The following is a 115,343-nucleotide window of genomic DNA, read 5'->3' as shown; positions in this document are numbered from 1 at the left end:
GCATCCGGGCCTGGCGATGGGTGGGCTGATCATCGCGGTGGCCGGGATCGCGGTGACGCTGACCGCGCAGTGGCAGATGGGTGCCTCCTGGCGCATCGGCGTGGACCAGGAGGAGCGCACCACCCTGGTGACCGCTGGCCTGTTCGCCCACCTCCGCAACCCGATCTTCACGGGGATGCTCGCCGTGCTGGCCGGGCTGACGGGCATGGTCCCGTCGCTGATCATGCTGACGGCCCTGCCGAGTCTGCTCGCCGCGGTGCAGATCCAGGTCCGCGTGGTGGAAGAGCCGTACCTGCTCACCACGCACGGGCCGGCGTACCGCGACTACGCCCAACGCGCCGGCCGGTTCCTGCCAGCCGTCGGCCGCTTGACCAGCGGCTGACCGCGGGCAGATGGTGTGCGGCCGTGCTGTCATGACGACGGTGCGGCCGCCTGTTCCAGCAACTGCCGAGCGCTGTCGGCGTAGAAGGCGGCGGTGCTGGGATGGATACCGAACACGATGCTCAGGTGCAGCGGGTCGGGTCCGTGGCTGAGGGCTTCCTCCAGTTGCCGGTCCCGGCGAATCCGGTCCAGGCCCGGTAGCGAGGGCTGGAACAGGTGCGTGAGGGTGTAACTGCTGATCGGCCCGGACGTCGACGCGGTGTAGTTGCTGATCAGCAGATGCCGGTTCGTGGTGGCCGGCCATCGTTCGCGACGGTGTCGCAGCCAGGTTTCGAGGGCGCTGAGGGTGTAAGGGTCGAGGTGGCGGTCCACAGCCCCGATCACCAGTCGGCGATTGCCGACATCGATGTCGTCGAGCAGCAGGTGCCGGATCTGGTGAGGGCTGGCCGCGTGGACCGCGGACAAAGCGAGCACCAGGTGATGCATCGGGGTGGTGCATGCCGCGTTGAGGTCGCGGTAGTCCTGCTCGGTCAGCGGCAGCAGCACGGTGCGACGAGGTGAGCCGGGCTTGGTGCGGCTGGTCGGATTGGTGAAGACCCGCTTGCGGCGGTGCAGGTAGCCGAACAGCGACCGCAGCGCGATCAACGTCTGGGTGCGTTCGGCCGCTGTCAGCGCGCCGGCGGTCCGCGTGATCTCCTCGCGGGTGATCTCCCGAAGGTGGGTGTAACGGCCGGTCCAGGCGTGCGCGACCGAGGCGACTCGGCGGGCGTACTCGGAGACGGTTCCGCCACTGCGGGGCTGGGTGCGCTCGTCGCCGTGCCGGAGCCAGCGCAGCCAGCTGTCGATGTCGGCGGCGATGTGCTCGCCGACGCCGTGCAGGCGACGCTGCCAGTGCGCTTCCACCTTGTCGACGCGCTGACCGAGCAACCCGGCGTCGGCCAGCACGGTCGCCATGTGATGGATCGGGTAGTCGCGCCGGGCCAGCACGACTAGCTCCCGCTCATGCACCGGTTCGTCGGCCGGCCGGCAGGCCAGTGCGATCGCCAGACCACGCCGTGCCGTCGCCAGAGTGCGGCTGCTCCACCCCTGCAGCTCGGCCAGCCTGTCGGCGGCGTCCCACGCGATGGCCACGTGCGGGTAGCGCTCCAGATCGGGTCTCTTGGAGAACGTGACGGGAAGCGTCGCCCGGCTCAGGTCTCGCTCTGCGTCGAACAACGTCAACTGCCCGACCATGACCAGCGGCTCGCAGCCGCGTTCCAAAAGCGGTAACTCGAGCACCGCGTGCCGAGTGATCCGGTGCCGCCACACGGCCTGGCGCATGTTGGTGAAGTACAGCTGATGCCAGCGCAGCCTGGCCAGCACCGGTGCCAGACTGTCGCCGTGGCGCTTGGGCATCCGCCGAGACGCCTCCGCCCAGCACATCCGGCAGTAGCCGGCCTTGCCGACCTGCTCGCGGTTACACGCCGCGCAGACCGCGACGTTCTGGTGAGTGCGCTGCCAGTTGTAGCAGGGGTAACACAGCGTCCAGTGCAGCTTGCCCCACGCCAGGCAACTCGCGCAGGACCCGTGCGGCCGATACCAGGACCGCCACCGCGGTTCGCTCGCGGTCACCGCTGTCAAGCCGGTGGCAGACTACGACCGGACCGCCGTCGCGGCACCACACCACCACCCGCCGCAGCAACGGCAGCCGGCTCCTGCACTGCGGTCGGCGCCGCCACCGGTTCCGCGATGAGCAGCTCGGCCACCGTGCAGTCCAGCGTCTGGCAGATGATGTCCAGGTCGCCGAGGCGGATGCTCTGCGGCTGGCCGGACCACAGCCCGGACATCTTCCCGGCGCTGATCACCAGCCCTTGTTCCGCCAGCATCCGGCGCAGCTCACTGGCCTTCCACACTCCTCGGCTCGCGGCCGCCATCCGCAGGTTCCACTTCACCGTGCGCCCTCCAAACGGCGCGCTGCGCGTTCCTGACCGCGCAGCCACGACTCCTCGATGTGGGTCCGCGCGACATGCACGTACCGCATCGTCGTCAACGCCCACGTGTGACCCAGAAGCTCCTGGATCGCCCACAAGTCCATCCCGGACAGATACAACTGCGAGGCGCAGTAGTGCCGCAGCACGTGCGGGGTCAGCCTTCCTTGCCACGCCGGCAGATGCCGGACGACCGCCTCCGCCAGCGCCACTCGGACCTGCTCGGCGGTCAACCGGAAGCAGCCGCCGTCCGACGACTTACGCTCCGACGGAAACAACGGCGCTCCCAGCCGGTCCCAGTCGTCACCGAACTGGCCCCAGACGTCCTCGACGAACCATTCCAACGTTCCCCGCGCCCCGTTGATCAGCGGAACCAGGCGCTGCTTCGGGCCCCGACCGCGGGAGCCCTTGCCGAACCGCAGCAGCACCTTGCCGAACCGCCCGAGGTCCCACCGCACGTCGCAGACGTCGAGCTGAAGCGTCTCCTTCACCCTGCTGCCCACCTGCGTCATCAACCGGCAGACGGCGAAGTTCCGGGCCGCCGTCGCGTACTTGCGGCACGACGCCAGGTCCTCACGCCAACCCGTCAGCAGCGTCTGCATCTCCTGCTCCGACGGCGGGATCCGGATCAGGCACTGCGGGTTCCGCGGCCGGTTCATCTCGTCGATCGGGCACTGCGGCACCACGCCGGTCAACGCATAGATCTCGGCACGGTGCCGCAGCTCCAGATAGGCGAAGAACAGCGACAACGTCGATGCCTTGCCGTACCGCGTCGTGGCAGCGGCGTGCCGGAGCACCGTGCCGAAGAAGCGATCAGCGTCCTTGGGCTGCATCGCCCAGATCGGCGCCCCGAACCACGCCCGAATCTGCTCCAGGTCGGTCAGATTGCCTTCGATCGTGCGATCGGTGATCCCGGCAGCCGCCCGGGCCAGCACGAACCCGGCCACGACATCGGTCTCCAGGTCGGCGACCTGCGACTCCGACGGCGGGCCCTTGAGCGCGTGCAGGTCGCGTACCACCGCCAACGCCATCGCACACCGACCTTCACCCGGACCGGACAGACTTCACGCCGTGCCGTGTTCCTTCACAGATTCTGAAGAAGCGTCACCGTGATCGCGATTCCCCCAACGGGTGAGAAGGCGCTGCTCCGTCCGATCGGTGTGGGACAAACGGTGTTGGGGCCAGCGGGAACTCCAGGCAAGTTAGATAAGCGGGAAGACGTTGCGCATGTACCCGACGTCGGCGTCACGCGCCCGATGAACCTCATCGACCGAGATGCCGATCGCCATCTGCGCAAACACACTGGCCGGCACGCGAGCCGGGTGCGGATAGCCGAGCCGCCGCCGCACTTCCGATTTGATCGGGCGAATTTTGTACTCGCTAGTGCATTGACGTCGGGCCATGCCTTTCTCGCCGTTGGGGCCGAGGGTGAACAGCGGCATGGACGCGAACCGGTGGGCCGGGTCGAGGGCGTCGTCGCGGATGTTGCCGGCCGAGACCCGCACGATCGGGATCCCCGCCGGTGCAGCGAGCCCCTCCAGACGCCGCAGATGGGAGTAGACCGCGGCCGGCTCCCACCCGGTGTCTGAAAAGACCGCGGCGTCGAACGCCGGGATCCGGCCCTGGACGGCGAGCAGCAGCAGCGCCGAGCTTTGTATGCCGGCACCGAGCGAGAGAAAACGGGCGAGGGGTGCGGTCACGCAACCACCCCGCCCTCGGCAGTCGGCGCCTGAAACACCAGGACGTCCTCGTGCGCGATCAGGTGCATCGGCGTGCCCGCCCGACGGGCCTTACGGACCGCCTGCAGCTGGAAGAAGCTGGGCCGGGCGACCAGCTGGTCGTCGCGGACCGCCGCCAGCAGCGCCACACACCGGTCGACCGGGATGAGCCCGGCCCGCACACCGGCGCCGATCACCGCGGATGGCAAGTCGACGAGCTGGCCGTGTTTGCGCCACGGCCGGGCCGTCACCACGACGACCCCGCCGGGGCGCAGCAGCGTCCGGCAGCCGGCCAGGATCTGCGCGAAGCCGTCGGCCAGCCCAGTGAGGTCGCGGTAGGCGAGGTTTCCCTTGTCGGTGCCGTCGTTGTAGGAGTTGTCGGACTTGCGGACGCCGCCTTCGCCAGGCTCGACCAGGCCGTGCACGGTCGGCCCGTACGGCGGACTGGTCACCACCAGCGTCGCCTGGCCGGTCAGGGCGGAGGGAACGAGCGACAGGATGTTCGTGGAGTCGCCGCGGATGACCGCGGCCCGGCCTGTCGCGCCCTGGGTGTGGGCGTGTTTGATGTTGGCGTCGGCGATGTCGGACCATCGGGATTCGTACTCGATGCCGAACGCGTCGCGGCCGGCGTGCACCGCTTCGACCAGGGTGGTGCCGATCCCGCACATCGGATCGATCACCAGATCACCGGGCAGGGTGTAGTGCTCGATCGCGTGCGCGGCGATCGCCGGCAGCATCCGGGCGGGGTGCTTGACCGACTCGGCCGTGTAGCGGCCCTTGCGCTGGACCGGCCCAGTGGACTGGGCGGTCGTCCACACCGACAGGCCGTCCGGCCCGATGGCGCGATGCTGGGCGTCGTAGGCGCGGTGCCGCCCGCCGACGCCCGCACGAGCGTTGGCGGTGTCGGGCTGAGCGCCGGGATCCTGCGGTGAACGGTGCTTAGCCACGGCCACCACCGCCCCGCTGGCCGCGCTTGCTCGAGCGCGGCGCCGGCCGGTCGGTCTGGCTGAACACCAGCAGGTCGGCGTGCACCCGCAGGTGCGCGGCCTGCCACTGCCCGGTGGCGTCGGCCAAGGCGAGCAGTTCCTCGTCGGTGACGTGGTAGATGAACGCGTCGCCGTCGGTGTCGGCAGTGACGGCGACGATGTGCTGCAGGTAACCGAGCCGGACCCCGGCGGCGGCCTGCACGACCGGGGTGAAGTCCTCCGGGATCGGCGGGGTGCCGGCCGGGACGGCGACGACCAGGATCAGGCAACCGCCGGGACGCAGCAGCTGCGCGCAAGCGGTCAGCAGCCACGCAAGCCGGACCCGGTTGGCGGCGTCGCCGCTGTCGAGCGGCCAGCGGGCGACCACGAGACTGATCACCCCGTGCAACGAACCGTCGGCCGCAACCTCCGCGTTCGGGGCACCGGCGGGGTGCAGGTCCGGGTCGGTGAGGTCGTCACCGAACCAGGCGCTCAGCTCCGGCAGCTCCTCTTCGTCCTCACCGGCGCTGTCGCCGGTGAGGAAGGCGGCGTCGTCGGCCGAAGGTGCTGGGGTGGCCGGGCCGATGATCAGGCTGGACGCGTCGGTGAACCAGGCCGGATGGTGCAGGCGGCCACCGGCCGTGCAGGCCTGGGTGAGGGAGTGGCCGTCGGTGAGGTCGACGACGACCTCCCCGGGCCGCGAGTAGGCGGCGATCAGCCGGGCCGCGAGCCGGGCGCCGATGCTGCGGCCGGCGTCGGCTTCGGTCCGGGCGGTACGCCAGACGGTGATCGGGACCGGCGGGTCGCCGGCGATCAGGTCGGTCGGGGCCGCGTCGAGTACGGCCGGGTCGGCGGGGGTGGACGGGTCGGTGTGGTGCTGCGGCGTGTGCTCGCTCATGAAGTGGCTGGGCTCCGCGCCGCGCCGTGATGCGCTGACACCCTCAAACCGGGTTTTGTGCGCTGTGGCGAACACTCCCCGGTCTGTCAGCGGTCTGACACGTTTCTAACGCCGCCCGAGCCGCGCCGGGCTGTCAGCCATGTGTCAGACGCGGCGAACCCGCGAATAGACCGCTGTCAGATTCTTGTTAGCTGTTGGTACCCCAACGACTGACACGACGCCGCGTCGAGTAAGTGCAGGTCAACGCCAGTTTGTCAGAACCGTGTCAGACGGCCGTCAGGCAGAGGCGAGCCTGCAGAGGGCGCCGCTTCGCCCTGCAGCCACCTCGTCCGCGAAGGCTGACCTGCGGTGTTGGAACGGTGTCAGCCGCTCGTGGCGCAATCAGCGGCATGCCGTACGCGGCCGGCGTGACCTTCATGGCCGCGGCCGCCGGCGAAACCCACCGCCTCAAGCCTCAGGAGTTCGCTCGCATGACCGCCACCGAATGGCCCGACTCGCCGCTGGACGCCGTCGACGCCGCCTTCCACGCGTTGACCACCGGCCCGCAGCCGCTGCTGCTCGACCTGGAGCCGTTGCGCGACGGCACCGACCTGCCCGCCGGCAGGCCGAGCCTGCCCGCGCTGCGGCGCTGGCTGCTCAAGCACCCACGCTCGTACGAGGCCCGCGACGCTGTGTGGCGCGAGCTGATCCGCCGGGCTCGGCTCGACGGCCCGGCCTGGGTGATCGCCGCGACGGCTCTCGCGTTGCCGTCGCTGCGCCGCTACGCCGGGCAGCTGCGCCGCGGCTGGGGCGGCGACGCCTATGACCTGGACGCGGAGATCCTGACCGGCTTCCTGACCGCGCTACGCGACCGGGTCGATCTGGCCCGGCCGGCACCGTACGCGTCGCTGTGCCGGGCCGCCTGGCGCGCCGGGCACGAGCTGCACCAGCGCGACGGCGCCGAAGCGATCCCGCTGCCCGAGGAGATCCTCGAGCACGTCACCGGCCCGCGAACCCCGCGACGGCCGTGGGGACATCCGGACCTGCTGGTGCGCCGCGCCGTCGAGCTCGGCATCGTCGACGCGGAAGACGAACAGCCCTACATCGACCTGCGGCTCGGCGGCCGGGCGATCGAGCCGATCGCCGCCCGCCTCGGCCTGCCCGTCGCCACCCTGCGGCGCCGGGTCGAACGCATCGACGCCCGTATCGCCGAGGCCGTCAGCGACGGCATCCTCGAGGAGGCCACCTCGCCGCGCCTGCGCGAGAAGCTGGAACAGCGCGCCGAGCAGCGCGCCCGGATCCGCGCCGGCCGCGCCGCCACCCCGCGGCGGCTCATCGCCGCCTGAGAACCATTCGCGCCACCAGTCAGCGGGCCCGACGCCTTCGTCGGGCCCGCTTCCTTATGCGGCGCACACGCACCCGGTCCGGTCCGGTCACCCGCGTCGACGCAGCGGCAGAACCCGACACGGCCGGTTAACGTCCACCGACGCCCTGCCGGCCGGCGGTGTCCGTGCGAGCGCCCGGCGAACCGGCCCGGCGGCCCCCGAAGACGGCCACGCCACCTCGCCCCCTCGCATGTTTTGGAGCCGCGCGACGAGTCGTCGAACTCACCGCAGCCAAACGGGGTGGCGGCCTCGACTGTCGCGTACCGGCAACCACACGGGCGCGCGATGTCAACAGTTTCGGGCTTGCAGCCGCCTTACACGGCTCTGACAACAGCCCTGCACCTCGCCGCTGTCAGTCCCGCGTCAGCCGCCACGCCATCCACCGGCCGCCAGGAAAAGCGGCCCTGAACTGCACTGTCAGAGCCGTTAGAAACCTGTCAGTCCCGTGTCAGACAGCCAAGTGTTCGCCACAGCGCACAAACCCCGGTTTGAGGGTGCGGAACCGCCACGGCACCGAAAACACCGTCGCCCGGTCTCCGCCCGCCGCCGAGCCCTGAGCCTTCGAGGGCCGTGCGACGTGAGCCTGGGGACGTTCTCGGGTGCCGCGCCCTTGATGCGCTGACACCTCATCACTTGCGAACCCGAACAGGGAGGACGAGCTCCTCCCGAGACACCCCGGCTCACCTCGCCTCCGTCCCTTCGCCTCGGACGCCCGGCGGCGGCCCTTTCTGCCGCTTCGAGCAATCGCCGCGCATCCGCCTGCTGGTGGGTGCGCGGCGGGAGGTGACCACTCATGTCCCGCACGCCGCGGGCACGTCTGCGTGCCCCGAACACCCACCTACTCTCTACTGCCCGCCGAGCCGTCCGCCACGTCGCGCCGCCGGGTGTGGCCGCACTGATCCTGCTCACCCCGGCCACGGCACACGCCGACCCGGGCACCGTGGTCCTGGCGGCGAACAGCCTGCCGCAGGTCGTGGCGAACATGCAGATCTGGATCATGGGCATCCTCGCCGCCGTCGCCACCCTCTTCGCGGTCCTCGCCGGGGTGTACTGGGCGACCGCCGGCGGCGACCCGGCCCAGGTCGACAAGGCCAAGGGAGCGCTGCGTAACGCGCTGGTCGGCTACGGCCTGGCCGTGCTCGCCCCGATCCTGCTGCAGGTCGTCCAAGGAATAGTCGGGGGCTGATCATGGGCTGGCTCGACCCGATGGGCTGGCTGGACGGCATCCTGGACTGGTTCGCCGAGCTACTGCTGGACAGCCTCAACACCATGATCGCGGTAATCACCGACGTTCTGCTGATCACGCCGAACGTCACCGCGTTGCCGCAGGTGCAGGCCCTGACCGGCCGAGCCATCTGGATCGTCGACACGGTGTTCGTGCTCGTGTTCCTCGCCGCCGGGGTACTCACCATGACCAACCAAGGCGACGAACGCTCCCGCTACACCGTCAAGGACCTGATCCCGCGCTGCGTGGTCGGGTTCATCGCCGCCCACTTCTCCCAGCTGATCGCCGGCCAGATGATCGATCTGGCCAACGCGCTCACCGGCGCGCTGACCGAACAGAACTGGGACCAAGACGGCGCGTTCCAGGCGATGCGCACCCACATCACCACCGCCGGCGAAACCGGCGGGATCCTGTTCCTGGTCTGCGTGTCGATCATCTTGTTCCTGATGGCCGCCACCGGCTGCTCGGCGATCGTCCGATTCGCGATCGCGCTGGTGCTGACCGCCGGCGCCCCGATCGCGCTGGCGTGTCACGCGCTGCCGCAGACCGATCCGGTCGCCCGGCTGTGGTGGCGTTCCTTCGCAGGGGTCCTCGCGGTCCCGATCCTGCAGGGCTTCGTGCTCTTCGCCGCCCAGTGGATGCTGCTGGACCCGGCCGCGATGATGCCGCTGCTCGGCCTGCCGGTCGAGCCCGGCAGCGTGTTCAACCTGTTCGTCGTCATGGTCCTGCTCTGGACCTGCGTGCGGGTGCCGGGCCTGGTCCGCCGGTACGCCACCGAGGGCGGCCGCGGCAACAACTTCCTCGGCATGGTCGTGCGGGTCGTGCTCGTGCAGCAGATCAGCCGGGCCCTGCCCGGGGTCGGAAGGGTGTTCCGATGAACGACCGCCACAATCCGGAGATCGTGCGGGCCCGGATGCCCGCCGACGTCGACGCCGCCGACAAAGTCGCCTACGGCTTGACGTTTCGCCAGCTGGCGATCCTCGCCGTCGCCGCGGTCTGCGGCTACGGCGCCTTCAACGCCTTGCACGATGTCGTGCCGATTCCGGTGCTGGTCGGCGGCGGCGTCGTGCTCGGCGGGCTGGTGTTCGGGCTCGCCGTCGGACGCCGTGACGGGCTGCCGCTGGATGTCTGGTTGCTCGCCGCGGTGCGGCACTCGCGCGCCCCGCGGGCGCTGTCGACCACTGACACCGGCGCGAAGGTCCCCGACTGGGTCGAGGCCCCGAAGGCGAAGGTGATGTTGCCGGGGCCGCTGAAGCTGCCCGCCGACGCCATCGGCGACGACGGTGAGATCGCCCTCACCGGTGCTCGGGCGGCGATGGTCGCCGCGACCAGCGTGAACCTGGCGCTGCGGACCGGCGACGAGCAGGCCGCGCTGGTCGACACGTTCGGCCGCTGGCTCAACTCGTTGTCGACGGCGACGCAGATCGTCGTGTCGGCGCAGCCGGTCGACCTGCACTCGCACGCCCGAACCCTGGCGGCAGCGGCGGACAGGATGCCGCACCCGGCGCTCGCCGACGCGGCCGCCGACCACGCGACGTTCCTCGACGACCTCGCCGAACGCCGCGATCCGCTGCGCCGGCAGGTCCTGATCGTCACCCGCACCAGCGCGGGGGAGCGCGGCGAGCACGCCGCCCGCCGCCGCGCGGACGGCACCGTGCGCGCGTTGTCCGGGCTCGGGGTCACCACCCGCGCCCTGGACGGGCACGCCGCCACCGCCGCCCTGGCCGCGGCGGCGGACCCCTACCGGCCGCCGCGCCCCGGCGGGCTGGCCGCCCCCAACACCGTCATCACCGGCCCCGCGCCGGCCACACCCCGGAGACGATCGTGAAGACCCTGACCCGCAAACGCGGCAGAACCCCATCCGAACCCACCACGGACACCTCGTCGCTGGCGGCCGCAGCCGCACCCGCCTCCGTCGAGGTCACCCCGCGCTACCTGCGCGTCGGCGACGGCTACGCCGCCACCCTGGTGGTCACCGGCTACCCGGCAGAGGTCGGCCCGGCCTGGCTCGAACCCCTGCTCAGTTGGCCGGGCCGGCTGGACCTGGCGCTGCACATCGACCCGATCCCGGCCCCGACCGCGGCGGCCCGGCTGCGCACCCAGCGCGCCCGCTTCGAATCGTCGCGGCGGGCGGACGCGACGAAAGGCAAGCTCTCCGACCCGTACGTCGAGGCGGCCGCCGACGATGCCGCCGACCTCGCCGAACGCCTCGCCCGCGGGGTGTCGAAACTGTTCCGCGTCGGCCTGTACCTGACGGTGCACGCCCGCACCGAGGCCGAACTCCTCGAGGCGTGCAGCCAGGTGAAAGCCGCTGCTGCCTCAACGCTGATTGAGGTGCAGCCGGCGACCTGGCGGCACCTGCCCGGTTGGACCACGACCCTGCCGCTGGCCACCGACAGCCTGCAGATGCGCCGGACCATGGACACCCAGGCCCTGGCCGCGGCGTTCCCGCTCGCGTCGTCGGATCTACCGGCGCCGCTGCCCGGTGATCCCGCGACCAACGGCGGGGTGCTGTACGGCATCAACCCGGACTCTGAGGGCATCGTGTGGTGGGACCGGTGGGCGCAGGAGAACTACAACAGCATCGTGCTGGCCCGCTCCGGCGCCGGGAAGTCGTACTTCGTCAAGCTCGACGTGCTGCGCAACCTGTACCAGCAGGTGCGGGTCGCGGTCGTCGATCCCGAGGACGAGTACCTGCGCTTGGCCGACGCGGTCGGCGGCACCATCGTGCGGCTCGGAGCCGCCGGGGTGAAGATCAACCCCTTGGATTTGCCGGTCGGGGACAGCCGTCCGGACGTGCTGACCCGGCGCGGTCTGTTCCTGCACACCCTGGTCGCGGTTTTGCTGGGCGAGGTGCCGCCGCCGGCTGAACGCGCCGCCCTGGACCGGGCGATCCTCGCCGTCTATCGGCAGGCCGGGATCACCGCCGACCCGGCCACCCACCACCGGCCCGCCCCGCTGCTGAAGGATCTGGCCGCGGTCCTGCAGGCCGACGCGGACTCGTCCGCCGCGCAGCTCGCCGCCCGGCTCGCGCCGTGGGTGGCGGGCTCCTTCGCCGGGCTGTTCGACGCTCCGACCACCACCCGCCCGGACGGGCACCTGGTGGTCTGGTCGTTGCGGCAGCTGCCCGACGAGCTACGCACCGTCGGCACGCTGCTCGCGCTGGACGCGATCTGGCGCAGCGTCGACGCTCCCGGCCGATCCGGGTTCGGGGTGCGCCGGCTGGTCGTCGTTGACGAAGCCTGGCTGCTGATGCGTGACGGTGAGGGCGCCAAGTTCCTGTTCAAGATGAGCAAGGCGGGCCGTAAACGCAACGCCGGCCTGTCGGTGATCACCCAGGACGTCGCCGACGTGCTGGGCACCGACCTCGGCCAGGCCGTGGTGAGCAACGCGGCCACGCAGGTGCTGCTCAAGCAGGCGCCGCAGGCGATCGACAAGGTCGCCGACGCGTTCGGGCTCACCGGCGGGGAACGGCGCATGCTGCTGTCCGCCCGGGTTGGCCACGGCTTGTTGATCTCCGGAAGCAATAGGACGGCGTTTGAGGCCATCTCGTCGCGGGCCGAGCACCTGCTGGCCACGACCAAGCCGTCGGAGCTCGCCGACCTCGCCGACGAGGAGGCCGACCTGTGAGCCCACTACCTTCACTGTCGCCTTCCACCCCGGCGCCTGGTCCTTCGGGACCGGGCGCCGATGTCATTCTGCCGCCGAGCGCGCCCGCGCAGTGGGTGCTCGACGCCGGCGCCTGGGCATGGCAGCGGCCGTGGCTTCTGTGCGTCGCCGCCGGGTTGCTCGTCGCCTACATCGCCGGGCAGAACATCCTGGCCGGGTGGCAGCACCGCCGCCACGCTGAAGGCGCCCGCCTGATCACCGTGGCGCCGCCGCCGGAAGTCGACGCGGCCTCGGCAGCCGCCCTGTGGGCGAACCTGCACGGCACGCTGACGCCCTCGACGAAAAGGCGGCTGCTGTACGGCAGCCCGCACGTGGTCTGGCAATACAGCTGGATCGGCCGGCAGCTGATCATCAGCGTGTGGGTGCCCGGCACCGTGCCGCAGGGCGCGGTCGAGGCCGCGATCCGCGCCGCCTGGCCGGGCGCCGCCTGCACCACCGGCCTCAGCGCGCCGCCGATCCCGCTGGCCGTGCCGCAGGCCACCGGCGGGCACCTGCTACCGCAGGCCGCCGAATGGCTGCCATTTAACACCGACCACGACAACGACCCGCTGCGGGCGCTGATGGCAGCCGGCTCGCAACTCAAGAACGACGAGTACGCCTGCGTGCAAGTCCTCGCCCGCCCGGCCCCGCCCCGTCGGGCGGCCCGGGCACGCAGAGCGGCCGGACGGCTGCGCGACGGCAAGACCGCTATCCCCGCAATCAACCCGGCGGCGCCGCTGCTGTTCCTGCTGGAGATCTTCCTGCCCAGCCGCAGCACACCCGCCCGCAGCAGCGCTCCGGCCGCCCGGCGCGATCCCGGCGTCGAGCGCGATGTCCGCGCGATCCTGGACAAGACCGTCCACAGCCTGTGGACAGTCGGCATCCGCTACGTCGTGGCCAAGGACAACGAACGCGGCGGCCGACATGCGCAGGACCGGTTGCGAGGCATCGCCGACACGATCGCCTCCGCCTACGCCGTCTACGCCAGCCGTAACCGGCTGGCCCATCGCACCCGGATGGGCCAGCCGGTGGCCGTCGTCGCGGCACGCAGGCTCGGTGCCGGGTTCCTCGCCTCCACCCCCGAAGTCGCGGTCCTGGCCGCGCTGCCGCGCGATCTGGCCGTACCCGGGCTGGACCGGGCGCGGGCCAAGTCGATGCCCGCCCCGGTGGCGGTCCCCTCCGGCGGTCGCGGGGTCAAGGTGATCGGTGACGCCGAGATCGGCGCCCACCCGGTCGCCCTCGCGGTCACGGACGCCCGCTACCAGATGCACGTGGTCGGCGCGACAGGCTCCGGCAAGACCACGCTGCTGGTGAACATGGCCGTCGACGACATCACCGCCGGCCGCGGCACCGTGGTGATCGACCCGCACGGCGACCTGGTGCTGGACATCCTCGACCGGCTCCCGGCCTCGGTCGCGGACCGGGTGGTGCTGTTCGACCCCGACCAGCCCAACCCGCCCACCATCAACCCCCTCGAAGGCGACGACCCCGACCTGGTGGTCGACAACATCGTCAGCATCTTCGGCAACATCTTCGCCAAGGCATGGGGACCGAGGATGGACGACGTCATGCGCGTCGCCTGCCTCACCCTGCTGCGCCACGCCAACGTCACCCTCCAGCACATCCCGCCGCTGCTCAACAGCGCCCAGTTCCGGTCGGCGATGACCGTCGGCCTGGACGACCCGGCCGGCCTGTCCGGGTTCTGGCAGTGGTACGACTCGCTGAACCCAGCGCTGCGCTCGCAGGTCATCGGACCCGTCCTGGCCCGGCTGCGGTCGTTCCTACTGCGCGACTTCGTCAAACGCACCATGCGCTACCCGAAGTCGAGCTTCGACATGGGCAAGGTCCTCGACGGCGGGGCCCTACTGGTGCGCATTCCGAAAGGCCAACTGGGGGAGGACACCAGCAAACTGCTCGGCAGCCTGATCCTGGCGCAGGTGTGGCAGGCCGCCACCGCCCGCGCCACCATCGAGCCGGACCGGCGCCGCGACGCCACGCTGATCATCGACGAGGCCCAGAACTTCCTCACCCTCGCCAGCAGCTTGGACTCGATGTTGGCCGAGGCCCGAAAGTACCGGCTGTCGATGGTTCTGGCCCACCAGGACTTGGCCCAGTTCCCCAAGGATCTCCTTGCTGCGGCGTCCGCCAACGCGAGAAACAAGATCTACTTCTCGGTGGCGCCAGAGGACGCCCGGGTCTTGGCCCGCCACACTCAGCCGGAGCTCGACGAACACGACCTCGCGCACCTGGACGCTTACACCGCGGCCGCCCGGCTGGTCGTCGCCGGACGGCAGACACCGGCGTTCACCTTCAAAACCCGGCCACCCAAGCCGATCGTGGGTGAGGCGACCGCCATCCGGCAGGCAGCCGCAGCCCGGGTGCCGGCGCAGGACACCAGCGCGATCGACGAACTCGTCGAGAAGTTCTCGGCAAAACCCGACGACGGCCGCCAGCAGCGCGGCAAGAACGGCGAGAAGCCGAAACCCTGAGCACGACATCTCTGTCAGCAAGGCAGAAGGTCGTCGTCGACAGATCAGAAAGTCTGTCAGTCCTGCTCAGCAGCCTGCGATCGAACCTTCCGTTCGGGTTTCACCAGCCCTTCACCACCGAGCATCCCGTCGGCCTGACAGAACCACCGGATGCGCGGTGTCCCCGCAGCACAGCGCCGCTGAGTGACTCTGCGCCGCCGCTGCGCGTACTCCGACACCCCTCCAACGGAGGGACAACCTCTTCGCCTGAAGGAGCATCACTCGTGTCCAGCTTGGACTACTCCGGTTCTGACCTCCAGTCCATCTCTTCCGACTCTCGTCTTTCATCGTCCTCTTCCTCTCGCTCCCGCTCCTCCCGCTCGGCCTCTTCCCGTTCCTCGGCGTCTCGTTCCTCATCGTCTCGCTTGGACCGCCTCGACCGGCTGCGTCGCCTGACCGCCCGTGACCACCTGCTGCTGTCCTGGCTCGCCGAGCACTACGTGCTGACCACCGGCCAGATCGCCACCGCCCTGTTCCCGTCGCTGCGCTCGGCCCGGCTGCGCCTGGCCGTACTCACCTCGTTGCAGGCCGTGACCCGCTTCGTCGACGTCACCACCGGCGACCGCCAGTACCTCTACACCCTCGGCCCGCTCGGTACGGTGGTCTACCCGACGCAGTACAACGACCCGCTGCGCACCGACGGCCGCGAGCCGCGCTCCAGTGTGGAACGCACCGAGCGCATCATCGGCAGCCGCCGGCTGCCGCACCTGCTCGGCACCAACCAGCTGTTCGTCGACCTGCACGCCTACACCCGCACCGACCCGAACGCTCAGCTGGCCCGCTGGTGGTCCGAACAGCACGCCACCGCCGTCTACGGGGCGGTCGCTGCGGTAGCCGACGGCCCCGGCATCCGCCCCGACGGGCACGGCGTCTGGGCGGCCGGCGGGCGGGAGGTCGGCTTCTTCCTCGAGCACGACAACGGCACCGAAACCATCGGCACCGTCCTGCGCAAGCTGCGCGAGTACGACCGGCTCGCCCTCGGTGGGGGTCCTCGCTACTCGGTCCTGCTGCGCGTTCCCGGCCGCCGCCGCGAACAGCACCTGCTCGACGTGCTCGCCGGGGCGCGGCTGGCCATGCCGATCGCGACCGGCGTCCACACCGAGCACCCCGCCGGCCCGGCCTGGACGCTGACCCACGACCCCGGGCTGCGCCGGTGGTTGCACGAGCTGCCGTCGGACCACGGCCCGGAGAACCCGGCCACCAACCCGCACCGCTACCCCGGCGCCGCTGCGGCGTAGGAGCTCACGGCAGCACCTGCTCCGGGTAGCGCGTGCCGCCGGCCCGTCCCTGCGGGCGGACCCCAGCGAACCCTGACAGACCCGCAGCGGTCTGACAGGCCCGCACCAAGGCCGACGACAGTCTGACAAGTTTCTAACAGCGCAGGTCAGAGCCCGTTCTGACGATCATGAGCGCGGCCGTTCTGACAGACCGTGCCGCTACCGTTTCCGGCAACACCTCTCTCATATATATCTCCACCCCGGTCCGGTCCCGCCTACGGAACCACCGCCGCACCACCCGGTGCCCGCACCCACCGCCCTTTCGAGGCCGGTCGGCGCCCGCGCCGCGCGGCGACCCCAGGTCGCACCGAACCACCAGCACCACCTCTCTCCACTCCCAATGCGCCGACCCACGCACCCAGTGGGCCGGTCAGTTCTGCGCGCCCGAAAGGCACGCCCGCACCCCGAGGAGGAACCCTTCATGACCACTCACACCGCAGCCCGCAACGGCCAGCGCGTCCCGAACCCGCCGGCCCCGGCTGCCGCCCAGCCCACCAGCAACAGCAAACCGCCGGTCGTCCGGCCGACCGCGACCATCACGACGATGATCGTGTGCCTGCCCGACGAGCTGTCGCGTGAGCCGCTGACGGCTCACCAGCTCGACCGGCACTTCGGTGTCTCCGGCACCCTGCAGCCGAGGTTCTGGGCCAAGCCCAACCTGTACCTGTGGCAGCTGCGCCACCTGATCGGCCGGGCCAAGGCCGTGAAGAACCAGCCCGAGTACTGCGCGGGCGGACCGGCGAAGCTGCTTCAGCTCACCGGCATGCGGCACGCCGCCGGTGTCGGTGCGGGCATCCGCCACCAACTGTGGCAGCAGGCCGTGCAGGGCACCCGCCCCGCACAGCCGTGGGTCACCTTCCACACCCGGCACCTCGCGGAGCCGGCCAAGTACAGCTACGAGCAGGCCGCCGCCGACTTCTGGCAGCAGGCCCGCATCAGCGCGATGCGCGCACACAACGCGGCCAACGTCGGCACGCCCCTGGCGGTCGACGAGCTGGAGATGCTGCAGGCCGGAGTCGCGGCCTACCAGCACTACAGCGCCATGACCGCGATCTGCGGCGACGCGCTGCGGACCGCCGAAGGCGCCAATCTGGCACCCGCCAGCGACGCCTTCGCCGACCGGGTGACCTACCTCGAGCAAGCCGTCCGATACCTGGCCGGCATCGAGAACACCGGCCAGCGACTCGTCGCGGTCTCCCTCTGAAAACACCTCACGGAACCGGTCCGGACACTGCCGCCACCCCTGCACCCAAGGGAAACGCGACAGCCCGGACCGGCTCCACCTTCCGCGCCGACTCCCCGGCCGCGACGGCTGCACTACTGACGCAACAGATCGGAGAGTTTCATGCTCAGCGGTATCCAGATCCAGGCGATCACCCGATGCCTGATCGACCTCAACGACCACGTCCAGGACAGGCCTGGCGAGAGCCTGCTCGCCGTCCTGCAGGAGACCCCGATCCCCGGACACCCCGACCCGACCGCCAGGCACCTGCGGGTCAACCCCGTCCCCGTCCCGGCCCACATCTGGGACCACCCGGACGGCCCGGTCGCCGCGCTGCGCCACGCGCACGACGACATGCGTCAGGCCGGCGTCGCAGAGCAGCTGGCTCAGGTCACCGGGATCCGGTTCCTGGCCTGGGTCTACCTGTACACCGAAACGGTCGACGACGAGGACGGCACCGCCACCGTCCGCCAGATCGACGCCGTCGACATCGACGACCGCGCCTATCTGTTCACCCACGTCCTCGGCGAAGCGGGCCACGCGGTAGCGGTGCTGCCCGACGCGGCGTCAACCGACACCAACGGCACTCTCACCGTCCTGCAGACCCTCGCGCGGACCATGCGCACCAGCGGCTGACAACCCGCCGCCACACCAGGCGCCCGCGGGGCCTTGAACCTCGCCGCACCGCCGCCAGTGCCAGCCCATCAGGGCAGGCACACCGCAGAGATCTACCGGAATCGGCCTGCAGAGGACCGACCGGTACCAAGCCCGGCCACCTTCGGTAGGGCTGACCGTCCGGTACCGGCTCACCACCCTCACTCTGCACCTTCTCCCCGGCGGTCTGCGCCTCGGCGCACACCGCGCACCGGCCCGACTCCGGCCCTAACCGGGTACCGCCGGGCGCCCCGGGCTGGGGCGCTCGTCAAGCCGCGGCCGGCGACACGGCCGACCTTTCCCTCTTCACCCGCGAGGTCACGCGGGCAACACCCCTCTGCCGCTCTCCGACGCCGACGAATCTGCCGGCGCCGCACCTGCCGCTGCAGGTCCAGCGCCCATGCCGGCGCCCGCACCAACCGACCTGTTTGACACCTCTTCCCCGGGATCCATGCCTGGCCCTGCCCTTGTCCCGGGTTCTCCGGGACACAACTGCAGGTCCGCCATGGCTAACGGGACCTTCGAGAAAGGACACCCGAGCCCATGTTCGAGCCCTCCACCGCGATCGCGAACCTGTTGAGCGCCGTCGCGTCGAACCCGGCCGCCGCCGAAGGCATGCGGCTGATGACCGAACGCGCCGGCGACTTCGCGCACCCGGCGGTAGCCCAGCTGACCGGGATCGCCCTCGACCCGGCCGGCCGCGAGGCCGCCGACCGATTCCTGGACGCCTACTGGTCCGACGAACAGCGCCAGCGCGACGCTCTCACCGCGAGCAGCGACCGTGACGTGATCATCGGCAGCGGCTACCACGCCGCCGTCTACGCAGCGACACGGGTCCTCGCCGGCCACCCGCGACCGCTGGTGCTGGAGCGCGACTCCCGCGTCGGCGGCACCTTCGCGATGACCAGCCGGCCGGTGTTCTGGCTCAACTCCCGCAACCGTCCCGGCGGCCCCGGCCTGGCCGGTGACCAGACCGCCAACCTGAACTACCTGCCCGGAGCGCCGATCCAGGCCTCCAACGTGTCTGCGGCCGAATACCAGACGAACACCGACATGGCGTTCGTGATCCGGCTGACCTTGGCCCAGTTCGCCGACGTCGTACCGAACGCCAACGTCCTGGCCGTCGGCGATTACGACTACGACTACGACGGCGGCCGGATGCCCGTCGACATCACCGAAGGCCGCAGCCTGTCGGCCGCACGGATCATCGACGCCCGCGGCCTGGGCGATCAGGCCGGAGAAGACCTCACCAACGGCACCACCATCGTGTCCTTCACCCAGTTCATGCGGCAGATGGCAGAAGCCTGGCCCCTGCGGGGTCTGCGCCGGGTCGCCGTCGCGGGTGGCGGAGACGCCGGCAAATGCGCGGTCGAGTCGCTGCTGGGCATCGCGCCGCAGCCGCCCATGGCTGCTGCCGGACTCGACTGGGTGCAGCGCATCGACTGGTACGCCGACGACCTGCCCACCAGCTGCGAGCAGTGGCAACTGGACATCCGGGGCAGGTACCAGGCGATCGGCCGCCACCTGCGAGCCGACCGTTCCGGCGCCCGCCGCCTGACCGTGATCAACCGCCGCGCCGACGTGGTCGATCTGCCGGGCACGGCGCTCGTCGACGGCAAAGGCTATGACCTGGTCGTGCTCTGCACCGGCGCCAAGGAGCCGCGCATTCAGGGCCTGGGCGACATCAACAGCTGCGACTTTCAAACGGTGACCGGCGCCGGCGCGGTTGCCCGCAAGTACGTCGACCGCCCGGTCTTCCGGGTCGGACCGCACGCCCGGCTGCCCTTCACCTCGCTGGAGCGCGCCGAGGGTATCGCCGAGCAGCCCGGCAACGCCGTCGCGATGTTCCGGCTCGGCAGCAGGACCGCGGCTCTCGCGGCAACCCTGCCGCCCGCCGCAGACAGCTGAAACGACACCGCCGCGCACTCGCGCGCCGTTCGACAGTCCCGCTGCGCTCGCATCTGCCAGCTCGCGGCGGCTTACGGGTGGGCTGCTGACCACCCGCCTTCGAAACCTCACCGGCCGGCCGCCTTCGGTGCGGCCGGCCCGCTGTTTGTCCGCCATCTCCGCCAAGGGAGGCACCATGCCCCGCTACTGGTTCCGACTCGAGGACGTCGCACCGCTGGCCGCCCACGCGCTCGGCTGCGAACTGCACACCACCACCCGCGCCGAGGCCCTCGCCGGTGCCAACAACGGCCCGGCACTGATCTTCTCCAGCACCCGCGAGGTCGCCACGCTGCGCTCCAACGGCAACCCCGCCTGGTACGACAACGACGGCAGTCAGCACGTCGCCTTCGCCACCGCCTGGCGGCATGCACCGACCGGACGCACCAGCCACGTGCACCTCAGCGACTACGTGCACGCCTTCCTGCCGCTGACCGGGCAGGTCACGCACCTGATCAGCACCGCCCGCAACACCGGCGACAGCTGGATCAGCATCCACATCGATGCCCGCGACCAGCACCTGATCAGCCCCTACGCGATCCGTACCGCCACCGGCCGCGACAGCATCGTGCCGGCCACCTGCCGATGGCGGCCCGCCATGGTCACCTGCGCGGAAACCGGCAGCGTCGACTACCCCGCACAGATTCCCGACGGCTACACCACCACCGCCGGGCACGCCCTGCCGCGCTTCACCCGGGCCACCGTCGCCCGCATCGCCGCCGACCTCGACCAGTTGCGCGCCATCGACGCGATGCCCGGCGCGTATCCCATCCTGCGGCTGCACGGCGACGTCCTCACCGTCCTCGAGGAAACGACCTACGACGGCAACTGGACCTGGCGGCAGGTCGACCGGCTGAGCCCCGACTCGAGCGGCTACTTCGCCCTCGGCGCCTACCAGTGGGCGTGGGAGACCACCGCCCAGCCCTCGGCTCTGGCCGCTTTCGGGCGCCGACTCCTGACCCTGGCGCGCAGGCCGCTTCCCACAGCCCGCCACCGGGCCACTCAGCCGTGACCACCACACCGGCCACCGCCGCCGCTCACCCGGCGACCAAGAGAAGCACCCCGTCCTGGTCCGGCCTGGCCGGGGCGCCATGTTCCGTTCCCGCCCCATCACCACCACTGGAGGTCCTGATCCCCATGACTCGACGACTGTGGTTCCGGCTCGACGACGTCCTACCGCTGGCCGAGCACGCCATGCACTGCCTCAGCCACGAACCCGCCACCGGCATCCCCGGCGACCTCGGCCCGGCCCGGCCGGCACTGATCTGGACGAGCACCGCCTCACTCGACCTGCTCACCTCCACCGGCCTGCCGACCTGGTACGGCCGCAACGGCACCCCGCACACCGCCGAGGCACACGGCTGGCGCGACCCGCACGGCCGCTACCGGCCCGCCGGCCGCGACGGCTACACCACCGCCTACCTGCCGCTGACCAGCGGCTCCGGAACACCCGGCCCGGTCATCAGCCTGCTGCGTTCCAACCTGAGCTGCGGGAAAGGCTGGGTCACCCTCGACATCGACCCCGCCGACCGGCACCTGATGGACGCCTACCGGGTGCACGTGATGTCCGACCGCGACGACCTCGTCCCGGACGGCACCGTCTGGCAGCCCGGCCCGGTGACCTGCCCGCAGGTCGGCGATCGCACCTACTGGGGCCTGGTCGCCGACCACACCACCAACGGCGGTGACCTGATCGTCCGCTTCACCCGCGACACCGTCGAACAGATCGCCGACGACCTGCGGGTCCAGCACGCCGCTCCGAGGCCGTCCGTCACCGTTTCGGCCGGCACGGCTCACCCGGGACTGGGCTTCGACGGCGACGTCCTGACCGTGTACCGGCTCGACCCCGGCCACGTGCAGCCGCACCGCACCACCGACCACCTCACCCCCGACAGCGACAGCCGCTACCCGCTCGGCGCCTACGTGTGGCCGTGGCGATACGCCACCGAACCGGCGACAGGAGGTGTCTGACATGGGCGCCATGACCTTCGACCAGTACGCCGACGGTGCCGACCCGCAGGACGCGTTCCGGGCCGCGCGGGACCAGGCCTTGCACGAGCACGGCCACGGCGGCTACTCCGGCACCCTCGCGGAGAAAGACGACTACGTCATCATCACCCGGCAGCCGATGACCGAAGCCGACGCGACGGCCCTCGCCAGTGGCCTCATCGACCGTGACGATCCGCGCATCAGCGATAAGTGGGGACCTGCCGGAGCGATCCCCGTCAAGGCCGAGACCCGCGCCATCGAGGTGCCGCAGCTGCCGCAACCCGGACGCGGCGTCACCCTGCAGGGCGCCGACCTCGACACAGTCGTCCGGATCTGCCGTGAGCGCAACGTGCTCGGCGCCGACGACACCGTCGCCACCGCCCGGTGGACCTCCTCGGCCGGACACGGCACGCCGCCGACCGGCTCCGCCCGACTGACCGTGCAGCGCGGCCCGGCGGCGCTCGCCGCGCAAACCCAGCCCGACGGCTGGCTGTTCTTCGGCTGGGCCAGCAGCTGACCCGGCTCCAGACGCTGAGGCTGCCCGCAGCCACCGGGCAGACCGCAGCCACAACCAACCACGAAGAAGGAGAGCACCCCACCGTGCAAACCGCATCGATCCACCTGCCGCACAGCGGCCTCACCGTTCCCGACGCCAGCTACACGGTGACCTCCTACAAGGAGCACCAGACCCACGACGGTGTCGCCTTCACCGCCACCCTACGGCTGAACAGGAAGATCATCGGCACGGTCGAGAACGACGGCCGAGGTGGTCCCGACATCTTCTATCCGAACACTGCCGGCGGCATGCGGGAGCAGCGCGACGCCCTGGAGGCGTTCGCCGCCCGCTGCACCGACGCGCGCGGCGTCGTCTGCGACGTGGAGCTGCTGCTCGGCGACCTGGTCACCGAATACCAGACCAGCCGCGCGATCACCCGCGCCGCCACACGCGGCAACACCCCGCTGCGCCTGCTCGAGGACCACGAGTTCGGCGACGGCCCGATGAGCTGGCCCTCTCAGACCGCCACCACCGAGACCGGGCCCGCGTGGGCCGCCGACCGCGATCGGCTGCGCGCACACCTGCTCGCCGATCCGGAGCTCACCCCGCCCGCCCTCGGCTGGTGGCAGATCTGGGACGCCGGCGAGAACCGTTGGATCGATGTCACCGACCGCCCCGCTCACCTGCTCACCAACCGCCACTGACCGCGAACGGCTCCCAGCCGTTCGCCGTAACCCGCGGCGCCGCCTGCCGTGGCGGATGAGGTAGCCGCACCGATCATCGTCTGACCCGCACGATCGGCTTATCCCGCACGACCTGGCCGTTGCCCGGCCACCCCGCGCGAATCCGCGCACCCCGGGCACGGCCGTACGGCCGTGCCCGGGTTCCCCGTCACCACGGAAGGAACCCGATGACAACCACCCTGCACCGCCCGCCGGTCGAGGCGGATCCCGCGCTGCTGGCCCGCTTGCACGCGGGCGACAGCGCCGCGTTCGCCGAGCTGTACCAGCGCACCGTGGATCGGTTGACCCGCTACGTCGCCGCCCGGCTGCGCGACCGCGACCTGGTCGACGACGTGGTCCAGGACGCGTTCTGCACCGCGCTGGCCGAGCCGACCCGCATCAGCGCCGACCTGATCGGCTCCATGCTGCGGCTGGCCGCCCGCGCGGTGACCGCGCAGTCCTGGTCGCAGCGGCGCTACCTGCGCGCCGCCTACACCGTCTACGAGGACCGCACCGCCGACCGGCAACCCGCGGTGACCGCCGACCTGCTGCGCCGGCCCGGCTTTCGCCACGCCCTCGCCCGGCTCACCCCGGCCCAGCGCACGGCGGTGCAGCTGCGCTACCTCGACGGCTACCCGCGCGACCACGCCGCCCGGCTGATGCGGCGCAGCGTCAGCGCGGTGACCTGGCTCGAACGCGAAGGGCTGCGCCGCCTGCACGCCGCCTACACCTCACGGCCCGCTGCCGCGGCCCACCACCAACAACCGTAAGGAGAAGAAGAGAGTGGCTACCCGTATCCAACGCATCGTCGAAGACGACTTCGACCGGACCACCGACGGGGTCGGCACCTACCGGTTCGCCCTCGAAGGCACCGAGTACGAGATCGACCTCAACGAGGACAACCTCGAGCGGCTGCGCGCCGCGTTGCGCCCGTTCGTCGCCGCCGGCCGACGGCTGCCGAAGAACTCCGCCGCAAGAACCGGCCAGGCGGCACCGGGCACGAAGGCCGACACCGGCATCCGGCGGTGGTGGCGTGAGCACCAGGCCGGCCTCGACCTGCCGGAGTACAAAACGCGGGGCGCCATCCCGAACCAGGTGAAGATCGCCTTCCGCGACCGCACCACGCAGCCCTAACCAGCACCGGCGAGCCGGGCGACGAGCCTCCGCGGCCCGTCATCCCCGACACCCCTCTGATCCGTTCCCCCTCGCTACGGCCGACGCCCGGCCTGGCGCGCCACCGCGCGCCACCTCCCCCAAGTTCCGGGCGCGGCCGCACGGCCGTGCCCGGAACTCCCGCACACCTTCGTGAAGGAGAACCGACATGGCACCAGCAAACCCAGCCGCCCACCAGCCGGCGAACGACGACTCCACCAGCACCGGCACTACGGGCCGGCTCTGGTTCCACCTCGACGACGTTGTTCCGCTCGCGGTGCACGCCGCCAGTACCCCGAGCTGCGGACTCACCAGCGCTCAACTCCTTGCCCGAGCCCCGCTGACGCCCGCCCTGATCTGGGAAGGGACCTCCGACGGGGACCGCCTGACCTCCAACGGCCAGCCTGGCTGGTTCGACGCCGACGGCAAAACGCACGCCGCCCGCGGACGTACCTGGGTCGACCCGGAGTACGGAACCGTCGCCGCCGCGGTCGGGGAGGTCGGCTATCTGCCGGTGCGGGGACTGCCCGGCAGCACCTTTCACCTTGTCGAGTGGCTGCAACAGGCTGCCGCGGATGGGGCGCATTGGCTCAGCCTGGACCTCACCCGCCGGCGTCCGGTGATCGGTCCGAGTCAACTCGCCGTCAGCGACCAGCGCGGCGACCTCTACCCGCCTGCCGCGACCTGGGTCGAGGCGAGCGTGGCGTGCGTACCGGCGACCGGCAGCGGTCTGTACCGGGCACTGGTCGCAGCCGGCCACTACAGCAACCACGGCGGACTTCTCGCCCGCTTCGACCGCGACACCGCCGACCGCATGGTGGACGACCTGCAACGCGCGCGAGCCCACCAGCCGGGCTTTCACGCCGTCCTGCGGTGGGCGGGCGAGCACATCGAGATCTACACCGAGAACGCCGACGGCCCCAGCGGGCTGCGCCGCTACGACGTCGTCGGCCCGGACCCCGACGGCCTGTACCCGATCGGCGCGTACCTGTGGCCCTGGCTGCCCATGGGCGACTCCTGATGCCTGACGCACCGGACATCAGATTCGCATCCGACTTGATCAATCCGTGCTTCGAAGGGTGGATCAGTGCACCCCTCACCAGGCAACCGACCAGAAGGGAACAGCGATGACCGACGAACTCCGCGACCGAAACACCGGTGAGGCCGACCAGGCCGAACCGGCGAACAGCAACTTCGCCGTCCTGGCCGCGATCGCGGAACTCGGCCTGGACGCCACCCCCGCCGCCATCGCCAAGAAGGTCGGGATCGCCTACTCCACGGTGAACCCGAAGCTGCGCGCCTGGGAGAACGCCGGACTGGCCGAACGATTCCGGCACGACACCGGCCAGACGCTGTGGCGGCTGACCGACGCCGGCCGGGCCAGCACCGCGACACCGCCCCAGTTCGCCGACACCGTGCCACCTGCGGAAACGGCCCTGGCCGACCCCACTGCGGACGGGGCCATCGAGCCTGCCATGCAGGCGGGCAGCGGTCCGGCTGCCGCCGCGCCGCCCTTGGTCACGTCGGACTCCAGCGAGATCACCGACGGCGGCGACGACGACGAGACGGCTACCTCCCCCGCTGCGCCTGCTCCCGCCGACGGCGACACGACCAGCTCCGCAACGGCCGACTCCGATACCGACCGGAACGGTGCGAACAGCAGGACGACGGCTACGGCGCCGCCGGCCAAACGCAAGCGCCCCAAGGGGGCCTTGCAGGCCAGCGCGCTGGCCATTCTGCAGGCCAACTCGGGCAGCGAGTACAAGGTCGATGAGCTGCGGAAGCTGATCGATGAGGCCGACGCGGGCACCGGCTACCCGCGCGCCAGCCACGGCGCCGTCGCCAACGCCCTCGACTCCCTCGAACGAGACGGCAAGGCCGTGAAAGTCGAGGACCGCAAGGCGGCGACCTTCACGCTCGCGTCGACCGCCGACTGACCCCCGATCCGTCAGGCAGCCCGGGACGGGCGTCAGTCGTGGCAGACACGCCCGTCCCGGTGCTCCTTGCTGCAAAGGAGCAACCCATTGTCCCCTCTTTGGACCATGATCTTCACCGCGCTCGGTGGTGTCCTGGCCGGCTTCGCCCTCACCGGGGCACTGCTGTACCGGCAGCTGGAGCTGCTCGACGCCGCCCGCCGCCAGATCGCTGCCGAGCAGCGACGTGCCGTGAACGCCGAACGGCTCGCCCGCCGCGACGACACCACCGGCCTACCCAACCGGCGTGCCTTCCTCGAACACCTCGAGCAGGCACTCACCACCGACATCGGCGTCGGAGTGGTGATGCTCGACCTGGACGACTTCAAGACCGTCAACGACACCTTCAACCACGAGATCGGCAACGACCTGCTCACCGCCGTCGGCATGCGCCTGGCCGACCTGCGCCTACCGGTGACGCTCGCCGCCCGGCTGTCCGGCGATGAATTCGCGCTGCTCGTTATCGGCGACGAAGAGCAGACCCGCGCCTGCGCCCGCGCCGCCTGGCGGGCGATCACCAGCACCCCGATCCCGATCGCCGACCGCACCGACTGGCGCATCAACGCCAGCGTCGGCTACACCACCGACGGCGCCACACCCCGCGACCTGCTGCGCCACGCCGACGCGGCGATGTACCAGGCCAAACAAGCCGGCGGCGGCGTGTGCGACCGGACAGCGGCCACCGAGGTTTGGCCGAAACTGCCGGAACGTGGCCGCTGCCGCGACGCCCACCGCCGCTGACCGCCAGCGCACTTCCACCCATACCGATTCGGGGCTCGCGTCCAACAGCACCACGGACGCGAGCCCCGACCTTGTCAATCCCCGACCTAGGGAGTTCTTTGCGTGTTATCCCTCGACACGGTTCACGCCCTCGTTGACCACCTGATGCAACTCGACACCGGCCAGCTTTCGCCCCCGCGGGCACTCGGCACGATCGCGGTGGTCCACGACTATCCGCTGCGGCACGGCACCCCCGACCGGCGAGGCATGCGCCTGCTGCCGCTGCCGTTGCTCACCGACCTCCGCCGCCACCAGACGCTGCCGGCCGCCCTGCACGCGCTCGCCGGCGCGCTGGCCCCCACACTCGCGGAGCCGGCAGCGGCGCTGATCGAGCCCATTCTGGATCCGTTCGACCTCGCCGTCCTTCGCCGGCAGGTGCAGCAACCGGATCCTGGGCTGCGGCTGCTGGCGTGGGCGGTCTGCTACGACGACCTGCTCACCGACACCGACACCCTCACCCGGGTCCGCCGCGTCGAAGCCCTCGACGCCGACGGGCGCGTCTACCAGCTCAGCCGCACCGCCCGCGAATCCCACCCGGTGGTACTGGTCGATGAGCAACCCGACCCGGCCGACCTGCCCGCCACCTATCCCGGGCTCGCCCAGCTCGCCGCCGCAGCCTCCTACCCGCCGACTTGACCTTCGTAGCCAGGCAAGCGTCGATCTGTCATGGTCACCGTCCGGTGTCCCTGACCAGGCAAGACGTTGGTCGGCCAGTGTCATCCGGACGGTGACCGTCGCATGCCAACGCCTGCCGACGGAGGTCACCGCCATGGCATCGCCGTACCGACCCACGCAGCAGCAACCAGCCCTCGACGGCCGCACCTCGAGACCGGACGACGTCAGCGATCCGCTGCTGTGGGCACTCGCCGCCGCCGTCACCTCGGCCCACCAACCGGGGCCCGACGGACTCTGCACGAACCTGCAATGCCGCGGCCGAAGCGCGCCCTGCGCACCCGCCCGCGCCGCCCGCCACGCCGCCCAACTCGCCCGCCACAAACCGGCCGCGACCACGCCACCTGCGGCGGATCAGCACCCCGCCCGCGGGCGCGCCGCCGTGCCCAGCGGCCTCGCCGGCCTGCTCACCGAGCCCGAACCCACCGCACCGGTGGACGCCACCGACGACGCGACGGTCTTCACCCCGTTCCGGCGGCCCGATGCCGCCGCCACCCACCAGCAACACCAGAAGGAGGAACGCCCATGAACTTCCTGCCCAACGACACCCTCGCCGGATACGCCCGCACCGCCGTCGACCTGCGCGCCCGCATGGCCGACTTCACCAGCGGGACCATCGCCCGCACCTACCTGGAAGCCATGTTTGAGGGCATGCCTGCCGAGTACGGCACCATGACCCCGGACGTGCTCACGGCGATGCACACCATCACCGGCAGCCCGTGGCGTACCGGCGAGCCATACATCGTGGCCCCCGCCATGACGGCGATCATCGCCGCCGCCGCCCAGGCACTCGACCTGTCCGGCGAGGTCCTGCCCGACGACGTCGCCCCCGACGACCAGGGCGTGGTTTTCTTTCCCGATCCGCTCTACCACCGCGGCCACACCGGCAAGGTCTCCTCGATCGGCGCGATCACCTGGGCCCGCATCACCAGCACCTCCGGGCAATCATCCTGGATCGTCGCCGGATGGGCCGACCAACACGACCCGCACGACCCGTCGGTCGCCCGCCGCCGCGCCGACCTCGCCGCCCGGCCCGACATCGCCCGCCAGCTCGGCCCCTACCTGCTATCGAACTACACCGAGATCCCCATCGGCCGCCCCGTCGAACACCCCGAACACCCGGTCATCGACGACGCCGTCCACGACTGGGAACCCGCCCCGGACGGCCGGTTCTGCATCGACGAGGCCACCGCCCGCACCCGCGGTTGCACCGCCATCGCCTACGCCTTCTGGCGCATCCAGGCCCAACCCCTCGCTACCGTCGCCGCCGCCGCGATGGACCGGCCATCCCGCCGCCGTGCCGAGCGCCACGGGATCAAGCATGACACCCGCGTGGTCATGCTGCGCCGTACAAGCCCGCTCGCCGAGCCCGGCGACGGCGACCCGAAGTGGCACTACCGCGTCCGGTTCGTCGTGCGCGGCCACTGGCGACGGCTGACCGACCGCGACGGCAACCCCTACCGCATCTGGATCAACGCCCACATCAAAGGCCCCGACGGCGCGCCCCTGCTGCACGGCGAGAAGGTCGCCGTTCTCGCCCGCTGACCCGGGCCCTCCCGATATCCCACCCCGCAGCCACGCCGCCCATCTGGGCGGCGTGGCCCTACGCCGTGCCCGCCGACCGGCGGTCCAACCCGCACATCCGACGTGAACCCGAGGAGACGAACCACCGTGAGCACCCACAGCTACGTCGGCATCCCCGACCCCGAACAGCCCGGCCAGGTCCGGCTTCGCGGTATCTGGGCCGGTGCCGCCGCCGGTGACACCCATCGGCTGGCCACACTGCTGCTCGAGCACGACTGGGACTACCTGGACCCGGAGATGACCGACGGCAGCAATTCGACGCCGTTCGCCGGCGAGGAGCTGATCCCCGGCGTCGGCATGACCCTGGCCGCCACCAACGGTGACGGCCACCTCCTGCCGCCCGAGCCGGTCACCGTCGTGGCGCTGGCCGTCACCGGCGACCTGGACGCCCAGTGGATCTACCTGATCGACGCCGGCACCGACACGCTCAGCGTGCACCTCAGCGGCGGTGACGTCGTCAGCCGCGAGCCACTCGCCTCATGAGCCGCCACCTCGTGGCCGGCCCCGCACCCGGACCGGCCACGAGGTGGGCCGTCCGCAGCGGCGGACCAGCGGGCAGCGCGTCCGACCGAGTACCCGCAGCACACCCGGCGGGAGGTGACCGACGATGATCTCCCGTGCTGTCGCCGGGATCACGGTCGCGGTCGCCGTCGTGCTGTTGGGCTGTTCCGGACTGCTGCTCGGCATGCTCGGCGGCGGAGGCGCGTCGGCGCACTGCCTGCCCGCCGCCGTGTCACCGACCGGCTCCAGCGCCGCCGACAGCGACGGTGCCAGTTCGGCACCCGGCCCGATCGGCGACTGGAGCGCCGAGCAGGTCGGTAACGCGACGGTCATCGTCGCGGTCGGCCAGCGCCTGCAGGTCCCGGCCCGCGGTCAGGTGATCGCGGTGGCAACCGCCATGCAGGAATCCTCACTGATCAACCTGCCCGGAGGGGACCGCGACTCGGTCGGGCTGTTCCAGCAGCGCCCGAGCCAGGGCTGGGGCACGCCCGCACAGCTGCAGGACCCGCAACACGCGGCGACGAAGTTCTACACCAAGCTGCTGGCCGTCCCCGGCTGGCAGACGATGACCGTGACGGCAGCGGCGCAGGCGGTGCAGATCAGCGCCTACCCCGACGCCTACGCGAAGTGGGAGCCCGACGCCGTTCAGCTGGTCGGCGCGGTCACCGGTACCACGATCGCCTGCCCGGCGGCCGGCATGGCCGTACCCGTCCCGCGCAACCCGGACGGCTCACTGCCGGACGAGCAGTGCTCCATCCGGCCGGACCCGACCACCGGCGTTGGCTGCCTCACCCCGCGCACGCTGCACCTCGTCCGACAAGCCTCTGCCGCCGGTTTCCCGGACCCCAGCTGCTGGCGCGTCGACGACCACGGCGAACACCCGCAGGGGCGTGCCTGCGACTGGATGATGACCGCCGGCGGTGAAGCCACCGGCAGCCAGAAGGCGATGGGCGACGCGATGGCGGCCTGGGCGGTCGCCAACGCCCAAGCCTTGGGCATCCGCTACGTCATCTGGTTCCGCCTGATCTGGACCGACGACGGCCGCGGTTGGCACACCTACAACAACCCGTTCGGCGGCGACGACCCCAGCGGCTGGCACACGAACCACGTTCACATATCGGTGAACTAGGAAACCGCTGAGCCGCTCGGACGCGGCCGAGCGGACAACGCTGCACGAAGCCGCCCGTCCTCGTCAAGGCGCCCGGCCAGCACGCGGCCGCGCGCCATCGCGCGGTGCCCGCCACGCCGTTTCGCGGCGGACGTCGTCCTGCGCCCGTGAGTACGGCGCTGCAACGAAATCCCCTCTATCAAGGAGAACAACGTGGTCGACCACGATGTCACCGTCATGCCCGCCGCCGCAGGCGGCCGGGACGACACTGACAACACTCTCGCCTACCCCATCTCACCGGACTACGTGAAGTCCTGGACACCGGTCCGGGCCCTGTGCGAGCTGATCGCCAACGCCCTCGACGAAGATCCGCAAGCCCGGATCAGCTGGTCCGACGGGGTCCTGACCATCGCCGACGACGGCCCTGGCATCCCCGAGGAAGGCCTCGTACTCGGCCACTCGACAAAGACCGCCGAGCAGATCGGCCAGTTCGGCGAAGGCAAAAAGCTCGCCGCACTGGTCCTGGCCCGCAGCCCCGAGATCGGGCAGGTGCGCTGCGAAACCGTCGGCTACGGGTTCACCCCGAGCGTCGAACGCCGGCACCTGCTCAGCGGGCTGGTCCCGTCCCGGTCAGCGCAGGGCGCGGAACTCCTCGTCTACCACCTTCACCGCACCGGCCGGACCAAGGGCACGGTCTTCACCGTCGCATGCTCCCGCGAACTCGCCGACGAGGCCATCAGCCGGTTCCGGGCTCTCGCCGAACCCGGCTACCAACCGCCGGCCGAGCCCGGGGAGTGCGTGCTCGACGGCACGCCGGGCCGGATTTGGATCGGCGGGGTCATGGTCACCGTCATGCCCGGCCTGCTGGCCTCCTACGACCTGCCGCTGGACGCCAAGGGCCTGCAAAATCGGGACAGGACCGTCATCGAGGCCGACGCCCTGCGTACCGCCGTCCGGGCCATGCTTTCCACCAGCCAAGACGAACGGATCATCGACCGGTTCGCCACCCACGCCCTGGCGGGCGGGAAGTTGCGGGAACCCGAGCAGTTCTTTAGCAACGTCTACGAGGCCTACCCGAAGGCCGCCTGGCGCCAGTGGGCCCGCACCCACCTGCCCTCCAAGGCCTACTACACCACCAGCGGCAACGAAGAGGCGGCGCTGGACCTGATCGACAACGGCTACACCGAGATCACCGCCAAAGGCCTGTCCAGCTACCTGCGCGACAGCCTGATGCGCCTGCTCGGCGTGGAGGTCGCCAAGGTCCGCCAGACCCGCCACTACGAGCGGGCACGTAACAAGACGACCTGGGTTCCCGACAAGGAACTCACCACCGCCGAGCGTGCCGTGCTGACCTTCGGCCGTGACCTCGTGCGCCGGGCCATCGGCGCGTTCGCGCTGGACCGGGTCCGGGTCTACTCCCAGAGTGAGGAGTCGCCGTGCGCGGACGGCTTCTACTCCCCGGCCACCGGTGACACTGCCATCCACCGCAGCGTTCTCGCAGACCGGCACCGCACCCTGCTGGTCCTGATCCACGAGGCCGCCCACCGCGTCGGGCACCGCGGCGGCGGGCACTGGCTGCCGATCCCCGACTACAGCGACCGCAGCCGTGGCTTCGAGAACGTGCTCAGCGACTTCGCCGCGCTGCTGCTCGGCTACCTCGCCGACGGAACCCTGCCCGAGCCGGTCGCGGCGCCGGAGCCGACCGGCCGACAGCGGCGGCTGGCCCCCGCCGACGACCCCGCCGTCCCGGCGGTCCGCCGCGACCTGGCCCATCTGCTCATCGACCGGATCCCCCGGGCCCTGGCCGACGGCGGATTCCGCGACGTCAGGGACCTGATCGCCTCCACCGCCGTGGCACCGCAGTTCTGGCGCGTTCTGACCGAGCCGAGGGTCGTCGGGCACTCCCTGCGCGGCCGCACCTGGGACTACGACAAGATCGCGCTGCTCGCCACCGCCGCCGGCCTGCACCCGCCGGTGGTGTGGCTCGGCTACCACCTGTGCGAATGCCACATGTACGGGCCCCGCAACAAGTGGGGCAAGCCCGGCAGGTGGGCACTCAAGGCCCGCGTAGCGATCGACCGGGCCTGCACCGACCTGGAGAAACTCGGCGGCGCGTACGCCGAGCAGATCCCCGCCGTCCGGGCCTTGGCCGACGGGACCACGCCGGCCCCGCTCACCGACGACGGCTGGCAAGCCCCCGCTCGACGCCTGCTGGCCCTCGAGCGGCAACGCCTCGGACTCACCAGCGAGAAGGCCTGACCCAGCAACGCTCCGGGGCCTGGATTCCAGGCCTCGCACGTCGGAGTGCCCCGGGCCGCAGCCGCCCAGGCGTTCCGCAGGTCAGCTGACGCAAACCCTCTTCTCGAATATCAACCGCGTCCGTGCCGGCCCCAGGGCCGACGCGATCATGAAAGGCGAGACTCCATGGGAGATCGAAGCTACATCGGCGTCACCGCACCCGGCGGCGTGACCGCCCGCTACCTGCACCACGGCGACGCCCCCGAGCGCCTCATCCCGACGCTGCGCGCCATCTGGGCCAGCTTCGACCGCGACAGCCACCGGATGACGGCCGCGCTGCTTGCCGAGGACTGGTCCTACCTCACCGCCGACCCCCAGCCGACCAGCCCTTACACCCTCGTGGCGGGCGTCGGCTGCCCGTCACCCGGCGGCACCCGCCCTCGCCCCGCCCGCATCCGGCTGAACGCGGCCATCGGCGCGGCCATCGGCTGGCTCTACGTCATCGACCCGGACACCGCGGTCGTCACCGTCTACGAGGCGACCGTGCACGACCGGTGGCTCCGACACAGCGAGCACCAGCTGCACCCGAGCGAGACCACCACGAGCTCCGCGCCTGCCGCGGGTAACTGCCACAACGGCGACGAGGACTTCTACTGGCAGGCCGACGGCGGGGACATGACCGGCCGACAGCTGCTGGCCTGGCTGCAGAGATTGGGCGAGGCCGACGCGACCGCGCTCAACAGCAAAATCGAACTCACCTGCCCGGACCTCGAAGACCCGTGGAACGCCGGACGGGTCTGGCGGTACAGCAGCGTGATCATGCTGGCCCCCTGCATCGAGGACGACGACGAGAGCGAGTCCGGCCGATGACCGCACCGAATCGCCCTCGGCGGGCCGAGACCGGCGACACCGACCGTACGGCCGGCGCTCTCGACACCGTCGCCGCGATCCTGGCAACAGCGGTGGCCGCGATCCGCGCGGGGTCGGCCGAGGTCATCGTCGTGGCCGATCTGGAACAGCACGACCTGGACAACCTGATGCTGCTGGGCGTCTGGGACGACGACACGCTCCGGACATTCCGGCAGCCCTGGCGGATCGGAACCGTGGCTCCCGTAGCGCTTTGCGGCGAGGGCGAATACCTGCTGCTGGCGCATCCGAAAGAGCCGACGCTGCGGCGAATGCGCTGTCGGCCGCACACGCGGCTGCTGGTGCGCGACGCGACGGACGAGGACCCGAACCCGCGCAGCGTATGGCGTGCCGACCTCGACGACGCGATCCGCGCCTACGGCGACGCCCGCGAAGCAGGGCACGGCGCAGCCGACGCCCTCGGCGAGGTCGAACACCTGCTCGATCAGGCCGAAGAGCCCGAGCGATGACCGCGCCGCGGCATTGCGACCTCACAACGGGACCGATCAACACGTAGATCCGCAGCGCGTACGCCGCGGGTGACGCGCGAGCGGTGCAACGAGCCGTACCGCCTCCGGACCCGCGAGTACCGCCCTTCTCCACCGGCCTGCCGGCCGACATCACCCGGAACCCACCGGGGACACCGCGCCGGCGCACTTGCCGGCGCGGTGTTTCACACATCCGCGAAGGAGATCCCCACCGTGACCCGAACACCCCGACCGAATCCCGCGCGAACCGCCCGGTTCGAGCTGCACGAGACCGGCGGCAACGACGTGCTGCTGCTCGGCCCCCGTCACCTGCCGCCGCTCACCGACGACCTCGTCCTGGCGGTGCAGCACCGCACCTACGGCGATTCCGCACGCCGGTCGATTCTCATGTCGCGCGCCCAGACCGGCGAGCTCCTGGCGTGGCTGGGCGCCTGGTGGGAGAACGGCTGGCCCGGCGTGCCCCGAACCGAAGGTCCGACCAGCACGGACGTCATCGAGCACTACCGCGCCATCGCGGTCCGCGAACGCCTGCGCGCCGACCACGAACGCCTCGACACGCACAGGCTCCTGCACGCCGCCATCGCGCTGGCCCCGCCCGGCGCCCGCAGCGCCCACCTTGACGCCATCGCCCTCGAGCAGGGCCGCGTCTGGGTCCGGCTGCAGCGCGAACGCGACCGGCTGGAAGAGATTCGCCGCGGCCTGGTGAACGGCCTGTGCGAACTGCAGGCCGCGACCAGCGCGACCGCCGACGAGCTCCGCGCCGCTGCCGGCCGGCTGCTGCGGCTCAACAAGCCCGGCAGCGGCGAGGTCGATGACACGGACGCGGCCGAGACCCCGCTGTACGACCGGCAGCGGCTGATCACGGCCGCCGACCTGCTGCCCAGCACAGCAGACAGCGCGGTGAAGGCATCTGCGACCGGTGGGGAGCAGCAGCCGTGACCGTTTACCTGCCCGGCCAACGCGTCGTCCTGATCCACACCAGCGACCCGCACACCCGGCTAGAGCCCAGCGCCCTCGGCACCGTCCGTCGCCACGACCTGCAGTCGAACACCGTCGCCGTCGCCTGGGACGACGGTTCCACCCTGGCCATGCTGCTCGACGACGGCGACCGCATCACCCTTTCCCACGGCCCGCACACCAGCCCCGCGGACGCGCCGGAGGAGGAATCCCCGGCTCGGGCTGATAACCCGACAAGACAGGGCTTCGAGCGTCCGGCGCCACCGGCTGCCGACAGCGACGCCGTCGCTTACGTCACCGAGCTGCCGCCCTGCGACATCCACCGCGCCTTGAGCGACACGGTGATCCCGGCTGGCTACGACGGCGCGACCCGCCTCGGGCCGTGGGCCTACATGTGCGATGGCTGCTTCATGACCTACGGCCTCGGCCTCGGTACCGGGCGCGGACAACGGCTGATCCTCGGCCGCCGACCCGCCCCTGGCGCGGGCATCGACGGCAGCGGCCGGGACTAAGTTCCACCGCTTTCCAGCCATCCCTACGGCATGCCGCGAACGCGCCGACGCCCGGCGACCGCATCGGCTACTCCGGCCGAACCGCACCGCCCAGCCGGCGACAGCCAACCGCGGGCGGCCCCGCCGCAGCCACCGCCCCTTCCTACCCGGCCGCAACAGCGCCGGGACTTCCCTTACCGCATTGATGGGAGAACCACGATGAAACCCTTCGCCACTGGACAACGCGTCGCCGCCGTGATCGACGGCGACATCGCCAGCGCCTTCGGACACGGCCCGCAGGGCACCGTCGACAGCTACGACCCCGAGCAGCAGTCCCTCGTCGTCAACTGGGACGACGGCACCCAGCAGAGGCTGCCCGCGCAGACGCGGCTCATCCGGCTGACCTCCAGCTGGACGCCGGCTGCCGGGACCGGCCTGTCGTGGCAGCAGACCCTGGAGGCGGCCCGGGCCGCCGGTGGGCGAGCCGGCCGGCACGCCGCCGACTGGTGGTGTCGCCACCACATCGGCGCGGACGCCACGGGCAACCCGAAGGCAGCAGCCCGTAACGCGCTGCTCGACCTCGCCGAGGACTGCCCGGAGATGATCGACGGTCTGCCGCTGTCGGCATCTCGGGACGAGCAGTTCGCGGAGCCGCCGACCGAGGCGGACCTGCTCGCCCTGCGCCACGGCGCCGCCGTGCCCTCGGGGGAGACGGTCACGGCTGAGCAGCTGGAGCAGGCGGTCGACGGCTACACCTGGGCGTTCGACGTTGCTCTGCTCGTGCACGTCACCGATCAGTGCCTGCTGGTGGCCAGCCCGACCGGCGATGGCCGCGACCTGTCCCACCTGCACCCGGACCGCTCCAGGGTCGGCCGGTATGCGGTGTTCTCCGGCGAGTGGTACCTCACCGACGACGAGGGGCCGGACCGCTACCGGGTCGGGTACGTCGGTGTCTTGGAACGGGCCTGGAACGGGTGGGCGGTGTTCGCCTGCGACCGCACGGTCGCCGAGCAGATCGTCGCCGACCGTGCCGCCGACCGCGAAGCCGACCGCGACAGCGGGCTCAGCCCGGCCGAGCAGGACCGGGAACTGGACCAGCGGTGGGGCCGGACGTATTTCGACGGCGATGTGCTCGTCGTCGACCAGCGGATCATGCAGGGAGACCCCGAGGCGATCGAGCGGGTTACCGCCCGCCCTGATGGGCGGTGGTCGGTGCGGTCCATGAACCTGTGCTGGGACGCGGTCGATCCCGCTTGCTGCGACCGCATCATCGGTGACCTGCCGGCCAGCGGCCGGGAGCAGGCATGGTGATCTTGCGGCACACCCCCGGCCTGCACGTGCCCTACGCATGGCTGCGGGTCGGCTCCGTCTCACGGCGCAGCATTCACAACGGGGCAGCGGTCACCGCCCAGCTCACCATCAACGGGCTGATCGTCGGCCTGATCGAAAACGACGGCAACGGCGGCCTGACCGAGCTGTTCTCCCCGAACTACCTGTTCGGCTGGCAGCGCATGAACGCCTACCGCACCGCCAGCCGCCACCACGGCGAACCGATCGCCGAGGACCGGCTGCTGGACGCCCTCGTCACCGAAGCCGAACTCGACAAGGCCATCGCCGGACTCGAGCCCGGCGCCACCGTGGCCCGGCTGATCGACGCCTGCGACTACACCGTCGACACCCAGCCGGTAGCTGCCGCGCCGCGCGACCAGGACGCCGAGCGCCTGCTCGCCGCGACCTTGCCGCCCGGCCGTACCGGCACCCGCTGGCAAATCTGGTCCGGCCATGGCTGGACGGACCTTCCACCACGCCGATCCGCCGGCCACCGAGAAGGACAGGAGACCCTCCCATGAAGAACCAGCCGTGGCGCCGCACGACGCCGCCCAGCCTCGCGACACCGCACCCCGGCGGCTGCGGCATCGTCCGCCGCAACCAGGAGCAACCTGCCGCCGACAACGACACCGCCCAACCGACGCCTGCGTCCAGCGGCGATCCCGCAGGGCGTCCCGCCGACGCGCAGGCGCGCTGGCAGGCGATCCTGCAGCGGCTGCGTGACGCCGCCGCCGAGGCCGGCCGCGACGCTGCCGACTGGTGGGCACAAGACGCCATCGGAGGCCGGGTCACCGGCGACGGCCAGGCAACCGCCGTCCACGTCCTCACCGGCATCGACGACGGCGACCCTGCGGTGCTCGACCTGCTGCCGCGCTCTCACGAGTCCAGTCGACAGGAAGACGGCCCCAGCGCGGCCGAGCGGTACACGAACGCCACCGGCCCGGCCGACACCACCTGGGCGGCACTCGACGACTCCCGGCGTGACGAAGCGACCGACGCCTACCACGACGCCTTCGACACCGCGGTCCTCGACCGGATCACCGATCTGTGCAGGCGGGTCGTCGAGCCCGAGCCGCCGCACTGAACCCCCCGGCCACCAAACCGACCTGCGGCACAACCGCCTCACGAGACAGGAGGAAAACCATGACCGAACCCGGCACCGCCACCAGCGGCGACGAGAAAACCGACTCGGATTGGATCACCCGCTGGCTGCACCCCGGCGACATCTTCCGCGACAAGCCCCTCACCGGTGATCAAGCCGGCGTCGAACTGTTCGACGGCGGCATCTACGTCGACAACCGGGCCGGGCTCGCCGCTCTGGGCCACGCCATCGTGCAGCACCTCGATGCCCCCGCCGCCGACACCGTCGCCGCAGCCGGGCTCGACCCGACAACCGACCACACCTGGCCCGACGTCGCCCAGGCCGCTCTTGCGAAAACGGCCGTCGTCTACGTCGCCACCACCGACACGCGGCACTACTCGTGGACCGGCATCGGCGCCACCGCCGAGCAGGCCCGCGACGCGCTGATGTCCGCGTGGTACGCCCACGCCGAAGCCACCGGCGCCGACCGCGACCACATCCGCCGCGATGAGCTCAACGTCATCGGCGGCATGCCCGGTCAAGGCTTCCGCGACTACGACGCATTGCCCCGTCCCTGACCCCGGACCCGCGCCACATCACGGCCCCGCATCCGACACCGGAAGGCGGGGCCGTGGCGTGTGCCCGACTCACGACCGACCAATCGCGGCCCGCACACAACCCCGACCCCGGGCCGCCCTGACTCACCACGTACGGAGAAAGGGAACCCTCGATGACCATGATCGTTTCTCGGGTGGCGGTGCTCGTCCCGGCGAGCGCCACCATCAACACGATCGGCGCGCATCTCACCGCGCCTCTGCACTTCCTGCCCGCCGACAGTTACCGGCTCAGCGGCGACTCCACCGGAGCCGGAAACACTCCGTATCCGGGCGACCTGATCCCGCTGCCCCGGCTGCTCGACCCGCAGTTCCGGTTCCCGGCAGGCGACCAACTGGTCCCCATACGGGAGACGACCGCCCCGGACCTGTACGCCGACGCGTTCTACGGGCTTCGAGCGCTGGACAAGACCCGCTCCGGTGAGGTCTCCACCGGCCTGCGGACCGTGCTGCAGGCGGCGCTGACCGCTCGCCGGGACCGCAGCACGGACTCCCATCCGCTCGATCCCGCCGACTGGCAGATCGCGATGGTCGCCGCCCACATCACCGACCGTCAGGAGCGGGCGGCCCTGCCGGGCCTGGGATCGCTGGTCCAGATCATCGACCCGCAGCACCAGCACGGCCAAGACCCAGAGCAGCTCTACGTCGTCCGCGACGACTTCCAGGCCCCCGACCACTACGACCTGGTGAGCCTCGGCGACATCGGACCGAACGTCCCCGGCTACGCCCTCGTCGAAATCGATCCGGCTCGTGTCCGCTTGCTCCCGACACCGCCCGGCGCGTTGCCGTACCCGCCGGCGCTCGACGACGCCGACACCTGATTCCGACACCACATATCGCCACCTGCCACGAGATCCGCGACTACCGGTCGCGGATCTTCGCTTTTCCGGAAAGGAAGTACCGTGCTCGACAACTACGACTGGCCCGTGCCGCAAGCGCCCACCATCGATCACGTGCTGCGGGACCTCACTGAACACGCCGGCTATGACGTCGCCGACGACGGCGAACTCGACCAGACCTTCGCCACCCACCCGCATCAGATCCTTGCCTGGGTGTCGGCGGCCGCCCGATACGCCGCAACCGAGTTCCAGCTGCAGATGCTGCACCACCCGATCACCTGGATGCGGATGGAACTCGCACCGGACAGCGACCAGGGCACCGAGGACCTCGACATCTTCACCGACAACATGAGCCGGCTGCTGACCGAACACGGCAGGCTGCGCGCCGCCCGCACCGACGCCCACCGCGACTTCACCCACGCCTGCCCTCACCTCGAAGCCCAGCAGGTGCTGATACCGACCGGCCGGACATGGCAGCAGATCCAGCTGATCGCGGACGGACTGGACGAGCCGATGACCGTCGAGGTGCCCACCGGCGCTGCAGCTCCGTGGCTTCTGGTCAAGGCCGACCTGCGGCTGATCGACAGGCTCGCCGCGCTTACGGAACCGGCGCAGCCCGGCAGGCCGGTGCTGCGGCGATCGCTGGCCGGCATCGTCCGCGTCGACCACGACGGCACCCGCCGCTGGGTGCTGCCCGACCCGGAGCACCGGTACTGGCTGCACGACTTCGCCTGGTCCCTTCCGCACGGCAGCAACGGTGAAGCCCTCCCCGGGGAAGGCTGCGACCGATGAGCGATGCGACCGTGTGGGCGACGACCCTGACGGGCCTGTACACCGCCGGACTGCAGGCCGGCCGCGACGCCGCCGACCAGTGGGCCCGCACCAGCCTCGGCAGGCGGGTGCTCACCCGTCGCGGGCCGAACCGCAGCTCCGGCATCGGCGGGCAGCTGGTTCCCTACCTCGGCGGAACCGGCGGATGGGTGACCGGCGAGACCTATCAGGCTGCTGCCGGAAACGGCCAGCCGTCCTGGGACGATCTGACCGATACGCAGCGCGACGAGGTGCTGGGCGCACACGCCGACGGCTTCGACGACGGTGTCCACGAACGCTCCCACGTGCATCTGCAGGCTGCGACCTCGGTGTTGCCGTGGCGGATGTTGCCGCATCTGCATCCGGATCGGCTTCGGGTGGGGGCGGTCGGCGTGTTCGCCGGCGGCTGGTCGTGGCAGCGCGGCCCGTTCGGGCGGCGCCGGATTCCGGTCGGGTTCGTCGGCACGCTGCGCGAGATGGGACTCGACGGCCGGGCGGTGTTCGCCTGCACACGGCAGGTCGCCGATGCGATCGTCGCCGATCAGCGGCGGCTACGGGTGTTCTGGCGCGACGAGCTGGTGAACCTCGGCGTCCGGCCGCAAGCGTGCGTCTGGGCGGTCGAGCGGCTGCTGCCGACGATCGGCTTCGACGGCGACCAACTGGTCGTCGACGAGACCAGCGTGATCGGTGGCCCGGACTCCACGACGAGGATCACCCCGGACGACGACGGCGAGTACGTGGTGATGGGCGGAGCCTGGGACTGGCGGCCGGTCGACCCGCACGACTGCGACCGCATCGTCGGCGAGGTGCCCGCGCCCGGCGAGCAGCAGCGATTCGCGCCTCTGCCCCACGCCCCGGGGATGCAGGTTCCTCACGACCGGTTCCGGCTGCGCATGCTGTCGCAGTGGCCGGTGTCCGGCGACATGGCCTATGTCGCGGCGCTGCTGCTCGACGGCCAGCGGATCGGCACCGTCGGCGACGATGCCACCGGATCCGGCCGCGAACTGCTAATGAGCGACGCGGCCGGCGCTGCAGCCTGGACGTCGTACGTGGCCGCCAGCCGCCACGACGGCCGGCGCGTCGACCAGCAGCGGCTCCTCGACGCCCTCGCCGACCAGATGTTCCTGACCACCGCGGTCGCCGTCGAAGCAGCCATGGGCAGCACCCTGCTGCGCCTGCTCGACGACGCCGGAACCACCCTGGCGCTGCGTCCCATCCCCACGCCTGCGTCTCAGCGCGACATCGAGCAGGTTCTCACCGAACCGACGGCAGGCGGGCAGTGGCGGATCTGGACCGGCCATGCGTGGCACATCCTGCCCGACCGCTCATCTGCGGATCGGTGGTGAGCACGGCGATGGACCTGGAACGCGTGATCGCCAAATACACGGGCCGCGATGTCACCCGCCAGCAGCTGGAGCGTGCGATGCAACTCGGCGGCCTGGCAGCCGAGTTCGCCCGGGGGGTCGGCGGCACGGCCGAGGCCGTCGGAGTCACCGAGAATGAGCTGCTCCGGGTCATCGACACCATCGACCGGCATACCGGCACCGTGCGGCAGGTGATCGCGGCCGAACCAGGCCAACCGGCCGCGTCGCTGAGCGCGCTGGACGAACTGCGGGGCGCCGGAGCCCGGTTCGACGCCCTGATCGCCATGCGCAACGCGCAGCTCGGCCACCTGGACCGGCTCCTGCGGCTCTGGCAGCTGTGGCTCGACGAGGTCGAGCCCGAGCTGGGGCCGCCGCGATGACCGGCCCGGACGACCTGTCGGTCGGCGACCTCGAAACGATGCGGACCCGGCTGCTGGCCCGGATGTGTGACACCTGTGTGTTCCGGCCCGGCAACCTCATGCACCTGCGGCAGGGACGGCTGCGTGACCTGGTCGACGAGGCCAGGGCGGCGGAAAGCTACATCGTCTGCCACAGCACCCTGCCCGGCATGGCGCCCGAGGGCGTGCAGCCGGCGGTCTGCCGCGGCTTCGCCGACCGGTACCGCACGCAGTCGCTGCAAGTCATCGAGCGGCTTTTCGGCTTCACCGAGGTCGAGCCGCCGCACAAACCCGACGCCTGACGCGCCTCATCCCGCTTCCCTGGCCGTCCGGTTCCGTCGGAGCCGGAACGTGCGTACCACCTTCTGATCCGAGCACCACACGGGTGCGACACCCCGACGCCTCGATCTAGCTGATCGCGACGTTCCGGGTTGATTGCCTACCCGTCTCCGCTGTGCGGCTGCATGCCTGCGCACCCCGGAGACGGGGGCGCAGGCATGCCCGCCTTCAAGGAAGGCCACCATGACTGCACCCTCGCCCACACCCGACCCCGCCCCTACCAGCGGCTCGGGATACCTGTATCGCAAGGTCGCTCTCTACCTGCGCGACCACCCGGACCGTCCGCACAAGGTCGGCGAGATCACCAAAGCCATCGAGGCGCCCTCAACCGGCGCCGTCGCCGAGGCCGCCAAACGGATGGTCGCCGCCGGACACGCCACCCACCACCGCGACCCGCACCACCGGTTCCAGATCACCCAGGCCGGTATCGACGCCGCCGGCGCCCTGCCGCCCACCACCTCCGGCAGCCGCGGCGGTAGCCGGCGCAGCCGGGGAGGCAAGCCGGCGCCGATCACCCGACCCAGCGGGCTGCTGTACTACCCGCGCCGGCTCGGCAGCGACTGGGACATCAACGTCCTGCACAAACTACGCAGCCAGCGGATGCCGGTGCTGCTGTACGGGCCGCCCGGCACCGGCAAGACCGCCATGCTCGAAGCCGCGTTCCCGGACCTGCTCACCGTCGCGGGCACCGGCGACACCATCGTCGACGACTTCCTCGGCTCCTACGCCCCGCTGCCCGGCGGCGGCTACGACTTCGTCTACGGCCCCCTCGTGCAGGCGATGCGCGAGGGCCGGCCGCTGCTGGTCGACGACGCCACCCTCATCCCGCCCCGCGTGCTCGCGATCTTGTACCCGGTGATGGACGGCCGCGGCAAGATCACCGTCACCACCCCGAACGGTGCCGAGACCGTGGACGCCGCCGACGGGTTCTACGTGTGCGGCGGCCATAACCCCGGCGTGCACGGCGCGATCCTCACCGAAGCCCTGGCGTCGCGGTTCACCGTGCAGGTCGAGGTCACCACCGACTGGGACCTGGCCGCCGACCTCAAAGTTCCGAAGACCGTGATCGCCGCGGCGGTCGACCTGAACCTTGACCTGGCCGCCGGCCGCATCGGCTGGGCACCGCAACTGCGTGAGCTGCTCGGCTTCGTCAAGGTCAAAGACACCCTCGGCATGACCGCCGCGCTGTCGAACCTGGCCGGCATCGCCCCCGACGACGCCCGCGACGCCGTCACCAGCGCCCTGTCCCGGCACACCGGCAAACCGGTCACCGCCCTCGCCCTCGGCAAACGCTGACCCCTGCCCTGCGCACAACGAGAGGAGACCATCCGATGTCGCCATCGAACCCGCACCGCCGTACCGACACCGCGAAGAAGGGCGCACCGAACGCGGACTGGCAGCCCTGGTCCGATGCCTGGACCAAACACGTCCCCACACTGACCGACCGCACCGACCTCACCGTGCTCGTCGCTCCCGGTGCCGGCGGCGGCGCCCCCGAGTGCTTCTACCCCGCGTTGCGCCGCATCGAGATCGACGCCACCTACATCGCCGACACCCCCGAGGTCGCCGACCCGCGCCGCGCCGGCCACAAGAAGATCGTGCCCACCGGGTACGGGCTGCTCGTGCACGGCTGCGCCCACGCCGCCCACAGCCACTGGGTGGCCCCGCCCGGCACGGCGCCGATCCTGGCCGAGGTCGCCGAACTGCTCGAGGAATCACGGGCCGAAGGCCGACAACGCGGCCGCCGCCGCACCGACCGGCGCTGGCTACGCCACATGATCAACGTGGTGGTGCATCCCGGCGTCGCCCCGGTCGACGACCCTTGGCACGCCGGGGTTCTGGCCGCGTTGCTGCTCGCCCGCGTCGATGCGCGGATCCTGACCAGCAAAGACGTCCGCGGCATCCGCGCCGCCGTCACCGCTGTCGTCGGTCGGCCCGCGCTGCGCCGGCTTCGAGAGGTGTGGCGGGAGGCGCACACGGTCGACGACACCGACGCCACCACCATGATCGAGCTGGCACGCCGGTGGTGCGAGATCCTCGGCATCGACCCGGACCGGCACCGGCTCGTCCCGGCCGCCGATGCCGGCGTGTTCGCCGGCCGGCTCGACCAGGCCCTGACCGATTTCCTGGCCGCTGTTGTCGGGCTCAGCCCCGGCGATTACCGGGCCCGGATCCTGGACCTGCGGCACCGCCCGCCCGCCGAGTGGGGCCGCACCGCCCCCACCGCCGGGCAACAGCAAGCCGCTCGCCACCTCGCCGAGCGCATCGCGCGGGCGCGGACCCGCAACCCCGAAACCGTCCGGCGCGGCGCCGTGCTGCCGCCCGGCCGGCTAAGGACCCGGCACGCGATCGCCGCGGACGCCCAGATCGCCGCCGGTCACACCCCCACCGCACAGCCCTGGCAGCACCGCACCGTGGCGCCGCCGCCGAAACCTACCCTGCACCTGGGCGTCCTGGTCGACCTGTCCGGCTCCATGAGCTCTTACGCGGCTGAGCTGTCGTCCGCGGCGTGGATCTTCGCGCACGCCGCCCGTCGCGGACAGGCCGTCACCACCACCATCGGCTTCGGCGACCGCACCACCCTGCTCATCGCGCCGCACGCCCGGCCGCAGCAGGTTCTGCACATGCCGGCCGACGGCTTCAGCACCGCCACCTTCTGCGGGGCCACGAAACTCGCCGACCAGCTCCTCGACCTGCGCCACGGCCGCACCCTGCGGATGCTCGCCGTCGTCTCCGACGGACTGCTCGACAACACCGAGGCCGGGCAGAAACTCATCACCACCCTGCACCGGGCCGGCTGCGCCGTGCTGTGGCTGCACCCGAAGGACCTGCCCAGCCACACCTTCGAGCACACCACCACGATCACCGTCGCCGACCCCGTCGACGCCGTCGCCCGCATCGCCGACGCCGCCGTCACCGCCATCGAGAACGCCTGACCGTTCGCCGCCGACGGCGCCGACCCACAGCGGCGAGCACCGCTGAGGCCCCCGTCACGGCCCGGAATTGACCACTGCGCGAGCGCCCGCCTCTACCCATCCCGGTAGCAGGCGCTCGCCCGCGCTTCACGAATTGAATCAATGAGCAAGGGAGAATCCCGTCATGCCGAGCATGGACGAAATCCTGCAACAGCAGGTCGAGATCATCGACCGGGTTGGCTGGTCCGTCGTGCACGTCTTCCCCGCCCCCGACGACCCGGCCACGGACGTCGCGTTCACCTACACCGTCGGCCTCACCGCTCACGACTACCCGGAACTGGTCCTGGCCGGCCTTGCGCCGCAGATCGCGCAGGCTCTGCTCAACGACCTCGGGCGCCGGGTCTTCGATCAGGCCGCCCAGTTCTCGCACGGCGAGCGGCTCAGCGATGTCCTGGCCGGCTACGACGCGATCATTAATGGAGTTCATGCGGGTTCCCTGTAGGGGCCGTTGACGGACCTGACGCATCTCCCCTGGCCAATACGGCTCCCTGGCGGCCAACCTACCTCTCCTAGATTCCGCGACCTACTCCAGGAATCCAGGAGTTGCTAGTGTAATCTCGCGCTCCGTGGGTGAATCCGGGAGTCGCAGGCTCACCCTCGTCCCGCCGCCCGTGGTGGAGGCCGACGAGGACAGCGCATCGACCGTGCCCGCCGTCGAGCCAGGGCTGGCCGATGTCGTCACACTGGGCCGGCGGCGTGCGGCCCAAGTCTCGGAAGCCGACGAGGAGAGTTTCTTCGCCGACACGCTCGCCGAGTACCAGTGGGCCCGCGACGTGTCCGGGCTGGCGCCGAGCACCTTGGACCAGCTCGTCAAACCGGTGATCGAGGTCTGTCAGCACTACGGCACGATGCCGTGGAGGCTGACGTCGAGACAGGTGGACCTCTACTTCGCCGGCCCCGGCAAGCGCGGCCGTTCGACGATGCGCCAGAAACTCAACCGGATTGACGGCTACTTCGCGTTCCTGGAGCAGCGCTACGGCGGCGAGGTGTTCCGCCGCTTCGGCGTGGGCGTGGAGTCGCCGGTCGACCCGTTCAACCGTCCTCGGCACCGCGGTGACTACGGGCTGCGGGTGCCTCCATCGCGGCGGCAGACGGCGGAGTTCTTCGCCACTTGGCGCGATGCCCTGCCGGCGGCCCGCAAGCACGCGGTCGCCTGCAGGGACTACACGATGGCGAAGATCGCCTACATCTCCGGTGTTCGGGCCTCGGAGCTATGCGGTGTCCGCATCGGCGACGTGCACTGGGAATCCGGGCAGTGGGGCCGATTTTTGGTGCAGGGCAAGGGCGCGCATGGCTCGGGTCCTCGTCAGCGGGAGGCGTATCTGTTCGCCGAGGGGCGGGCATTGCTCTGGTGGTACATGGAGGAGATCCGCGGTGCGTTCATCGACGACCCCGAGGATCTGAGCGCTCCGCTGTGGCCGTCCGAGCGGCTGCCGACGGCCGTCGCGGCGCTGAACCTGCCTACCGCGCCGGCCGTCACGCCGGGAACCTTCCGCCGGGCGTTGGGCGTTGCCGCCAAGGCGTACCTGCCGGGGCCGGTGCTCGAGCTGCATCCGCACCTTCTGCGGCACGCGTGCGCGACCCACAACTACGAGACCGGGATGTCCCTGTGGGAGGTCCAGAAGTTACTTGGTCACGAATGGCCTACGACCACGGTTCGGTACCTCGCGACCGCCACCGCCGACCCAGAACGCGCCGGCGTGGCGTCCGCCAGCAGGGCCGCTCAACGACTCGTCATGGACAAGGGGAATCTGCGATGAAGTGGAACCTGCGCTGGGCCGCGGCCCGGCGTGACATCTGGCGGCCCAGCGACCTGCTGGTCGCGTTGCGCGAGGTCGGCTTCGAGCCGTCACTGAGCAAGGTCGCGGCGTTGTGGAGCAGCAAGCCGATCACCGTGCGGCTCGACGACCTCGACAAGATTTGCGCGGCGCTGGACTGCACGATCGCGGACCTGCTGGAAGCCGAGGCGTTGCCCGGCCAGGCTGAGCAGACCATGCCGCAGGCGGTCGGCGAGAGCGCGCCGCAGCCGGGAACGGTCCGGCCGATTCCGCGCCGCGGCGGCCACGCCGGTAGAACCCCGCCGCCCAACTGACACGTGACTCGCATCCGCCGCTACCCGGTTGGGCAATGCCTGGGGTGCCTGGGCTGGGGTGAACTGATTGACGCCCGCGAGTGCTCGTCCTGCGAGGGGTGGCGGCGGGCGCACGGCCAGCGGGCGCACTGCCGGCGTTGCGACCAGGAGCACTACGTCAACAGCGACGGGCTCTGCCGCCCCTGCATTCAGATCATCCGGGAGATCGACGCCGGGTGGCTCGCCGATCCGGTGCCGGGCCAGCCCAGCCAGCTCGTGCTGGTGATGCGGCGGGGTCAGCACAAGTACATCTCCCGGCCGTTGGACATGCTGAAGGGTCGGGCCCGGGTGTCCCGCGAACGGCAGCGTCCGTGGCAGCGCGACCAGGAAACACAACCCGGCGAGGCCAAGGATGACCCCAGGGTCTGCCCACCGGCGATCCCGGGTCAGATGACTCTGATCCGGCCGAATCGGCATCTCACGATCCATCACGAGCAGCGCATCAGGCACCGCCAAGTCCGCGGCTACGAGCGGGTCGAGCCGATCATCGCGGCGCACGCTGCCGAGCATCAGCTCGGCAGGGCGTGGAGACTCGCGGTCGGTCGCATGGTCCGGTTGGCGCTTGCGATCCGCGACGCGGACGGCGACGAATTCGCCGGGACCGATGCCGTCAGCGATCTGCCAATCTTCGCCGCGATGGTCATCGAGGTTCTGCGGCAGGCGGACCTGCTTCAGCCTGGCACGACCCTCGCCCCGACCCGCCGACGCCAGGGTTCGAGGGCCACGCCGCGCCCGCCGCGCCCAGCACCGACGCCGCACAGTTGCGGGTCCTGCCAGTCCTGGGGATTCGACTCCACCTGCGATCAGTGCCGGCGGTGGGTGCGCGGAAACGGCCAGGGCCACCGGCCCGTCGGGCGCTGCGGCCGGTGCCACCGCGACGACCTCGCTCTGGCCGCAGGCATCTGTCGAGGCTGCGCTGCCTACGCCGCCGTCCACGGTGCGGCGGTGCTCACCCAGCCCTGGACCCAGCTCTGGTTGGGCGGCCCCTTGGCTCTGCGGGTCCTCACTGCCCCGGGCGCTGGCCTTCACCCCGCGACTCCACCAGTGCCCTCCGAATCCAGCCTGGGCCTGGTCGACCCGGCCCAGGGGACGCTGTTCGACCTGCCGCGAGATTGGTCGGCCCTGCGGTTCGCCGATCTGCCCGCGCTCAGCGAGTCGGCGAACGAGCTGGTCGGCCGGTTCGCGGCGATCGCCGTCGACCAGCGGTGGTATGACGGTCCGCTGAAGGAGGGTCTGCGGACTTTGCGCACCTTGCTGGCTTGGCTCGGTGCCGACGCGCCTATCCCCGAAGTCGAGATCCTGGCCTTGGCCACCACGTTGCCGGGCCTCAGCGCCAAGCGGGTCATCGCCTTCCTCGCCGAGCAGGGCTTGCTGGTTCCCGATCCGGCCAAGCAGCACGACCCCGACCAGCGGCGCGTCGAGCGAGCCATCGAAGAACTGCCGGCCGCGTTCGTTGACGACGTCGGCCGGTGGGTGATGGTTCTGCGCGGCGAGGGCCGGCGACGCCACCGCGCGATGAGCTGGACCACGATCGTCAAGTACATCGGCTACGTCCGCCCAGTCCTGCACGCCTGGCAGACGGAGGCCGACGGCCTCCGCGGGATCACTCGCGAGCACGTCACCCAGGCGATCAAGCAGCGCAAGGGCAACGTCGCTCGCGGCGTTCACGTCGGTCTGCGCAGCCTGTTCCGGGCGTTGAAGCAAGAACGGCTCGTCTTCCGCGACCCCACCAAGGGCATCGTCGTGTCCGCGGTGGAGATCCTGCCGACGAACATTTCCTCCGACCGGCTCCGCGGCATGCTCGACCGGGCGAGTCGCCCTGTCACCAGGGTCGTCATCGTCCTGGCCGCCGTCCACGGACTGCGACCGACTGACATCATGCGGGCGCGACTGGCCGACTTGGATCTCTCCGCTGGACGGCTGATCATCCATCGGGTCACAGGCCGGCACGTCGTCTACCTCGACGAGCTCAGCCACACGCTCATTACGGCCTGGCTGCGGCACCGGCGCGAGCGTTGGCCGAAGTCGGCCAACCCGCACCTGCTGGTCAGCCGCCGAACCGCCATGGACGCCCGGCAACAGAGCGCCGGCCTGGCGGCGTTGTCCGCCATGGTCAAGCCGCTCGGAGTCACGCCGTCCGCACTACGAGCAGACCGGATTCTTGACGAGGCCCGGCAGACCGCCGACCCGATCCACCTGATGCGACTGTTCGGCATTTGCGACAGCACGGCGCTGAAGTACGTCTTCGCCGCTCACCCAGAACGGCAGCGCGAAGTTGTCCGCTGACCGGGCCGCCCGAAAAACAACTCCAGGCGTTGGCCTCTCATGGCGGTCGGTGCGGGCTACGCGGATGACGGGGCGCTATCGACGTGCCGCCAGCGTAGCGAGCCGCCTGCCCGGACGCGGGCGGCGGCGTGGTGGTCAGGCCGGATCGCGCAGGAGGCCGCCGAAGATCAGAGCGCCCGCGCGGGCGGCCTGGGCCATGCCGAGCACCACGCCGGACAGGCCGTGCTGCTGCTGGTAGCCGGTGGCGTGCGCGACGCTGGTGAAGAAGTTGATGACCGGGCAGCAGCATTGGGTGATCGGACCGGTGCCGCGTGAGCCGACGAACACGACCGCGTCCGGAGGTTGCCAGCTCCACCGGCCGGCCCGGCTGGTGGCGGTGACCGGTTCGCCGCTGCCCGGGTCGGTGGAGGTGATGGTGATGTCGCGGTCGAGCATCGCCGCGATGCCGAGGGCGTCGACGGCGCAGTTGGCGAAGGCCTGCGGGCCGCCGGCGATGGCAACCCGATGAGCCGAGACGCCGGCGGCGAAGGGCACCGCCCCGGTGACCGCGGTGGCGTCCGCGTCGGTGAACACCAGCTCGGTGTCACCGAGCTCGCGCAGCGCGTGCCGCAGATCCACGCCGTGGACGCTCGCCCAGGCGTCCAGGTCGGCCGGGGCCGGGGGCGCGCCGGTGGCGGCGAAGCCAGCCAGCACCAGCCGGTGCAGGTCGCGCAACGGTGCGGGCAGCGCGGCCTGGCGCGCGAGCAGGTTGTCGGCGGGCAGCCCGGCGCGGGCCAGCACCGTGGCAAGGTCGCCGTCGCTACCGCTGCTGGTCACATTCGCTCCTGTCGTTGCGGGTCGGTGGGCGGCCAGTAGGCACGCCGGGATCAGGGTTGCGGCGCCAGCGCCGGGCAAAGGCGACACCGGCGATCGCGGTGATGACCGCGCCTGCGACGGCAAGCACTGCGTTACCAGTCAGCACACCCAGGGCGGCGCCGATGCCGGCCAGGCCGCCGGTGAGCAGCAGCAGGTGCACGGTGCAGCACACGGCCAGGGCGCCGACCGCCCACAGCACACCGCGGCCGCCGCCGCGCCGGTTGTCAGGCACAACAGGAGGTCGGCAGTTCGTTGCGGAACGTCCCGGCGACGATCCGCAGGCTTTCGGCCATGGTCAGATACGGCGCCCAGGTGTCGGCGAGGTCGTCGACGCTCATCCCGGCCCGGATGGCGTACGTGGCGGCGAGCATCATCTCCCCGGCGCCGTCGGCTAGGGCGTGCACACCGAGGACCCGGCCGGTGACGGCGTCGGCGACGAGTTTGACAGCGCCGCGGGTGTCGCGGTTGACAAGCGCACGCGGCACGTCGGCCAGGTCGAGGACCCGGCAGGTGCAGTCGTGCCCGGCCGCGAGGGCGTCGGCTTCGGTGAGCCCGGCCGAGGCCAGCTGCGGGCGGGTGAACACCACCGACGGCAGTCCTGTGTAGTCCACCATGGCCGGACGCGCCCCGACGTCGGCCAGGGCGTTGACCCCTGCGACCCGCCCGGTCGCGGCGGCGACGTAGACGTACTGCGGGGCGCCGGTGACATCACCGGCCGCGTACACCCGCGGGTTGGCGGTGCGCTGCGCCTCATCGACCACGACGAAGCCGCGTTCGTCGGTCTTCACCCCGGCGGCGGCCAGGTGCAGGCCGTCGGTGCGGGCCCGGCGGCCGGTGGCCACCAGCAGTCGCTGCCCGCGCACTCGACGCCCGGACGCGGTGACGACCTGCACCGCATCGCCGCCGTCGATGGTCTCCACTGCGGTGGCGTGCTCCTCGAGCACGGTGATCCCGTCGGCGGCGAACACCTCTGCCAGCGCGGCGGCGAGTTCGGGCTCGGCGCGCGGCGCCAGCCGGCCCACGACCGTGACCTGGGTGCCGAGGTGGGCGAAGAGCTGCGCCTGCTCCATGCCGACGTACCCGCCACCGAGAACGACCAGCGATTCCGGCAGCACCTGCTGCTCCATCGCCGTGGTCGAGGTCAGGAAGTCCACCTGGTCCAGGCCCGGGAGCTCGGGGCGGTCGGGTTCGGCGCCGGTCGCAATGATGTAGGCGCGAGCGCGCAGCGGCTGCCCGTCGACGGTGAGGGTGTCTCCGTCGGTGAAGGTCGCCTGGCCTGGGCGGACCTCGAAGCCGTAGGCGGCGGCGACGTCGGCGTACTTGGTCTGCCGCAGCTGTGCGACCAGGTCGTCTTTCTGCCCGACCAGCGCCGCCAGGTCGACGCCGCCGGCCGACGTCGGGGCCCCGGGGAACGGGTTGGCCAGCGCGGCGTGCCGGGTGCCGGCCGCCGCGAGCAGCGTCTTCGACGGCACGCAGCCGATGTTCACGCAGGTGCCGCCCAGCACGGCCCGCTCGACCAGCACCACACTGGCCCCGGCCTGCCGCGCGGCGATCGCGGCCGCCATCGCCGCGCCGCCGGAGCCCACCACCGCCAGATCGACGTCGTCATCCATGTGCTGCCTTTCGCTAGTCACCGAGCCCTACCAGGGTCAGACTGGACCTTCCAGTGCAGGGGAAGGTCAAGGCCGGGAGGTGACCACGGTGCGGATCGGTGAGCTGGCGGCCGTCACCGGCACGACCACCAAGACGCTGCGCTTCTACGAAGACTCCGGGCTGCTGCGCCCTGAAGGGCGCACCGCCACCGGATACCGCCAGTACGGCCAGGACGCGATTGCCCGGCTGGACTTCATCCGCCGCGGCCGCGCCGCCGGGCTGACCCTGGCGCAGATCCGCGAGGTCCTCGACGTGCGCGACCAGGGCCGAGCGCCGTGCCGGCACGTCGAGGACCTACTTGACACGAGGCTGCGCGCCCTCGACGCCCAGATCGCCGACTTGCAAGAGCTGCGTACCACCGTCGCGCAGCTGCACGACGCCGCCCGCGGCGGCGACCCCGACACCTGCGGCGCCGAGCAGGTCTGCCGCTACCTGTAACCCGACGAGACCACCGTGACGACCGCCGCCGCCGAGACCGACCGCACCTCCGACCACGAACACTGCGGCTGCTGCGGCCGCCAGCTCCCCAAGAGCGAAGTCGTCGAGCTCGGCACCACCCCCGGAGTGTTCATCTGCGTCGGCTGCGCCCTCTGGGCCGCCCGCTGAGCCGGCCCCCTCGCGGCGCTGCGCCAATTGCGGTTCACCCCGCTCGGCGCGCTGGCGCGCCGGCTCACCGGCAGCCCCACCACGCCCGCATCAGCCCGGGCGGCCATCCCGATCCTGCCCAGCTCCGACCTGGACCGCACCGCCGCGTTCTACACCGGCGCTGGGTTCACCGAGACCGAGCGGCACGACGGCTACCTGCTGCTGCACAACAGCGGCGTTGAACTGCACTTCACCCACGAGCCCAGCCCCACGCCCGGGCAGTGTTTCCTCCACGTCGCCGACGCGGCGAAGATGTGGAAGCAACTACGCGACCACCACATTGCCGGCGTGGGCGAAATCGCCGAGCAGGACTACGGCCTGCGCGAGTTCGTCCTGACCGACCCCGACGGCAACCGGGTCCGGATCGGCAGCCCCATCGCCTGACTCGCCGTCAATAAACCTTCGTTTCTTGAAGATCGCTAACGGCACCGAAACCCGCAGATGATCCAGTACGGGTCTGGCTCCGGACGCCGCAGTTGTTTTTCGCTGGAAACCACGGGCAGCCCGATCGCCGGGATCGTCGGAACCCGCACAATTGTGTTCGGAATTGCCAGCACGCCGTGCGGGTTCCCGCACGTTGCCGCTCAGGAATCTGCGAACCCGCGCGCTTCCGTCGACGGCTCGCCGAACGACTATCTACATCCCGGAGTCGCGTTCGCCCTGTACGGCCGCGACAAGGTACGGCTGCAGCAACTGGTCTGGCCTGACCAGCACGGCAGGTTCCCGTGGGAGAGCGGCTACGAATATCCGCCGCATACCCAGCCCTTGATCGCGAACCCGGAAACCCTGCCACCGGTGAAGGAGAGCAATCAGTGAAGCCGTGTCCCGGCTGCGCAGCGGCCGGCACCATCACGGTGCAGCCGGTCCTGGTGGGCAAACCGCTGGGCACGTACTCGATCGCCGGGGTCCAGCCCAAGGCCGTCGCGGAACTGAAGGCTGCTCTGACCTGCTCGGCGTGCGGCCTACTGATCATGGGACGCCTTGAAGGCGTCGTCTTCGACGCCGACCGCCAGTGCTTCACCGCAGGTCACTTCATCGCCGATGACGCCGTCGGCGGCGACCGGTCCCCGGAGCAGCCGGGCGGTTGACCGGGTATCACGACGACGTGGCTGGTCGGCCGCGCTTGCCCTGACCGATGACCCGGTGGTGGCTGCCGTTCTCCTCAGCGGAAGCGGCAGCTACCACCGAACGATGGTCCGGGCGCCGTGACGCCCGGACCCCGAGTGCGAGACCGGCTCTTTTTCTCGTTGCGGAGAACCAGGAGCCGGGACGTCGCGTGGCGCTGGCACCGCGACGTCAGTTGCTGCCGCTGGTCGTTTCTATGTCGGTGCGTCTCCCCGGACGCTGCAGGTCGGCGATGAGCTCGTCGGCGAGGGTGATGGTGTCGTCGCCGGGTTCCGCGTCGATTTCGGCCAGCGCGCGGTCGAGGGCACGGCGCAGGGTGCGGATGGCGTCGAGGTGCCCGAGCGCGGCGCGGGCCCGCATCGCCCGCTGATAGAGGTGTTCGCTGTACGGGCTGTGCCCGATCGCGGCCTCCAGGACCCGGGCCTGCGCCGCGAGGTCGTCGGGGAGGGCGTCCGCCAGGGCGAGGTGGGCATCGAGGGCTTGCTGGCGGATGGCTTCGCGGTAGGACTCGGCCCACTCGTAGTCGGCGCCGTCGGCGAGCGGGCCGCGGTAGGCGTCGACGGCCTGCTGCAGGGCGGTGACGCGCTGTCGCGGGTCGTGGGCCTGGTGGGCTTCGCGGATCGCCGCTCTCATCCGCCACAGGTCGACGCCGACCGCGTCGGGGTTGAGCGTGTACCGCTGGTTCGGGTGGGTCAGGTAGGTGGCGGGCCCACCGATACGGCGCATGACCGACCGCAGATCGGAGACGTAGGTGTGCAGCCGTTCCGGGGCTTTGCTGGCCGGCGCCTCGGGCATCAGGTCGTCCAGGATGGCCTCGACGGTGGCGCTGCCGTCGTGAACAGCCAGGTAGACCAGCAGTTCCAGGGCCTTGCGGCGAGGCCTGCGATCGGGGTCGGTGGCCACGATGCCCGCCTCACCGAGCGCGGTCACCTCGACATGGCCCGGCTTGTCGGTGTCGTCGCCGTCCTCGGGTGCGGGCGGGTGTTCGCTGGTGAACGTGGTCGTCGGGTCGGGCCATTGCAGAACGGTGTCGATCTCGGCAAAGCGGTCGCCGGTGGCCGCTCCCACTTCACCGGTCTGCGACGCGGCGGCTTGTGCCTCGCCGTCGGTTGCCGGATCGCCCGGCGTCGACGCAGAAACGGCGGTGGTGGGTGCGCCCAGGGCGGTGCGGCCGGTGTCAGTGAGCCGCCAGAGGGTTTGACCAGTCTCGGTGCGAGTCGTCTCGGCGTGGCCGCTGTGCTCCCACTGCACGAGTTTGGCGGTGGTGGCCGGGTACGGCAGGTCGAGGTGGGCGGCGATGCCGGCGGCGGTGGCGTCGCCGAGATCGGCCAGCGCGGCCAGCACCCGACCCGCGTCGTCCAAGGGCAGGACGACATCGTCTGAAGCCTCGGCGGGTTCGGCGGCGATCTGGGGCTGTGGTGCGGCCTCGATCGGCGGTGGCGGTTGCGGCAGGCCGGTGTGTGCTTCGGCCAGGGTGGTGATCACCGCGACGGTCTCGGTGGGGGTGAGCACGGCGAGCCGGCCGACGTCGGCGGGATGCTGTCCGTGGCGCCCGCTGCCGCCGGCCGCGGTGGTGCCGTCGCTGTCGACGACGACGGTGTCGCCGGCGGGCCAGTCACCGAGCAGGATCCCGTGGACATCGAGGCGTTGGCCTTGGGCGAGCAGGGCGGCGATCCGGGTGCGTTCGTGGTTGTTGGCGGCGTCGGCGATCAGCAGCAGCGGTGGGGTTGGTTCTTCGTATCGGTCGGCGGCGCGCATCGCGGCGACGGTGTCGACCTCGTGGGCGTAGACCAGGCGGCTGCGGTGCAGGATCTGCTGCTCGAGCAAGTCGAGGGCTTCAGCGAGGTCATCGGTGACGATCAGCCGTGGAGTGCTGGGCAACGTGACCGCGGCGGCCCCCAGCAGGGTGGCCACGGTGGTGGAGGGCAACACCGCGCGGGTGGGCGAGGCGTCGGGATCGTCGTCGGCGAGTGCGGCGGCCAGGAAGCCGCGGGCTGCCGATTCGGCGCCGGGACCGGTCAGGCCGAGCCCGGACGACGGCCACACCGCGGTGGTCGGGTTCGTCAGAGTCGGCACGACCGGGCGGGCGAGTGGCACCTCGGATGTAGGAGCCGGTTCTGCCTCCTGCTCGTCAGGTTCGGCCGGCGGCTCGTCGGCGTCGGATTCGTCGTCCTGCAGGCGCGGGTCGGCCGGGCTGGTGTCGGACAGGTGCAGCGTGTGGGTGGCCGGTGCAGAGATCGGCGTGGTCCAGCTCGCTGCCGCATCAGGATCGGTTCCGGCATCGGTGTCGGCGACGTCCGGGTCGTCGTGCAGCCGGCGCCGGATCTGGGCGACGACCGGTGGCATCGGCACCAGGTCGGGGTCGTCGAGGCGCAGGTCGGGCGAGAGCGGGCGGGGGGTGTAGCGGCGGCGCCGGTGTGCCCAGACCAGGGCGATGGCGGCGGCGACGGCGGCGGCCAGCCCCACATCGAGCCAGCTGCCGCTGCCCAGCGAGATTCCGGGTGAGGCGGGGCGGCTGCGTTCGGGCTGCGACTGGCCCGCCGGGTCGCTGGCGGAGGCCGAGGCCCCCGCAGGCGTACTGGTAGCCGGTGTTGGTGTCTCGGCGCCACCGCCCGGTTTCGCCGTGGTCGACGGTGTGGAACTCGGGCGCGGCGACGCCGAGGGCGGGGCTTCGGCGGCGGTCGTGCTGGCTGTCGGTGCCGGGCTTGTCGGAGCCGTCGTGGCGCGGGCGGGTGCCGTGGAGGCAGTAGGGGCGGACGTGGTCGGGCCGTTCGGGGCGGTTGACGGCGGTGTGCTCGGTTGCTCGTCGGACCCTCCGGCAGGTGGTTGCTGCGGTGGGGTGGCCGGCCGGCTTCCTGCAGGTGGGGTGGCGTCGTCGGGCAGGGTCAGGACCCAGCCCCGTTCGATGTGGTCGCCTCGGTGCATGCGACCGTGGTCGTCGTATCGGTCAGCGTTGAGCTGATAGATCTCCGGCCAGCGGTGCGGGTCGCCGAGCCACCGGTCGGCGAGTTCCCACAGGGTGTCGCCGCGCTGCACCGTCACGGTGTATTCGTGGCCACCGGTAGCGACGGTCAGCGGGCCACTGTGCGCGACGAGCGCGAACCGGGGCAAGGGTGTCTCGTCGACCGTCAGGTCGGCGGCGGGTAGCGCGGTCGCGGTCGCCGACAGGCTGCCGCGCTCGGCGCCGATCACCGTCGGCGGAGTCGCAGTGGTGTCACTGGTGGTGTAAGCCACCAGCGCCGGGGCGGTTGTCGCCGACGGTGGCGCCAGCGTGCTCACGACCGCCGGTGGGATGGCCAGGGTGGCGGCGGCCGCCGGTCCGGCGGACATGCCGGCGACCAGCAGCGCTGCCAGAGCCTGCAGCGGTGACAGCGCGCGGACGTGGCGGGCGGGCCGGCCACGGCGTACGGCGGCGATCTCCCCGATCAGGCTGTAGCAGAAAGCGGCCCAGACCAGCCACAACGCGCACGCGAGCAGGTTGACGACCGCGGCGTCGGGGAAGCCGCCGGTAAGGACGGTCTCCCAGCCCGCCCAGTCGGTGGGCACCGTGCGTGGCAGGGGCCAGCCGATGAAGGCGACGAGCGCGGCGGGTAGGCCTGCGATCAGTGCGAGGGCGGCCAGCATGCTGGCCGCTCGGACGAGCTGGCGGCCGAGCCGGTGCATCAGCATCGGGGTTTCACGCTCCCGCTCAGGTCGGTGGGTCGGTGGTCGGGGTGGCCGAGGCGGTCGAGGTGACCGTGATCGTGGTGATGCCGAACATGTCGAGCATCGGGGTGGCCTGCCTGCTGGTGGCGGTGACGGTGATCTGCGCGGCGGTGACCTGCACGGTGCCGGTGGCACCGCCTGCGGCGAGGAACTGCTTGGCGGCCTGGGCGGCGCGGGCCGGATCGAGGCGCAGGGTGCCGTCGGTGCGGTAGGCAGCGGTGTCGATCTGCTGGGCACCGGCGCGCGCGGCGGCATGGGCCAGGTCGTAACCGTGGGAGCGGGCGGCGAACACGGCGCCGCCGCCGAGCAGCCCGGCCGCGGCGACGATGGCGATCATGCCGATGAACAGCAGCATGACGGCGGCGGCGCCGCGATCGTCGGCGCTCGCAAGGGCGTAGCGGCGGCGCAGCCCGCGCACAGCGGGAAGGTGTCTGATCATCAGGTGTCCGCCCGATACCGGTCGATGGGGCTGGTCGACGAGGCGGTGATCGTCAGCGAGCCGGGGAGACCGACGCGGATCAGTCCCCGGGTGGGCACGGTGCAGGCGAGAGAAACGGTGACCGCGCCGCCGCGCCGATAGTTGCTGGTGTTGACCGACACCGACAGCCGGGCGCAGTCGGCGCCGAGGTTGGCGGTGGCGCTGTCGGTGGCGGCCGCCGTCGCGGCCGCGGAGGTGCGGGCCAGCGACGCGGCCCGGGAAGCGGCGCCGGCGGCCGCGTTGACGTCGATGTTGGCGCGGCCCACGTTGAAGGCGCCGATGAGCAGGAACAGAAACAGCACCAGCAAGGGCACGCCGAGGGCGAGTTCCACCGCGACGGACCCGCGGTCGTCGCCGCGATGGGGTCGGCGGGGGCCGGTGCCCGCTGGAGCTGTCATGGGACGAATCTCTCGGTGGGGGCTTGCACGGTGACGGTGACCGGTACCGGTATTCCGCGGACGGTGCCGCGCACGGTCACGGTGGTGACGGCGGCGCCGCGTGACACCGTCGCGGACGGGTTGGTGAGGAATGGGCTGCCGAATTCGCGCAGCAGGTCGTTGGCGTCGGCTTGGCCGGTGGCGCTGCTGCCGCCGACCACCCGGGCGGTCTGCGCGGCGTGGTCGGCGGCAGCGTGCGCGGCGTGGTTGGCCATGCCCCAGGCGAAGATCTGCAACAGCAGCACGATGATGCCCAGCAGGATCGGTGCGCCGAAGGCGAGTTCCACGGCGACGGAGCCGCGGTCGTCTTGCATCACACGACTCCGGCGGCCTGCCTGGGGTCGGGCCGGCTCCACTACTGGAACACCCAGCTCGAGATGATCTCGTCGACGCCGGTCTGATAAGCCACGAACAGGCCGAGCACGATCGCCGCGGCAGCGCCGATGCCGATGGCGTACTCGGTGGCGTGGCTGCCTCGGTCCGGGTTGCTGCGCAGCTCGGCGACGCGTTCCTGAACGCGCGTCTGCAGACCGACGATGTGGGTCAACAGGGGTTTGCGGGGCATGACTACTCCTTCGTGAGTGCCTTCTAGGTGGTGAGGGAGGCGATGGCCGGATAGATCAGAAACAGCAGGAAGATGCTGGTGAGAGCCATCAGGGGGACGCTCATGCGTTCGGTGGCCGACTCGGCTTCGGCTTCCATGTCGGCGGTGATCCGGTCGGCGAGGGCCTCGCCGCGTTGCAGCAGTGCCTCGCGGATGCGGGTGCCCTCTCCGGCGGCGAGTTGCAGGGTGGCGGCGAGCTGTTCGAGCTGTACGACGCCGGTGCGCTCGCCGAGTTCGCGCAGCGGCTGCCAGATGGGTTGGCGGCTGACCCGGGCGGTGACCAGCGCTTGGCGGATGCGGCGGGCGGCCCAGCCTTCGGCGATCGAGCTCGCGTCGTTGAGGGCCTGCTCGATCCCGGCGCCGGCCGCGAGAGCGGGCGGCACGATGTCGAGCAGCGCGGCGAGGGTGTGGCGCATCAGCAGCCGTCGCTCCTCGGCCTCCTCGTGCACCGAAAGCTCGCCGACGACGAACGCACCGGCCGCCAGGGCCAGGCCCAGCCACAGCGGAATGGTCCAGCCGATGTCGGCGCCGAGAACGTTCAAGAGCGCGACTGTGGCCGGTGGGGCGAGCAGGCCGAGCGCGGCCAGGCCGAGCTGCCCGGCGAGGTACTCGTGCGGATCGCGCTCCAGCACGGCCAAATCTTTGCGGACGCGTTCGCGGGGCAGGCCGAGGTGCTGCAGCGGTGAGCCGAGCAGCTGCTGCCACCGCTGCCGTCCGTGCAGGACTGGCGAGGGCCGGTGGCGCAGCGTCTCGATCGCGTACGCCAGCGGCGGCCGGGCCGGCACCAGCGCGGTGATCAGCAGGGCGAGGCCGGCCCCGATACCGGCCCCGATGATGATCAGCGTGGTCATGGCACCAGCACCTCCTCGCCGGGATTGGTCAGGATCCGTGGCAGGTCACGGACCCGGCCGGTGCGCACCATCCAGACGATGACGCCGGCGAACATCGCGCCGAACACCGCGAGCAGCACCTGCCCAAACCCGGTGCCGTAGGGAGCGAGGAAGTCGCCGACGAAGATGGCCAAGCCGACGGGGGTGGCCAGCATGACCCCGATGATGATCCGGGTGGCGGTACGCACGCGCGCCCGGCCGGTGGCGATGCGCATCCGGGACGTGGCCTGCCGGCGGGCGCGGCGACCGACCCCGGACAGGCCGACGGCGATGTCGCGGGCCTGGTGCTGCGAGGCTTGCAGCAGCACGTTGGCGACCATGTCAGCGGTCGGGTCGGACAGTTCGTCGGCGAATGCCCTCAGCGCGTCCGGCAGCCGGATCCCCGCGCGGATCGCTTCGGTGAGCCGGGCCAGCTCGGTACGGATCTCGGCCGGCGCGACGGCGGCGGTCTCCAGGATCGTCTGCTCCAGACCGGCCGCCGCACGGAGCGTGCCGGACAGGTCCTCAGCCCACGCCGCGATCGCCTCGACCCGGGCCAGAGTGCGCTTCTGCCCCCGGTCAGGGCCCAGCACGCTCGGCAACGTCCACGCGGCGACCGCGGCGAGCACCGCGGCGATCGGCCACTGGGTCGCGGCGCCGACGACCGCGCCGGTGGCGAGTACGGCGGCGATCCGGACCGCGGACGCGCCGGTGCGGGCCCGGCGGCGTTCGGCGCGGCCGGGCCGGTCCGGGCGCACCTGAGACCGCAGCCCGCCGATCAGTATCAGCAGAGCGCCGCCGATCCCGGCGCCAAACAAGGCGAACAAGGCTCTCACCGCGCCATCACCAGCCTCGGACGGCGTCGGGGTTGAACCCGGCGGCCACGAGTTCGTCGAGGGTGTCGGTCCGCAGCGGCGCCGCCGGCACGGCGCGCCGGTCCGGGCCCGGTTTGAACACCTCGTTGGAGATGACCTCCGCGCCTTCGGCGTGCAGGACCTCCCGGATCGAGGAGACGACCCGGACCCCGTCGGCCGACCAGGCCAGGTGGACTACGAAGTGCACGGCACCGCCGATCAGCGGTGCGGTGGACTCGAACGGCAGCCGCTCGGCCGACTGGGCGGCATAGGTCATCAGCCGGGAGAACGCCTGCTTCGAACTGGACGCGTGAATCGTGGCCAGCGACCCGTCATTGCCTTGAGACATGCAGTTGAGCAGCGGTACGACCTCGCCGCCGCGGGCCTCGCCGAGGATGACCCGGTCCGGGGACATCCGCAGCGCCCATCGCACCAACTCGGCAAGGTCGATGCCACCCTCGCCCTCGACGTTGGGTTCGCGGGCCTGCAAGGCGGTGCAATCGGGGTGATCGGGGTCCAGGTCGAGGGCGAGCTCGTCGGTGTCCTCGATCGTGATGAGCCGCTCGTGCGGAGGGATCGCCTTGGCCATGGCCCGCAAGAACGTGGTCTTGCCGGTGTCGGTGCCGCCGCAGATGATCACGTTGCGGCGGGCCAGGACCATCGCCGTGAGCAGGTCGCGCAGGCCGGCGTCCATCGTGCCGTAGGTGAACGTCAGCTCGTCGAGGCTGGTCTGCAGCAGGGTGTGCTTGCGGATCGACACCGACGGCTCGCGCGACAGCATGGTGGCGAACAGCCGCGACCCATCCGGGAGCCGGACGCTCACGCGGGGCACACCGCGGTCGAAGCGGCGTTCGTCGGCGCCGGCGCGGGCGGCGATGTCGCGGATCAGGGCGATCAGCTCGTCGGCGGTGCTGGTGATCGCCGGCATCCGGACCTTGGTGCCGTCGGTGCGTTTGACCCAGACGGTGCCGCCATTGATGAAGATGTTCGTGATCGTCGGGTCGGCCAGCAGTGGCTGCAGCGGGCCCATCCCGGTCATCGCGTCCCGGATCGCCTTGGCCACGGCCCGCTCGACCGGCGGGTCCAGCGGCATCGCTCCGGCGGCGAGTTGTCGCTGGGCGTGTGCGTCCATCGCCGTCCGGACGAGATCGTCGACGCGCTGCTCACGCTCGCGGCCGGACAGCCGGGCTCCGGACGCGGCGAGCTGGGACGCGACTTGCTGCCGCAGCTCGTCAATCAGCGCCTGGTGCGCCGTCGGCTGCCACCCGTTGCGAGCCTGCTGCACCACGGTCATGACCGGGCCTCCACCGCGACGAGCCGCTCGGCGGCGGTATCGGGCGGCAGGATCGACGCCGGCTGGGCGGTCGTCAGGGTGATCGCCATGTCGCGCATTGCGCGGGCCAGCTTGAGCCGCCGCCAGTTCGGCACCTGCAGCCGGCCGGCCAGCGCACCGGCGACCAGCCGGCTCGTGGGCATCTCACCCAGTACCGGCACCTTGAGCTCTCGGCTGAGCTCGGCCGAACCGTAGCCGTTGTCACCGGAACGGACCAGCCACAGTCGGCCGGACAACTCCGGGCGCAGCCACTCCAGCCGAGCCTGGACCTGCAACGCGTCCGACAGCTGTGCGCCGGCCACGATCAGCACGTGATCGGCCACTGCCGCTAGCCGTATCCCCGGTTTGCCGCGGGCCAGCCGACCGATATCGAGGATGACGGCCTGCTCGTCGGCGGCCCGGCGCAGCACCTCGATGCCGCTGTAGGTGAGGGTCTGCACCGCCGCCGCAGCGGCATCGCCCGGCGGAGCCAGTACCACCCGCGCGCCCACACCCAGCTCCTGAGCGTGCTCACCGAGGTCCACCTGCGCGTCCTCGGTGCGGGCCACGGCCGCCAAGCCGGTCAGTCCGGGCTGTGGATGATGCCCGAACCGGGCGGCCAGATCGCCGCCCTCTGGGTCGCACTCCAGCAGCACCGCGTTGTTCTCCGGCCACAGCGCGGCCAGGCCGAGACCGAGCGTGGTGGCGCCGGGGGCGTTCTTAACCGAGCACACGATGATCAACATGGTCGGTTCACCGCCCCGCGCCGAGCTGAATCAGCGCTGCCTCACCGGCGGCCGAAGCGATCTTCGTGGCATCGTTGCCGGACAACAGCAGCGAAACGATCTGCTGTCCCGACTGGTCCGCGGCCTGCTCCACCGACACCACCGTCGCCCGCGCTTGCACCACCGTCCCCGTGCTGGCCGCGTCGCCGCCGCCCACCCCGGCGGTCGGCACCATCAGCACCGTGACCGGCGAGCCGGCGGTCAGCCCAGCCGGCGCCCGGCCCGGCTTGACCCCCACAGCGATCACCGACTGTCCGGCCGCTGGCCACGCCAGCTCCCCGAGCAGCCCGTCATGCAGCAGCGTGCCCGCCGCCACCGGCATCGACGCCGTCCGCCCCGCCACCGACACACGCTGCGCGTCGGGCAGGGTCGCCACTCCGGATTCGGCGGCGATGCGTACCACCACCAGGTCAGCGTCCGTGATCGTTTGCCCGGCGGCGATGTTGCGCGCGGCGGCCAGCACTGGCACCCGGGTGTCGACCTGGTTGGCCACCACGGCACCGGCCAGGGCGAAGCCGAGGATCAGCAGGGCGGCGAGCAGCAATCGGGGCACACTGATCCGGCGCCGGATGACCGGCCCGGTCGAACCGTTCACAGGCAAGCCAGTGGTACCGCTCGACCGTGGCGCGTCGAGCGTTGCAGTGGAAGACATGGTTATCCCCGTGTCGTCGTGTTGAGCCCTTGGGATTCGGTGACGGTGACGCTGCGGGAGGCGGTCGTGGTCAGGTCCGGGACCGTGCCGGTCTGACCCCCACCCGCCCAGCTGATCTGCCAGGTGACGGTCGCGGTGATCGTGAAGGAGCCCGGCCGGGTGTAGGTGTGTCCGCAGGTCGGCGACTTCTTGTCCGGGTTAAGGCCCGGCGTCCAGACAGTGCCGCGGCCGGTGCAGTGCACGGTCTTCGCCCCGTCACCTGGGGTGAAGACGAGCTTCGTCGGCTTCGCCACCGCCGTGACCGACAGTCCAGGTACCGACGCCGTCGCGGACTGCGGCGCCCACGAGGAACCGTCGATCCACAGCCACGTCGGGAGGTAGACGAACTGCCGCGCCGGCGGATCCGGATTGACCTCGATGCCAGGCAGGGGCAGCGTCAGCTGCGCGACCGCCTGCCGGGCGATCTCCGCCGGATCAACCGTCGGTGCCGGCCCGTCAATCCACATCGGCGCACTGGTCTGCGGGCCACCCTTGCCATCCCCGATGAGGCAGACCTCAACGAACCAGCCACCGTCCGCGGGTTTCTTACCGGCGGGCGGTGCCAGATTTCCGGGGGCTGGCTCATAGGCGCAGCCGTTCCAGGTCCCATCATCCGACCCGGAGCCGTCGCCGGAGTCTCCACCACCGTTGCCGTTGTTCTGACCTCCGCCGTTTCCGGGGGTGCCGACCGTCACCTTGCAGCCGGGAGGTTTCGGCGATCGATTACAGCCGACCGGCTTGAAGTTGTCGGCGTACGCCGGCGCGCTTACCGATCCGAGGAAGATGACAGCGATCGCGATCGCGACCAGACCCCGTCGGCTCAGCATGTTCCCACCTCCTGGACCGCAAAGCGGGTGACCTTCCAACCGTCGGCTTTCCAACTGACTGTTGCGGTCGCGCGGCGCAGACCGCCGGGCGAATCGCTGTAGGGCGGACCGGGCGAGGCGCGCACCAGCTTCGTACCGGTGCTGTCGAGGCAGTCGGATACCTCGACTGTGGTGGGTGCGTCAACGGGCGCGGCCGAGGTCACCTCCGGATTGAGCTTGGCGGTGCCGGTACCTTTGAGCCCTTCATCCTTGGTTTCCCGGATGCCGGTGGTGAGGAGGTCGAGAGCTTCTCCGTCGGCGTAGCGGGCCAGGTCCGGGTGTTTGGGATCGGGGATGGACAGAGCGGTGTTGTACGCCTGCCACATCCCACGATAGGCGGCGAGCGCGTCCGGCCCTGCGGTGCTCGGGTCGGGTGAGGCAGCCAGAGCAGGCGACGCCGGCGTCGCGGACTTCGTCGGTTGCGGGTCGGGGCTCCGGGTACATCCGGTGGATAGGAGCGTCAATACAATCCCCGCCAACACCGCGGTCCCACGTCGTTGAAGTCCGCGCACGTTCACCCCCGTGAGCTGCCGATGAACCAAGGTCCAAAAAACGGGTCTACACCCTCACCCCCCACTTCCCGCAACACCACTTACCTCACGGAAAGTGGCTGAAGGTAGGTACAAGAGTCACCGGAGAAGAGGCATAAAAGCTGACTTATGGGATGCCTACTGTCGGGTTGGCGACAGTTTGTGCTTACCGATGTGAGCCTTACACTGCCGATAGATTTTCCTTCAAGGAGACCGGTCATGAGCGCAACGCAAAGGCGCACCCCCTCCCAGTTGGTCCAAGAGTTAGCCGAAGCGCCCGGCGCCGTACCGATGCTCCTGACACTGTTGAGCGGCGGTGGCTCGGCTACCCGTGAAGCCCTGGCGGCAGAGGTCGGCGCGGACACTCTCGACCGCGCCCTGCGCTGGGCGATCACCGGCCATCTGGTGCGTCGGACGGAGGGGTCGGGAACTCTGGATCTCGATCAGCCGGGGACCGTCTACGCCCTCACCGACGTCGGTGCGTCGCTGACCGGGTCACTGGTCGAACTCGCACGAGCCTTGGGCCAGAACGCTCCGCCGAGCAACGTTAGATCGGAGTTTCGTGGTGGTAACCAACGGTGCACCGAAGGCTCGGAAAGGCCTGGGAATCAGCTGAAGGCATCGAAAGGCGTTTAGAGATCCACTCACGTCCGTCTACACTCGCGCAGGGGCCTCGCGACTCTGAGTGATGCCGCACGGGGGAGGACGGGTGGATTTCAATCCCATCTACGACACACTCAAGCTGCTCGGATACCGCTGGACCTTGGAGATCCTCGCGTCACTCGCGCAGTCGCCGAAACGCTTCAACGAACTGCAACGAGACGTCGGCAACTACAACGCGAAGACTCACGGCGACGCTGTCGCACGGCTCGTTGAACACGGCCTGGTGCGCCATCCGAACGACGGCGATGGCGTCCACTATGCACTGACGCCCATGGGTGAATTCGTCATCCCTGCCCTCGACGCCTTCGTCAAGGGAATGTCCCAGTGGGACGACAACCGCAGCTCCGGTGACCGCTCGCACCAGCCATGAGCCGGCCCCGGCACCAGCTCACCTACGGCCGACCGTCTTCCGGCCACCCCTATCTGAGCCACAACGGCAACGCCGTGCCCGCCAGCGAGCAACGGATCCAACCAGTGCCGACGGAAGCGCCGTGAATCCCGGCCACCTCACCCCACACTGGCAACGGTGACAACGGTGGCCGAATCCCCAACCGAGCTGCCCCTCGGCCTGATCCTCGCGATAGCAGCGGCGAGCGGCGCGACAGCGGCATGGTGGCCCCAGGTCGCCTACCGGCTGGCCGTCGCCCAGGGCGAATCGCCCCGAACCGCATGCAGCGTGTGCGGTACGCCATTTACCGTCGGCTGGCGAGGATGGTTCCAGCTCGCCGCATCCTGCTGCGCCAGCCCCGATCACCGGTGGATCGTCGGCCTACTGGCGGCGATAACAGGCGCGGCCCTGTGCTGGCGAACAGCGGATACCAGCGGTGGCCGGGCCGTCCTGCTGGCCGGTTGGCTCCTGCTCGTCCAAGCCGGCATCCTGCTGTCGCTCATCGACCTCGCCGTCCGGCGGCTGCCGACCCGGCTCGTCGGTGCGCTGGCGGCCATCGTGATCGTGTGTGCCGGCTTCGCGGCGTGGCTGGAAGATCGACCCCAGCTGTTACTCGCCACCATGGCCGGCGGCCTCGTCGTCGGCACCCTCTATCTATTGCTGGCGCTGTTGACGCCGAGCCAGGTCGGGATGGGCGACGTCCGCCTTGCCGCAACCCTGGGCGCGGCACTCGCTGCCAGCGGCTGGCAAGCGGTCGCGCTGAGCCTGATGTTGCCCTACTTGCTCGCATTTCCGTTCGCCGTCGCCCAGGTCCGACATCGAACCGCGCAGGCTGGACATCTGCCTTTCGGGCCCTTCCTGGTCGCGGGAGCCGTCCTCGCCTACCTCCTGACCCCCGGCTGACCGGTACCACCGACTGATCCGAGCGCAAGGGGCTGCGGAGGGGTTACTCCATGACGATCTCCGACCGCTGCGCCCGGACCCGCGAGCCGTCCCGCAGCACCACCAACGCTGTGCCGTCCGCCCCGGCATGGCCTACCTCGAAGATCGAGGCACCCGCTAGCGTCTGAATGTCGGCCGGTCGATTCACGGCCGGCCGGAAGACCCAGCTCAATACCCGCGTTGGCTTACTCATCGCAACACCCCTTTAGCTGGCTCTTGCTCGCACCCTGCTCCGCGATCTTCGTACACTAGTACGATGAACCCTCCTGGGTAAGCGCGTCTGTGATGTGTCGTCAACCTCAACCGATCGTCTGCACCTCGGCCGACGAGGAATTCCATCGGATGAGGGGTTGACCGGATAGTCGAACTGGACCCAGCATCAAAGGTGCGGCTTGGCGTTACGGGCCGTATCGGGCACCGGCGAAGGGTTGGACCGCGCGCCGGCGGCAGTCCCGATGGTAAGGCGGCATGCTGGACGGCCAGACCGCCTCGACGCGGACCTATCAAGGACATGTGACGCCTCCTCTCCGGAACACGGTTGGGAAGGCGCGGCGGCTCCCTTGGGCAGGGAGCTAGGCCTGTGGTGCACGCGCGTGGGTCGCGGCACTACGCCACGTTGCCGTCCCGCTTAAGGACGTGGGGCGCGTTTCGGACGCGCCGGCCGGCTCGTGCGCGCCCCAACCCCATCCATCTCGACACGAGAGGTGTCGGCACCATGCCCAGGGAAACTCCTATGGACCGCGAAGCGGCCGACCGCATCGAGCGAGCGGCTGACCGCGATCCCGAATCTCCGACCGCGCAGTCCGGCTTCGACGAGCGGGCCGCATCCGCAGCCGACCGCAACGAGCAGGACCATCAGGACCCGGACCCCGAGGACTGACCGACCGACGAGTACATCCGAGCCCGGTGCGGATGCGCGCCCGCACCGGGCTTGCTCAGGAGCGCAGTGACCAGGCGTCGCACGCGTGGAAAATAACTAGTGTCAGCCAGGAGTCTTGAACGGGCGACATCGGCAGCATTCGTACGTTGGTATGCGGCTGCAGGCCACCGGTGGGTTTCGTCTGCACCGCAGAAAGACGAGGGGACGCGCTGTGACTGCGGACGATGACGTAGACGACACCGAGACCAGGGTGTGGCTGTGGGCTGGACTTGCTCCCACTGCCCGGTACCGATTCATTGTGGTCGGCCCGTACTCGTCGTGGCGGGACGCAGCAGACGCTGCTGACCGGGCACCTAAGGTCCTTGATCTCGACCGGAAGCTTCACTCCGCATGGCGTGTCGACGAGACTGAGCCAACTGGAGACTGCGAGATTCACCGTGTTGACGAAGGCGACGATACCGACGAATGGCTCGCCTGACTTCAGGGGCCGACCCGGGCGAGTGCCAAAACCCTCGAAAGAGGACGGTTGAGAACCGATGGTTGCTGCGGGCCAGCAGCATGGGCAGCGAGGTCGACTACCGATGCATCAGCGGTGACCACATGACCCGCCCGGGTGCGTACTTAGCGAGCCTGGAACGCGCGAGCCAGCGACAATCCCCGGCTATCCTGCTGGATACCGGGCGGCGGTCCGACTTCGCCAGGTTTCTCCCCAAGCGATGGCCGCCGCTCGGCACCATGAGGCCGCTTACCGCAGTCGACTTTCGTCGCTGGCCGCGAGCTGTTGACGGCCGTGCGATCAACGTCGGAAGCCTCGTTGGCCGTTTCTGGGGGTCTTGTTGCTGAACGGACGGAACCAGGCTTCGGGTCGGTAGTCGCCCATCCCGGTCGTCCGGTTCTCGTCCGAGCCGGGATCTTCGATGCCGTCCATGCTCTCGTCGAACAGGTTCAGGATGTCTTCGTCCTGGAACAGTACGTCCACTGCAAGTTCCCAGTCGTAATCGCCCGGGTGTTCGGGCAGGCGGGCGAGGACGTCCGCGGGGACTCCCCAACCGTCCTCGACCGCCGCTTCGGCCATCTGCAGCATCAGGTGCAGGGCCATCTCCTCACCGGGGCAGGTCGGCGACGGCCAGCGACCGGCTTCAAGATCGCCGGTCAGGTCGTCGAAGGAACGCGCGGCCTGCTGCCGCCAGGCGGTGTCCTGTCGCCAGGTGACGCGGGGATAGCTCTCCAGGACGTTCCATCCGCCGTCGTCGGAGACGGGATCGTCGCCGTGCTCGGCGATGTCGTCATATGCCTGGTCAGCGAGGAGTTGCCCGGCCATCCACAACGCTGCGGCCGTACGCGGGGTCAGCTGGAAGCTAGTGCAGTCGTCACAATCATCCTTACCGCATCGGCATACCGAGAACAGCGCGGTGAAGTCCGGCGGCGTCCCCTCCGCCTCGACGCCGGTGTCGTCGACTTCGATGACGCTCTGGGTGGACTCTATGAACTGCAGTCCTTCGTCGATGGTGAGGATCGTGTCCGGCTCGATCACCCATTCGAGCGCCGCGGCGATGTCGGCGCTAACCTCGGCGCGCGCCTCGCCACGTACCTGATCGAGGGTGCGGCCCGGTTCCGGCGCGAACGTGGCGGCTTTCACTTCGCGAAGCGCAGCCTGGGTCAGGGCCTTCGAATTGGTGACCTCAACAGTGACCTCAATGTTGATCTTAAAGCGGCGCCGCTCTTGAGCCATGCCACGCAGCATAGATACCTACGTCGCAGGCAAGGCAGCCGAACTCCACTTCGGATCTGCAGTCGAACAGAGCCGAGCCGAGGCCCGGTATATCCTAGAATCCGTAGATCAGCATCCCCTCGAGAGGGATGATCGAGGACGGCTGTACCCGGGCGGGCGGACGTCAAGTTGTGCGGGGTGGCCCCGACGGCGGCTGGCTGGTAATCCTTTGTGGTCGGGCTCGCTTCAGGGCGAGCTTTCGTTGAGCTTGGCGGGAAGCTATGAGTGCTGAAGTAGATCGCTTGGACTGGTCCGAGGTCGAGGAGGTCGTGACGCCAGTCATCTCCACGTGGTCATTCGGCTCCGAGCTGGCCTGGGTCGAGCACGCATGGGGCCTGCTTGGGCAACGCGGATTGGCCACCTACACCTCTGAGATCGAGCGCACGCGCTGCATCCTTCGAGCTCTCGCCGTCAGCGCTTTCTACCTCGACTTCTGCGCCAGGGCTTTCGGGGAGGGATCCCCTGACGACTGGCGAGAGAAGGTCAACAGCGGGCTGCTCGGCCCGGCCCCGCTGATCGACGTGTTTACGCTGGGCCAGCTCATCGAGCGAGATGGGTTTGAAGTCGACAACCACGCGTACGACGATGGCGAACAGATATCGGAAGCGCTGGGCCATCTTGTAGCCGCCGAATATCCAGGGGTGGTGAAGGAGCTGCGCGAGTCTTACGACGATGCGCGGCTGTTTGCCAGCATGTTCCTGACCAGCAAGGGTGGCGTGGAGTACCCGCTGGCCGACGAGCGGATCGGCGAGGTTGTCAATCATGACGTCACCGGCGACAAGATGCACGCATGGGTTTGGCTCACCGAGGAGCTGTAACGCTGCCGTGATGCGGCTAATACGCAGATTCTAGGCGCTTTTGCCCGAATAATCCTGAAGGCTAGGCGCTGCGCCCAGGTTTGTCAGTCCCGGGCCGTAATATTCCGGCACGGTCGGCACGGAGATCACCATGAAAGCGTGCCGCAGCGATGAAGTGGGAAGGGCTGAGCGCAGGACGATGACGGATGACAACGGCGTAGATACGCTTTTCGACCTCGAGGACAACACGGTGGACGAGGCGGAGGCCGGCGCCGCAGCCGACGACGATGCGCTGGCCGAAGACGAGATCATCGATTACATCACCGACCGGCGGATCAAGGATCGCGGCAACGAACGGGTCCGGCAGCGGATCGCTCGTGCGCTGTTCTTGGAGTATGGCGTCTCCGTCGACGACATGGAGCGTGACTTCCCCATCCCGGTGTCGATCGACGGCCGCCGCCGCAGCACGAAGAAAGCGGACATCGCCGTGTTCGCCCCTGGCAGTGAGCACACGCTGGCCAACCTGCAGCGCGTCGTGGTCTGTAAGCCGGAGCCCAAGAGCGGCCGGGCGGTCACGAAGATCCGAACCTTCGAGCAGGCGGGGAAAGACCTCGACGAACTCAAAGACCTGCTCGGTCAGCCTCAGACGCCGAACGCCCAGTACGGCATGTGGACCAACGGGCTCGACTTCTTCTTCCTGCACCGGGAGACCAGCACCTTCGGCGTCGAGTTCGACGACCGGGCGGACTGGCCGGTCAGCCACGAGAGCCTCAGCGGCACTCTGGGTTCGGCAGCCCGGCTACGGCGTGGCGAGGCCGCCATGCTCAAGACGGCGTTCCGGCGCTGCCACAACTACGTGCACGGCAACGAGGGCCTGCCAAAGGACGCCGCCTTCTGGCAGTTCCTATACGTCATCTTCGCCAAGGTGTACGACGAGCGGGAGAGCCGGCGGCTGGGTGTACCGCGGCGCTTCTACGCCCTGCCCAAGGAGCCGTTCGACAAGGACGGGCGCGAGGAAATCGCCAAGCGGGTGAAGGAACTCTTCACCGAAGTGAAGAAACAGTACCCGCTCTTCACCGAGCGCGACCAGATCACGATGTCGGACCGGGCGCTGGCCTTCATCGTCGGTGAACTCGCCTCCTACGACCTGGCCGGCACGGACATCGACGCCAAGGGCATCGCCTACCAGGAACTGGTCGGCACCAACCTTCGTGGTGACCGCGGGCAGTACTTCACCCCACAGGGCGCGGTCGACCTGATGGTAGAGATCCTCGACCCTCAGGAGGACGACGTCGTCCTCGACCCCGCCTGCGGCACAGGCGGCTTCCTCCGGGCGACGCTGCGGCACCTGCTCAAGAAGTGGCAAGCCGAGGAGGGCACCACCGGGCTGCCGGACACCGAGGAACAGCTCGAGACACACCAGGAACGGCTCGCGGCGTACGTCCAGGATCACCTGTTCGGGGCGGACTTTGACCCTTTCCTGGTCCGCGCCACCAGTATGAGCATCATGCTGCTCACCGGTGTGGCTGGCAACGCCTTCTGGATGGATTCGCTGGCCTTCCCCGGGGGGCACCTGGAGGATCGCATCGTGGCCCGGGACCGGCTTCCCCTGGGCCAGGTCGACATCCTTATGACGAACCCGCCGTTCGGTACGGACATCAAGATCGAAGATCAGGAGATCCTTGAGCACTACCGCGACGGCGTTGCGCAGCCATGGTCGCGGAACAAGGAGACCGGCTTGGTCGAGGCCACTCCCGGCAGTCGGGTCTCCGCGATGTCGCCGGAGCAACTGTTCATCCAGCGTGCCGTGGAGTGGGTCCGGCCCGGCGGCAAGATCGGCATCGTGTTGCCCAACGGGATCCTGTCCAACCCGGGGCCGTCCGACGAGGGGATCCGCCGCTGGATCCTGGACAACTGCTGGGTGCTGGCCAGCGTTGAGCTGCCGGTCGAGACGTTCGTGCACGAGGCCGACGTCAACATCCTGACGTCATTGCTGTTCCTCAAGCGCAAGACCCGCGAGGAACGGATGGCCGCCGATCTAGGTCAGCAGGTGGACTACCCGGTCTTCATGGCGGTGGCCGAAAAGGTCGGCTTCGACCGCAGGGGTAAGCCGGTGTACAAACGCCGCCCGGATGGTGAGGTGGTCCTGGAACCCAAGGAGTACGTGGAGAACATCCGGCGCAACGGGGTCGCAACCGTCCGACGGATCACCCGCCGAGAGAAGGCGATCGACAACGACCTGCCGGTCATCGCCCAGAAGTACCGGGAGTTCCGCGAGGCGCACCCCGAGCCTGGAGCACCCCGATGATCACCCGCGTCGAGGCGTACGGATATCGGTGCTTTCCGCGGCTTAGCGTGGACTTCGACCGATATCACGTGCTGGCCGGGGGCAACGGCGCGGGAAAGACCACCCTGCTCGACATCCCGGTGCTGCTCGGGGACCTGCTCGGGCAGCAGCGGGCGGCCGACGCATTCCTGCGCCCGCAGCCCGCGCGGCGGGTCCCGCGGGCGCGGACCCTCACCGAACTCCTGCATCAGGGGCACGGCGAGTCGCTCACCTTCTCGATCGAGGCCCGGCTGCCCGCCGACATCGAGAACATGATGGCCGGACGCAGCGCGCCCTCGCTCGCCGAGCACACCCCCACCCACCTTCGGTACGAGGTACGCCTGGAGGTGTTCAACTACGAATTGCGTGTCGTCGAGGAATACCTTTTCCTCTTCCCCGAGACGGGGCCGAGGCCGCAGCCGGGTGTTCCGCTGCAGGGCAAATCCTTGACGCAAAAGCGCACCAAGAACGGGCAGGTGATCATCCGGCGGCCCGGTGCTGGCGAACCCACCCGCTTCTGGGTGGAGACCACGACCCGCGGGCCGCGCATACCCGACCTGAAAGTACCGCCCGGTCAGCTTGCGCTCGGCGCGGTGCTCGCCGACCCTGAACTGTTCCCCGCGGCGCTGTGGCTGGGCCAGCTGCTGCGTGAGGGAGTGGTGTTCTACAACCCGGACTGGGACTCGCTGCGTGAGGCGGCACCACCCGGCGACCCGGTGCGGCTGCTGCCGGACGGGCGCAACACCCCGTGGCTCGCCCTGCATCTGCAGCAGTCCGATCCGGACCGCTTCCGCTTCTGGGTGGACCACGTGCGCACGGCGCTGCCACAGGTCGCCGACATCACCGCGATCGAACGCGAAGAGGACCACTACGCCTACTTCGCGGTCAATTACGCAGGCGGATATCGGGTGACCTCTTCCGGGCTGTCCGAGGGGACGCTGCGTATCCTCGCCCTGTCGCTGCTGCCGTATCTGCCGACCGCGGCGATACCCCGGCTGCTGGCCACCGAGGAACCGGAGAACGGCATACACCCGCGGGCCATCGAAACCGTAGTGCAGTCGCTGTCCTCGATCTACAACGGGCAGGTGCTGGTCTCCACCCAATCGCCGATCGTGCTGGCCAACACTGAGCTGAGCGACGTGCTCGCGGCCCGGATCGGCACTGACGGCGCCGTTACCGTCATCCCGGGCGACGAACACCCCCAGCTGAGGGAATGGCAGGGCAACATCGACATCGGCACCCTCTTCGCAGCCGGCGTCTTCTCGTAACGACCTTCACCCAGGGGAGTCATGCCAGCAGACAAGCGTGACGTCGTCTTCCTCGTCGCGGACGGCTCGATGGAACAGATGGTCCGCGGATTCTTCGGTAACCCTGCGAGCCACCGCCGGCTCGGTTGTGGGAGCTTCACAGTCGAGCCGACGGACATCGTCGTCGCCTCCCGCCGCGACCCGGAAGTGTACGGCCTCGCCCACCAACTGCTGCGACCATACGTGGCCACCCACCGGCATGCCGTGGTGATGCTCGACAACGACTGGGAGGGCAGTCCCGGCGTCAAGAACATCCACGACCGGATCAGCAAGAACGTCAGCCTGGAGTGGGACGAGTATGTGGTGGTCGTCCTCGACCCCGAACTTGAGGCCTGGCTCTGGCAGGACAACCCCAACCTGGCGGGCGCCCTGGGCTGCCCGCCGGACTTCCGGCACATCCTCACCGTCAGCGGGCACTGGCCTGCGGGCCAGACCAAGCCGGGCAACCCGAAGGCGGCGCTCGAACATCTACGGCGGCGCCATCGCGCCGACACGTCGAAGGCAGTTTTCCACCGAGTGGCTGGCCGGGTGTCCGTCAAGAATTGCATCGATCCCGCATTCCTCCAGCTTCGCGACACACTGCGTGACTGGTTTCCCGAGGAGACTTTGTGAAAATCGCCGCCCTCGACACCCCGGTACGCGCCAGCTGGCTCGCTAAGAAGGGTTTCCGCCTTGATGCGAAGCCCTATGTATCCAGGGCTTACGACGCTAGAACTTTAATCCAGGAATACCCTCGAACCGAAACGCTTGGAGAGGTTACCAGTCGGATATTCCACGCTGGTCGCGTCACTCGATCCTGGACTACGAGCCCCGACTTCGGTGTGCCCTTTCTTGGCAGTGCTGACATTTTCCAGGCCGATCTGACCAGTCTTCAGCTATTAACCCGTTCCGCAATGAAGAAAAACCCCAAGCTTCCCATCGAGCCTGGCTGGACGCTTATTACTCGTTCCGGGATGACGGCGGGGAGAGTCGCTTACGCAAGGCTGAGCATGCAAGGGCTTGCATGCAGCGAGGACGTACTACGGGTTGTAGCTGACGGCGACAAGATTCCGCCGGGCTATCTTTATACTTTTCTCGCCAGCCCGCTCGGAATCCCGATGGTGAAAGGTGATGTCTATGGCACCAGCGTTCGCCATATCGAACCGGAGCACGTCGCAGAAATTCCGATCCCGCGCATTGGGAAAGCGAAGGAACATCGTATCGACGAGCTCATCCAGGAATCCATGGAGTCACGTCAGCGGTTTGAGGATGGGGTCTGCGCCGCCACGCGGGATCTCTTCGAGTCGGCTGGTATTCCCGATTTGTTGGACGTTCGCTGGCACGACCAGCCCCGCGACATCGACTTCAGTGTCAGCGGGCTGACTCCGATGACGATTCGGGCACTGAATTTCACGCCCCGCACGCGTCGGATCCTCTCGCGGCTTTCGGGGATTCCTCATCGAACTCTGGGTGACATATGTAGGGGTGGTCGCCTAGCACGCGGCAATCGTTTTAAGCGCGTTGAAAGCGATTCTGAAAACGGCGTCCAGCTAGTAGGACAACGTCAAGGATTCTGGCTCAGGCCCGAAGGGCGCCGAATCTTGATGTCTGAGGCTGAGCAGAGGGCTGTCAAGGCGGCCAACGAGACGGTACTGATCGCTTCACAAGGCACGTTGGGCGAAGGTGAAGTATTCTGTCGCCCAGTCTTCGCTACCGGGAGCTGGATTGACAATTACGTTTTCTCCGAGCATTTCCTGAGGGTAGTATCGGGCGATCCAGAATTTTCCGGCGCATACCTCTTTGCTTTCCTGCGCTCGGAGGCAGCATTTCGAATCCTGCGGTCTCTTGCCACCGGTGGAAAGCAGCAGGACATCCACGAGATGCTTCGCGCAGAGATTCCAGTACCGGAGTGTACACAGAGTGACCGGGAGCGGATCGCGGAGACGGTGCGGGCGGCGTATCGAGATCGGGACGAGGCTGATAAGAAAGAGGATCAGGCTTTCAAGCTCTTGGATGATGCGGTGCGAGAGGCGGCCCGGTAGCGATGGCCCAGATCGTCGGCGGGGGGACCCCGGCCAACGACGCCGAGCGTTTGGTGCTGCGGCATCTGGCCGAGTACGCCCCCGACGACTGGATCATCCTGCACAACGTCGAGATCCCGGTGCACGGGGACAGCTACGAGGTAGACCTCGTCGTCGTCAACGCGCGGGGCGTCTGCCTGGTTGATGTGAAGGGCACCCGGGGGCGTATCGATGTCGCCGGCACCCGCTGGTACCCGGCGGGCCGGGAACCGTTCGCCTCACCCGTACGCAAGCTGAGGGCGCATGCCCGTGCGGTGAAAGGCCTGCTCACCCAGCATCGGCCCGCGTTGTCGCGGGTCTATGTCGATCAGCTCGTCGCTCTGGTCGGCCCACAGGCCAGGCTGGTCGACCCGAGTGACCGTGACGACGCGGACGCGCTGCACGTCACCGACCTGGACGGGCTGATCGCGGCGTTGGGTGACGTGTCCCGGGTTCGGCCGGGGATGGCGCGCGACGTCCGCCAGCATCAGGCGGCGATCATTGAAGCGCTTACCGGCACGGTCCGCCGACCGACCGGGCCGCAACGGTTCGGTGACTGGGTGGTGATCGAGCGGCTCGGCGGCGACGATGAGGTCACCGATTATCGGGCCCGCAACGCGGTGGCCGGAGCCGACGAGACGGTCCTGCTGCGGGTGTATCGGGCCAATCCGTTGCTGCCGGAACGGGAGCGCGCCACCCAGAAGCTCAAGATTGCCAATGCGTACGAGGTGCTGGCGAAGTTGCCGCCGAGCCCGTTCATCGTGGGGCGCCGGACGTTCTTCGCCAGCGACGACGACAGCCGGTTCGTGCTGGTCCTCGACGACACGCGGGGGCAGGCTCTGGCCGTTCATCTGAGGGATCCGCGGCAGGCGCTGAGCGCCGACGCAAGATTGCGGGTCTTGGGTGACATCGTGCGAGGTCTGGCTCATGCGCACGCCTACGCGGTGTTGCACCGGGCGTTGACCCCGACCGCGGTTTTGGTCTCGAGTGACACCGGGCGGGCGCTGCTGACCGGTTTCGACTACGCCCGCCCGGAAGGGGCGCGCGATTACACGGTCGTCGGCAGCCTGGCCGACGCGCTCGACCCGGCCTATGTGGCGCCGGAGTGTCAGAATCGGGCGCAGGCGATGAGCCGTGCCTCGGACGTCTACGCGGCCGGGGTGATCGGCTTTCAGTTGCTCACCGGGGAGTTGCCGTTCGCGTCGTCGGCAGACCAGTTCCGTCGGGGCAGTGTCCTGCCGGATTCGGCGTTGTCGGCGGCCGGGGTGGATCCGCCGGTGGAGGCGCTGCTGCGCCGGATGTGTTCGTTGGCGCCGTCGGCTCGGCCGTCGGCGGCGGATGCGTTGCGTGAATTGCAGCGGCTGGCCCGGGTTGCGGCCGGTGTGAGTCGGCCGAAGCCGGCCGAGGTCGATTACGGGAATCTGCCGCCAGGGCATCAGTTGACGGCGAAGTACCAGGTTCGGGCGAAACTGGGAGCGGGCCGGTTCGGCACCGTGTACCGGGTCTATGACAATCTGGCCGACGAGGAGCGTGCGGTCAAGATCGTTCACCGGGGTACCGATTCGGTGGTCGAGCGGTTGAAGCGGGAGTTCAAGCTGCTGCTGAGTCTGCCGTTGCATCGCAGCATCGTGGTGGTGCGCGAGGCCGATTACCTCGAGTTGGGCAAGGTGCCTTACGTGGTGTTCGAGCACCTCGAAGGGCGAGATGGAAAGTCCTTGGTCGCCGACCGGGCGTTGGGGCCAGCGGATGTGGTGCGGTTCGGCGTCGACGTGGCGGACGGATTGGCCCACCTGCACGGTGAGGGCATCTTCCACTGCGACGTCAAGCCGGCCAACCTGCTGCGCACCGACGTGGGCTGCAAGATCCTTGACTTCAACGTGGCGACCCGGGCCAGCGACAGCCTGTCCGAGGTCGGTGGCACCCCCCAATATGCCCCACCGGATTATTCCTCGGGCCGGGTGACGATCGCGGACCTGGTCGACCGCGACGTGTACGGGCTCGGTGTGACACTGTACGAGCTGCTCACCGGGCGGTGGCCGTTCGGTGACGGGGTGCGGCGCGCCGCCGGTGAGCCGGCGGTCGATCCACGGACCTACGCAGGCCTCACCAACCTCTCCGACGAGTTGGTCGGCGTCCTGCTCCGGGCCATCGCGCCGTGGCGCAGCGAGCGGTATGCGAGTGCGGCCGAGTTCCTGACCGCCCTGCGATCGGTCGGCGACCGGGTTCACCGGCCGATGAAGCCGGCTACCCCGCCACCGGTCACCGTGCCCGCCGCGCAGCAGGGGACGAACCCGTTCGTCGGCTTCCTGAGTTCGCTGTACAGCCAGAGCGCCGGCAGCAACGCGGGTACCCGTAGCGGCGCCCGGCCGTTCGACCTGTACGTGTCCACGGCACTGGACACCCGGCTGACCGAGGCGGTGCTGGCCGGGCGCTACCAGTTGGTGATCATCACGGGTAATGCGGGTGACGGCAAGACGGCGTACCTGCAGCAGTTGTTGAGCGATGCGCAAGCCGCCGGTGCCGATGTGCCGGTGTATCGGGACAACGGCGCTGACCTCCGGCTGGCGAACGGCCGCTGGTTGCGCACCAACCACGACGGCAGCCAGGACGAGGGAGAACGCGCCAACGACGAGGTGCTGTCGGACTTCTTCGCCCCGTACGCCGGAACCGAACTCGGCGGCAATGCCGGGGAGACCCGGCTGATGGCCATCAACGAAGGTCGGCTGGTCGATTTCGTCAGTGTCCACGAAGAGCGGTTTCCCGCGTTGGCGGCGAGGGTGCGTGCCGGGCTGGGCGGCGCTGCCGACGACGGCCCGGTCGCGGTGATCAACATGAATCGGCGGAGTCTGTTCTCCGAATCCGAGGAGTTCGGGCCGCCGATCTTCGACCGGCTGCTGGCCCGGATGACCGACCCGGCCCAGTGGGAGGCGTGTGGGGGATGTCCGCTCGCTGCCACCTGCTACGCCCGGCACAACGCGCAGACGCTGGCCAACGAGGGCGTCGGCCCCAGAATCGCCGGGCGGTTGCGGATGCTGTTCACCACCGCCGCTCTGCGCGGGGTACAGCATCTGACCATGCGTGACGTCGGGTCCGCGCTGGCCTACCTGCTGACCTCGGGCCGGGACTGCGAACAGATCGATCAGTTGTATACGCGTGGTGACAGCGACGCGATCCTCGACGGGTTCTACTTCAACAGCTGGATCGGTCCGGCCGGTGGCCGGGACCGACTCCTGGCGCTGCTGGCTCAGCTCGATGTGGCCGCGGTCGCCGACCCTGCCCTGGACCGGCGGCTGGACTATGTCGGACCGGACGCCGGGCGCGCTCTGATGACGGTCGACCAGCGCGGCGACTACGACCAGCGGTTGCTCGACGATGCGTTCGCCCGGCTGCCGCGTGGCGCCGCAGCGAACCCGGCGGAGACCGAAGCGCACCGCCGATACCTGGCGGCGGCCCGCCGCCGCTTCTACTTCGAGTGTGTGGACGAGGAACGTTCGTCCCGGATGCTGCCGTACCGGTCGGCGCGGACTTTCACCGAGTTGCTCGCCCACCCGGATCGGGTGCCCGGACATCTACCCGACCTGATCACCGCGATCAACCGAGGTGAAGGGCTTTCCGGTGCCGCAGTGTCCGGTGGTGCGCTCGCGTTGCAGGTCCGGGCGATTCCCGGTGGCACCGTCCGTAGTTACCGGTTGTTCCCCGCGGACAGCCTCCGTTTGCGTCCCTCCGGTGGCCCGGCGTCGGCCTATCTGGAAGGCGGTTGTCAGGAGCTGGTGCTCAGCCATCATGGTCCGGGCGGTCATGAGGCTCGACTGCGGATCAGGCTGGACCTGTTCGAGTTGCTGTTCCGGCTCGGTAACGGGCATCTACCCAGTTCGGCCGAGCAGCAAGGGCTGTACCTGGGGCTGACCATCTTCAAGAACGAACTGTCGGCCACCCCGTACCGGGAGTTGTTGCTCACCGTGGCCGGCCGCGATGTGCGCCGGATCCGGATCGCCGACGGCGGTGTTCTGGTGATGGACGCCCCCGAGACCTCGACCGGCCCGGCTGCGGAGGCGTGATGGGACTGCACCGTCAGGACCGGGAGTTCCGTCATCCCGGCGTGAGTTTCCTGGACTACAAGCAACTCGACATGGACCGGGTGCTGACCGGGCTGCTGCCACGGCTGTGGTTCCGCGGCTCGCCGAGCGTGGTGATCGGAGCGCCGGACGGCATCCCGATCGACGCCTACGTCGATCAGATCCGGGACAACCCGGACTTGTTCCAGGGATTCGACCCGGCCATGACCTACCGCTGGCTGGAGACCAACCTGCTCGACCTGGTCAACCGTGGGCGTCCGGGCCAGGCGGTGGCCGGGCTGCGCCCACTGCACGGATTCGCCTACCGGTATCGGGCGGGCAAGCGGTCACGGCCCTACGGGGCAGATGATCAGCTGTACTGGATGATCCGCCACGAACCCGGTGGTCGCGGGGCACGGGCGCTGGACGACCTCAAACAGTTCTTCTTCGCCGGTGTCGACGGTCGTACCGAGACGCCAGCCACGGGTGCCACGGTCGATGTCGAGACCCAGGCGCTGATCAACCTGGCCCAGGTGCTGCGTAAGAAGGTCACCGACCGGGAGGGCAAGGCGGCGTACGGCTATCCGCCGTTGGACCAGGAAGCGGCGCGGTTGCTGGTGACCGACCTCTTCCGGCTGCTGTACCACCAGCAGGTCATTCCCCGCTCGGTGCTAGTCGAGCACCTGAAGATCCTGTTCGCGTTCCACCTCGCCCGGTACCACCTGCGGTTGATGCGGCTGCTGCCGCAGCGCATCGCCGGGCAGACCGGTGACCCCACGTGCGGGTTCTTCCTCGACGTGGCCGGCATTCCCGGTACGCCCGTGGCCGCGCTGGCCGAGCGCAGCGCCCGTTATTGGTACGCGCGGATGCCCGAGTTCATCCAAGGGACCTTCACCGTGCGCAAGCTCGACGACCTGGCCGCGCACCTGGTCCGGACGAACAAGCGCCGTCGCCCGGCCGACGGGGTGTTCGGGGTCCCCGAGTTACTGCAGTTGCTGGAACCCCGATACCGCACCGACCGGGAAGCCTTCGCCAAATCTCGCCTGCCGCGGGTGCTCGATGCGGTACAGGAATCCGAGGAGGACGCCGACTCGGCGATCGCCGACCTGGTGGGGCTCAAACTCGATGCGTTCACCACCTACATCGAGATCATCTCGAGCTGCCGGGTGGCATTCCATCGCAAATACCTCACCGAATGCCTCGACGCGCTCCTACTCAAGAACCGGCCGGGTGCCATGATCGCCCAGCCGCGCCGCGGCGAACGCCGGTTCATCTTCGACAGCCGGCTGCTGGAGGTTCTGCTGCAGCTGGCCTTGTTACGGCCGGACGGTCACGGCCTGCTGCGCACGGAGCCGCTCCGAGTCGACGAGTTCCTGAAAGAGCTCCGCGAGACCTACGGCCTGTACATCGACCAGTTGCCGCCGGGAGACGGCTTCGGCGCGCCTACCCTCACGGATCAGGCCGCGCTGCGGGCCAACCGCGCGGCTTTCGTCGCCAAACTGCGGGAGATCGGCTTCTACAGCGATCTGTCCGACGCGTATCTGACGCAGACCATCACGCCCCGATACCTCCTCAACTCGGCTGGACCATCACGATGAGCACGAGCACCGGGCTGCGGGAGATCACCGACGCCGACTTCGACGAGGCGCTCGAACGAGTGCTCGTCCCACGGTTGTCCAGCCTGCTGGCAGCCCGTGGGAGGGGCCACTGCGCGCGGGTCGCCGACGTACCCGCCTCGCTGGCCGAGCGGCTGTGCCGCAGGCTACGCGAGGCCGTCGGCGATCAGGCGCAGGTGCACGTCCTCGGGCAGCCGCCGACCGTCGCCGCCGACGTCGCCGTGACCAGCACCAAGCTGGTCGAGCTGCGCAACCCGGACGCCCAGGACCGGTTGCGTCCGCCGCTGCTCGTCTTCCTCCCACCCGGGGTGCACGTCAGCGCCGAGGACTCGTTCGACGTGGCCACCTTCGAGGACGTCACGCTCGGCGAGGTCTACCCCGACCTGATAGCGCAACTGCTGGTGAACGTGCCGGACGAACTGCGCCACGATCTGCTCGAGATGTTCGCCGCGCTCGACGAACACGCGGCACGTCCAGCCGGTGCTGCCGAGCGGGCACGGTATCTGCTGACCGTTGCCGCCAACGACTACGACCGTCCGGCCGCCGGGGCAGCGCTGTTCGAACTGGGCCTGATCCCCGACTTCGAGGTCTTCACCGAACCTGCCGGTGTGCGACTTCGTGTACAGCGCAACGTGGCCGCGGTCCGCACGCTGAACACCCCGGACCGATCCGTACGCCAGCGGGTGATCGCGTTACGGCTCACCGATGCAGGCTTCCGGTCCCGGCTCGCGGACTTCCTGACCCGCACCGGCCTGGATGACCCGAGAGCCTGGACCCGGCCGATCGTCGTCGACCACGCCAACTGGCCGCTCGCCTTCCACCGCTGGCCGCTGCCCGACGAACAACCGGTCCAGCACGTCACGATCCGAGTCGGCGAACTCGATCTGCCACTGGCCGGCAGCCAGCCGCAGCACGCCGACCATGCGGTGCTGGGCAGCATCGCCGGCCAGCCCTACCTCATCGCCGGTGGCTCCGGGCAGACAGAACTGGCGGTCACCTTCCGCGTCGAACCCGATCCACGTACGGTCACCGGCCTGGCCCGGTTCGCGGTGCAGCTGGTCTCCGAAGAAGCAGGTCCGGCCGGCGTGCAGACCATGGTCAAGGTCTCCACCACCGTCCGCGACCCGTACAAGGCGAAACTGCGGAAGCTGCGCACTGCCAACCTGGAACCGGGTTGGCACTACGTACGGGTGCTGCCGCTGGACGCGGCGGGGGTCGAGCTGCCGACAGCCGAACGTCGCGGTCGACGCGGCGAGGAGATCGAGTCGGGCGGTCACCCACCTGAGGAGAGCGACCGCTTCTACGTGGTCGCCGACGGCGACGACCTGGACGAGCCGCCCACTAGGCAACAGATCACCAAAGGCGTCGGCGTCACCCAGGTATTGCGACAACTGCAGTTCGCAGCGCTCGCCGACGGTCGGGACTGGCAGACCCTCACCTGTCGCTCGGTGTCCTGGAAAGGCCGGGACCGCGTCGGCCTCCAGGCCGGCTTCGGATCGTATGGCAATGCCGAGATCCAGGTCGGCCCAGTCCTCGGCGAGTTGGAGCGGGAGATTCTCGCCGCACCGGAACGGCTTCAGCCGTTGCGGATCACCGTAGCGGCCGAGACCCCTGTGGAGATCCACCGGTCTGACAGCGGCCTTCCCGCGAACCATGACGAGTCGACGGCCCTGGTCCTGCAAGGTCGGACGGCGGTTTTCCAGGCGATCGCCGGCACCGATGACATGATCCTTGCCGGTCGCGACCTGGTCACCCTTCGTGAACCGATCATCGCCTACGCCCAGGCGTACGCCTCCGCGTTGACCTGGCACCTGCATCGAGCCCAGCAGTCCGTGGCCGGAGCACTGCGCGACCTCACCGCACTGCTCCGCGTCGACACGGTGACGGTCGACTACCGCGACGCCGCAGGCACCCACCGGGAACTCACGCTCGTCGCACCGACCCATCCACTGCGTCTGCTGTGGCTACTGACCTGGGCCGAACTCGGCAACGCCTGGCTGGCGGACGCCGCGGCAGCCGAGCCGGCCAGCCTCATCGCCGCCGGGCACACGCTGCTGGAACTCGAACCCACCGGGTTCCCGCTGACTGTGGTGGCCGACGACGGGCGCCTGACCATGGCGGCAGCCAACCTCAGCCGGTACTGGGGGGTCTGCCTCCCGTCGGAGACCCACGACCCGCAGACCGTCCTGATGGATCTCGCTCAAGCGCTGAAGGCCGCCGCCGGACCGGCCGCCGGGGGCACGATCCCACCCGCCAAGCTTGCCGACCGGCTCGAACGATACCTGCGGATGCACCCGTACGTGAGCACGCTGGTGGTGTGCGCGGTCAACGCCGGGCGTGGCGACATCCTCGCTGAGACACTGCTCGAACTCGAACGCCGCCCCTCGACCAAGCAGCTGCGTTACGACCTGCGGCTGTTCGCCACGGACCCGCAGACCCCGGGCGTCGGCGAAGCGCTGGCCGACCTGCTGCGAGGAACCTGGAGCAACACTGCCGAGGCTGAGGTTTTCGCCGTACCGTCGGCGACTGCCCTCACTCCGAAACTCTCGGTCGCGATCCGGCCGCTGGCTGAGTACCGCTCGGCGACCAGCAACCACACCGCCCACGTGACCGTCCTGTTCGACGCCTTCACCGGTGAACGGTTCGATGTCGGTGAGGACGAGCAAGCCGTGCCCGTCCCGGTTCACGGGCTCGTCCAACCCATGCGAGTGCGGTTCGTCGACACCGGCACGGACATCGCCTGGCACAAGCAACCCCGCCACGGCCACGCCCGCGAGCTGCCCGGCGCAGAGGAATGCACCGACCTGTTGGCCGCACTACCGGCGACGATCGCCGCAGCCACCGCGACCGTCACCACGGGCGAACCCGGCCACGGGCGCGTTCCACGGATCACGCTCAGCCTCGACGCCGACGACACCGCCCTGCTTCACCAGGCCCACCGATGCAGCGACTGGGTCATCACCGTCGACCGCACCCTCGGCGTCGAATATTTCGACAGCCCGGGCAGCACACGGCGCCCGGCCTACGTGATCGACTATGCCCCGGACGGCGACGCGGGCCTCGACCATCACCTGGTGGTCAGCTCCCGATCGGTCGACGAGTTGCGGGCCATGCTCAACCCGATGGTGGACCAGCACGGCGTACACATCGACCGGCGCCACGCAGGTGCCTTCTTCGACCAGCTCCGGCTGCTGTCCGGGCGGCTCGCGTTCAAGATCGCATCTACCGCGCCGAACCAGCGAACCGAAGTGCTCGGCCTGGCCATCGCCCGGCTCTACCTGGACTACCAGGGCGTACTACGAGATCAGGTCCTGGTACCACTGGACGCGCACCTGGAACTCTATCGAGAGGCGCGGCGCCGAGCCGACGAGATCACCGAAAGCGTCACGCTGCACCGCACCGACCTCGCTCTGTTCAGCCTGAACGCACGGCAACGCACGATCACCTGCCGCCTCGTCGAGGTCAAATGCCATACGGCACTGAACAGCATCGCCGACATCCAACAGCTTCGCGACAAGATCTCCGAGCAACTCGACCGGAGCGAGGATGTCCTGCGTGGCAGCTTCGACCCCGACCTCCTGAAGCCTGATCGGCCGGACCGGACGGTACGCAACGCCGAACTCGCCACCCTGCTGCGGCACTACCTCGCTCGGGCGGTTCGGCACGGCGTCATGACCGCCGGGCCGGCGGCAGAGGCGGAATGGCTGCTCGACAACCTCGACGACGGCTATCGGCTGGACTTCACCCGTACCGGTTTGATCTTCGACCTGAGTGGTTCCGGCTCCGACATCGACACCGAATCGGGCGTGCAGTTCCACCGCATCGGCCGCGACCTCGTCGATGAACTGCTCGACGCGATCGTGACCGATCCGGTGCTAGCCGCCGGCTCCGCGGACAGCCAGACCTCCGCCACCATGTCCGGTCGCGACCTCACCGTCCCACGGCCAGCGGGAGCAGCTTTCCGGGCACCTGCCCGGTCGCACGACATCCCGGCCGAGCAGGACGTACCGCCGGAGCAACCGCCGGCTGCGACCGAAGACTCTCCCGAACCGGCTGAGGAGCCGCCAGCTGTTATCGATCCACCCGTGCCTGTCGAGCCGCGGGTTCCCGCCGCCACGGAGCAGGCCGCTGCCACCGCAGACCCGGACGTATTCGTGGGGACGACGCGCCCGTCACCCCAGTACGGCGTGATCGGTGAAGCCGTAGGCAGGCGAATCGCTCTGGACCTCAACGAAACCCACACCATCAGCCTCTTCGGGGTGCAAGGCAGCGGAAAGAGCTACACGCTCGGCTCCATCATCGAAGCCGTGTCACTGCCGGTTCCGGCGCTCAACCAACTCCCCAAACCACTGGCGACGATCGTCTTCCACTACAGCCCCACGCTGACCTACACCCCCGAGTTCGCCAGCATGGTCGAACCCAATGACGACGCGGAACTGGTGGAACGCTTGCGGCAGCGTTACGGAGCCGACCCCGCCGCACTCACCGACGTAGTCATGCTGGCGCCCTCCGACCAAGTCGCGGCACGCCGCGCCGAATACCCCGCCATCGAGGTCCACCCACTGAAGTTCGGCTCCGACGAACTACGGGCCAGCCACTGGCGCTTCCTCATGGGCGCCCTCGGTAACCAGTCGACCTACATCCGCCAGCTCAACCGGATCATGCGGGCCAACCGCTCCGGGCTCACGCTTGACGCCCTCCGCGACGGCATCGACCAGTCCACGCTGACCGACCAAATCAAGCAGCTCGCCCACCAGCGACTCGACCTCGCAGCCGACTACATCGACGACAGCTTCCGGGTCCAGGACCTTGTCCGGCCCGGTCGCCTCATCATCGTCGACCTCCGCGACGAACTCATCGAGAAAGACGAGGCGCTCGGTCTCTTCGTGGTACTCATGGAACTCTTCGCCGAGGCGACGGCCAACGGGGAGCGGTTCAACAAGCTCGTGGTCTTCGACGAGGCACACAAGTACATCGAGAGCCCCGACCTGGTGCACGGCCTGGTGGAAAGTGTCAGAGAGATGCGGCACAAGGGCATGAGCATCCTCGTGGCCAGCCAAGACCCACCGTCAGTGCCCATCCCACTCATCGAACTCTCCAACCACGTCATCCTGCATCGGTTCACATCGCCGGCCTGGCTCAAACACCTGCAGAAGGCCAACGCCGCACTCGCCGACCTGACACCGGCCAAGCTGGCCGCGCTCGATCGCGGCGAGGCGTATTTGTGGTCCAACAAGTCCACCGACGCGGCATTCACCCGCAGAGCCGTCAAGATCTCGCTTCGCCCACGGGTAACCCGCCATGGCGGCGGCACAAGGACAGCGGTGTAGCGGAGAATTCTTAACGAGGCCTGGCCCGATCTCGCAGATCGGTCCAGGCCTCGGTGATCGATGAGAGGAAAAGTCGAGGTTGTGCCACAACCACGTCAACACCCATTCGTGTATAAAATGCGGTTGTGGCGTTGTGGGACGATTTGATCGTGATCACCTCTTCGTCTCGGGAGTACTCTTACACAGAGTTCGGCGACTTCGTGCGCCGATTCAACCAGGAGGCGATGCTCTTCGCCGTCGCCCGGCGCGCGCTGTCGCTGCCGGGTCACCTGGACGGCGTGAACAGCTCCCGCGCGTTCGTTGCGACACCGCCGTGGGCGCTCGCGGCGGTCGCCAAGGCGGCGATCTGCCAGGGCAATCCCTTCCGCAGTGCGGTGCCGAGCGAACGGGACGTGGTGCTGGCGTGTCACATGCACAACAACCTGATCTCCGACGAGCTCGGGCGCCCGGAGCTGAACTCGCCGTTCGCGGTGTTGGCCCGGATCGCGTTCGAGCAGTTCCCGTACCAGGAATCGATCATGGAGGAGATCTCCCGATCGATGGCCTTCTTCGACGGCTACGCCGGCGGCAAGACCCTGGAGGTCGTGTCGAGCGAGTCGATGAAGCAGCTGATCGGTGCGGACATGACGACCGCGGCCGCCATCGTGATCCTGCTGGCCACCGCGGTGGACCGCAACGCCGGGATCTTCGACCCGGCATGGATGGACCAGGCCAACTTCGAGCGGATCTTGGAGGTGATGCCGCGCGATGAGGTCCTCGCGGTGGTCGATGCGGTATTCGCGGGCAGCATGGCCGAGTTCCGGGCCGAGGACGCCGCCGCCCGCAATCGGGTTCCGCTTCCGTACCTCGACCGGTACGCGTTCAACCCGCTGACCTCCCGGCCGTTCGTGCGGCTGGCCGATGGACGGTTGCTCGCGCCGGTCCCGCGGCTCATCTCTCGGCGGCTGTCGCCGCTGGAGTTGTACTACGTCGGGTTGAAGCGGTGGGGAGAGCCGTTCGCCCGGGATCTGGGTGAGCTGCTGGAGGACTACCTCGGGCGCCAGTTCGCCACGCTGCCGGGCGTCACCGTCTGCCCGGAGATCGTCTATCACGAGGGCAAGAAGGAGCTGAAGAGCACCGACAAGTTCCTCGTTTTCGACGACCTCGTCGTGCTCGTTGAGGCGAAGGCGCGCCGCTCACCGCTGGCGGCGCGGGCCGCCGACGCTTCTGCCCAGCGGCAATACACGGACACCCTGGGCAAGGCATTCGGGCAGCTCGGACGAACCCTCGCCAAGATTCACGAGGGCGCCGCCGAGTTCGCGCACCTTCCCGCCGACCGACCGATCATCGGCATGGTCGCCACGCTGGACCCCTGGTATATCGCCAACAGCTTCGGCCGCGACTTCCTGCCGACCCCGGCGCTGCCCACGATCGTCGCGTCCGTCCGCGACATCGAGCACCTGGTCGCCATCGGCCAGCGCCGCTCGGCATCGGACATCCTGACGCAGATCATGAGCGCCGGCGACGAGCGGCAGGCCTGGGACCTCGGCATCGCCCTCAACGACTTTCGCGACCCTGACGACACCAACCCCCTGCTCATGCAGGCGTGGAACCGTCTGCCCTTCGCCGAGTCGGCGGCCGACCCGGCGGCCTGACCGTTCCCCGGCCGTCCTCGCCGGCCGGGGCCACACGAGCGGGAGCCGGTTCAGGGGCGGTCGTGGCTGGCCGGATGAGTAATCGCGAGAACACGCTCCAGATAGCTCTCCCATGCCTCGACCTGCCCGCCGATTATCATGCCGATCGCGCCGAGCGTCAGTTCTCGCACACGGCGGCGCGGCTGGCGGCTCAGCTGATACTGGTTCACGACCTTCCACATCGGGTCGGCCTGGAGCGTGTGGACAGCCTCGGCTGTGATCCGCAGATGCGGGCCGAGGTCGACCGGGCTCCCGGCCAACGCCAGGGTGCCGACCATGGCCACCATCATATTTTGGGTCGTGACCGTCCAGAACGCGGCCAGCGCCCGCTGCCACAGTTCGATCTCGATCGTCCGGGCGTCGGCGCGCAGCCGCGGGATCGATATCCGCTCGTACACGGCCCGCCAGGGCTGCTCGCCGCGGAGATCCGCTTCGTACTGCTCGGCGCGTAGCTGCTCGACAGCTTCCGGGGAGAGGCCGCCGATCAGGCCGAGCAACTCCGGGATGTCGTCCGGGGTGACGTCATCGCTGTTACCGACCATGCAGTGCAGCATGACGGCATAAGCCGCTCGCGTCCGGCCCGGCAGCGGCGCTGCCGGCGGCGGCTTGTCCTCGACCGCGTCGAGCATGTCCTGCCAGCGGAAGGGCGTCTCCGGGATCTGGTGGGCCATGACTTCCCGCGTCTGCCAGGCCGCGTCCTCGTCGGCGGCGCCCAGGCCGAACACCCGGCCGATGTCGGCCAGGGTTTCATCAATGGAGTCCCGTGCCACTGCTTCCTCGATCGGCTGGCCCAGCGCCAGACGCTCGATCGGGTGAGATCCCATCCGCCGCGAGCCGCGCCGCGATACCCGGGCCAGCATCACGGCCCGCTGCACCGTCTGCTCGTCCGGTGCCTCGGAGTACACGCCCCGGCCCCGGCCCTGGCCGTGGCGAACCGGACGGGGCAGATCGCCGGCGGTCCGCCACCGTTCGATCTGGTACGCCGAGACGGTCACACCCTGCTCCGCCACGGCGGCGATCAAGGCGGCCGTGGCCCCGCTGATCGTGCCCCGCGGCATATGCTCTCCTTTTACAACCCCGCAAACTTTCTTCTCTACGAAGAATAGCCAGGTGGGTTAATGGACCGCAGCCCGGGGAGCAGATCCCGGGACCGACGAAGGACGTTCTCGACGTGTCCACACCTGTAGCGGTCGCCGCGCTGATCGCGATAGCAATCGCGATGTTGTTCCTGTGCGTTCTCGTGCGTATCTGTCTCTCCGGCAGCGCGCCGCACCAGCGGCCGGCCATCCTGCGGGCGCTGGCCGAGGTCCTGCGCAACATGTGGCCCGCGCTGTGGCGCGGCGCTCTACACACCCGGTGCGACCGCAACCTTCCGCCCGCCCGACGCAGGCAAAACAGCCCGCGATGACCGGCGGCCCCGGGACGGGCCACGCGGAGTGGTTCGTTGAGGTGGGCCTTCAGGGCTTCCACCAGCGAGTGATGGCCTTACGCCCGTGCGAGCATCCTGGTGAAACGGCTCCGGCTGAGGACCTCAGAGACGTGGGACCGCGGGGGTTCTGGTCAGGGGTATAGCAAGCGGGTGCGCACGTTGTAGACGCTCATCCCCGCAGCCAGGGCTGCGGTGACGCCGGCATCGGTGTCCTCATAGGCCAGGCAGCGCTGCGGGACCACGGCGAGCTGGCTGGCGGCGAGCAGATAGACGTCCGGGGCCGGTTTTCCCCGCCCGGCCGGGACGTCGCTCCAGGTGACCACGGTGGTGAACAGTTGGTTTAGGCCTGTTGCGGCCAGTCCGGCGGCGACGTTGTTGGTGGAGGCGTTCGAGGCGATTGCCAAGCGCTGGCCATGGGCTCTCGCGGCCCGCGCGATCCGAGCGGTTTCATTGATGACGACCAGCTGCGCGGCGGCGGCCATCACATATCGACGGCAGCGCACGATGATTTCATCCACCGGCTCAGGAAGCGTTTCGAATTCCTGTTCCCACAGCACGAGCAGATCGGGCGAAGCGATGGCCTCGCGGGACCAGTACCAGACGGGGTCGAGGGTCACGTCGACGTCGGCCAGAGCGCGGGCGAGCGCGTCGAAGCAAAGCTGACGGGAGTCGACGAGGGTGCCGTCCCAATCGAAGACCAGCGCATCGTAGCCAGCGCCGTCGGGCGGAGTACTAACGCTCGTGACCGTCACGGAGCGCCAGGTTACCGTCCGGCGGCGAGCAGGTCACGGCACCAGACGGCGGTGGCCAGACAGTGAGTTATCTACCGGAGTGAAGGTTGTGATTGCTGGGTAAGTCGGGGCGTGCAGGCTCGGACGTGCCGGGCGAGGTCACTCCCCAGCGGCGCCGGCCACGCCCTCGGGCGGTGGGGCGCCGTGCGCAAGCAGGCCACCGGGCGCCCAAAGAATTCGAAGCGCCTGTCTATCCACCAAGGACCGGTGGTTTCGGCAACAAATCTCCCGGGCCCCGATAGCGTAAACGGATACCGGTGTCCGCGCGGTGCCGGCGGGCGCGGAGGACGCCTTGCCGTTCCTGATTGAGGAGAACAGCCGCCTCGCCGAGCAGGTCGAAGCCTGTAGACCAAATGTTGATCTTCCCCGGGGTCGCGTCGGTCACCCGCAGCCACGTGTCCGGTTCGGGAGGCGTCGCGAACCAGGTGACTTCCTGCACGTCGCGGGTCTGCTGGCTCCATCGGCGGGCACGGCGTGTCCGTGACGGGTTGACGAATCCCTCCCATGCTGACCGTGACTCAGGTGTCGGCCAGTCTGGGTCGAGGGCGTACTGAGGGGCGAGCCCATCGATCCACTGGCGCATGCCGTCCGGCGAATCGAAGGTGGCTGCGGTGCTCGTGACCGCCGATATGGCGGCGAGACGATGGTCGAAGCCCGTACGGATCAGGACCGAGACCGCTTGGTTGAAGGTTCCCGTCTCGATGGCGGCGAGTACCGAGCCCGACAAGGCCTCGGCGTCGGCGTTGCTCTGCGCCGCCTCGTACACCTTGGCGGCTTCCATTCCCCAGACCAGCCGGTAGATGACGTCGTCTTCGATGAACTGGGCCACCTCAACGCGGTCTCCGGGCACCTCGCTCAGGGCCGATCCGCGTACCCAGTGCCGTAGTACGTCGTCCCAGTTGGCGAGGCTCGTTTTCGGCTCGAAGATCTCGATTGCGAATACCGTCTCGGCGATCAGCACGATCAGGTCGGCGGCTGCCGCATGGTCCTCCTCGAGGATCGCGGTCTCGGCCTGACCCGCGAGGGCGATGATGTGACCGGATACCTGTGCGAGCTCGGAACCGCCCTCGGCCCCGAGTCCTGCCAGGAACCATCCGCGGCGCTGGGATGGTGTGGCCGTCTGCCACAGGTACCTGGTCCGGCTGTAGACGAGCGCACGAACGGCTGCCGTGTTGATGTCTTCGTCGCGGCGCAGTTGCCGGTCCCACAGCGAGTCGCGCAGGGCGTCGGCGACGATCTGGGTCGCGGCGTCGGCGATCACGTCTTGGTCGCCGTCTCCGACGATGCTGAGGATGCCGATGTCGAGAAGTTTGAGGTTCTCTCGCCAGCTCACGGCGGCGGCCTCCTGCACGTCAGCGGCCTCGTGTGCCACGACGGGCAGAGACCACTCGGGGGCGCCGGTGAGGTATTCAAGCAAGGGCTCGACCGCCGTGAGTCCTTGGGAGCGGTACATCCGGCGCAGAAGGTCAACACCGATCTCAATCAGCCCCGATTGGAGATCCTTGCCGCCGTCTCCTTGCGTTAGTTGGAACCACTCACGGCGGCGACCTTGTGTGGGGGCGAAGATCGGGTAGAGGACGAGTCCTTCCGTATCGACGAACGCGCGGCCGGCACGGCCGATCACGTTCATGAACTCGGAGGTTTTGATCAGTTCCTTGCCGCGGTGCAGGCTGTGAAAGAGCACCGCGGAGGCGGACAGGTTGAGTCCTTGAGCGAGCGTGGGCGAGGCGATAGTGACCTTCAGGATGCCGCGCTGCAAGAGACGTTCGATCTCGCGCCGAAAGGGGCCGGGCAACGCGCCGTGGTGGATGGCCACGCCGAGTGCAAGGCACTTCAGGATGGGGTGGTCGGCACCGAACCACTCGGCACCGACCGTTAGCGCATCGCTCAGGTCGACGTCGGCCGGCAACAGCGAGGTCACGAGGCCCCGAGCATGAAGATCGACGATCGTGCTGGCGAACGGTTCAACCGACTTGCGTAGCGGGCAGAAGACCAGGACGGTCTGCCCTTCCTCGACCAGCCGCCATCCGGTCGCGATGACGTGCTCGCGCTGGTCTTTCGGAAACATCTTCTTGCGCTTGCCGGTCGGCTCCTTCTCCTCGAAGTAGTGCTCGATGAACGGCTGTTCCGAACCGAGAGTGATGGACAACCGGGCATGGTCTCTGCGCCACTCGACTAGGCCGAAGCGCTGCTGAGTCGGGCGCCACGATTCGCGGTGCAGCCCGTCTGCCTCGTCGTCGGTGATCCACGCGACGAAGTCCTCCAGCTCAGGCCCAGAGGGGAAGACGGCCGACAGGCAGAGAATGCGACGTTCCGAGGCGTCTGAGCGGCGCAGCAGCCGTTGGATCTGGGCTTCGTAGCGAACCTCGCGTTCGGAGGCCCCGATCATATGTCCTTCGTCGAGCACGACCAGGCCGACGTCGTCGAGCAACGACGGGTCCGATCGCAGGGCGAAGTCCAGCTTTTCGGGGGTCGCCACGACGATTTCGCTGGAGCGCAGGGTGTCCTCGTCGACGTCGCTGGTTCCCATGCTCCCGTAGAGTGACGACACCCGGATGCCTAGCGGCGTGAACGTGCGGGCGAGGATGTGCTCGGTTTGTGCAGATAGCGCTCGCAGCGGGGTGACGTAGACCGTCCGACGCTGTTGCGCGAGACACGCCAAGATCGACAACTCCGCGATGCGGGTCTTTCCCGCGCTGGTCGGCAGCGCGACGACGAGGTCCCGCATGTCCTGGAAGAGTCGCCCGACGACATGCAATTGTGAGGGCCATAAGTCGATCTCGGAGCGCTCCCGTGCCAGCAACGACGCGACGAAGGTCCGCCGCAGATACCGCCACCGCTCGACTCGGTCGGCAGCACCGGACGGCGGATCGGTCGGAATGTTGGTCTCCAGGCTGCTGTCGAACAGGCCGTCCAACAGATGCCGGGTGAGCCGGTAGATCCACCACGGGCCTGGAGCACTCATGTCCGAGGACGCCTGCTCGCCCTCGCGCAGTTCGGCGAGAGCGATCTCCAGCAGGGCGCGATTGCCGACCTCGATCGCGAAGAGCCCGGCCGCGACTGCCGACAGGTAGTTCTCGCTCAACAGCAGGACAACAGGGCCGACCTCCTCGCCCACTGGCTCCTCGTCCGCCGGTTCGTCGTCCGGTTCCTCGTCCACCTCATTCCCCGTCGGGTTGAGAGCTGCCAGCACTGCGGCGTCGGAGACTTGATCTGACGTCCGCAGCGACAGGGTCCGCCGCTCGATCGCGCCCAGATTGCGCATGAGCAGGTCGGCCAGTGTCTCCTCCATAGGAGTCAGCCGTCCCGAATGCCGGCTGCCTCGAATCAGCGAGAATGCCCGCGCGGAGAAGCCGCCGAGGTGACTGGCCGCGCCGGCAACAAGGCCGTGAAACACCAGGTCCGCAGTGGAGGCCGCATTCCGGGTGGCCGCTTCAAGCGCATACGAGCTCTGGATAAATCCCTGCTGGGCAAGGACGATCTGCTCGGGCGAGTCGTTCTGCGTGATCTCCCACAGCTCGAGGCTGGTCGACAGCAGCGCGTACCCGTAGTTGAGCAGGTCGGCATCCAGGAACGAACTGAAGTTCGGCGCGTCCGGGGGCAGCGTGCCGTCACGGCGAATCATCGACTGGGCCTGGCCCCTGGCCAGGAGACGGTCACGGAAGCCAGCGTCGGTGGCGGAAGTCAGAATGGCCACAAGCTCCCGCGCCTCACGCGCCACTGGCGGTCACCTTCTCGTAGGCCTCCTGGATGAACTGCCGGTGGCCCTGGACCCGGAGCGTGATCGTCAACTGCGGCACGGAACCCCGGTAGGCCTCCAGGTCCGCGGTCACGTGCTTGCCCGGGTTGTTGCCCGTGAGTAGGAACATCAGGTGATCGACGTCCTCGGGCCGGACGCCCTCGCCCAGCTGCAAGGCGAGCACAGCGTCCCCGACATTTTCGCTGTCGGGCGTCGATAGAAGCCTTTCGGCGAACTGGGTGAGTGACTGCGGGGACGGCAACTCGTCGTTGCGCGACAACCCGTCGCGCGCCTCCGCGACCGTGTTGCCGTACAGCCGGGCGCGGCTCTTGGCCTCCGCCTTCACGATGCGCAGTTTGCCATCGGCATCGAACTTCGCTCCGAGCGCGTCGTCGCCCCTCATGGCCCATTCCTGGTGGTCGCGATCGATCAACCTGCTCGGCCCGACCACGCAACCCTGCTCCTCGTGAAGATAGGCCGTCGCGAGGATCTCACCCATGTCACCGGATCGGGCGCTGGCCGAGGTAGGAAGTTTGTTACGCAGAAACTCCGCGACAGCGTCCTTGCCCAAGCGCTCGGCAATGCGTGCAAGCGAGCCGGACTTGGCGTACGTCGAGGGAAGGCCGGCCGCGATCGTGGCGATTCCCGCGCCGTCGTCGTGAGACTCGATGAAGCCAGCAAGGTGACCTCCGGTTGGTACCGGTGTACCGACCGTGCACCAACGCCGAAAATCCGACATGTCCTGACGTCCACGCATCCCTTGTTCGTGACCAAGCATCAGCGGACAAAACTGTATCGAGCCGATGGGACGAGCGGGACACGTTGTAGCTGAATGCTTTGCGGTCACCTCGGCACCCACCTCCGCAGGACGACGTCGCCAGCTGGCCGGGGTCGGCGCCGTAACCCGTGACCCCGCCTTCGACCCCACGCTCGAAGATGATCAACAGCCCGGGTTCGCGGATGCCTCGACTAAGGTCCGCCACGCCGTCCAGGGCAAGGAACAGAACAGGGAAGGCCTGGTACATAAGCGTTTCTGTCATACCCCTTGGCTAGATTCCTCGCAGGCCGCTGGCATCGGTGCCAGACGGATGGGTGTCGAGGAGGGGCCGGTGCGCCTCACGCGGGTGTACGTCAGATTCTTCAAGTCGTTCAACTTCGACTACGAGCGCCGGGCTAACGAGAAGGCCCAGCGCCAGCCGTGGGAGATCCTGCCGGAAGGCTGGTATCCCCACGTGCGTCTCGATGTCGACCCGCAGATCACTGCGATCGTCGGGGCGAATGAGTCGGGGAAGAGCCACCTGCTGGACGCCATCGAAGGCGTGATGGGTGTCCGTGAGGTCACTCGCAGCGACTTCTGTCGCTATTCGCAGCTGTTTTCGGTCGAGACCGATGAGGTCCGAGTACCCGACGTCGGCGCCGTCTTCACCGTCACTCGACAGGCCGACGCCGAAGCCCTGGGAATACTCGAAGTCACCAGGGAGGTAGGCCAGACCTTCCTGTTCATGCGGCCCGGAAATGGGCGCCCGTTCATCCTGGCCGACGAGGACCTCGTCGAACTCGACGACCCGGCCCAGGTGAAGACGCTTGAAGCCGTCCTGCCGCAGGTCCTGCGGTTCTCCACCAGCATCGCCGTGCCCGACAGCGTGCCGATCGCCTCCCTGTGGGGCGGTCGGCTGGGCAACCTCGCCGACCGCCGCGTCCGCGGGGAATTCCTGGACGCTGCGGAGGAAGCCGACGACGACGCCGACGTGCCGGCGTGGGGCCAGCGTCTGTGGGGGTTCTTCCGCCGTCCCGCTCCTACGACGGAGAGCCGTGAGCAGAAGCGTCAGCGTGAAGCGCGGGCGCTGGCCAAGAAGCTGCTCGTCGATGTGGCCCGCGTCGACGAGAATATTTTCAAGGAGCTTCAGAAAGCCATCACCGAAGGCAAGGAAGGTGAGGTCAGCGGCCTCGAAGGTAAGATCAACGAAAGTCTTGCGAGGCACCTGAACCTGTCGCGCTGGTGGAGCCAGGACAGCGACTTCCAGCTTCGGGTCGCCACTCGGGAACGCGAACTCGTCTTCACCATCCGCGACCGCACTGGCGCCGAGTACTCCTTCGGCGAGCGCAGCCGCGGCCTGACTCACTTCCTCGCCTACTTCGTGCAGCTCAAAGCCCACCGGCCGGCCGAGGACCGCGACGAGCTCCTGCTCATGGACGAGCCTGACGCGTACCTGTCGAACTCTGGGCAGCAGGACCTACTGCGGGTGCTGGAGAACTTCGCGATCCCCGACGACCGCGTACGGGCCGACCAGGTCATCTACGTCACGCACTCACCATTTTTGATCAACAAGAACGCCGCTGATCGGCTGCGGGTCCTCGACAAGGGCGCCCAGGAAGAGGGCACCCGTGTCGTCCGCGATGTCGCCCGCACCCACTACGAACCGCTGCGCTCCTCACTCGGCAGCTACGTGGCCGAGACCGCGTTCATCGGCGGCAAGAACCTCATCGTCGAAGGGTCCGCCGATCAGGTGATGCTGGCCGGAATGTCCAACGCCCTGCGCGTCCGGCGCCCCGACGTCGCCCGGATGCTCGACCTCAACGAAGTCACGATCGTGCCCGCCGGCAGCGCAGACAGCGTCCCCTACATCGCCTATCTCGCCCGCGGACGCGACCCGATCAAGCCCCCGTGCGTCGCTCTTCTCGACGGCGACAGCGCCGGCCGGATGGCCGTCGAGAAGATCCGGCGCAGCGAGGCGAACCGCAAGCCCGTCCTGGACGCGAAGTTCGTCGTCTGCCTCGACACCTGGGCCACGAAACGTGCAGCCTCTCCGCCCGACGACATCAAGGTCGCCGCTTCCACCAAGTCCGGTGACGTGACTGAGATCGAGGATCTCGTCCCCGTACGCATTGCTGTCCACGCCGCGAGGAAGTACGCCATCCGGCTGCTGGGCCTCGACGAAGACGAGGCCGCCAAGCTCAAGGAGGCGGATCTAAAGACCCGGCTCGACGACGGCCGCCCGCTGTGGGACAGCCTCAAGGACAGCTTCGGCGAAGCCTTCAGCGCCGGGATCGACAAGGTCGGCTTCGCCCGCGAAGTCGTCAGCTACCTCACCCAGGTCCCCCTTGATGGTCGACGCCCGTCCGAGATCAAGACCCTGGAAGACAACTTCATCGCGCTCCTCAGCGACCTGACCGACCTGCTCGAGGACGCCGCGATCGGCGAGACCCAGCGCCGCCGCGAGAAGCGGATGGGCCGCATCGTCCGCAGCTTCCTTGACGACTACCACTCTGGCGCCACCCGCACCATCGCAGACAGCCGTCTCCGCGAGATTGAGAGCAGCCTCGACGACTCCGCCGCCCACGACGACCTCCGAATCAAGATCTCAGCGCTACGGCGAGACTTCACCCTGCGGACCGACCCGACAAGAACCATCACCAACTTCCCGGCCTTCCGGCAGCGACTCGAAGACCTCACCCGCCAGGAACGCCTCGCCAACCAGGACCCCGAGACAAACACCGGCCCTGGCTACTGACCTGCCGCTGGCGCTACGGATCAGAAGGTTAGGGGTTCGAGTCCCTTCGGGCGCACAAGATTTAGACGGGTCTGAACTGCGGAAACGCGGGTCAGGCCCTTCTTGCTGTCCGGCCTTATCGGACGGTGGGTGTCAGTTGGGTGCCACATGGGTGTCATCACTTTCCGTGACGGATCGGGTTGCGGCGGGCGCGTGACCTGCGGCTTCGTTTTTTGGTGGCGGGCCGTTTCTCTGAAGGTGTTTGTTTTTCGTCGCGTCCGGCGGGCCGGTTCTTCGCCGCCTTTTCCTTGATGCGTTTGCGGGTGTGCCGGGCCGCGGCCAGCACCAGAGCGGCGGTCGCGTCCGCGCAGCGGCGTTGGCTGTCGGGGAGCACGCTGGTGTAGGTGTCGGCGGTGACCACGATGCTCGAATGGCCTAGCAGATCCTGAAGGGTCTTCAGATCAGCTCCGGCCTCGTGGGCGAGGGACGCGGCGCCGTGCCGCAGGTCGTGCAGCCGCACCGGTGGCAGTCCGGCTCGTTCGGTGAGTTTCCGGAATCGAGTGGTGGCGTAGTTCGGGTTGATCGGCTGTCCGTCCTTGCGGGTGAACACGTACCCGGAGTCAATCCAGATCTTGCCGGCAGCGTGCCGCCGCTCGCCGGAGTTGCGTTGCCGGCTGCGATGGGCGCGCAGGATGCTGACCGTGTGCTTGTCCAGGGCGACGGCACGGCGGCCGGCGGCGGTCTTCGGGTCGCCTTCGACGACGGTGTAGCCCGCGGTGGTGCGTTGCCGCTCGACGAACAACAGCCCCCGGTCGAGGTCGACGGCCGCCCACCGCAGGCCGCAGAGCTCGCCGCGGCGCAGCCCGCGCAGGGCGGCGAGCCACCAGAACGCGAACAGCGAGTCCTCGACGTTGGCTTCCAGGAAGGTGGCAAGCTGTTTCGCCGTCCAGACCGCGACCGGGGGATGTTCGCCGGTGCGTTCCCAGGCTTCGACCCGGCCGTCGGTCCAGACCTGGGCGTGCGGGCGCCGGTAGCCGTGAATCTCGATGTGACGGGCCGGGTTCGACCCGATCAGCTCTTCCCGGACGGCCAGGTTCAGTGCGGCGCGCAGGGTGGTGCGAAGGTGGTTGAGCGCCGACGGCGACTGCGGAAGGCCCTTGGCGTTGGTGGTCTGCGCGATCTCGGCGAAGACGGCGCGCAGCAGTGGTCCGTCGAGGTCGGAGAGCCGGTATTGGCCGAGGCGGGGATGAGGACCAGCTCGACGTCGCGGGTGTAGTGCAGCCGGGTCGTCGGCCGGATCCTCGTGCGGGTATCGAGCCAGTGCCGCAGCCACCGTTCGAGCGTCCAGCCGTCACCGCAGCGCCGCGCGGCGCTGTCCGCGAGGCAGTCCTCCCGAGCGGCCCGGGCGGCGGCCTGGGAGACGAACCCACCCCGGCGGATCCGTTCGGAGCGGCCGAACAGGTTCGGCGCGGAGCAGTGGAAGTACCAGGAGCCGTGCCCGCGTTCGGGTAGCTGAGGGCAGCGCTGCTCCAACCGCTTCCCCTCTGCGTTGCGGCATCCGCATCGTTTGAAGGTCTTACCTGTCGTGGTCATCGCTGCCTCCCGCCGTCGCACCGGATGAATCGAGCGTGATGGCTGGGGTCCTTGGATGGGAGTCCCTGCGAGAGGGATATGTCCGCAGCGATACGCCAGTGTGCGGTGGCGATGTCTGCCGCAGGGCGGCGTCCAACGTGAGTATCGATGTGCCGGCCACCTCTTGCCGTATACCCCCTGGGGGTATAGCTTTTGTATTGGAGGTGGTCGACATGCCGACCCACAACGAACACGGCAACACCCACCAGCACGGCCGCGAGCACCACGCGGCTGCCGCGACCCTCGATCACGCGAGCGCCCACGAAAACGTCCATCACGCGACGGCCGGGCATGACCACCATGCCCGCGGCCCCAGTTCCGGGCATCACGGCGGTCACGGGCATGAGGGCCATGACAAGCACGCCGGGCACGACCCGGAGATCTTTCGCCGCAAGTTCTGGCTCAGCCTGGCTCTGACGGTCCCGATCGTGCTGACCAGCCACATGATCATGGACTGGTTTGGCTACCGCCTCGACTTTCCCGGTACGGCCTTGGTCGGCCCGGTCCTGGGCACCGTCGTGTTCTTCTACGGTGGCTGGCCGTTCCTGGCCGGTGCGGTCAGCGAGGTCCGGGACCGGGTGCCGGGCATGATGCTGCTGATCTCGATGGCGATCACGGTCGCCTACACGGCGTCGCTGGCGACCAGTCTCGGCCTGTTCGACCTGGACTTCTGGTGGGAGCTGGCGGCGCTGGTCACCATCATGCTGCTGGGGCACTGGCAGGAGATGAAGGCGATCGGCCAGGCTCAGGGGGCCCTGTCCGCGCTGGCGGCGCTGCTACCTGACGACGCCGAACGCCTCACGAACACTGGCGGTGTCGAGCGGGTACCGATCGCCGACCTGGCCGTGGGGGACACCGTGCTGGTGCGTTCCGGCGCCCGGGTGCCGGCGGACGGTCGGATCGTCGACGGCGCGGCCGAACTCGACGAGTCGATGATCACCGGCGAGTCGCGGCCGGTGCCGCGCGGTGCGGGCGATCGGGTGGTGGCCGGGACGGTCGCGACCGACTCGGCGATCCGCGTCGAGGTCGAGGCGGTCGGGGAGAACACCGCCCTGGCGGGCATCGGCCGGCTGGTCGCGCAAGCCCAAGCCGCCGGCGGCCGGGCGCAGGTGCTGGCCGACCGGTTCGCGGCGATGCTGTTCTACATCGCCTCCGCGGCCGCTGTGGTGACGTTCCTGGCCTGGTGGCTGCTCGGCGATCTTGACCAGGCGGTCGTCCGTACGGTGACGGTCCTGGTGATCGCGTGCCCGCACGCGCTCGGCCTGGCGATCCCGCTGGTGATCGCTCTGTCGACGGCGTTGTCGGCCAAGGCCGGCATTCTGGTCAAGGACCGGCTGGCGCTGGAGCGGATGCGGACCGTCGACACGGTGCTGTTCGACAAGACCGGCACCCTGACCAAGGGCGCGCACACCGTGACCGGCACCGCCGCCGCCGACGGGTTCACCGACGACGACGTGCTGCGCATCGCCGGAGCGGTGGAAGCCGACAGCGAACACCCGCTCGCCCGGGCACTGACCGCCGTCGCCCATGAACGTGGCTTGCACGCCGACGCGACCGGGTTCCGGTCACTGACCGGCCGCGGCGTCCAGGCGAGCGTCGACGGGCACACGTACGCCGTCGGTGGACCGGCTCTGCTGCGCGAACTCGACGTCGTTGTCCCGGGTGGCTTGCAGGAGACGGCCGGGCAGTGGTCGGCGCGGGGCGCTGCGGTGCTGCACCTGCTGCGCCTGCACGACGACGGCGGTGCCGCGGAGGTGATCGGCGCGTTCGCGTTGGAGGACGAGGTGCGCCCGGAGGCCCGGCAGGCTATCGAGCAGCTGCGGCGGGCCGGTATCGGCAAGATCGTGATGATCACCGGGGATGCCCGGCCGGTGGCCGAGGCCGTCGCCGCCGACCTCGGGTTCCGGGCCGGTGTCGACGAGGTATTCGCCGATGTGCTGCCGGCCGACAAGGACCGGACGGTCGCCGAGTTGCAGGCCCGCGGTTTGCGGGTGGCGATGGTTGGTGACGGCGTCAATGACGCGCCAGCGCTGGCGCGCGCCGATGTCGGCCTGGCGATCGGGGCGGGCACGGACGTGGCGATCGAGTCGGCGGGTGTCGTGCTGGCCTCCTCCGACCCGCGGGCGGTGACCGGCGTGATCCGGCTGTCGAAGGCTTCCTACCGCAAGATGATCCAGAACCTGGCGTGGGCGGCCGGCTACAACATCATCGCCATCCCGCTCGCTGCCGGGGTACTGGCATGGGCCGGGATCACGTTGAGCCCGGCGATCGGCGCGGTACTGATGAGCGCCTCGACGATCGTGGTCGCGCTCAATGCCCAGCTGCTGCGCCGGGTGAACCTGATCGCGCAGCAGCAGTAAGCAACGGTCAGGTGTCCCGGGTGAGTCGGCGTGGCCCTGGCAGCGATGCTGCCGGGGCCACGTTGCTACCTGCCTCCCGCGCGACGAATTTAGGCACATCGCACCACGACTGCTCCCCACCACCGCGAAGCCCGACGGGCAGGGCTGCCGATCTGGCGTCCGTTGGCGTCGTCGAAGGGAAGGGTTGTCAGGATGTCGGGTTCATCAGCGGCGGCGTATCTGCTGAGCGCGGCTGCGGTGCTCGGCCTGGCGGCCACGGCCGGCCCGGACATCGTCGGCCTGATCGGTTCCCCGGCACCGGCGGCTACCGCGACGGCTGCGCCATCAGGACAGAAGACGAACCCGGCGGGCAAGTCCTTCGTCACCGTGGTCCGCCACGAGCGGACCGCTCCCTCGGCCGGCGAACGCAAGAACGGCGCACCGGCGACGTCGAGCGCCGCCGCATCGCCGACGACCGCCGTGGCGCCGTGCACGGGTGGCCGGTGGCAGCGCGCCATCGAAGAAGACCTTGCCCAGCTCGGTTCCTTCGGCGCGGTGAGCGTCGACGGGCGGCAGTCGCCGACGGACTGCGCGGCCATCAGTGGGTTCCAGCAGCGGTTCGGTATCGAGCCCGCCGCCGGGCAGGCCGACGCGACGACCGCTGATGTCGCCCGCCGGATCACCGCGAGCTCCATCCCGGAAAACGTGCAGCGCTGCGACGCCGGGCCGGGCGTGACCGCCTGCGTCGATCTCACCAGGCAGACGGCATGGGTAATGCGTGACGGCGCCGTCGTGGCGGGGCCGACGGTCGTGCGGACCGGCTTCGCCGGCCACGCCACCCCGGCCGGCGCCTTCCGGATCAACAAACGAACCGAGAAAGAGTGGTCGGACCCGTACGAGGTGTGGCTGCCGTACTGGCAGCGGTTCATCGGCGGCATCGGCTTCCACGAGACGACGACGTACCTGCACGACATCGCCCGCGGCTCGCACGGCTGCGTCAACCTGCTGCACCGCGACGCGGTGGCCATGTGGGATCACCTGCAGATGGGAACTCGCGTGCACACCTTCGGACGCCGGCCCGGCACCTGACCGCGCCCGTTCCGGCACCGGCCGGCCGGTGCCGGGCGTCGGTGCGGCGGGTCACTGCGGTGGCAGTAGCCCGGCCCAGGTGACCTCGAGCAGTCGCTCGCGGCTGTCGGCTTGCGGCAGCACGGCCGCCGCAGCCAGCGCGTGCAGGCAGAAGACGGCCAGTTCGCCCGACGGCACATCGGTCCGGACGGCACCCGCGTCGGCGGCGTCGGTGATGACGGCGGTGACGAGCTCGTGCAGCCGCTGATGGGCGGCCGGCATGTGCGAGGCCCGGTGCAGCGTCATCGCGACCTGCGTGGCCGCGGCACCGACGTGACCACCGCGCCCGGCATGCGTACCTGTAGTGGACAGCCGCAGATAGGTAGCCAGCACGGTGTACAGCCGTTCGCCCGGATCGCCGCTGTCGGCGGCGACGGCGGCGAGCTGATCGAGGTGCTCGGTGACCTGCCGTTCGTGCCAGGCGGCCACGATGGCCTGCACGTCGGGAAAGTACTTGTACAGCGTGGCCCGGCCGATGCCGACGTGCGCGGCGATCTGCGACATGTTGACCGCCAGGCCGTGCTCGGCGATCAGCGCGGCGGTGGCGTCGAGGATGGCCGCGTACACGGTGTGGCGGTGCTGTTCGACGGTCGAGTTCCACAACTTCGGCACCCTTCCATCGTACGCATTGCCCGCACTCCGTCACTCTGCCTATTATCAATACAATCTGTATTGTAAAAGTGGAAGGCGTGGCGATGACACGTCAAGGGCCTGCGTCCGAGGAAGGCATGCCGCGCTGGGTGAAGTCCTTTCTCATCACCGGCGTGGTGTTGCTGGTCGTGGTCTTAGTGGCGGTGCTGTCCGGTCACGGGCCCGGCCGCCACATGGGCCAGGGATCGCTGCCGGCCGCTTCCGGCGACGGCCACCGGTGACGCTGCCGGTAGGGATGCGCCGCGCGGGACTGTTGCTGCACATCGCCGCCTCCGTCGGATGGCTCGGCGCCGTCGCGACCTCCCTGGTTCTGGCCGGTCTCGCCGTCACCGCCGACGATCCGCGCACGGCCGATGCCGTCTACCTGCTCCTGCGGCCGCTGGGCTGGTACGTGCTGGTCCCGTTCGGGATCGCGAGCCTGGTCACCGGGGTGATGCAGTCCTTGATCACCGTGTGGGGTTTGGTCCGTCACTACTGGGTGCTCGTCAAGCTTGTGCTCACCGCGTTCGCCGTCGCCGTGTTGCTGCTGTACACGCGCACTCTCGATGCTCTCGCCGATGCGGCGCGCGTCGCGGCAGACGGCGGGCCGTCGGTGACGGCCACCGCGTCGCCGCTGGTACACGCGGCCGGTGCCGCCATCCTGTTGCTGGTCGCGTTGGCGCTGTCGGTGTACAAGCCTCGAGGACTGACTCCGGCAGGACATCGACGGCGCCAGCACGTCGGCGCCGATTCAGCGGCGAACACGGGAGCCTGAGTGGTCCTCGGCGGACGGCGGTCAGGTCGCGCGCTACCGTGGACGCCGTGACGAGGACAGCAGCGACCGCAGTGGGCCGCACGGCTCGCCTCGCGCTGCTACTGGCGACCGCCTTGGGGCTGGCGCTCATGCACACCCTCGGCCACACAGGCATCCGCACCGACCCGCACCCGGCGATGACCGGCATGAGCACGACTGCGGCGGGCGCCGCCGAGATGCTGTCCGCTGTCGTCACCGCGGCGCAGCCGTGCCCGGACGGGCACTGCGACGGCCACGGCGGGCACGGCTCCGGAGCCTGGAGCGCCTGCCTGGCGATCCTGACCGGCCTTGCCGTCGTGGTGATGCTGCTCTGGCTGCTGACCCTGGTTCAGGGTCGCCGCCCGCTTCCGGCGCCCGCGGTCCTGCGGGCGCCGTCCCCCCGGGCGCCACCGGATCGTCTCACCGGACTCACGCTCGCATCGGCAGCGGTACTGCGCATATAGCAACGCCACCTCGACGTCGACCCGTCTGCGGTCGTGTCGAGGCGTTCGCGCGTACCCGAAAACCTGCCGAAAGGTTACGACCCGCGATGATGCGTCATTCCCAGCTGCCCACCACCGTGCTGCGCCGCGGCCTGCTCGCCGGCGCCGCCGTCACCGCCACCCTCGTGCTGTCTGCCTGCGGCGGCAGCGACCACTCCTCGTCCGGCACCGGCATGAACCACGGCGCCACCACCGCCGCTTCGCCGGCCGCGTCGGCGGTCGGCACGTTCAACGACGCCGACGTCACCTTCGCCCAAGCGATGATCCCGCACCACCAGCAGGCCGTGCAGATGGCCGACATGGCCGACGGCCGCGCCGCCGACGCTGAGGTCAAGCAACTCGCCGGCAAGATCCAGGCCGCGCAGCAGCCCGAGATCGACACGATGACCGGCTGGCTGACCGCCTGGGGCAAGCCCGCCCCGGAACCGCACATGAGCATGGGCTCCGGCATGGACCACGGCTCGATGCCCGGCATGATGACCGACGCCGACATGAAGAAGCTCGAGGACGCCAAGGGCGCGGCGTTCGACAAGCACTTCCTGACCATGATGATCAGCCACCACGAGGGCGCCATCGAGATGGCCCAGACCGAGGTGGCGCAGGGCTCCAACCCCGAGGCCAAGGCCCTCGCGCAGAAGATCATCACCGATCAGCAGGCCGAGATCGCCGCGATGAAGACCATCCTCGAACGCCTCTGATCCCGTCGATCACGGGGCGGCCAGGCGTGACGCGCCTGGCCGCCCGGCCCGCGTTCGGGATCGCACAGGGTGTGCGGGAGACGGAGTGGCAAGTCCGCGAAACCCGGCGGAACGAAACGGGTCTTTGGTACTTTTGCCGCTTGGCTTCGTTGGAACGCCGAGCGGGAAGGGCCATGTTCCAGCTGATCGTGCGGATGACCACCATGGCGTTGCTGCTGCTCTGCGGCGCCATGCTCCATCACGTGCCCCAGCATGCGCACCACGCCCATCCCGCGACCGCGGCGGGCCCGCAGGTTGCTGCCTCGTCATCGGGTGACGACACCGAGTGCACCGCAGTAACGGCGGAACAAGAGCATCTCGCGCATCCCTGCACCCCGGTGGCGCTCCTGCAGCAGCCCTCCTTCGGCGATGTGGATCTTCCACTGGTCGCGGCATCTCCCACTACCGACGACGCCCTCACCGCTGCCGCCGCTGCGGCTGACGCGGCCCACCCTCCCGGCAGGCAGCGGCACACCGTGCTGTCGCTGACGAGCGTGTATCGGAGCTGACAGGTCCCGCACGCGCCGCCCCGGGCCAACCCTGCCGCTGCGCAGGGCCCGGTTTCGGTCGGCGACATGCCTCCGTGACCTCTGCTCACCTCCGCACCTGACGTCCACCACTGTGGGCGCCGGGTGTCGGACCACGTCTGCGAAAGCGGCTACCCACGATGATCGACGTGACGTTTCCCCGGCTTCACCGCCGGCCTCTTCCCGCCCAGCTCGTCTCCAGTTCCACCTGCCACCACCTCGACCAGCTCGTCGGCAACACCCCGGTCCTGTGGACCCGCGACATCACCGCCACCACCGACTGCGGATTCTGGGCCAAACTTGAAGGCCACAACCCCGGCGGCATCAAGGACCGGCCCGGCCTGCACCTGATCCAGCGCGCCCGTGAACGTGGTGTCCTCGCCGACGGCGCACCGATCGTGGAGTCCACCTCCGGCACCCTCGGCCTCGGCTTGGCGTTGGCCGGGCTGATTCACGGCCACCCGGTCACCCTGGTCACCGACCCCGGCATGGAGCCACCGCTGCGGAACCTGCTGACCGCCTACGGCGCCCGTGTCGACCTGGTCGACACGCCGCATCCGACCGGCGGCTGGCAGCAGGCCCGCCGCGACCGCGTCAATCAGCTGCTGGCCGAGCGGGGCGGGTTCTGCCCGGACCAGTACAACAACCCCGACAACGTCGACGCCTACCAGAGCCTCGCCCTGGAGCTGGCCGCGCAGCTCGGCCGCGTCGACGTGCTGGTGTGTAGCGTCGGCACCGGCGGGCACAGCGCCGGCACTGCCCGGGTGCTGCGCGAGTTTTTCCCCGACCTGCGGCTGGTCGGTGTCGACGCGTGCGGCTCCACCATCTTCGGTCAGCCGGCCCGGACCCGGCTCATGCGCGGGCTCGGTAGCAGCATCCACCCGCGCAACGTCGACTATCCGGCCTTCGACGAGGTCCACTGGGTCGCCGCTCCGGAGTCGGTGTGGGCCTGCCGGAGGCTGGCTGGCGGTCATTACGTCAGCGGCGGGTGGAGTGTCGGCGCGGTGGCGCTGGTCGCCTCCTGGCTGTCGCGGACCCTGCCCGACGACACCCGCATCGCCGCGATCTTCCCCGACGGGCCGCACCGCTACGCCGACACCGTCTACAGCGACGACTACTGCCGTCACCACGATCTGCTCGGATCGGCTCCGGCTGCCGACCCGGACGAGATCAGTCATCCCTACGAGCGGGAGGTGCGGCGCTGGACGCGCTGTACCCGGGTGATCGACCCCACCAGCGAGGGCGCGCTGTGACCGGCACCCTGGGCCAGATCCGGTCCTTCAACCGGCCGGTGCAGTTGCTGCTGGTCAACCAGCTGACCATCAACATCGGCTTCTACATGCTCATGCCGTACCTGGCCGGCTACCTCACCGGCGACCTGGCCATGGCCGCTTGGGCGGTCGGCCTGATCCTGGGCGTACGCAATCTCAGCCAGCAGGGCATGTTCCTGATCGGCGGCACCCTCGCCGACCGGTACGGCTACAAACCGCTGATCCTGGCCGGCCTCGGCCTGCGCGTGGCCGGGTTCGCCTTGCTCGGCCTCGCAACGAGCGTGCCCCTGCTCATTGCCGCCTCGGTGCTGATCGGTCTGGCCGGGGCGTTGTTCAACCCGGCGGTCCGCGCGTACCTTGCCGCCGAATCGGGCGAGCGTAAGACCGAGGCGTTCGCGGTGTTCAACGTCTTCTACCAGGCCGGCATCCTCGCCGGGCCGCTGATCGGCCTTGCCCTGCTGACCGCATCCTTCCGATGGGTCTGCGCCGTCGCCGCGGTGCTGTTCCTGCTGCTGCTGATCGCCCAGGCCCGCGCCCTGCCCGCCCGGCACGCCTCGGTCGGCCCGGACGGCGGCAGCGCGACCGCGGATTGGCGGCAGGTGCTGCGTCACCGGGGTTTCCTGCTGTTCTCCACCGCGATGATCGGCTCCTACGTGCTGAACTTCCAGGTTTACCTCGGCCTGCCCATCGAGGTTCGCCGGGTGACCGGCTCCGAGACTCCGGTGGCGATCCTGTTCGCCGTGTCCGGGCTGCTCACCGTGGCCGGGCAGGTCCGTGTGACCGCCTGGGCCAAACGCCGGTGGAGCCCACCGAAGGCCATCGTCCGTGGCCTTGCTTTGATGGCCGTCGCGTTCCTGCCGCTCGCCGCCACCGCCGCGATCAGCCCCGCGATCGGCGCGGGCCCGTGGCACACCGCGCTGGCGCTGACACCGGTGTTGCTGAGCACGGTGCTGCTGACGGTCGCGACGATGATCGTGTACCCGTTCGAGATGGCCACCATCGTCGAGTTCGCCGGGCAACGGCTGGTCGGCACGTACTACGGCCTCTACAACACCCTGGCCGGTGTCGGCATCGCCGCGGGCAACCTGCTGACCGGGGCCGCCCTCGACACCGGCTCCAGGCAGGGCTGGCCCGCCCTGCCGTGGCTGCTGCTGACCGCCACCGGCCTGCTCGGGACCGCGGCCGTCGGCTACCTGTCACGTGCCGGGCACCTGACCACCGCACCCGGCGCGGCGGCCGGCACTCGGCGCGACGCCGCCACCGCGTAACCCGCTGATCAGCTCGGTCTCGGGCGGGCTGTCATGTCGGCAGCCTGTCCGAGACCGGGCGACCGCTGCTCGCCGGGGAACGGAGTGCCGTTAGGTCCGCAGCCGAGTGCCGCCGCCTTCACGATGGCGCACCGCCCGCACGGCAAGAGCCAACAGTCGGCTGTGTGCCTGCCGAGCCGCCGTCCCGAAGCCGGGAGAGCGGCCTGTTCTGGTCCTGACCTGCACGCCCCGTCAACCGTGTGACTGACTGCCGATGGAGAATTGTGAGTATGAAGCGGCTCTTTCTTGTAAGTGTGGTGTCGGTTCTGACGATGGCCGGTTGCTCCGGCACCGGTGGCTCTGCGCCCGTCGCCGGTCCGGCCGCCGCGACCGTGACGTCGTCGGCTGAGGCGCAGCCGCTGCTGACCCGCTATGGCTTGGCGGGCAAGAGCACGGTGGAGGTCATCGACCAGCTCGACCGGTTGGACCTGCAGCAGCGCCCTGCCGGGTTGAAGGCGTCCGTGCGGGCCGGTGAGCTGCTGATCTCCGACGGCGGGCAGGAGTACAGCATGCCCATCCCCGCCGACCGGTTCTACCTGTCGGCCGGCCCGTACCTGCAGCAGACCCACGACTGCTTCTTCCACGCGCCCACCGGCTGCAAGGGGGAACTGGCCGGCAAGCAGGTGCAGGTCAAGATCGTGAACGATGCCGACGGAACGGTGATGGTGGACGAGTCGCGCACCACCTTCGCCAACGGCTTCGTCGGGTTCTGGTTGCCGCGCAACATCACCGGCACCCTTTCGATCACCTCGGACGGCAAGACCGCCGAGTCGAAGATCAGCACCGGCGCAGACGACCCGACCTGCCTGACCACGCTGCGACTCGCCTAACCATCGCGCGGGCCGAGCTCAACCTGGGGCCAAGTCCGCTCGCTGACCTCCTCCTCGCCGGTGCGCTCCTCGCCGGCGAGGATGGCCGACCGTGCGGGCGTCGACGCCATCCGGATCCGGTCCGCGTGGCGTGCCCGTCGACCGGTCCGGCCAGGCGGGCACGGCTGACCAGCGCGCCAACAGACGGTAGGGCCGCGGTGTGCTGCCGGTTAGCCACCGGGCCGACGGGAACCTGCATGGCGGGCATGTTGTGGCGCCGGCGCCGAAAGCGTGCAGCGCATCACCACCCCGGACTCTTGATACCCTAGGGGGGTATGGGTATGGTTATTTGTGGGCGACGACGTCCCGCCGCTCACGTCCAACGGCAAGGAGATCGTGATGGCTACCCAGACCTACACCGTGACCGGCATGACCTGCTCGCACTGCGTCAACTCCGTCAGCGCAGAAGTCGGTGCGATCCCCGGTGTCACCGACGTCCAGGTCGACCTGGCCTCCGGCACGGTCACCGTCACCAGCGACCAGCCCGTCGACGAGACCGCGGTGGCCGCGGCCGTCGACGAGGCCGGCTACGAACTCGCGAGGTAGTCATGAACACCGCCATCAAGCTGGGCGGCTTCGGGATCGGGCTGGCGGCCGTGTTCACGGTCGCTCTCGGCCTCGGCGGCTTCTTCCCGGCAGCCGCACCCGCCACCCCGGCCGCCCACGACGGCGGCCACACCGGCACGCCACCCGAGCGGAAGGCCGCACCGGCAGCGGTGCTGCCAGCCGGGCTACAGATCAGCCAGGACGGCTACCGGCTCACCCCACTCAGCGGCAGCCTGTCGACGGGCACACCGGAGCCGTTTCGGTTCCAGATCACCGGCCCGGACTCTCGGCCGGTCACCGCCTACACGACCAGCCACGACAAGGACCTGCACCTGATCGTGGTCCGTCGTGACCTGTCCGGCTTCCAGCACGTACATCCGGAACTCGGCAGCGATGGCACCTGGTCGATCCCGCTCGCCGTACCCGCTGCCGGGCAGTACCGGGTCTTCGCCGACTTCCAGCCCGCCGGCCACGACGGGCTCACCCTCGGCGCCGACGTGCCCGCCCCCGGTGACTACCAGCCCACCCGGCTTCCCGCGACCACCCGGACCACGATGGTCGACGGCTACACGGTCACCCTGACCGGCGACCTCACGCCTGGCGCCTCGTCGAAGCTGACGCTCGCCGTCAGCAAGGACGGCCAGCCGGTCACCGACCTGCAGCCTTACCTCGGCGCGTACGGCCACCTGGTCGCGCTGCGCGACGGCGATCTGGCGTATCTGCACGTGCACCCGGACGGCGCCCCCGGCGACGGCCGCACCACGCCCGGCCCCGACGTCGCCTTCCACGCCGAGGTGCCGTCCAGTGGCGCCTACCGGCTGTATCTGGACTTCCAGCACGACGGGAAGGTCCGTACCGCCGAGTTCACCGCCGTTGCCGGAGCTGTCCCGGGCGCGCGGAGCTCTGCGCCGGCCACGGCCGCTGTGTCTGCCGCACCGAGCCCGTCCGGGCACGGCGCCGATGGCCACACCCACGACTAGGAGGAGAGCGTCATGGCAACCGTCGCCGGGCCGCTGCCCGTGGCCCCGAACCAGATCGAGCTGGCGATCGGCGGCATGACCTGCGCCTCCTGCGCCGCGCGGATCGAGAAGAAACTCAACCGCATGGACGGCGTGGTCGCGACCGTCAACTACGCCACCGAGAAGGCCAGCGTCGCCTACCCCGACGGTGTGAGCGCCGAGGATTTGATCGCCACCGTCGAGAAGACCGGCTACACCGCGACGCTCCCGCCGCCACCGCAACAGCCCGGTGACGACCCGGCCGAACACGCGCAGCCGGTCGACGAACTGCGCGCGTTGCGGACCCGGCTGTTCACGGCGATCGCGCTCAGCGTGCCGGTGGTGCTGCTGGCGATGGTGCCGGCCTGGCAGTTCACCTACTGGCAGTGGCTGTCGCTGACGCTGGCCGCGCCGGTCGTCGTCTGGGGCGGATGGCCGTTCCACAGGGCGGCCTGGACCAACCTGCGTCACGGCGCCGCCACCATGGACACTCTCATCTCGATGGGCACGATCGCAGCGTTCGGCTGGTCGCTGTGGGCGCTGTTCTTCGGCACCGCGGGCACGCCCGGCATGACGCACCCCTTCAGCCTCGACATCGGCACCACCGACGGCGCCGGCGCCATCTACCTGGAAGCCGCCGCCGGCGTCACCACCTTCATCCTCGCCGGCCGCTACTTCGAGGCCCGCTCCAAGCGCCGTGCCGGCGCCGCCATGCGGGCCCTGCTGGAACTCGGCGCCAAGGACGTCGCGGTGCTGCGCGACGGCATCGAACGGCGCATTCCGGTCGCCGACCTGGCAGTGGGGGACCGGTTCGTGGTCCGGCCGGGCGAGAAGATCGCCACCGACGGTGTCATCGAGGACGGCACCTCGGCCGTGGACGCGAGCATGCTGACCGGCGAGTCCGTGCCGGTCGAGGTCGGCCCCGGCGATCCGGTGGTCGGCGCGACCGTCAACGCCGGTGGCCGGTTGATCGTGCGTGCCACCCGGATCGGTGCCGACACGCAGCTTGCGCAGATGGCGAAGCTGGTCGAGCAGGCCCAGACCGGTAAGGCCGCCGTCCAGCGGCTCGCTGACCGGATCTCCGGCGTGTTCGTGCCCATCGTGATCGGCCTCGCCGTCGCCACGCTCGGCTGGTGGGTGGGCACCGGCTCCGGCTGGACAGCCGCGTTCACCGCCGCCGTCGCCGTACTGATCATCGCCTGCCCCTGCGCACTCGGCCTCGCGACCCCGACGGCACTGCTGGTCGGCACCGGCCGCGGCGCGCAGCTCGGCATCCTGATCAAAGGCCCCGAGACCCTCGAGTCGACCCGGACCGTGGACACCGTCGTGCTGGACAAGACCGGCACCGTCACCACCGGCCGGATGAGCCTGGTCGACGTGGTACCCGCCGACGGCGTCGACCGTGAGCAGCTGCTGCGCCTGGCCGGGGCGGTGGAGGCCGCCTCCGAGCACCCGATCGCCCAGGCGATCGCCGTCGCAGCAGCTGACAGCGCGCCGCTGCCGCAGGTGGTCGGATTCGCGAGCACCGAAGGCCTCGGTGTCACCGGCACCGTCGACGGCCACACCGTGCACGTCGGCCGTCCGGCACTGCTTCGCCAGGCCGGTCTGACGGTTCCCGCCGACGTCGAGCGGGCCGTCGCCGCCGCTCACGCGGCGGGGCAGACAGCCGTGGTCGCGGGTTGGGACGGTCAAGCCCGCGGTGTGCTGGCCGTCGCCGACACCGTCAAGCCGACCAGCCGGGCTGCTGTCGCCCAGCTGCGGGCGCTGGGTCTGTCGCCGGTGCTGCTCACCGGCGACAACGAGACCGTCGCCCGGGCCGTGGCCGGACAGGTCGGCATCGACGAGGTGATCGCCGAGGTGCTGCCGGCCGACAAGGTCGACGTGGTCAAGCGGCTGCAGGGACAGGGCAAGGTCGTGGCGATGGTCGGTGACGGTGTCAACGACGCCGCCGCCCTGGCCCAGGCCGACCTCGGGCTGGCCATGGGTACCGGCACCGACGCTGCGATCGAGGCGTCCGACCTGACCCTGGTCCGCGGTGACCTGATGGCAGCCGCGGACGCGATCCGCCTGTCGCGGCGCACCCTGCGCATCATCAAGAGCAACCTGTTCTGGGCGTTCGCCTACAACGTCGCGGCCCTGCCGCTGGCCGCGGCCGGGCTGCTCAACCCGATGATCGCCGGCGCGGCGATGGCGTTCAGCTCGGTGTTCGTCGTCGCGAACAGCCTCAGGTTGCGCCGCTTCACCAGCATCACGAAGTAGGGCGTACGACAGCGCCGCCTGCACCTCCGCCAAGGACGGGTGCAGGCGGCGCTGTTCGATGCCCGGAACAGTGCGCGGTCGGTTGGGGAGCCGACTCAGACCAGGCGCCGGACCACGTAGTTCTTGCTCCAGATTTTCTGCTTGGTGACCGTCTTGCCGGTTCGCGGCGCGGCCCACATCTTGCCGCCACCGGCGTAGATGCCGGCGTGCGTGCCCTTCGTGCCCTTACGGATGACGATCAGGTCACCGGGGCGGGCGCTGGACTTGGCGACGGCCTTGCCGTACCGCTGCTGCAGGTGGGCCTTGTGCGGCAGCTTCTTGCCCGCGGCCTTTTTGTAGACGTACATCGTGTAGCCGGAGCAGTCGAACCGCTTGGGGCCGGCGGCGCCGAACTTGTACTTCTTGCCCTTGTGCTTCGCCGCTTCGTTCATGACCCGGTTCGCGGCCGCCTTGGACGCCGCCGCCTTGGACTGGGCGGCCTGGGACGCCGCCGCCTTGGCGGTGATGCCGGTCTGGCTGAACGCCACGCTGGTCTGGGAGGACACCTGTGTGGTGGCGACCGTCGCGGCGGAGGCGGACTGTGGTGTGCCGAGCCCGCCGGTCAGAAGACCGAGACCCACGGACAGGGCGAGAGTGCCGACTCCCAGGGTGCGGGTGGGCCGGCTCAGGGTGCTTACGCGCACGGTGAAGGAATCCCTCCGGCACGCCTGCGAGGTTAGCTGTCGGATTCGGGCGCGAAGGTTGCCCGGCCGCACGCTGGCGGCTTCACCCCAAGGTCCTCATGTCCCGGCCGCCGCAGTGCGGCGTGCCGGTCGAGGACCGCTCGTGGTTCCCCCGTCCCTGCCCCCGATTGCCTCATGACTCGTCATGCGGGTTGTGCCGCCGGACCGGGGCAGGGTTCGGCGTGGTCCAGGTCGGCACGACCGGCGAGCCTGTGCCCGCCGCCCCTCCTTGATAGCCCAGTCGGCGCCGATCCCGGCTCCCGGAGGTGATCACACTCAGTGACTGGCGTGTCGGGACGTGTCCGATTTGGAAGACCGGTGCGAGGTTTGTCGACACGGGCTGCTCATGCATGGCGAACCGAGAGTGTTTTTGATCTGTGAAAGGGAACACTCCATCTCGTACGTGGCAGCTGTGGGTGGCC

At 69.6% G+C, this 115,343-nt stretch carries 108 protein-coding genes and 1 riboswitch (1 of these 109 only partly in view); of the genes, 78 read left to right on the top strand and 30 right to left on the bottom strand.

The window, feature by feature from the left end; all coding sequences use genetic code 11:
- Positions 1-382: the 3' portion of a methyltransferase family protein gene (locus OHA21_RS38470; protein ID WP_328463640.1), read on the top strand. 233 nt of this gene lie to the left of the window's left edge; 382 of the gene's 615 nt are visible here — the last part of the coding sequence; its start codon lies off the left edge, out of view; its stop codon occupies positions 380-382.
- Between the two features lie 29 nt (positions 383-411).
- On the opposite strand, the gene OHA21_RS38465 is transcribed toward OHA21_RS38470, so the two are convergent.
- The 6 genes from OHA21_RS38465 to OHA21_RS38440 all read right to left on the bottom strand — a co-directional run bounded on the left by OHA21_RS38465 (position 412) and on the right by OHA21_RS38440 (position 5,929).
- On the bottom strand, positions 412-1,992 hold the full coding sequence (locus OHA21_RS38465) for a hypothetical protein (RefSeq protein WP_328463638.1): 1,581 nt from the start codon (positions 1,990-1,992) through the stop codon (positions 412-414).
- Between the two features lie 5 nt (positions 1,993-1,997).
- On the bottom strand, positions 1,998-2,312 hold the full coding sequence (locus OHA21_RS38460; RefSeq protein WP_328463636.1) for a helix-turn-helix domain-containing protein: 315 nt from the start codon (positions 2,310-2,312) through the stop codon (positions 1,998-2,000).
- Complete coding sequence (locus OHA21_RS38455) at positions 2,309-3,379, bottom strand: tyrosine-type recombinase/integrase (RefSeq protein WP_328463634.1); 1,071 nt, start codon at positions 3,377-3,379, stop codon at positions 2,309-2,311. Before OHA21_RS38455 ends, OHA21_RS38460 begins: the two co-directional genes overlap by 4 nt.
- Before the next feature lie 171 nt (positions 3,380-3,550).
- Positions 3,551-4,048: a hypothetical protein gene (locus tag OHA21_RS38450; protein WP_328463632.1), complete on the bottom strand. Its 498-nt coding sequence runs from the start codon at positions 4,046-4,048 to the stop codon at positions 3,551-3,553.
- Entirely contained in the window at positions 4,045-5,022 is a 978-nt protein-coding gene (locus OHA21_RS38445) for a TRM11 family SAM-dependent methyltransferase (RefSeq protein WP_328463630.1), read from the bottom strand. The genes OHA21_RS38450 and OHA21_RS38445 overlap by 4 nt, the downstream gene beginning before the upstream one ends.
- Positions 5,006-5,929 carry a hypothetical protein gene (locus OHA21_RS38440; protein ID WP_328463628.1) on the bottom strand — a complete coding sequence of 308 codons (924 nt, stop codon included), beginning with the start codon at positions 5,927-5,929 and terminating at the stop codon, positions 5,006-5,008. Before OHA21_RS38440 ends, OHA21_RS38445 begins: the two co-directional genes overlap by 17 nt.
- Positions 5,930-6,399: 470 nt before the next feature.
- Between OHA21_RS38440 and OHA21_RS38435 the strand changes: the two genes are divergently transcribed.
- The 44 genes from OHA21_RS38435 to OHA21_RS38220 all read left to right on the top strand — a co-directional run bounded on the left by OHA21_RS38435 (position 6,400) and on the right by OHA21_RS38220 (position 50,014).
- Complete coding sequence (locus OHA21_RS38435) at positions 6,400-7,254, top strand: hypothetical protein (protein WP_328478801.1); 855 nt, start codon at positions 6,400-6,402, stop codon at positions 7,252-7,254.
- 832 nt (positions 7,255-8,086) lie between these two features.
- The gene (locus OHA21_RS38430) at positions 8,087-8,479 is read left to right on the top strand and encodes a pilin (RefSeq protein WP_328463626.1); all 393 of its coding nucleotides are present in this window, start codon (positions 8,087-8,089) and stop codon (positions 8,477-8,479) included.
- 20 nt (positions 8,480-8,499) lie between these two features.
- A complete protein-coding gene (locus OHA21_RS38425) occupies positions 8,500-9,396 on the top strand; it encodes a hypothetical protein (protein ID WP_328478799.1) in 897 nt (298 codons plus the stop codon).
- Entirely contained in the window at positions 9,393-10,346 is a 954-nt protein-coding gene (locus OHA21_RS38420) for a PrgI family protein (RefSeq protein WP_328463624.1), read from the top strand. Before OHA21_RS38425 ends, OHA21_RS38420 begins: the two co-directional genes overlap by 4 nt.
- 5 nt (positions 10,347-10,351) lie before the next feature.
- A complete protein-coding gene (locus tag OHA21_RS38415; protein ID WP_328478797.1) occupies positions 10,352-12,148 on the top strand; it encodes a VirB4 family type IV secretion system protein in 1,797 nt (598 codons plus the stop codon).
- A complete protein-coding gene (locus tag OHA21_RS38410) occupies positions 12,145-14,655 on the top strand; it encodes a type IV secretory system conjugative DNA transfer family protein (RefSeq protein ID WP_442874954.1) in 2,511 nt (836 codons plus the stop codon). The genes OHA21_RS38415 and OHA21_RS38410 overlap by 4 nt, the downstream gene beginning before the upstream one ends.
- A 404-nt stretch (positions 14,656-15,059) precedes the next feature.
- Positions 15,060-15,932: a replication-relaxation family protein gene (locus OHA21_RS38405; protein WP_328463622.1), complete on the top strand. Its 873-nt coding sequence runs from the start codon at positions 15,060-15,062 to the stop codon at positions 15,930-15,932.
- A gap of 460 nt (positions 15,933-16,392) precedes the next feature.
- On the top strand, positions 16,393-17,175 hold the full coding sequence (locus tag OHA21_RS38400; protein WP_328463620.1) for a hypothetical protein: 783 nt from the start codon (positions 16,393-16,395) through the stop codon (positions 17,173-17,175).
- Positions 17,176-17,316: 141 nt separating this feature from the next.
- Complete coding sequence (locus tag OHA21_RS38395; protein ID WP_328463618.1) at positions 17,317-17,829, top strand: hypothetical protein; 513 nt, start codon at positions 17,317-17,319, stop codon at positions 17,827-17,829.
- 561 nt (positions 17,830-18,390) lie between these two features.
- Positions 18,391-19,755, top strand: coding sequence for a hypothetical protein (locus OHA21_RS38390; RefSeq protein ID WP_328463616.1), 1,365 nt, complete (start codon positions 18,391-18,393; stop codon positions 19,753-19,755).
- 175 nt (positions 19,756-19,930) lie between these two features.
- Positions 19,931-20,803 carry a hypothetical protein gene (locus tag OHA21_RS38385; protein WP_328463614.1) on the top strand — a complete coding sequence of 291 codons (873 nt, stop codon included), beginning with the start codon at positions 19,931-19,933 and terminating at the stop codon, positions 20,801-20,803.
- 125 nt (positions 20,804-20,928) lie between these two features.
- A complete protein-coding gene (locus OHA21_RS38380) occupies positions 20,929-21,762 on the top strand; it encodes a hypothetical protein (protein WP_328463612.1) in 834 nt (277 codons plus the stop codon).
- Between the two features lies 1 nt (position 21,763).
- The gene (locus OHA21_RS38375) at positions 21,764-22,297 is read left to right on the top strand and encodes a hypothetical protein (RefSeq protein ID WP_328463610.1); all 534 of its coding nucleotides are present in this window, start codon (positions 21,764-21,766) and stop codon (positions 22,295-22,297) included.
- An 83-nt stretch (positions 22,298-22,380) separates the two neighbouring features.
- Positions 22,381-22,980, top strand: coding sequence for a hypothetical protein (locus OHA21_RS38370; protein WP_328463608.1), 600 nt, complete (start codon positions 22,381-22,383; stop codon positions 22,978-22,980).
- A gap of 206 nt (positions 22,981-23,186) precedes the next feature.
- Entirely contained in the window at positions 23,187-23,768 is a 582-nt protein-coding gene (locus OHA21_RS38365; RefSeq protein ID WP_328463606.1) for an RNA polymerase sigma factor, read from the top strand.
- A 13-nt stretch (positions 23,769-23,781) separates the two neighbouring features.
- Positions 23,782-24,132, top strand: a complete 351-nt coding sequence (locus tag OHA21_RS38360; RefSeq protein ID WP_328463604.1) for a histone-like nucleoid-structuring protein Lsr2 — start codon at positions 23,782-23,784, stop codon at positions 24,130-24,132.
- A gap of 187 nt (positions 24,133-24,319) precedes the next feature.
- Positions 24,320-25,171: a hypothetical protein gene (locus OHA21_RS38355; protein ID WP_328463602.1), complete on the top strand. Its 852-nt coding sequence runs from the start codon at positions 24,320-24,322 to the stop codon at positions 25,169-25,171.
- 106 nt (positions 25,172-25,277) lie between these two features.
- The gene (locus OHA21_RS38350; protein ID WP_328463600.1) at positions 25,278-26,087 is read left to right on the top strand and encodes a MarR family winged helix-turn-helix transcriptional regulator; all 810 of its coding nucleotides are present in this window, start codon (positions 25,278-25,280) and stop codon (positions 26,085-26,087) included.
- Between the two features lie 87 nt (positions 26,088-26,174).
- Entirely contained in the window at positions 26,175-26,864 is a 690-nt protein-coding gene (locus tag OHA21_RS38345) for a GGDEF domain-containing protein (RefSeq protein WP_328463598.1), read from the top strand.
- 102 nt (positions 26,865-26,966) lie between these two features.
- The gene (locus OHA21_RS38340) at positions 26,967-27,539 is read left to right on the top strand and encodes a hypothetical protein (protein WP_328463596.1); all 573 of its coding nucleotides are present in this window, start codon (positions 26,967-26,969) and stop codon (positions 27,537-27,539) included.
- Between the two features lie 133 nt (positions 27,540-27,672).
- Positions 27,673-28,104: a hypothetical protein gene (locus OHA21_RS38335; protein ID WP_328463594.1), complete on the top strand. Its 432-nt coding sequence runs from the start codon at positions 27,673-27,675 to the stop codon at positions 28,102-28,104.
- Complete coding sequence (locus OHA21_RS38330; protein ID WP_328463592.1) at positions 28,101-29,120, top strand: hypothetical protein; 1,020 nt, start codon at positions 28,101-28,103, stop codon at positions 29,118-29,120. Before OHA21_RS38335 ends, OHA21_RS38330 begins: the two co-directional genes overlap by 4 nt.
- Positions 29,121-29,246: 126 nt before the next feature.
- Positions 29,247-29,642, top strand: coding sequence for a hypothetical protein (locus tag OHA21_RS38325; RefSeq protein WP_328463590.1), 396 nt, complete (start codon positions 29,247-29,249; stop codon positions 29,640-29,642).
- 124 nt (positions 29,643-29,766) lie between these two features.
- Entirely contained in the window at positions 29,767-30,789 is a 1,023-nt protein-coding gene (locus OHA21_RS38320; protein WP_328463588.1) for a hypothetical protein, read from the top strand.
- 192 nt (positions 30,790-30,981) lie between these two features.
- A complete protein-coding gene (locus tag OHA21_RS38315) occupies positions 30,982-33,027 on the top strand; it encodes a hypothetical protein (protein ID WP_328463586.1) in 2,046 nt (681 codons plus the stop codon).
- A 165-nt stretch (positions 33,028-33,192) separates the two neighbouring features.
- Positions 33,193-33,876: a hypothetical protein gene (locus OHA21_RS38310; protein ID WP_328463584.1), complete on the top strand. Its 684-nt coding sequence runs from the start codon at positions 33,193-33,195 to the stop codon at positions 33,874-33,876.
- Entirely contained in the window at positions 33,873-34,382 is a 510-nt protein-coding gene (locus OHA21_RS38305; RefSeq protein ID WP_328463582.1) for a hypothetical protein, read from the top strand. Before OHA21_RS38310 ends, OHA21_RS38305 begins: the two co-directional genes overlap by 4 nt.
- Before the next feature lie 231 nt (positions 34,383-34,613).
- Positions 34,614-35,339: a hypothetical protein gene (locus OHA21_RS38300; protein ID WP_328463580.1), complete on the top strand. Its 726-nt coding sequence runs from the start codon at positions 34,614-34,616 to the stop codon at positions 35,337-35,339.
- Positions 35,336-35,869 carry a DUF4314 domain-containing protein gene (locus OHA21_RS38295; RefSeq protein WP_328463579.1) on the top strand — a complete coding sequence of 178 codons (534 nt, stop codon included), beginning with the start codon at positions 35,336-35,338 and terminating at the stop codon, positions 35,867-35,869. The genes OHA21_RS38300 and OHA21_RS38295 overlap by 4 nt, the downstream gene beginning before the upstream one ends.
- Before the next feature lie 198 nt (positions 35,870-36,067).
- Positions 36,068-37,159, top strand: a complete 1,092-nt coding sequence (locus OHA21_RS38290) for a DUF4314 domain-containing protein (RefSeq protein ID WP_328463577.1) — start codon at positions 36,068-36,070, stop codon at positions 37,157-37,159.
- On the top strand, positions 37,153-37,698 hold the full coding sequence (locus OHA21_RS38285; RefSeq protein ID WP_328463575.1) for a hypothetical protein: 546 nt from the start codon (positions 37,153-37,155) through the stop codon (positions 37,696-37,698). Before OHA21_RS38290 ends, OHA21_RS38285 begins: the two co-directional genes overlap by 7 nt.
- Positions 37,695-38,261, top strand: coding sequence for a hypothetical protein (locus tag OHA21_RS38280; RefSeq protein WP_328463573.1), 567 nt, complete (start codon positions 37,695-37,697; stop codon positions 38,259-38,261). The genes OHA21_RS38285 and OHA21_RS38280 overlap by 4 nt, the downstream gene beginning before the upstream one ends.
- 59 nt (positions 38,262-38,320) lie before the next feature.
- On the top strand, positions 38,321-38,836 hold the full coding sequence (locus OHA21_RS38275; RefSeq protein WP_328463571.1) for a hypothetical protein: 516 nt from the start codon (positions 38,321-38,323) through the stop codon (positions 38,834-38,836).
- Positions 38,837-38,988: 152 nt separating this feature from the next.
- Positions 38,989-39,693 (top strand): hypothetical protein, encoded by a 705-nt coding sequence (locus OHA21_RS38270; RefSeq protein ID WP_328463569.1) that lies wholly within the window; start codon positions 38,989-38,991, stop codon positions 39,691-39,693.
- Positions 39,694-39,774: 81 nt separating this feature from the next.
- The gene (locus OHA21_RS38265) at positions 39,775-40,503 is read left to right on the top strand and encodes a hypothetical protein (protein ID WP_328463567.1); all 729 of its coding nucleotides are present in this window, start codon (positions 39,775-39,777) and stop codon (positions 40,501-40,503) included.
- Positions 40,500-41,867, top strand: coding sequence for a hypothetical protein (locus OHA21_RS38260; RefSeq protein WP_328463566.1), 1,368 nt, complete (start codon positions 40,500-40,502; stop codon positions 41,865-41,867). Before OHA21_RS38265 ends, OHA21_RS38260 begins: the two co-directional genes overlap by 4 nt.
- The gene (locus OHA21_RS38255; protein ID WP_328463564.1) at positions 41,864-42,265 is read left to right on the top strand and encodes a hypothetical protein; all 402 of its coding nucleotides are present in this window, start codon (positions 41,864-41,866) and stop codon (positions 42,263-42,265) included. The genes OHA21_RS38260 and OHA21_RS38255 overlap by 4 nt, the downstream gene beginning before the upstream one ends.
- Entirely contained in the window at positions 42,262-42,585 is a 324-nt protein-coding gene (locus tag OHA21_RS38250; protein WP_328463562.1) for a hypothetical protein, read from the top strand. Before OHA21_RS38255 ends, OHA21_RS38250 begins: the two co-directional genes overlap by 4 nt.
- 220 nt (positions 42,586-42,805) lie before the next feature.
- On the top strand, positions 42,806-43,918 hold the full coding sequence (locus tag OHA21_RS38245) for an AAA family ATPase (protein WP_328463560.1): 1,113 nt from the start codon (positions 42,806-42,808) through the stop codon (positions 43,916-43,918).
- 35 nt (positions 43,919-43,953) lie between these two features.
- Complete coding sequence (locus OHA21_RS38240; RefSeq protein ID WP_328463558.1) at positions 43,954-45,558, top strand: VWA domain-containing protein; 1,605 nt, start codon at positions 43,954-43,956, stop codon at positions 45,556-45,558.
- A gap of 163 nt (positions 45,559-45,721) precedes the next feature.
- A complete protein-coding gene (locus OHA21_RS38235) occupies positions 45,722-46,039 on the top strand; it encodes a DUF4262 domain-containing protein (RefSeq protein ID WP_328463556.1) in 318 nt (105 codons plus the stop codon).
- A gap of 169 nt (positions 46,040-46,208) precedes the next feature.
- On the top strand, positions 46,209-47,357 hold the full coding sequence (locus OHA21_RS38230; protein ID WP_204296013.1) for a tyrosine-type recombinase/integrase: 1,149 nt from the start codon (positions 46,209-46,211) through the stop codon (positions 47,355-47,357).
- On the top strand, positions 47,354-47,689 hold the full coding sequence (locus OHA21_RS38225) for a helix-turn-helix domain-containing protein (RefSeq protein ID WP_204296014.1): 336 nt from the start codon (positions 47,354-47,356) through the stop codon (positions 47,687-47,689). The genes OHA21_RS38230 and OHA21_RS38225 overlap by 4 nt, the downstream gene beginning before the upstream one ends.
- A gap of 3 nt (positions 47,690-47,692) precedes the next feature.
- Positions 47,693-50,014 carry a site-specific integrase gene (locus OHA21_RS38220; protein WP_204296015.1) on the top strand — a complete coding sequence of 774 codons (2,322 nt, stop codon included), beginning with the start codon at positions 47,693-47,695 and terminating at the stop codon, positions 50,012-50,014.
- A gap of 135 nt (positions 50,015-50,149) precedes the next feature.
- Here the strand turns inward: OHA21_RS38220 and OHA21_RS38215 are convergent, their stop codons facing one another.
- Genes OHA21_RS38215 through merA form a run of 3 tightly spaced genes read right to left on the bottom strand, consistent with a single transcriptional unit; the run spans position 50,150 to position 52,482 of the window.
- Positions 50,150-50,830 carry an alkylmercury lyase family protein gene (locus tag OHA21_RS38215; RefSeq protein WP_204296016.1) on the bottom strand — a complete coding sequence of 227 codons (681 nt, stop codon included), beginning with the start codon at positions 50,828-50,830 and terminating at the stop codon, positions 50,150-50,152.
- Positions 50,814-51,101, bottom strand: a complete 288-nt coding sequence (locus tag OHA21_RS38210; RefSeq protein WP_204296017.1) for a hypothetical protein — start codon at positions 51,099-51,101, stop codon at positions 50,814-50,816. Before OHA21_RS38210 ends, OHA21_RS38215 begins: the two co-directional genes overlap by 17 nt.
- Positions 51,094-52,482 (bottom strand): mercury(II) reductase, encoded by a 1,389-nt coding sequence (merA, locus tag OHA21_RS38205; RefSeq protein WP_204296018.1) that lies wholly within the window; start codon positions 52,480-52,482, stop codon positions 51,094-51,096. The genes OHA21_RS38210 and merA overlap by 8 nt, the downstream gene beginning before the upstream one ends.
- A gap of 88 nt (positions 52,483-52,570) precedes the next feature.
- On the opposite strand from merA, the gene OHA21_RS38200 reads away from it, so the two are divergent.
- Genes OHA21_RS38200 through OHA21_RS38180 form a run of 5 tightly spaced genes read left to right on the top strand, consistent with a single transcriptional unit; the run spans position 52,571 to position 54,255 of the window.
- Complete coding sequence (locus OHA21_RS38200; RefSeq protein ID WP_204296052.1) at positions 52,571-52,960, top strand: heavy metal-responsive transcriptional regulator; 390 nt, start codon at positions 52,571-52,573, stop codon at positions 52,958-52,960.
- 15 nt (positions 52,961-52,975) lie between these two features.
- Positions 52,976-53,128, top strand: a complete 153-nt coding sequence (locus OHA21_RS38195; RefSeq protein ID WP_328463546.1) for a hypothetical protein — start codon at positions 52,976-52,978, stop codon at positions 53,126-53,128.
- Between the two features lie 27 nt (positions 53,129-53,155).
- Complete coding sequence (locus tag OHA21_RS38190) at positions 53,156-53,551, top strand: bleomycin resistance protein (RefSeq protein ID WP_328463544.1); 396 nt, start codon at positions 53,156-53,158, stop codon at positions 53,549-53,551.
- A 57-nt stretch (positions 53,552-53,608) separates the two neighbouring features.
- A complete protein-coding gene (locus tag OHA21_RS38185; protein ID WP_328463542.1) occupies positions 53,609-53,983 on the top strand; it encodes a DUF4262 domain-containing protein in 375 nt (124 codons plus the stop codon).
- Complete coding sequence (locus tag OHA21_RS38180) at positions 53,980-54,255, top strand: hypothetical protein (RefSeq protein ID WP_328463540.1); 276 nt, start codon at positions 53,980-53,982, stop codon at positions 54,253-54,255. Before OHA21_RS38185 ends, OHA21_RS38180 begins: the two co-directional genes overlap by 4 nt.
- 208 nt (positions 54,256-54,463) lie before the next feature.
- On the opposite strand, the gene OHA21_RS38175 is transcribed toward OHA21_RS38180, so the two are convergent.
- The 12 genes from OHA21_RS38175 to OHA21_RS38120 form a co-directional block, all read right to left on the bottom strand.
- Positions 54,464-57,961: a BTAD domain-containing putative transcriptional regulator gene (locus tag OHA21_RS38175; protein ID WP_328463538.1), complete on the bottom strand. Its 3,498-nt coding sequence runs from the start codon at positions 57,959-57,961 to the stop codon at positions 54,464-54,466.
- A gap of 19 nt (positions 57,962-57,980) precedes the next feature.
- On the bottom strand, positions 57,981-58,436 hold the full coding sequence (locus tag OHA21_RS38170) for a hypothetical protein (RefSeq protein WP_328463536.1): 456 nt from the start codon (positions 58,434-58,436) through the stop codon (positions 57,981-57,983).
- Complete coding sequence (locus OHA21_RS38165) at positions 58,436-58,873, bottom strand: TadE/TadG family type IV pilus assembly protein (protein WP_328463534.1); 438 nt, start codon at positions 58,871-58,873, stop codon at positions 58,436-58,438. Before OHA21_RS38165 ends, OHA21_RS38170 begins: the two co-directional genes overlap by 1 nt.
- Positions 58,870-59,226, bottom strand: a complete 357-nt coding sequence (locus tag OHA21_RS38160) for a TadE/TadG family type IV pilus assembly protein (RefSeq protein WP_328463532.1) — start codon at positions 59,224-59,226, stop codon at positions 58,870-58,872. The genes OHA21_RS38165 and OHA21_RS38160 overlap by 4 nt, the downstream gene beginning before the upstream one ends.
- Positions 59,227-59,267: 41 nt before the next feature.
- On the bottom strand, positions 59,268-59,477 hold the full coding sequence (locus OHA21_RS38155) for a hypothetical protein (RefSeq protein ID WP_328463530.1): 210 nt from the start codon (positions 59,475-59,477) through the stop codon (positions 59,268-59,270).
- 23 nt (positions 59,478-59,500) lie between these two features.
- The gene (locus OHA21_RS38150; RefSeq protein WP_328463528.1) at positions 59,501-60,367 is read right to left on the bottom strand and encodes a type II secretion system F family protein; all 867 of its coding nucleotides are present in this window, start codon (positions 60,365-60,367) and stop codon (positions 59,501-59,503) included.
- A complete protein-coding gene (locus tag OHA21_RS38145) occupies positions 60,364-61,212 on the bottom strand; it encodes a type II secretion system F family protein (RefSeq protein WP_328463526.1) in 849 nt (282 codons plus the stop codon). The genes OHA21_RS38150 and OHA21_RS38145 overlap by 4 nt, the downstream gene beginning before the upstream one ends.
- Positions 61,213-61,228: 16 nt before the next feature.
- On the bottom strand, positions 61,229-62,533 hold the full coding sequence (locus tag OHA21_RS38140; protein WP_328463524.1) for a CpaF family protein: 1,305 nt from the start codon (positions 62,531-62,533) through the stop codon (positions 61,229-61,231).
- On the bottom strand, positions 62,530-63,297 hold the full coding sequence (locus OHA21_RS38135; protein WP_328463522.1) for a hypothetical protein: 768 nt from the start codon (positions 63,295-63,297) through the stop codon (positions 62,530-62,532). Before OHA21_RS38135 ends, OHA21_RS38140 begins: the two co-directional genes overlap by 4 nt.
- 7 nt (positions 63,298-63,304) lie before the next feature.
- Positions 63,305-63,880 (bottom strand): SAF domain-containing protein, encoded by a 576-nt coding sequence (locus tag OHA21_RS38130; RefSeq protein WP_328463520.1) that lies wholly within the window; start codon positions 63,878-63,880, stop codon positions 63,305-63,307.
- Positions 63,881-63,990: 110 nt separating this feature from the next.
- Positions 63,991-64,854 carry a hypothetical protein gene (locus OHA21_RS38125; protein WP_328463518.1) on the bottom strand — a complete coding sequence of 288 codons (864 nt, stop codon included), beginning with the start codon at positions 64,852-64,854 and terminating at the stop codon, positions 63,991-63,993.
- On the bottom strand, positions 64,848-65,219 hold the full coding sequence (locus OHA21_RS38120) for a hypothetical protein (protein ID WP_328463516.1): 372 nt from the start codon (positions 65,217-65,219) through the stop codon (positions 64,848-64,850). The genes OHA21_RS38125 and OHA21_RS38120 overlap by 7 nt, the downstream gene beginning before the upstream one ends.
- Positions 65,220-65,642: 423 nt before the next feature.
- Between OHA21_RS38120 and OHA21_RS38115 the strand changes: the two genes are divergently transcribed.
- From OHA21_RS38115 to OHA21_RS38105, 3 genes are all read left to right on the top strand, one after another.
- Positions 65,643-66,059: a hypothetical protein gene (locus tag OHA21_RS38115; RefSeq protein ID WP_328463514.1), complete on the top strand. Its 417-nt coding sequence runs from the start codon at positions 65,643-65,645 to the stop codon at positions 66,057-66,059.
- Between the two features lie 73 nt (positions 66,060-66,132).
- Positions 66,133-66,456, top strand: coding sequence for a winged helix-turn-helix transcriptional regulator (locus OHA21_RS38110; protein ID WP_328463512.1), 324 nt, complete (start codon positions 66,133-66,135; stop codon positions 66,454-66,456).
- 156 nt (positions 66,457-66,612) lie between these two features.
- Complete coding sequence (locus OHA21_RS38105; RefSeq protein ID WP_328463510.1) at positions 66,613-67,377, top strand: prepilin peptidase; 765 nt, start codon at positions 66,613-66,615, stop codon at positions 67,375-67,377.
- Between the two features lie 43 nt (positions 67,378-67,420).
- Here the strand turns inward: OHA21_RS38105 and OHA21_RS38100 are convergent, their stop codons facing one another.
- Positions 67,421-67,609: a hypothetical protein gene (locus OHA21_RS38100; RefSeq protein WP_328463508.1), complete on the bottom strand. Its 189-nt coding sequence runs from the start codon at positions 67,607-67,609 to the stop codon at positions 67,421-67,423.
- Positions 67,610-68,149: 540 nt separating this feature from the next.
- Here OHA21_RS38100 and OHA21_RS38095 point away from each other — a divergent pair.
- Positions 68,150-68,296 (top strand): hypothetical protein, encoded by a 147-nt coding sequence (locus OHA21_RS38095; protein WP_328463506.1) that lies wholly within the window; start codon positions 68,150-68,152, stop codon positions 68,294-68,296.
- 796 nt (positions 68,297-69,092) lie between these two features.
- Here OHA21_RS38095 and OHA21_RS38090 read toward each other — a convergent pair.
- Entirely contained in the window at positions 69,093-70,028 is a 936-nt protein-coding gene (locus OHA21_RS38090) for a hypothetical protein (protein WP_328463504.1), read from the bottom strand.
- 281 nt (positions 70,029-70,309) lie between these two features.
- Here OHA21_RS38090 and OHA21_RS38085 point away from each other — a divergent pair, with 281 nt between their 5' ends.
- The 9 genes from OHA21_RS38085 (at position 70,310) to OHA21_RS38045 (ending at position 89,171) form a co-directional block, all read left to right on the top strand.
- A complete protein-coding gene (locus OHA21_RS38085) occupies positions 70,310-70,885 on the top strand; it encodes a hypothetical protein (protein ID WP_328463502.1) in 576 nt (191 codons plus the stop codon).
- Positions 70,886-71,063: 178 nt separating this feature from the next.
- Positions 71,064-73,172 (top strand): methylation-associated defense system DNA methyltransferase MAD2, encoded by a 2,109-nt coding sequence (mads2, locus tag OHA21_RS38080; RefSeq protein ID WP_328463500.1) that lies wholly within the window; start codon positions 71,064-71,066, stop codon positions 73,170-73,172.
- Complete coding sequence (gene mads3, locus OHA21_RS38075) at positions 73,169-74,458, top strand: methylation-associated defense system AAA family ATPase MAD3 (protein ID WP_328463498.1); 1,290 nt, start codon at positions 73,169-73,171, stop codon at positions 74,456-74,458. Before mads2 ends, mads3 begins: the two co-directional genes overlap by 4 nt.
- Before the next feature lie 21 nt (positions 74,459-74,479).
- Positions 74,480-75,109 carry a methylation-associated defense system protein MAD4 gene (gene mads4 / locus OHA21_RS38070; protein WP_442874953.1) on the top strand — a complete coding sequence of 210 codons (630 nt, stop codon included), beginning with the start codon at positions 74,480-74,482 and terminating at the stop codon, positions 75,107-75,109.
- Positions 75,106-76,518, top strand: a complete 1,413-nt coding sequence (gene mads5 / locus OHA21_RS38065) for a methylation-associated defense system restriction endonuclease subunit S MAD5 (RefSeq protein ID WP_328463494.1) — start codon at positions 75,106-75,108, stop codon at positions 76,516-76,518. The genes mads4 and mads5 overlap by 4 nt, the downstream gene beginning before the upstream one ends.
- Before the next feature lie 2 nt (positions 76,519-76,520).
- Positions 76,521-80,594, top strand: a complete 4,074-nt coding sequence (gene mads6, locus OHA21_RS38060) for a methylation-associated defense system protein kinase MAD6 (protein WP_328463492.1) — start codon at positions 76,521-76,523, stop codon at positions 80,592-80,594.
- On the top strand, positions 80,594-82,189 hold the full coding sequence (gene mads7 / locus OHA21_RS38055; RefSeq protein ID WP_328463490.1) for a methylation-associated defense system protein MAD7: 1,596 nt from the start codon (positions 80,594-80,596) through the stop codon (positions 82,187-82,189). The genes mads6 and mads7 overlap by 1 nt, the downstream gene beginning before the upstream one ends.
- Positions 82,186-87,537 (top strand): methylation-associated defense system ATP-binding protein MAD8, encoded by a 5,352-nt coding sequence (gene mads8 / locus OHA21_RS38050; protein WP_328463488.1) that lies wholly within the window; start codon positions 82,186-82,188, stop codon positions 87,535-87,537. Before mads7 ends, mads8 begins: the two co-directional genes overlap by 4 nt.
- Before the next feature lie 125 nt (positions 87,538-87,662).
- On the top strand, positions 87,663-89,171 hold the full coding sequence (locus tag OHA21_RS38045) for a hypothetical protein (RefSeq protein ID WP_328463486.1): 1,509 nt from the start codon (positions 87,663-87,665) through the stop codon (positions 89,169-89,171).
- Between the two features lie 50 nt (positions 89,172-89,221).
- Here OHA21_RS38045 and OHA21_RS38040 read toward each other — a convergent pair whose 3' ends face one another.
- Positions 89,222-90,205, bottom strand: coding sequence for a hypothetical protein (locus OHA21_RS38040; RefSeq protein WP_328463484.1), 984 nt, complete (start codon positions 90,203-90,205; stop codon positions 89,222-89,224).
- Positions 90,206-90,381: 176 nt separating this feature from the next.
- Between OHA21_RS38040 and OHA21_RS38035 the strand changes: the two genes are divergently transcribed.
- A complete protein-coding gene (locus OHA21_RS38035) occupies positions 90,382-90,618 on the top strand; it encodes a hypothetical protein (protein WP_328463482.1) in 237 nt (78 codons plus the stop codon).
- A gap of 152 nt (positions 90,619-90,770) precedes the next feature.
- On the opposite strand, the gene OHA21_RS38030 is transcribed toward OHA21_RS38035, so the two are convergent.
- The 3 genes from OHA21_RS38030 to OHA21_RS38020 all read right to left on the bottom strand — a co-directional run bounded on the left by OHA21_RS38030 (position 90,771) and on the right by OHA21_RS38020 (position 95,947).
- Complete coding sequence (locus OHA21_RS38030) at positions 90,771-91,391, bottom strand: HAD family hydrolase (RefSeq protein ID WP_328463480.1); 621 nt, start codon at positions 91,389-91,391, stop codon at positions 90,771-90,773.
- A 229-nt stretch (positions 91,392-91,620) separates the two neighbouring features.
- Positions 91,621-95,151 carry a DEAD/DEAH box helicase gene (locus OHA21_RS38025; protein WP_328463478.1) on the bottom strand — a complete coding sequence of 1,177 codons (3,531 nt, stop codon included), beginning with the start codon at positions 95,149-95,151 and terminating at the stop codon, positions 91,621-91,623.
- Complete coding sequence (locus OHA21_RS38020) at positions 95,141-95,947, bottom strand: Hachiman antiphage defense system protein HamA (protein ID WP_328463476.1); 807 nt, start codon at positions 95,945-95,947, stop codon at positions 95,141-95,143. The genes OHA21_RS38025 and OHA21_RS38020 overlap by 11 nt, the downstream gene beginning before the upstream one ends.
- Positions 95,948-96,257: 310 nt before the next feature.
- Here OHA21_RS38020 and OHA21_RS38015 point away from each other — a divergent pair, with 310 nt between their 5' ends.
- A complete protein-coding gene (locus OHA21_RS38015; RefSeq protein WP_328463474.1) occupies positions 96,258-98,681 on the top strand; it encodes an AAA family ATPase in 2,424 nt (807 codons plus the stop codon).
- Between the two features lie 157 nt (positions 98,682-98,838).
- Here OHA21_RS38015 and OHA21_RS38010 read toward each other — a convergent pair whose 3' ends face one another.
- Positions 98,839-99,993, bottom strand: a complete 1,155-nt coding sequence (locus OHA21_RS38010; RefSeq protein WP_328463473.1) for a tyrosine-type recombinase/integrase — start codon at positions 99,991-99,993, stop codon at positions 98,839-98,841.
- Positions 99,994-100,465: 472 nt separating this feature from the next.
- Here OHA21_RS38010 and OHA21_RS38005 point away from each other — a divergent pair, with 472 nt between their 5' ends.
- Both OHA21_RS38005 and OHA21_RS38000 read left to right on the top strand, forming a co-directional pair.
- Positions 100,466-102,652, top strand: coding sequence for a heavy metal translocating P-type ATPase (locus tag OHA21_RS38005; protein WP_328478793.1), 2,187 nt, complete (start codon positions 100,466-100,468; stop codon positions 102,650-102,652).
- A 192-nt stretch (positions 102,653-102,844) separates the two neighbouring features.
- The gene (locus tag OHA21_RS38000) at positions 102,845-103,720 is read left to right on the top strand and encodes a L,D-transpeptidase (protein WP_328463471.1); all 876 of its coding nucleotides are present in this window, start codon (positions 102,845-102,847) and stop codon (positions 103,718-103,720) included.
- Between the two features lie 51 nt (positions 103,721-103,771).
- Here the strand turns inward: OHA21_RS38000 and OHA21_RS37995 are convergent, their stop codons facing one another.
- The gene (locus OHA21_RS37995; protein ID WP_328463469.1) at positions 103,772-104,371 is read right to left on the bottom strand and encodes a TetR/AcrR family transcriptional regulator; all 600 of its coding nucleotides are present in this window, start codon (positions 104,369-104,371) and stop codon (positions 103,772-103,774) included.
- 77 nt (positions 104,372-104,448) lie between these two features.
- Here OHA21_RS37995 and OHA21_RS37990 point away from each other — a divergent pair, with 77 nt between their 5' ends.
- The 11 genes from OHA21_RS37990 to OHA21_RS37940 all read left to right on the top strand — a co-directional run bounded on the left by OHA21_RS37990 (position 104,449) and on the right by OHA21_RS37940 (position 114,199).
- Entirely contained in the window at positions 104,449-104,631 is a 183-nt protein-coding gene (locus tag OHA21_RS37990) for a hypothetical protein (RefSeq protein ID WP_328463467.1), read from the top strand.
- Positions 104,628-105,164 carry a DUF2269 domain-containing protein gene (locus tag OHA21_RS37985; RefSeq protein ID WP_328463466.1) on the top strand — a complete coding sequence of 179 codons (537 nt, stop codon included), beginning with the start codon at positions 104,628-104,630 and terminating at the stop codon, positions 105,162-105,164. The genes OHA21_RS37990 and OHA21_RS37985 overlap by 4 nt, the downstream gene beginning before the upstream one ends.
- 47 nt (positions 105,165-105,211) lie before the next feature.
- Positions 105,212-105,646 carry a DUF6153 family protein gene (locus OHA21_RS37980; protein ID WP_328463465.1) on the top strand — a complete coding sequence of 145 codons (435 nt, stop codon included), beginning with the start codon at positions 105,212-105,214 and terminating at the stop codon, positions 105,644-105,646.
- 86 nt (positions 105,647-105,732) lie between these two features.
- Entirely contained in the window at positions 105,733-106,383 is a 651-nt protein-coding gene (locus tag OHA21_RS37975) for a DUF305 domain-containing protein (RefSeq protein ID WP_328463464.1), read from the top strand.
- A gap of 173 nt (positions 106,384-106,556) precedes the next feature.
- Positions 106,557-106,931 carry a hypothetical protein gene (locus tag OHA21_RS37970; protein WP_328463462.1) on the top strand — a complete coding sequence of 125 codons (375 nt, stop codon included), beginning with the start codon at positions 106,557-106,559 and terminating at the stop codon, positions 106,929-106,931.
- A gap of 167 nt (positions 106,932-107,098) precedes the next feature.
- Positions 107,099-108,202, top strand: coding sequence for a PLP-dependent cysteine synthase family protein (locus OHA21_RS37965; protein ID WP_328463460.1), 1,104 nt, complete (start codon positions 107,099-107,101; stop codon positions 108,200-108,202).
- Positions 108,199-109,488 carry an MDR family MFS transporter gene (locus OHA21_RS37960; protein ID WP_328463458.1) on the top strand — a complete coding sequence of 430 codons (1,290 nt, stop codon included), beginning with the start codon at positions 108,199-108,201 and terminating at the stop codon, positions 109,486-109,488. The genes OHA21_RS37965 and OHA21_RS37960 overlap by 4 nt, the downstream gene beginning before the upstream one ends.
- 269 nt (positions 109,489-109,757) lie before the next feature.
- Positions 109,758-110,357: a CueP family metal-binding protein gene (locus OHA21_RS37955; protein WP_328463456.1), complete on the top strand. Its 600-nt coding sequence runs from the start codon at positions 109,758-109,760 to the stop codon at positions 110,355-110,357.
- Between the two features lie 378 nt (positions 110,358-110,735).
- Positions 110,736-110,942, top strand: coding sequence for a heavy-metal-associated domain-containing protein (locus OHA21_RS37950; RefSeq protein WP_204299584.1), 207 nt, complete (start codon positions 110,736-110,738; stop codon positions 110,940-110,942).
- Between the two features lie 2 nt (positions 110,943-110,944).
- Positions 110,945-111,922, top strand: a complete 978-nt coding sequence (locus tag OHA21_RS37945) for a hypothetical protein (RefSeq protein WP_328463450.1) — start codon at positions 110,945-110,947, stop codon at positions 111,920-111,922.
- A gap of 12 nt (positions 111,923-111,934) precedes the next feature.
- Entirely contained in the window at positions 111,935-114,199 is a 2,265-nt protein-coding gene (locus OHA21_RS37940) for a heavy metal translocating P-type ATPase (RefSeq protein WP_328463448.1), read from the top strand.
- Between the two features lie 95 nt (positions 114,200-114,294).
- Here the strand turns inward: OHA21_RS37940 and OHA21_RS37935 are convergent, their stop codons facing one another.
- Positions 114,295-114,882 carry a C40 family peptidase gene (locus OHA21_RS37935; RefSeq protein ID WP_328463446.1) on the bottom strand — a complete coding sequence of 196 codons (588 nt, stop codon included), beginning with the start codon at positions 114,880-114,882 and terminating at the stop codon, positions 114,295-114,297.
- A 6-nt stretch (positions 114,883-114,888) separates the two neighbouring features.
- Positions 114,889-115,015, bottom strand: a riboswitch (cyclic di-AMP (ydaO/yuaA leader).
- Positions 115,016-115,343 lie beyond the last annotated feature (328 nt).

This window comes from Actinoplanes sp. NBC_00393 (genome assembly GCF_036053395.1).
In the GTDB taxonomy this organism is placed as follows: domain Bacteria; phylum Actinomycetota; class Actinomycetes; order Mycobacteriales; family Micromonosporaceae; genus Actinoplanes.
Note: the sequence above shows the minus strand (reverse complement) of the source record. Positions and strands in the feature narration are given on the sequence as shown.

Coding starts and splice junctions, on each gene's coding strand:
- OHA21_RS38335 (WP_328463594.1), top strand. CDS start 27,673: ATGGCATCGCCGTACCGACCCACGCAGCAGCAACCAGCCCTCGACGGC.
- OHA21_RS38355 (WP_328463602.1), top strand. CDS start 24,320: ATGGCACCAGCAAACCCAGCCGCCCACCAGCCGGCGAACGACGACTCC.
- OHA21_RS38020 (WP_328463476.1), bottom strand. CDS start 95,947: ATGCTTGGTCACGAACAAGGGATGCGTGGACGTCAGGACATGTCGGAT.
- OHA21_RS37970 (WP_328463462.1), top strand. CDS start 106,557: ATGTTCCAGCTGATCGTGCGGATGACCACCATGGCGTTGCTGCTGCTC.
- OHA21_RS38155 (WP_328463530.1), bottom strand. CDS start 59,477: ATGCCCCGCAAACCCCTGTTGACCCACATCGTCGGTCTGCAGACGCGC.
- OHA21_RS38005 (WP_328478793.1), top strand. CDS start 100,466: ATGCCGACCCACAACGAACACGGCAACACCCACCAGCACGGCCGCGAG.
- OHA21_RS38380 (WP_328463612.1), top strand. CDS start 20,929: ATGACTCGACGACTGTGGTTCCGGCTCGACGACGTCCTACCGCTGGCC.
- OHA21_RS38435 (WP_328478801.1), top strand. CDS start 6,400: ATGACCGCCACCGAATGGCCCGACTCGCCGCTGGACGCCGTCGACGCC.
- mads6 (WP_328463492.1), top strand. CDS start 76,521: ATGGCCCAGATCGTCGGCGGGGGGACCCCGGCCAACGACGCCGAGCGT.
- OHA21_RS38175 (WP_328463538.1), bottom strand. CDS start 57,961: ATGCTGATGCACCGGCTCGGCCGCCAGCTCGTCCGAGCGGCCAGCATG.
- OHA21_RS38280 (WP_328463573.1), top strand. CDS start 37,695: ATGAAGAACCAGCCGTGGCGCCGCACGACGCCGCCCAGCCTCGCGACA.
- OHA21_RS38455 (WP_328463634.1), bottom strand. CDS start 3,379: ATGGCGTTGGCGGTGGTACGCGACCTGCACGCGCTCAAGGGCCCGCCG.
- OHA21_RS37955 (WP_328463456.1), top strand. CDS start 109,758: ATGAAGCGGCTCTTTCTTGTAAGTGTGGTGTCGGTTCTGACGATGGCC.
- OHA21_RS38250 (WP_328463562.1), top strand. CDS start 42,262: ATGACCGGCCCGGACGACCTGTCGGTCGGCGACCTCGAAACGATGCGG.
- OHA21_RS38395 (WP_328463618.1), top strand. CDS start 17,317: ATGCTCAGCGGTATCCAGATCCAGGCGATCACCCGATGCCTGATCGAC.
- OHA21_RS38090 (WP_328463504.1), bottom strand. CDS start 70,028: ATGGCTCAAGAGCGGCGCCGCTTTAAGATCAACATTGAGGTCACTGTT.
- OHA21_RS38390 (WP_328463616.1), top strand. CDS start 18,391: ATGTTCGAGCCCTCCACCGCGATCGCGAACCTGTTGAGCGCCGTCGCG.
- OHA21_RS38245 (WP_328463560.1), top strand. CDS start 42,806: ATGACTGCACCCTCGCCCACACCCGACCCCGCCCCTACCAGCGGCTCG.
- OHA21_RS38150 (WP_328463528.1), bottom strand. CDS start 60,367: ATGACCACGCTGATCATCATCGGGGCCGGTATCGGGGCCGGCCTCGCC.
- OHA21_RS38290 (WP_328463577.1), top strand. CDS start 36,068: ATGAAACCCTTCGCCACTGGACAACGCGTCGCCGCCGTGATCGACGGC.
- OHA21_RS38015 (WP_328463474.1), top strand. CDS start 96,258: ATGGGTGTCGAGGAGGGGCCGGTGCGCCTCACGCGGGTGTACGTCAGA.
- OHA21_RS37950 (WP_204299584.1), top strand. CDS start 110,736: ATGGCTACCCAGACCTACACCGTGACCGGCATGACCTGCTCGCACTGC.
- OHA21_RS38165 (WP_328463534.1), bottom strand. CDS start 58,873: ATGACAGCTCCAGCGGGCACCGGCCCCCGCCGACCCCATCGCGGCGAC.
- OHA21_RS38285 (WP_328463575.1), top strand. CDS start 37,153: ATGGTGATCTTGCGGCACACCCCCGGCCTGCACGTGCCCTACGCATGG.
- OHA21_RS38440 (WP_328463628.1), bottom strand. CDS start 5,929: ATGAGCGAGCACACGCCGCAGCACCACACCGACCCGTCCACCCCCGCC.
- merA (WP_204296018.1), bottom strand. CDS start 52,482: ATGGATGACGACGTCGATCTGGCGGTGGTGGGCTCCGGCGGCGCGGCG.
- OHA21_RS38185 (WP_328463542.1), top strand. CDS start 53,609: ATGATCCAGTACGGGTCTGGCTCCGGACGCCGCAGTTGTTTTTCGCTG.
- OHA21_RS38270 (WP_328463569.1), top strand. CDS start 38,989: ATGACCATGATCGTTTCTCGGGTGGCGGTGCTCGTCCCGGCGAGCGCC.
- OHA21_RS38375 (WP_328463610.1), top strand. CDS start 21,764: ATGGGCGCCATGACCTTCGACCAGTACGCCGACGGTGCCGACCCGCAG.
- OHA21_RS38310 (WP_328463584.1), top strand. CDS start 33,193: ATGGGAGATCGAAGCTACATCGGCGTCACCGCACCCGGCGGCGTGACC.
- OHA21_RS37940 (WP_328463448.1), top strand. CDS start 111,935: ATGGCAACCGTCGCCGGGCCGCTGCCCGTGGCCCCGAACCAGATCGAG.
- OHA21_RS38235 (WP_328463556.1), top strand. CDS start 45,722: ATGCCGAGCATGGACGAAATCCTGCAACAGCAGGTCGAGATCATCGAC.
- OHA21_RS38425 (WP_328478799.1), top strand. CDS start 8,500: ATGGGCTGGCTGGACGGCATCCTGGACTGGTTCGCCGAGCTACTGCTG.
- OHA21_RS38275 (WP_328463571.1), top strand. CDS start 38,321: ATGACCGAACCCGGCACCGCCACCAGCGGCGACGAGAAAACCGACTCG.
- mads2 (WP_328463500.1), top strand. CDS start 71,064: ATGACGGATGACAACGGCGTAGATACGCTTTTCGACCTCGAGGACAAC.
- OHA21_RS38125 (WP_328463518.1), bottom strand. CDS start 64,854: ATGCTGAGCCGACGGGGTCTGGTCGCGATCGCGATCGCTGTCATCTTC.
- OHA21_RS38350 (WP_328463600.1), top strand. CDS start 25,278: ATGACCGACGAACTCCGCGACCGAAACACCGGTGAGGCCGACCAGGCC.
- OHA21_RS38260 (WP_328463566.1), top strand. CDS start 40,500: ATGAGCGATGCGACCGTGTGGGCGACGACCCTGACGGGCCTGTACACC.
- mads8 (WP_328463488.1), top strand. CDS start 82,186: ATGAGCACGAGCACCGGGCTGCGGGAGATCACCGACGCCGACTTCGAC.
- OHA21_RS38320 (WP_328463588.1), top strand. CDS start 29,767: ATGATCTCCCGTGCTGTCGCCGGGATCACGGTCGCGGTCGCCGTCGTG.
- OHA21_RS38140 (WP_328463524.1), bottom strand. CDS start 62,533: ATGACCGTGGTGCAGCAGGCTCGCAACGGGTGGCAGCCGACGGCGCAC.
- OHA21_RS38000 (WP_328463471.1), top strand. CDS start 102,845: ATGTCGGGTTCATCAGCGGCGGCGTATCTGCTGAGCGCGGCTGCGGTG.
- mads7 (WP_328463490.1), top strand. CDS start 80,594: ATGGGACTGCACCGTCAGGACCGGGAGTTCCGTCATCCCGGCGTGAGT.
- OHA21_RS38135 (WP_328463522.1), bottom strand. CDS start 63,297: ATGTTGATCATCGTGTGCTCGGTTAAGAACGCCCCCGGCGCCACCACG.
- OHA21_RS38170 (WP_328463536.1), bottom strand. CDS start 58,436: ATGATCAGACACCTTCCCGCTGTGCGCGGGCTGCGCCGCCGCTACGCC.
- mads3 (WP_328463498.1), top strand. CDS start 73,169: ATGATCACCCGCGTCGAGGCGTACGGATATCGGTGCTTTCCGCGGCTT.
- OHA21_RS38160 (WP_328463532.1), bottom strand. CDS start 59,226: ATGCAAGACGACCGCGGCTCCGTCGCCGTGGAACTCGCCTTCGGCGCA.
- OHA21_RS38115 (WP_328463514.1), top strand. CDS start 65,643: ATGAGCGCAACGCAAAGGCGCACCCCCTCCCAGTTGGTCCAAGAGTTA.
- OHA21_RS38225 (WP_204296014.1), top strand. CDS start 47,354: ATGAAGTGGAACCTGCGCTGGGCCGCGGCCCGGCGTGACATCTGGCGG.
- OHA21_RS38420 (WP_328463624.1), top strand. CDS start 9,393: ATGAACGACCGCCACAATCCGGAGATCGTGCGGGCCCGGATGCCCGCC.
- OHA21_RS38400 (WP_328463620.1), top strand. CDS start 16,393: ATGACCACTCACACCGCAGCCCGCAACGGCCAGCGCGTCCCGAACCCG.
- OHA21_RS38120 (WP_328463516.1), bottom strand. CDS start 65,219: ATGTGGCAGGCGTACAACACCGCTCTGTCCATCCCCGATCCCAAACAC.
- OHA21_RS38095 (WP_328463506.1), top strand. CDS start 68,150: ATGGACCGCGAAGCGGCCGACCGCATCGAGCGAGCGGCTGACCGCGAT.
- OHA21_RS38240 (WP_328463558.1), top strand. CDS start 43,954: ATGTCGCCATCGAACCCGCACCGCCGTACCGACACCGCGAAGAAGGGC.
- OHA21_RS38430 (WP_328463626.1), top strand. CDS start 8,087: ATGTCCCGCACGCCGCGGGCACGTCTGCGTGCCCCGAACACCCACCTA.
- OHA21_RS37975 (WP_328463464.1), top strand. CDS start 105,733: ATGATGCGTCATTCCCAGCTGCCCACCACCGTGCTGCGCCGCGGCCTG.
- mads4 (WP_442874953.1), top strand. CDS start 74,480: ATGCCAGCAGACAAGCGTGACGTCGTCTTCCTCGTCGCGGACGGCTCG.
- OHA21_RS37945 (WP_328463450.1), top strand. CDS start 110,945: ATGAACACCGCCATCAAGCTGGGCGGCTTCGGGATCGGGCTGGCGGCC.
- OHA21_RS38305 (WP_328463582.1), top strand. CDS start 33,873: ATGACCGCACCGAATCGCCCTCGGCGGGCCGAGACCGGCGACACCGAC.
- OHA21_RS38100 (WP_328463508.1), bottom strand. CDS start 67,609: ATGAGTAAGCCAACGCGGGTATTGAGCTGGGTCTTCCGGCCGGCCGTG.
- OHA21_RS38385 (WP_328463614.1), top strand. CDS start 19,931: ATGCCCCGCTACTGGTTCCGACTCGAGGACGTCGCACCGCTGGCCGCC.
- OHA21_RS38330 (WP_328463592.1), top strand. CDS start 28,101: ATGAACTTCCTGCCCAACGACACCCTCGCCGGATACGCCCGCACCGCC.
- OHA21_RS38365 (WP_328463606.1), top strand. CDS start 23,187: ATGACAACCACCCTGCACCGCCCGCCGGTCGAGGCGGATCCCGCGCTG.